The following is a 115343-nucleotide window of genomic DNA, read 5'->3' as shown; positions in this document are numbered from 1 at the left end:
AAGAACAGTTACCTGGGCCCTCTATTTATTATCGGCGTATTATTTTTCGTGATGGGGTTCATCACTTGGGTAAACGGAACGCTAATTACCTTTTTCAAAAAAGCTTTCTCCCTCGACAACACCAGTTCCTATCTGGTAACATTCGCCTTTTTCATTTCCTACACGATCATGGCGATCCCCTGTTCTTATGTTGTAAAAAAGACAGGTTTCAAAAACGGAATGTCGCTGGCTCTGCTCGTAATGGCTGCCGGAACTTTAATCTTCATTCCTGCCGCTGAAATGGCTTCTTATCCTGTGTTTTTGGTGGGATTATTTACAATAGGAATTGGCTTAACTGTATTACAAACGGCCTCAAATCCCTACGCTACATTACTCGGGCCACGGGAAAGCGCTGCTCAGCGGATCAGTGTCATGGGGATTGCTAATAAAGGTGCAGGAATTATCAGCCAGATCGTTATCGGAAAATTACTGCTGGCAGGTGCTACTGCTACGGACCCTAAGGAAGAGCTTGATAAAGTGGTTGTTCCTTATCTTATTCTAACTGGCATTCTGGTTGTGCTCGCTATCGTGATCCGGCTTTCAAAAGGATTAGTAGAAGTGAGCGAAGAGGAGGAAGAAACGTCGTCAATCAGCCCGGTTACGACGCAAAAAACTTCTGTTTTTCAATATCCTAATCTCGTTCTGGGCGTTGCAGCATTGTTTTGTTATGTGGGTGTGGAAGTCATTGCAGCGGACACGATCATCAGTTATGGCGTTTCACTGGGCATCCCGGAGGAAGAAGCAAGGGTTTTTGGCGCTTATACATTGGGCGGCATGATGTTCGGTTACGTGCTGGGGATTGTGTTGATTCCGAAATTTGTATCCCAACAGGCTTACATGATCTTCTCGGCGGTGCTCGGACTTGTCGTTACCGTTATAGCGATCTTTACCACAGGCTTCACATCCGTTATGTGCATTGCTGTCCTGGGTTTTGCAAATGCGGTTATCTGGCCGGCATTGTGGCCTTTGGCGCTGAGCGGTCTGGGTAAGTTTACCAAAATCGCGTCTGCACTATTGGTAATGGGTATTTCAGGAGGCGCTGTTTTGCCATTGGTTTATGGCGGCATCGCGGACTCCATTGGCAGCACACAGCAGGCTTACTGGATCATGGTCCCATTGTATTTATTTATACTATTTTTCGGTCTAGTTGGCCATAAAAAGAAAAGCTGGTAGTTCATGAGGATTTCGACCCCGGGCCGTATTTGTTTATTTGGTGAACATCAGGATTATCTTGGATTACCTGTTATTGCAGCAGCGATCTCCCGCAGGATCAGCATCGACGGACATTACCGCGATGACAATAAAATTATCCTGCACTTGCCTGATCTGGGACTAAAAGAGGCATTCTCCCTTAATGATACATTTCCATATGTGGTGCAGCGGGATTACTTCCGCAGCACCATTAATATTTTAAAGCGGAAAGGTTTAACTTTTTCAAAAGGCTTTGAGTGCGTTATCCAGGGCAATATTCCGATTAATTCGGGAACGTCAAGTTCTTCGGCGCTGATCGTGTCCTGGGCGCATTTCCTTGATAAAATGAGTGATAGCCCGGTTGGTTTTTCACAAAAAGAATTGGGTGAGATTGCCAACGCAGCCGAAGTGCTCGAATTTGGTGAACCAGGCGGCATGATGGACCATTATTCTACGGCCATCGGCAATGTTATTTATCTGGAATCAACACCCATTATTCACGTTGAGGCGCTGACGCCAACTCTGGGAACATTCGTCCTAGGCGATTCTTTGGAGCCAAAAGACACATTGGGAATCCTCGCGCGGTGTCGATATGGAATGGAAGATGTGATCAAAAAAGTAACAGGTTACGATCCTGAGTTTTCCATTTTTACAACGCCTTTTGAGAAAGCAAACGAATACAAAGCGCAGCTTACCGACGATGAACTGAGCCTGTTAAAAGCAAATCTGGAAGATCGCGACATTCTTATTGAAGGTAAAGTATTGTTAACGCAAAGTGTGAATAGTCCTGTTGATGAGGTGTTTGACAAACATTTTGGCGGACTTTTGTATAAACACTACAAAAACCTGCGCGACCACAAAAGAACTTCAACACCTAAAATTGATCGCATGATGAATGCTGCATTATCCGCTGGCGCATTAGGCGGCAAGATCAACGGCTCCGGCGGCGGCGGTTGCATGTTTGTGTACGCACCTACCAAGGCCGAAGAAGTGGCCGAAGCAATTGAGAAAGAAGGCGGAAAGAGCTACATTATCACCGTCGATTCAGGAACGCGCATCGAAAACTGAGGGATTAAAATGCACGATTGTAATTCCGATTGTGTTTTTGTTTTAAGACCTTTGCCAATAATAATAACAACTCCATGGCAGTAGTTACAGCTTCTGAAAAAACGACAAATCTTTACTGTCCCTCACTGACAGCATATAACAGGCGAAAAACAATCACTATCAATATCGGCGACCTGCCTATGGGTTCCGATTATCCTATTCGCGTGCAGTCGATGACCACGGTGGATACGATGGATACGCAGGGATCTATCGATGAAGTGATCCGCATGGTGGATTCCGGCTGCGAATATGTTCGCATTACCGCTCCCAGTGTGAAGGAAGCCCAAAATCTTGAAAACATCCGCAATGGTTTACGCAAAGTTGGAATTAATGTTCCGCTTATTGCTGATATCCATTTCACGCCCAACGCCGCCGAACTGGCCGCCAGGATCGTTGAAAAAGTGCGGATTAATCCCGGAAACTACGCTGACCGCAAGCGTTTCGAGATCATTGACTACACCGATGCTTCCTATGCTGCGGAACTGGAAAGAATTCGCGAAAAGTTCATCCCGCTAGTGCGCATATGCAAGGAATATGGCACAGCCATGCGGATTGGAACAAACCACGGCTCGCTCTCTGACCGGATTTTAAGCCGTTATGGTGACACGCCGCTGGGAATGGTGGAATCTGCGCTGGAATTTTTGCGGATCTGCGAAGAGTTCAATTATTTTAACATTGCGCTTTCGATGAAATCCAGCAACACGCAAGTGATGGTGGAAGCTTATCGTTTGCTTGTGCAGCGTTTGGATGAAGAAGGATTAAAGCCTTACCCGCTGCATTTGGGCGTTACCGAAGCCGGGGAAGCGGAAGATGGACGGATCAAATCGGCCGTCGGAATCGGCACGCTGCTCGAAGATGGTTTGGGCGATACAGTGCGCGTTTCCCTAACCGAAGCGCCTGAAAAAGAAGCGCCTGTGGCCCGTGCATTAATTCAGCGTTATGCCAACAGGACGCCGCATGATTTCATCGAGCCTGCTGAATTTTGCCCTATTAATCCATTTCGATACACACGGAGAGATACAAAGGAAGTTTATAACATTGGACACTTGAATGTGCCGCGTGTTATTGCAGATTATTCCAATATAGAAGTCACCCAGCTGGATGACCTGAAAAGCATCGGACATTTCTTTTTGCCTGTGCCTGATAAGTGGGCAATGAATGACCAGGGAGCTGATTTTATATATTCAGGCAAGAAGCCAGTGCCTTTCATGCTGCCCAATGGCTTGCGTGAAATCATGGATTTTGAACAATGGCTCACGCATTCTGATGCTGTTAACAAATTCCCGCTGTTTGAGGCGGAAGAATGGATTGCAATCGATAAAACGAGTGTTTCCAGGCAACTGAATTTTATCAAAGGAACAATTCATTCGCTTAACGATTCACTATTAGAAGACATCAGATCAGCGAACAATCTTGTTTTGCTGCTGCATACCGACAATGCACATGCGATGCCCGAGCTTCGGCGGTTCCTTTATAAACTGGTTGAGAAGGCTATCAAAACTCCCGTCGTTGTTCAGCGCGATTACTCGGCAGATCTTGGCGACGAGCTTACATTATATTCAGCTACGGACATCGGCGGCTTGCTCGTGGATGGCTTTGGAGACGGCGTATTGTTGCAGCCAATATTTTCTGCGCAAGCGATTCATGCCGATAAACTGAAATCTGCCGCCGCGTTCAACAGCATTGCATTCGGCATTTTACAGGCAGCCAGAACCAGAATGTCGAAGACGGAATACATTTCCTGCCCTTCCTGCGGGCGAACGCTCTTCGACTTACAGGAAACAACAGCCATGATCCGCAAACACACCGAACATTTGAAAGGAGTGAAAATTGGCATTATGGGCTGCATTGTTAACGGCCCGGGCGAAATGGCCGATGCTGATTACGGATATGTGGGAATGGGCAAGGATAAAATTGCGTTGTATCGCGGTCAGGAAGTTATCAAAAGATCGGTTACTGCGGCAAAAGCTGTGGAAGAATTGATTGGGCTTATTCGGGAAGACGGCCGTTGGATCGAGCCGGACGAAAGGGAAATATTGGTTTAGCAGGGTTGGTAAAGACAGAAATCCATATAATTTTATGAAAAGATACTTTCAGTTAGGCGACGTATTCGGTTATTTCTTCCGCGTCTTCAAAAAAAGGGACCCTAATGCCCCGGATTCCTTTAACCTGCGCATGATGCATGGGATCAACAAAATCTCCATCGTCATGTTCCTGATTTGCGTTATCATTATGATCGTTAGAGCATTGACAAGATGAATCTAGAATCGCTGAGAGATTATTGCCTGACTCTGCCGGGCGTAACCGAAGAACTGCCATTCGGGCCTGATACACTCGTATTTAAAGTGAAAGGCAAAGTATTCCTGCTCACGCCGATGGACTCAGCCGCGCATCAGTTCAATGCAAAATGCGACCCCGAAAAAGCAGAAGAGCTAAGAGAAAAATATCCGGACGTAAAGCCCGGATATCATATGAATAAGAAACACTGGAACACGGTTTACGTAACCGGCAACATTCCAAGTGAGACATTGTTCGGCTGGGTGAAAGACTCTTATGATCTTATTGTGAAGAGTCTGCCGAAGAAGGACCAGGGGTCCCTCGGCTAAGCTCGGGATGACGAGTCTTGAACCGGTTAGTTTGTCAATTTTAACGTCGTGCCAGCACTTCGACTCCGCTCAGTGTGACAGGTGCAAGTGCTCAACGTCTTGCTAGCCCTTCGACCGCCCGGCGGCCGAGTCCGCTCAGTGTGACAAACGCGCCTAGACTGCCATACCAGCCCTAACATAACGCCCTGTCAGTCTGAGCGGAGCCGAAGACACTACCCGAAAGCCCGAGCGGACCGCAACGCCTTATTTCGCAGCCTTCATCTCCTCATCCAGCTTCTTACTCAACGTCTCACAAACACCTTCAATGGCGTCTGCCATTACATTATCATTAGTTGCAGTCAGCAAGGTGTCTGCGATCCCGCTCATGAGTTCGATATAAAAGCGTTTCATTTCAAAAACTTCCATATCCTTTGTCCAGAGGTCGATTTTCAATGTGCCCCGGTGGTAATGGTCCCAAACGGCAATGGCGATGGCGCGGGTGTCATTAATGCCTTCGTTAGGGTTATCCGTAGCATTCCAAAAAATCTTTTCCGGTATGTTCTTGTCGTCGAGTTCAACGGTAAAATGTATTTCCGATTTTTTCATATGAGGTGTTAATATTTAGACAAAAGTAACCAATTGAGGAAATTTATAGTTCTAAAAATTACTTTGCTGCCTGTTTAAACACCTTTTTCAAAAGATCGGTTACGCGAGCTTTCGGATCTTCACGAATCTTTTTTTCTTCCTGCGCGATCAGCACGTACAAGCCGTCAATGGTCTTTTGCGTCGCATAACCTTTCAAATCGGGGTTCACTTTCTTTACCAAAGGGATCTTGTTATAAGTGTCGACGATCTCTTTATAATAGTCTGTTGCCTTGTTCAGATTAAGCGTTGAATCTACAACCGGGAAGAAAGTTTTGTACAAATCTTCATTCGTTGTTTTTTTCAAATACTGCGTTGCTGCATCATCCTGGCCCTTTAAAATGCCCAGCGCGTCGGGGACGGTCATGGATGTGATGGCTTTTACAAAGATCGGTTTTGACTTTTTTGCAGCATCTTCGGCGGCGCGGTTGAGCGACAATGTAAATTTATCAACCTGATCGCCAAGTCCCATCTTTCTTAAAGTCTCAGCCACTTTTTGCGCTTCGGGCGGAACTGCGATCTTGATCAGCTCATTTTTGAAGAACCCATCCACTTTGGAAGCTTCCGCTGAACCGTTGCTAATCCCAACATTCAAGGCCTCTTTCAATCCTGACACGATTTCATTTTCACCGAGGCCATCTGACTTTCCACTCACTTTATCCAGCACCTTTCCTAAGTTGAACTGCGCCTGGGAATTAGTGGCTGATATGAGTGAAAATAATAATATTGCTAAGATTTTGTGATTCATTACGATTGTGTTTGTTAAATTCTGACTACGCTTTAAACGTACTCAATAACGATTAATTTTACTTATTTTTGGGAAAATAACGGTCTCATTCAACCAATTTCAAACTATGGTTCCCATAATCCGGGCTGAAATATTAACGATCGGTGATGAAATTCTTTTTGGACAAATTACGGATACGAACACGCAATGGATTGGCTCTCAACTCACTGATATTGGGATCCGTCCGGTCAGAAAGACGTCGGTTGGGGACAACAAAGCTGACATCCTGGATGCCTTCGCGGCGGCCAGTGAGCGGGTGGACGTTATTATAGTTACGGGAGGCCTCGGCCCTACCCGTGATGACATTACCAAGCATACATTTTGCGAATATTTTGGAACGGAACTTGAAATAAATCAGGAAGCGCTGGAACTGATCACTGCATTTTTTGCGAAACGCGGACGCGCCATGACTGAGCTGAACATTCAGCAGGCTGCACTTCCAAAAAATTGTACCTACATTCCAAACCTGTGGGGAACAGCGCCCGGCATGTGGTTTGAGAAAGACAATGTGGTTTATGTTTCCCTGCCCGGCGTGCCTTACGAAATGAAGAGTTTGATGGAGTTTGAGATCCTTCCCAGGCTGAAAGCAAAGTTTGTTTCGAACATTATTCAACATAAATCGGTGCGGACGATCGGCATAGGAGAATCTTTCCTGGCTGAGACGATCGCACCTTGGGAAGACGCGCTTCCCGCGCATATAAAATTGGCCTATCTACCTCATTTTGGGCAAGTTAAACTTCGTTTGACCGGCACCGGCACAGATCAGAACCAACTTGATGCTGAGCTGGCCGAGCAAGTTGCGCTGCTGATGCCTTACATTGAGGAATGGGTTTTCGGGTTTGATAATGATGAACTTGAAACGGTCATCGGATCGTTACTTGTGCAGCACCAGGCCACGGTGGGCACAGCAGAAAGTTGCACCGGCGGATTTGTCGCAAATCAGATCACGAATGTGCCCGGCGCTTCGCAATACTTTGAAGGTTCTGTTGTGAGTTATAGTAATGAGGTGAAGATGAACGTTCTGGGCGTTTCACCTCAAACACTGGAAGCATATGGGGCTGTCAGCGAGCAAACTGCCCGCGAGATGGCCGAGGGCGCCCGCACAGTGCTGAACACTACTTTTGCGGTTTCAACAACGGGCATCGCTGGTCCTGATGGCGGCACGGCGGAAAAACCGGTTGGAACAGTCTGGATTGCCTGTGCTACACCGGACGAAACATTCACCCAGTTGCTCACTTTGCGCAACAACCGGAAGATCAACATTGAACTTACTTCTTCCTACGCATTGAATTTGTTGAGGAAAACCATTTTGAAAACAAATCTTGCCATTAAGGGCTGAGAAGATTACTAAAATACATTCGGTAGCAAAATTGGCCGCCGTGAATGAAAGATACCAGTTATGAAAATAGTTGAAATGGTAATGCCTCCAATGGGCGAAAGTATAATGGAATGCACTGTCCTTCACTTACTTGCAAAAGCTGGTGATAAGGTTGCAGTTGACGATTCCATTTTGGAGGTTGCCACGGATAAAGTGGATACGGAAGTGCCCTGTCCTTTTTCCGGAGTGCTTACTGAGTGGCTTGTCAAAGAGAATGATGTGGTGCCAATAGGAAGCCCGGTTGCGAAGATCGAGGTGGAGAATGATGTGGACGAAGGTGATCAGCAACCCGTTGACAAGCCTGCTAATGAGCCGGTTAGTGCAGAACCGGAAGTGGAAGCGACCGCAGCGGCCCTGGAAAAAGAATATGAGGAGGTGCTTATCAGGAAGGCCGAACCTGCTCTGGACCTGACCAACAACAACCCCGATCACAACGCTTTCTATTCACCACTCGTGCTCAGCATTGCGCGCGAAGAGCACATTACCGAAAGCGAGCTTGCCACCATTCATGGAACGGGCATTGAAAACAGAGTTACGAAAAATGACATTTTTTCGTTTCTCGACAGCCGTAAAAAGCATGTTCACATTCCAACTCCTGCTGCAATTTCGCTGAACGGCAGCAACGAGATCATTGAAATGGACCGGATGCGGAAGATGATTTCGCAGCGTATGATCGAGTCCAGGAAGATTTCAGCGCACGTTACTTCATTTATTGAAACCGATATGACGCCGGTTGTTCAATGGCGTGAACATACAAAAGCCGAATACAGGAAGAAAACGGGCGATAGCATTACATTCACGCCCATTTTGATTGAAGCTGTTGTGAAAGCGATCAAGGATTATCCAATGATCAATATCTCTGTCGATGGCGATCGGATTATCAAGAAAAAGGAAATAAACATTGGTATGGCTGTGGCTTTGCCGGATGGAAACCTGATCGTTCCCGTTATTCATCGTGCTGATCAGTATGACTTGCCAGGGCTAGCAAGAAAAGTGAATGATCTTGCCAAAAGAGCGCGTGAAAACAAATTAAAGGCTGATGACCTGGCTGGGGGAACTTACACCGTTTCCAATATTGGCGCATTTGCAAACCTGATGGGAACGCCTATCATTGTCCAGCCGCAGGTTGCGATCATGGCTTTTGGCGCAATAAAGAAGAAACCAGCTGTAATTGAAACGCCGCAGGGAGATTTGCTCGGCATTCGCAGTCTGATGTTTATCTCTCACTCTTATGACCATCGCGTTGTGGACGGCTCACTAGGCGGGCTTTTTCTGAAACGCGTGAATGATTACCTTGAAAATTTCGATACGCACAGATCAATAATGTAATGCTCAGACTCACTTTGGACATGGATGACGTGCTGGCGGATACGCAAAAGAAACTCGTCAGCATTGTTCATAATGATTTTTCGACCTTATATAATGAAGAACAACTGACCAAAAGCGCTTTCAGGGATATTTTACATCCCAAGCAACTCACGAAGCTGCATAAGATCATCGACACGCCGGGTTTTTTTGCCGACATTGAAGTGATGAGCGGGGCTGTTGAAACGGTTTACAAACTGTCCAAGTTCTACGAAATATTTGTTGCTACTGCTTGCATGGAATTTCCTACGTCGTTCAATGACAAGTTTGCGTGGCTTAAAAAACATTTCCCTTTCATACCCTGGACCAATGTTGTGTTTTGTGGTTACAAAAGTATTATCCAGTCCGACTATCTGATCGATGACCACGTTCGGAATTTGAATGCTTTTAAAGGAACTGGCATATTGTTTACTGCACCGCACAATGTTAAAGAAACCTCATATAAGCGTGTTTCCAATTGGAAGGATGTTTCTGAATTATTTTTACCAATCGCATGAAACTACTACTGATTGAAGACGAACCGAAAACTTTGCAGTCCATCAAACAAGGACTTGAAGAGAATGGATACGAGGTTGACATTGCATACGATGGCCTGATTGGCAGGCAATTGGCGAAAAATAATACATATCAACTGATCATCAGCGACATTATCATTCCGGGCATCAACGGCATCGAACTTTGCCGGGAAATACGGAACTGGGGTGACGAAACGCCTATTTTAATGTTAACGGCGCTGGGTACCACAGACGATAAAGTTACTGGACTGGATGCCGGTGCGGACGATTACCTCGTAAAGCCCTTTGAATTCAAAGAGCTTCTGGCCCGAGTGAGAGCGCTTACCAAGCGCGGAACGACGGTTTCCCACACCGCGCAGATTTTGAAATTTGCGGACCTTGAAATTTCGCTGGACGCTAAAACGGTGCATCGTTCGGGAAATAAAATCAACCTGACGGCCAGGGAATTCAATTTACTCGTTTACCTGATCCGAAATCAGGGACGCGTGATCTCAAAAGTGGAAATTGCAGAACAAGTTTGGGACATTGGGTTTGATACGGGCACCAATGTGATTGAAGTTTACGTAAATTATCTTCGTAAAAAAATTGATAAGGATTACCCTGTCAAATTGATCCATACCCAGTTCGGGATGGGTTATGTGCTAAAAGTAGAGTAAATCATGCAGATCCGCACCAGACTTACAGTTCAGTTTTCCCTGCTGGTGAGCGGAATCCTTCTGATCACATTTCTCGCGATCTATTTTTTCTCATATTACAATGTTAATGAGGACTTCTATGATCGGTTAAGGTCAAAAGCAAAATCTCAGGCAGAGCTTTTGCTGAAAGTCCCGCAGGTGAATACGGAGGTTCTAAAAGCCCTGGATGAAACCAACCGGGACTTGATTTACGACGAGAATACATTCATTTTCGACGAGAAAAACCGCCTTATTTATAGCAATCCTACCAGTCCTCAATCCAAATCCATTCACGTTTCCAATTACTGGCTGGACGAAATCCGCAAAGCCGGTCAGATCCGTTACACCGACGGCGACTACAAGGTTGTGGGCTTGTATTACAAATACCCATTTAACAGGGCCGTCGTTTTGCTTGGTGCGAAAGATTTATACGGTCAAGCCAATCTCTCCAATTTGAGCACATTACTGACGGTTTTGTTCTTCATTGTAACCATTATTGTGGCGTTGGTGGGCTGGATTTTCTCAAAACGGGCATTGAGGCCGATTTCGAAGGTTATGAACGCTGTGGAAAGGATTCTGCCTCAAAAACTGGATACCAGACTGGATGTTCCTAACCAAAAGGATGAAATAGGGCGCTTAACCACAACATTTAACAATCTTTTGGACCGGATTGAAACGGCATTTCAAATGCAGAAAATCTTTGTGGCTAATGTTTCCCATGAGCTTAAAAATCCGTTAACCAAAATCCGCTCACAGCTGGAAGTGAGCATGTTAAAAGAACGAAACACTGCCGACTACCAGTTGACGATCAGGTCTGTTTTGGAGGATATCCAGGAGCTGGCGCAGCTTTCCAATACATTATTGGAGCTTGCCAAAGTAAGTGAGGATCAAAAAGATCTGCTCACAGAAACCATTCGAGTGGATGATCTTTTGCTTGATTGTCGGCTTGGCCTGGCGCAGGCAAATCCGTTGTATAACATTCAGCTTAATTTTGAAGAGTTGCCGGAAGATGACACCTGGCTGGAACTAACAGGAAATTCAACATTGCTTAAAACCGCTTTCTTGAATCTGATGGACAATGCCTGCAAGTTTTCGGACAATCACACAGTTAATGTTGATTTGAAAACGTCAGCGAGAAGATTAACACTAAGTTTTTCGGATAACGGCAAAGGAATTCCAAAAGAAGATCAGAGTCTGGTTTTTCAACCATTTTACCGCAGTGACAACACCGCAAATATTAAGGGATATGGAATCGGGCTGTCTTTGGTAGAGCGGATCGTGAAGTTGCACTCGGGAAATGTCAACATTTATTCCAATGAGCCTAAGGGCACGACGTTCGTCGTCATTTTCTCAAAGCTCTAAGCAAATTCTAACTTTTTATTAACGCCTTTTTAAGTATTGTATGATTTATTTGTATTGTCTCAATAAGACATGCTGATAAAACGGCAGTTCAAAAGGATTTCATTTTTTGTGGTGTTAATAAGCAAACTTGGCAGGTGTATCTCACACCTGCCAAAGTTTTTTGTGACTAGCCCTTCTTCCTAATCTCAATAATCTTCAACTTATTCAGCATCTTGATCACCGGGTAAGTTGGGTCGACTTCGTACCAGCGTGAGCCGAAGTTGATCGAATTTGGTTTCTTGTGGTGATTATTTTGAAATAATTCACCCATCATTAAGAAGTCAAAAATCAAAGAATTCTTCGATTTGTCGTCGTTATCAAAGTTTTGGTAACCGTATTTGTGACCGCTCCAGTTTACGATTGCGCCGTGAATCGGGCCCATCAGGAAATGTACAGGCAAGAGGAAAAAGAACGCCCAGTGCATATCCAGATAAATGTAAGCCAGGATGTAAAAAGCAGTGTAAAGCAACGCCCAGCCTGAACGTGAAAGCCACGAATCGCCAAGCTTTTCTATAAAGCGCCACTCTGGATAATTCCTTTCAAATTGCGACTCTATCGCGCGCTTGCGGCTTAGCACGGCATTATAAATATTCTTCGTTTCCCACATCATCGTAAAAACATTTTTGGTGTGATGCGGCGAATGCGGATCCTTCTCTGTATCGCTGAAAGCGTGGTGCATGCGGTGCAGAATCGCGTAAGCTCTTGGACTTAAATAAGAAGAACCTTGTGAAAGATAAGTCAGTAAATAGAAGAACCGCTCCCACGGTTTGCTCATAATAAACATCTTATGAGCTGAATAGCGGTGCAGGAAGAAGGTTTGACAGAATAGGGATAAATACCAATGTACAACAAAAACGATAAGAACAATATACATGGAACGAGATGAAATTATAATATTTTAAACTTTGTACAAAAGTAAGTGTAAGCGTTAACAAAACCGAAAATCAGAAAAGCTAATTTGGAATTATTTTATATAGAGAGATACGATTTTTGTCACGATATCGATTGCATGGAAGGGATTTCATTACAAAATCATGAAGGCGTAACTCAACAGGTTTGCGCCCATTTGCAATGCTTTTCTACGCATTTCCTCCGGATCATTATAAACACTCTGATCCTCCCAGCCATTTCCTAAATCCGTTTCATAGCTATAATAGCAAACAAGCCTGCCCTGCCAGATAAGCCCATAACCTTGCGGTTGTTTTCCATCATGCTCATGAACTTTTGGAAGACCTTCGGGAAACACATATTTGATCCTGTAAACCTGGTGATCGAAAGGCAGTTCCACAAAAGAAAGCTCTGGAAAGACCTTTTTCATCTCCCGTCTGATAAACTGGTCCAAACCATAATTGTCGTCCACGTGCAAGAAGCCACCTGACAGCAGATAGTTACGGAGATTTTGCGCCTCCGCATCGCTGAATACCACATTGCCATGGCCCGTCATATGCACAAACGGATACGCGAAAATATCGGGGCTGCCCACTTCTACCACGTCTTCGGCAGGGTTAATGTTCATTTTCAGCTCCGTATTACAGAACTTGATCAGGTTAGGAAGCGAAGTTTTATTGGCATACCAGTCGCCGCCACCACCGTATTTCAACTTGGCAATTTTCAATGATGACTGCGCGAATGTTGCTGTGCCTATGAAAACAAATATGACCAGCCCTATTATTTTGCCAAAGCTTGCTACTGACCTCTTCATGTTGGTTGGTGCGTTTATAAAATGTTCTGTGCCAAATTAATGGCGTGGCAGCCTGCCACAGCCGCAGTTTCGGTCCTTAAACGGGTAGGTCCAAGGGAAACAGTTGAAAATCCATGATCGAGTGCTAACGAAACTTCTTTTTCACTGAAATCGCCTTCCGGTCCTATTAATAAAGTTGTGCCCGAGCCTTTTTTTACCTTACTAAAAACGTGCTCAACCTTGTTATGATCTGGAACGTAGGCGATTAATTTTTCCGAACCCGTCACGCCTTTCACGAATGCTTCGTATTTATTGCCAATGGTGATGACTGGAAGATAATGTTGCTGCGATTGTTTCATGGCCGCGGCAGCGATACGATTCAGCCTCGTAAGGTTCACAACGCGGTTGATCGTGTCCGCATTGGTGTGCTCTGTCAACATGAAGTCGATGCGCTCCACCCCTATTTCGGTCATTTTTTCCACCATCCATTCGTTGCGCTCGGCCTTGCGCGTGGGCGCAATGGCCAGGTGTACGGAAAACGGTCTTCGTTCGATGATCTGAGATTCAAGCACTTCGTAACCCGCCTTTTTTCCCTGGATATTCAACACGCATTTCTGCAACGTGCCTTTGCCATTGGTTACATATATAATGTCTCCGGAATTGAGCCTTAAAACTTTGGAACTATGCCTGGCCTCCTCTTCGTCTAATTCGTAAAGATTTGAGTCTGGCTGATAAAATAAATGCATGTGAAAAGTAAATATTCAATAAGATAAAAAAACCGGGATGATTTTCAAAATACGGTTAAAATTAGAGTCCCCTTTATAATTAAACGCCATGTTTTCCTTATATTATTTTGAATATCTCAAAAAACCTGATTTTTGCATTTTTGCAACATTTCAATAAGAGAGACTGCTAATTTAACCGCGTTATCAGGGTTTCTGCAAAAATATTTATCAGTTAGTCAAAATTCGAATTTAATCGATTTTATAAGAATAATACATTTTTTACTGACAATACTACCACAAACACAATATTATTCTGCGTAAGGCTAATATTTCTTAGTTTTTATTTTTTGGAAATACATTTTTGCATTAATATTGTGCCGTTATAATTATTCGTCACCACTTTATCTAGTACTATTATGTCAAAATCCAAGCTGGAATATATTTGGTTGGATGGCTACAAGCCGACCCAAAGTTTACGTAGCAAAACCAAAATTGAAAGCGATTTTAGTGGGAAATTGGAAGATTGCAGCAACTGGTCATTTGATGGTTCATCCACTGAACAAGCGCTTGGCGGTTCTTCTGACTGTTTATTGAAACCTGTTTACATTATCCCTGACCCATTGCGCAAAGATGCATATCTTGTAATGTGTGAAGTACTTAATGCAGACGGAACTGCTCACGTATCCAACGGTCGGGCAACGATTGAAGATGATGACAATGATTTCTGGTTCGGTTTTGAACAAGAATATTTCCTTTGGGATACTGAAACAAACAAACCACTTGGCTTCCCGGCAAATGGTTATCCTGCACCACAAGGACCATACTATTGCTCAGTAGGTGCTCAAAACGCATACGGTCGCGAAATTATCGAAGAGCATCTTGACGCTTGCCTTGACGCCGGACTTAATGTAGAGGGTATCAATGCAGAGGTTGCAGCAGGACAATGGGAATTCCAGATTTTCGCAAAAGGTGCGAAAGAAGCTGGTGACCAGATCTGGCTTGGCCGTTATTTGCTTGAAAGAATCGGTGAAAAATATGGTGTTGCTATCAACTGGCACTGCAAGCCTCTGGGCGAGCTTGACTGGAACGGAAGCGGCATGCACGCTAACTTCTCAAACTCTGCTTTGAGAACTGCTGGCAGCAAAGAAGTTTTCGATAAAGTTTGCGAATCTTTCCGTCCGGTTGTGAAAGAACACATTGAAGTTTACGGTGCTGATAACCACCTGCGTTTGACTGGAAAGCACGAAACTGCTTCTATCCACGATTTCAGCTACGGTGTTTCTGACCGCGGTGCTTCGATCCGTATCCCTGTTCTTGTCCCTCAAAAAGGATGGAGCGGATATCTGGAAGATCGTCGTCCAAACTCAGCTGCTGATCCTTACAAAGTAGCTGCGCGTATTATTAAGACTGTTAAATCTGCGCTTTAATATTTGCAGAATAGATATAATGTAAATCAAAAAACCGCCGCATTGGCGGTTTTTTGATTTACAGGCACTGTCAAATCGCGGAGTAAACGCAAAATCCCGGAGGGATGTAACATCATGCATGACATTACATCCCTCCGGGATTTTCCTTATCCATTAACCAATTATATTTTGACTACCGATGTTTTGTCCCTCTGGGACTTGATATCAGTCCTGCTCTTCGCTTCCGGAGAATGCGTAAAGAGTTGGGTCCAGTTGAATGCGACCGGCGTTAAAGCGTATGATGAAATCGTTGATCGTTTTATCATTGATCTCCGTTTTGTTCAATCCCACTTCCAGACCAATGCCGTAATCAAACTTGTCGTCCGTTTCAATGTGCTCGCGAACTGTTATTTCCTCGTTTTCTTCGATCTCTTCAATGAATTCGGTAAGCAACAATTCTGCTTCTTCGTCCTGCTCTTCGTCACAAACGTAATTTTCCGGACGTTCGTCGAGGGAAACGTAATTCGGCATCACCTTTTTCAGCCTTTCCAAAGCAGCGTCATAAACGAGGGTTGAGTGGTGCAATCTCAAAGTGTAGATCAGCGCGTCATAAATCACCTCTTTCTCTTTGTAAAAACCTACGAACTGAACGTGCGCATGCTCGTTGTTCTCCTCTTCATCCTCTTCCAGCTCGTCCTCAACATGTATAAAGCTTGATCGCTCTGCTTTACATTCCTGTTTAAGCACTGCAATTTCTTCTGGATCAAATCCCGGATTCATAGTCTTGAATATTTGTTATAAAAAGCTTTCGCTGCTAAAATTATTCCAAAAATAACATTTCACGGTATTTTGCCAAAGGCCAGTCTTCATCGTCGATCAATAATTCCAATTTATCCACGTGATATCTGATCTCCTCAAAAAACCCTTTCACCTCCGAACCGTACATTTTCGCCCTTTCAAACAGATCCTCAATGTTATTGGCCGTTTTGCGCTGCTCTGTCATTTCGTGAACAAGCTTTTTAATGATCACGATATGGGTGGAAATATCTTTGATAATTTCCTTGATCGGTGCCGCTTCTTCCAGCATATCCAGATCCGTGAGCGACCGGGCCGTCTGGGCAAGCTTGAACTGATATTTCACAACCGTAGAAACAATGTGGTTCAATGCCAGATCACCTATCACGCGCGATTCGATCTGTAACTTTTTAACATAATTTTCTAATTCAATCTCGTAGCGGGCATGCAGCTCGCGCGAGGTGAGGACGCCCATTCGCTCAAATGCAGTAATTGTACGTTCCGTCGTGTAAGCGTGCAGCGCATCGTATGTTTCCTTGATATTGCTCAGGCCGCGGCTTTTTGCTTCCTCCACCCATTCCTCTGAATATCCGTTTCCTTCAAATAGAATGTTCTTTGACTCTGTAAAATAGCGTTTCAGGATCTCAACAGTCGCCACCTTCTTTTCTTCTCCTGCGGCAAGTCTCTCATCCATTTCCTTTTTGAATTCCAAAAGCTGATTCGCCACAATCGTATTCAAAACGATCATCGGCGATGCACTGTTTTGAGAACTGCCCACTGCGCGATATTCAAACTTATTTCCGGTAAAACAGAAGGGCGAAGTGCGGTTACGGTCCGTGTTATCGCGTTGCAGGTTTGGAATGCGGGTTATACCCAATTTATAATAGAAATTCTCGCCTTTTTCGAGCGTTATCTCTCCCTTGTTGACCAATTCTTCCAGCATATTGGTCAGCTCGTTACCCAGGAAAACCGATACAATCGATGGCGGCGCCTCGTTTGCCCCTAATCTATGCTCATTACCGGCAGAAGAAATGGAAGCGCGCAACAAATCCGCGTGATCGTGAACTGCTTTCACAACATTCATTAAAAATGTTAGAAAGCGCAGGTTTTCCTTCGGCTTGGACGTGGGCGCGAGCAGGTTGATGCCCGTATCCGTGGAAAGTGACCAGTTGTTATGCTTTCCGCTTCCGTTGATACCAGCAAATGGTTTTTCGTGAAACAAAACCTGGAAATTATGTCGGTCACCCACTTTCTGCATCAAATCCATCAACAATGCATTATGGTCAATGGCCAGGTTTACCTCCTCAAACGTGGGCGCACATTCGTACTGGCCTGGCGCAACCTCGTTGTGGCGCGTACGCACAGGAATGCCCAACTTTAATGCTTCAAATTCAAAATCCACCATGAATGCATTCACCCGCGGCGATATCGAACCAAAATAATGATCGTCCAGCTGCTGGCCACGCGCAGGACTATGTCCAAAGACCGTTCTGCCAGCCATGAGCAAGTCGGGACGCGCATAATAAAGTGCTTTATCTACCAAAAAATATTCCTGCTCAATGCCTAATGTTGGCGTTACTTTATCAACGTCGCGGTTGAAAAATTGACAGACCGAAGTGGCTGCTTTGTCGAGCATAACCAGCGATTTGAGCAAAGGAGCTTTGTAATCGAGTGCTTCTCCGGTATAGGAAATAAACACGGACGGAATACATAATGTTTTCCCTCCCGCCCCATTATCCATCAAGAACGCAGGTGAACTCGGGTCCCAGCCTGTATAACCGCGTGCTTCAAAAGTGGCGCGCAAACCGCCGCTTGGAAATGAGGATGCATCGGGTTCCTGCTGGACCAGTGCACTTCCTTTGAATTTTTCAACGGCTTTGCCGTCGATTGTCAAGTCAAAAAATGAATCGTGTTTCTCAGCAGTCGTTCCGGTTAAGGGCTGGAACCAGTGCGTGTAGTGCGTCGCTCCCTTGGAAATCGCCCACGATTTCATCGCCGCCGAAACCTCGTCTGCAACTTCCCGGTCGATCGTCGAACCGGAACGTATCGCATTCGAAATCTTGGTGTAAGCCTCAGCGGAGAGCAGCGTTTTCATTACGTCATCGCTGAAAGTGTTACTGCCATATAAGTCGGCTACTTTTTCTGTCGGAGGGGTAAGTGAAGGGGCAACCCGGCCTTGAGCAATCTCAAAAGCTTTGGAACGAAAAGTCATTTTATAATCGGATTTATATTAATTCTCCCCAAAATTATTTATTTAAAGGTACGAACAACAATTCTACGCCACATTTTCATTTTTAATCTGTAACGATACTGCCGGTTGCTTCAATTTTCGGAACTTTGTAAATTCTTAAAGACACCGATGCGCAAAAGATTAGAATTTCTTGCCATATACGGGATTAGCTGGGTTGTTCTGTTTCAGTTTTTCCGAATATTATTTCTCGCTTACCATTATAAAAAGACGCTTGAACTGCCTTCATCGCTGTGGGCAAAAAGTGCAGCCCACGGCCTGCAAATGGACATTTCATTTGCAGGTTATATTTTAATGATCCCCGCATTGCTCATGATGTTCACTGCCAGGAAATGGAAGTGGTATGCAAATACATTGGCTATTTTCAGCGCAATAGTGGCGTTTTTAATCACTTTTCTTGTCATTGCAGACCTGGAATTGTTTAAAGCATGGGGATTCCGGATCGACGGCACATCGTTACATTATCTCAAAACGCCCAAAGAAGCTGTTGCTTCCATGGGTGCTGCTCCGATTTTCCCACTATTGCTGCTTTTCGCAGGCCTTTTTGTCCTCGTCTGGAAATTGTTACGGACCGTTATCAAGCGCAGCACGGGCGCATTTGAAAAGACCGGTTTTATTTATACGATCCCTGTTTTCCTGATTCTGAGCGCAAGTCTGATCATTCCAATTCGTGGCGGGCTTCAACTCGCGCCCATGAATGAAAGCGCTGTTTTTTTCAGTGATAAAAGTTTTGCCAATTATGCGGCCGTGAATGTCCCCTGGAATTTTATGAGCTCCCTGCTGAATGCCACTTATTCCAAAAAGAACCCGTTTGTTTATTTTGATGAAAGTCAGGCAGATCAACTCGTAAAGTCGCTATATAGGGCCGACAGCACTTCGGAGCAGGTGGTTAAGGCGGGGAAGATAAATGTCGTCGTCATTATCTGGGAAAGCTTTACTGCGAAAGTTGCCGGCAGTTTGAATGGCTTGCAGAATGTGACGCCGCAATTTGATCAACTCGCGAAAGTGGGAATGCTGTTCACGCAAATGTACGCAAGCGGAAACCGGAGCGATAAAGGAATGGTGGCGATTTTGAGCGGATACCCAGCCCAGCCGACAAATTCAATCATTAAGATTCCTAAAAAAACATTTTCTCTGCCATCATTACCGAAGGTCTTTCATAAAAATGGTTGGTATACATCCTTTTATTATGGCGGCGAAACCGAATTCGCCAACATGAAATCCTACTTTCTGCAACAGGATTTTGATCAGATCATTGATAAGAATGATTTTGATGAAAAGGATATGAATTCCAAATGGGGTGCGCATGACCACATTGTTCTGGACCGGTTAATGGACGATCTGGACAAGCAGAAACAGCCATTTTTTTCAACTTTATTTACATTAAGCAGCCACGAACCATTCGAAGTTCCGGTTAAAACCGTAATCAAAGGAAACGATTCCGAACAATTGTTTTTGAATGCACATCATTATACGGACGCCTCGATTGGTGACTTTATTAAGAACGCCAAAACAAAACCGTGGTGGGATAACACGCTGATAATCATTATCGCAGACCACGGCCATCCGCTGCCCGAGACGGACAGAACAAAACCCGCAGAATTTCACATTCCCATGCTTTGGCTCGGCGGCGCATTGGAAAAGCACAGCACGAAAGTGGATTCGATCTGCTCTCAAACGGACCTGGCGACAACATTATTGAACCAGTTGCATCTTCCTTCGGGTTCTTTTAATTGGAGCAATGATATTTTTGGCAAACAACGCGTTCCTTTTGCATATTTCGCATTTAATAATGGATTGGGCTGGATGAAGCCCGGCGGATATCTGGTCCGTGACAACATCGGCGGCAACATTACCGAAAAAGCCGGAGCTCTTACGCCAGAAGAAGAAAATTTTGGAAAAGCATATTTACAATCATCATTCAACGATTATTTAAAGCGTTGAGCCTAAAAGGTGTAATTTTGCAGAATATTTGAAAACAATGAAAAAAGTCGCTTTTTATACATTAGGCTGTAAACTGAATTATTCCGAAACATCGTCCATAGGCCGCATGTTTGAGCAAAAGGGATATCAGAAAGTGGAGTTTAATGAAACACCAGATATTTTTATCATTAACACGTGCTCTGTTACCGAGAATGCGGATAAAAAATGTCGGAAGATCGTACGCGAGGCACAGAAGATTAATGCGGATGGTTATGTGGCCATTATAGGCTGCTATGCGCAGTTGAAACCAAAAGAAATTTCGGAAATCCCTGGAGTCGACGCAGTTTTGGGCGCGGCGGAAAAGTTTCGTTTAGTCGAGTTGATCGATACATTTGAAAAAACACCGCTGGGACAGCCTGCGCAGGTGATCGCTTCCACAATTGATCACGCTGTTGAATACCATACTTCTTATTCCTTAAATGATCGTACAAGGACTTTTCTGAAAGTGCAGGACGGTTGCGATTATCCCTGCTCCTACTGCACGATCCCATTGGCGAGGGGAAAAAGCCGCTCCGATAGCATAGCGAACATTGTGAAGGCTGCCGAGGATATTGCAGCCAGGGATGTAAAGGAAATCGTTTTGACAGGTGTCAACATTGGCGATTTCGGTTTGCAAAACGGCGAGCGGAAAGAAACATTTCTGGACCTGGTCAAAGCGCTGGACGAAGTAGAAGGCATTTTACGTTTCCGTATCTCGTCCATCGAACCTAATTTGCTGACCGACGAGATCATTGAATTTGTGGCAAAATCCAAACGCTTTGCGCACCACTTTCACATTCCGCTGCAATCGGGTTCCAACACGGTTCTTGGATTAATGAAGCGTCGTTACAAACGTGAACTGTATGCGGAGCGTGTTGCGAAAATCAAATCGCTGATGCCTGAATGCTGCATTGGCGTAGACGTGATTGTAGGTCATCCTGGCGAAACACAGCAGCTTTTTGAAGAAAGTTACCTATTCCTGAATGAGTTGGAGGTTTCTTACCTGCACGTTTTCACATATTCAGAAAGGGAAAATACGGCTGCTTTGAACATCAGACCCATTGTCGCTAAAAATGTCAGAGCGGATAGATCTAAAATGCTCCATATCCTCTCGGAAAAAAAGAAGCGGTACTTTTACGAGAAACAAATTGATAAGCAAGGACTTGTTTTGTTTGAAGACGAGATACAGAACGGTCAGATGCTTGGCTTTACAGACAATTACGTTCGTGTGGCCGTTAAATATGATCCTTTGTTAATCAATGAAACCAAGGCGGTCCGTTACAGCCACATTAATGAGCTTGGTTTGATGGAGGTTACGGAAATAGAAGAACTTGCCCCGATTCTGGTTTAGATCAGATTTTATTTTTTGATCTATATGAAAAAGTCCGCCTTGGTTTTACCTGAGGCGGACTTTTATATTTAAACAACGTTGAGAAAAATTACGCTTCTATAAGAAACTCATCGTGCTGGCTGATATCCAATCCAGCTTTCTCATCCAATTCAGATACACGAAGTGGCAAGATAAGATCTGTAATTTTAAGCAGCAGCAATGAACCGCCGAATGCGAAAACAGACACACCTACCAAAGCAATTACGTGGTTGATAAACAATGTTGTTTCGCCAAAGGCAAGACCCTGATCCGTAACCAGTGAGTTAACACCGCTCGTTGCGAATACACCAGTCATCAACATCCCAACCATACCACCTACACCGTGGCAAGGAAATACGTCCAATGTATCATCCAATGTAGAACGAGTGCGCAGGTGAGCAACGTAGTTACTGATTACAGCTGCGATAGTTCCGATGAAAAGGGAAGCAGGAACGGTAACGAAACCAGCAGCAGGCGTGATAGCCACAAGACCTACAACCGCACCGATACAGAAACCAAGCGCCGACACTTTTTTACCTCTTGCAACATCAAACAAAACCCATGAAAGACCAGCGGCACCAGCAGCAGTATTTGTCGTAGCGAAAGCAGAAACTGCCAAAGGAGAGGCTGAGAGCGCAGAACCTGCGTTGAAACCAAACCAACCGAACCAAAGCAAACCTGTTCCCAAAAGAACAAAAGGAATGTTTGCAGGTGGCAAAACGTGATCTTCTGTTAACGACTTACGTCTTTTCAGGTAAAGTGCGCCGGCCAATGCAGCCCAGCCAGCAGACATGTGAACAACCGTTCCACCTGCGAAGTCAAGCACACCCATTTTGAACAGGATACCATCAGCATGCCATGTCATGTGAGCCAATGGTGAATAAATAAAGATACAGAACAAGATGATGAACAACACGTAAGAACGGAAGTTAACACGCTCAGCCATAGAACCCGTTACAAGCGCAGGTGTGATCACCGCGAACTTCATCTGGAACATTGCAAAAAGAGCGAAAGGAATTGTTCCCCAAACCGGTCCGTCCAAAACGCCTTTGAACATAAAGTGGGTCGTTGGGTTACCAACAAATCCGCCGATGTCATCACCAAATGCAAGACTGAAACCAATAACAACCCAAAGGACACTGATAACGCCCATTGCGATGAAGCTCTGAAGCATTGTCGAGATAACGTTTTTGTTATTCACCATTCCGCCGTAGAAGTAAGCCAGACCTGGGGTCATAAGCAAAACCAGCGCGGAAGACACAAGTAACCAGGCGGTGTCACCGGAATTAATGCCTTCCGTCACGATCTGAGTCGGAACATTGGGAATGAAGGCACCGAGGATACTGATTACGAGCAGGATAATCAGTGGAATGTAATTACGTTTTTCCATTGTAGTAAATAGTTATTATAGGTAGATTAAGAAGGTATGTGATTGAAAATTAGAATTTGTAAATAAATGCAAGTCCGAAAGTCGTCTGGCTGTTTTTAGTCCATTCGCCATCAGAATCTTCAAACTGCTGCGCTTCACCCGCACCGCTTACTTTTGGATATGCATCCAGACGGAATTCAGGTTTTACAAGGATATGTCCGTCAGCCAGGCTGATGTTTCCTGTTAAAGTGATGGAATTAACGCTTGTTCCCATTCCAGCTGGTGTAAGCAAACCACGTACGCCGCTGTCATTATTGAAATACTCGTAACGAGCACCGATTCCGAAGTTGTCAGTTAAAGCTGTGTTTGCATAAACAGCCACACCGCCCCATGTTTCCGTGTCAGTTGGTCCACCGTAACCTTGGTAGTCTCCTTTTTGGCTTCCGTATGCAGCATTCAATCCAAGCAGGAATTTCTCGGTGATCTGGAAACTTGTCGTAAGGTCAAAAACCTGGTAGAATGCAGACGGCTCTTTGAAAGTCACTGTGTCTGGGTTTGCCTCGTTGCTTCCGATATAGTTCACATATACGTTCCAGTTTGCGACCGGCTGGAAATAAAGCTGGCTGATAATACCCTTTTTGCGGTTGTTGTCGCCTAATCCGTCAACATTGTTCACAACACCCACCATTAAAGAAGCTTTGTCTGAAAAAGCATAAGTTGCCTTCAAACCAGCGTGGTAAAATGGGCCGTTATTGAATAGGTTTGATAGAGAGTAGTTGAAGTTGGCCGGTGCGTCGATCACTTCATATCCGATGTTTGTTCCGAATTGTCCGGCAGTCATCGAAAATTTGTCTGTGAATTTGTAAGTAAAGTAAGCCTGCTTGATAGCGAGTGCGGTGCTAAACAATGCATTCCCGTAGTTACCCATATTGGCGTTAGGACCGAATGTCAAATCAACTACAGCTTCTGATTTTGCATTGGTGTAAGCCACTTTTGTCTGAACCAAGCCCAAAGAAAATTGTCCGGAACGCTGATCAAATACGCGGGCATTGGATCCACCCATGTTAGAGCGCGACGCAGGTTTGTTGAAATTAGCCATGTAATAAGAGTCCAGATAGCCCGAAAATGCAAATGCACCTTTGGCCTCATCTTCGTCCTTCGCCTCAGTAACCACTGTTGTATCCGCTTTGGCAGCTTTTTTATCCTCATCTGACTTTGCAAAACCCAAAAAAGGAACCATCAAAGATAATACTGTGCAATAGACTTTTTTCATAATTATATTCTGTTTAAGTTAATACTACTCCCCGGCTGAATTACTGGATCAAATATTGTACTTAAATTGTATTAATCAAATATTCAAGACAAAATTTATCTAAAAAAACACAATTATCATTATTTTTTACTCTTTTTTATTGTTTTATAAACATAAAATCGTGCTTTTCGCAATTTTTGAAGAAAATTTTAAATTCTGTGTAAATGCACATACACAAAATTTTATATATGACATAGTATCGGAATTATTAAGAAATTTTATTATTATAATGACATTTCCGGCAATGGGGCACAAAAAAAGCCCCGCTGATGGCGGGGCTTGCACTGGGGCTTCCAGTAAAGCTTCAAAATCTTATTCGGTCACAGGTTTTATTCACCGTGCATCCATGCTTTTTTAGCAAGCAATGTATCTTCTTCCTCTTCATTATCAGGATCCGGTACGCAGCAATCGACAGGGCAAACCGCTGCACATTGAGGCTCTTCATGGAAACCTACACATTCAGTACACTTGTCTGAAACGATATAGTAGAATTCGTCGGAAACTGGCGACTGCTTTTCCTTACCACTTACGATGGTTCCATCACCAAAATCCACCTCGTCCAGACTTGTTCCATCACCCCAGGTCCACTCAACACCTCCTTCATAAATTGCTGTGTTAGGGCACTCTGGCTCGCACGCCCCACAATTTATGCATTCATCGGTTATCATTATAGCCATATCGCCGGATTGTTTATATTTGTTGCTATTTCTTCTGTTTAGAGTAACAAATATAACTATTTATAGTTTCCCAGCAATCAGAAAAATAAAAACGAATACCTAATTTAACTTTTCAGCGTTCAGTCAGAATGATATCGAGAGCCCAGCGGATAAATGCATTTATAAATCTTGGAAAATTCATCACAAACCCTCAAAATGAGCTGATAATAGAAGAATGGATCGCCCGCGCCAACAGTAAAAACAACTGGTTTACAACTGAAAATGTTGCCCGGTCGCTGAATGCACTGGCCAATCAATTTTTAAATGCAGACAAGCTCAATGCATGGGCAGCGCAATATCCTGAACCTGATTCTTCTCAAAAAATAGGCGTTGTAATGGCCGGGAACATTCCGGCAGTTGGATTTCATGACGCGTTATCGGTCCTTATCAGCGGACATATATTATTGGCAAAACCCAGTTCAGATGACCAGTTGCTGATCCATGCACTGCTCGATAAGCTCGTGGCTATCGAACCGGGGCTTGAAGAACACATTCGCTTTGTGGAGCGCTTGAATGATGCGGACGCTTATATTGCCACCGGAAGCGATAATACAGCGCGTTATTTCCATTATTATTTTGCTAAAAAACCCAACATTATCCGCAAGAACCGGACGTCTGTTGCCGTACTGACGGGCAGCGAAGACGGTGAAGAATTAGCTGCTCTTGGCAGGGATGCGTTACAGTATTTTGGTCTGGGATGCCGCAATGTTTCCAAGCTTTTTGTTCCGGCAGGATATGATTTTACCAAGTTTTATGAATCCATTCAGAATCTCGACAAGACGTATCTGCATCACCATAAATACTTTAACAACTACGAATACAACAAGTCTATTTTCCTGGTAAACCGGGTGCCGCATTATGATAACGGTTTCCTGTTGCTGACGGAAAGCAAAGCATTGGTTTCGGCAATCAGTGTGCTGCATTACGAAACATATGAATCGCTTTCGGACATTGAAGCACCATTGAAAGAACAGGCTGAGAAAATCCAGTGCGTTGTGACTAACGCAGATATTGACCTTCCGGGATTGATCTCATTCGGCAAAACGCAGGAACCGGGGTTGACAGATTATGCCGACGCGGTTGACACCATGGCATTTTTAGCAGAATTCTAATTTTCTATTTTTCAGAAAAAGCCCACTTGAAAAAATCAGGAAGCGCTTTGGACCAGGTGTTCAGGTTGTGCTCACCCAGTGCAATCTCTTTGTAAAACACGTCGCGGTTCCAGGCGTAACCCTTCCTTTCCAATGTGGCAATGCATTCCAGTGTATCCTGGATCGAATCAATCACGCCGTCTCCGTCGCGGTCGTCGTACTCGTCCAGCGATCCGCACTGAAACCAGAATTTGAGGTCGGGCTTCGTGTTGGCATTGCTGAGCTGCGTATGCATAATGCGGTCGGAATCGTAATAACCGTCGTGCAATGCCCTTCTCCGCCACCATAAGGAGCCTGAAAATACGCCAGCCTTTGAAAAAATGTCTGGATTGTTCCAGACAATATCCAAAGCCATTAATCCTCCCAACGAAAACCCGGCGTATACAACATCTTCCTTTGCAACATGATAATCAGTATTCAAAAACGGGAGTAATTCTTTCGTAACGAAGTTGGAGGTCGCTCCTGCCCTGTTTCCCCGACCCGCATAATCTGCCTCCGCCGCAATGCCGTACTCGTAAATCCTGTTTTCATTGGCGTGAATGCCCGCGATCAAAAATGGTGCCGTTTCACCGGTTGCCTGCAACTGCTGCGCGACCCGGGCGATCGCCAACGCTTCAAAATCCTGTCCATCATTGAACAGCATCAGCGGATAAGACCGGAATGGATCATAACCAAACGGAAGAATTATGGAAACCGTAACTTCCCTTTCCAGGAAGACAGAAAATACATTTTTGACCAGGGGAAGAATGGGCTTGTCGGCGAAACTCAAAATTACTTCTGCGTTGAAATGGATGCAATAAAAGCTCGCAAGTTAATAAATGCCCATAATTTGGTTCCTTTAATTTGTTTTGTATATTTCAATATCAATGGTATTAAACAAAAAAGCTCCGTTTGGAAGAGAAGCATATCAAATATTACTCGCATCATCTGGACAGAGATGTGGACATGCTGGTCTATGGCAATTGGGGCTATCCGCTGCTGCTTTTCCCGACGACTTTGGGAAAATACTATCAGGCAAAAGACATGGGCCTGATCGAATCCGCACGCGGGCTCGTAGAATCGGGAAAATATAAGATCTATTGCATTGATTCAATCGACGCGGATTCCTGGTATGCCAAGCATTTAAACCCGCAATACAGGGTACTCAACCACATTCAATACGACAAGTTCCTGAACAACGAGCTCGTTCCATTCATCAGAAGTGAATGTCATGTAGACCGGATCGGCGTGGCCGGATGCAGCTTCGGCGGCTTTCATGCAGCTAATTTTGCATTCAAACATCCGGAGCAGGTGGCCTACATGATCAGCATGAGTGGCGCATTTGATATCCGCAGCTTCACGGACGGATTTTACGACGATACAGTTTATTTTAATAATCCAATTGATTTCATGCCCAACGAACAAGGCTGGCGCTACGGCCATATGAAGATCGTTTTGGGGACTTCCGACTGGGATATTTGTCTCGACAGCAATTTAAAGATGTCAAAAATCCTGAATGACCAGGGAATCGAACACTGGCTCGATATTAGAGGCTGGGAAAAACACGACTGGCCGTTGTGGAACAGAATGTTCCCCGATTACCTGTCGCGCATCATGTAAATACAAAACAAAAAACCGCATATGAAAAAAATTGGAATTTTGTTTGGAATGGAAAACACTTTTCCAAACGCATTTATTGAAAGGGTTAATAGCAAAGACAGCGGTTTCATTGCGGAAGCCGTGACGATTGACAAAGTAGTGCAGGCGGATCCAACCGAATACGCTGTTATCATTGACCGTATTTCTCAGGATGTGCCTTTTTACCGTGCATATCTGAAGAACGCTGCATTATCCGGCACGGCGGTGATCAATAACCCATTCTGGTGGAGTGCGGATGAAAAGTTTTTCAACAATGCACTGGCTGAAAAAATAGGCGTTCCCGTTCCCAAAACGGTTCTGCTTCCCTCGAAAGAGCGTCCTGAAAATACTTCCGAAACTTCGTTCCGTAACCTTGCTTTTCCGATGGCCTGGGAGGAGATATTCCAATACATTGGATTTCCGGCATATATGAAGCCTCATGACGGCGGTGGCTGGAAAAGTGTTTACAAAGTCGTAAACCCGCAAGATATGTGGCATAAGCATGAGGAAACGGGTCAGTTGGTGATGATGTTACAGGAAGAAATTGACTTTACAGATTATTTCCGCTGTTACTGCATTGGCCAGAAAGAAGTGCTGATTATGCCATATGAGCCAAGAAATCCGCATCATTTGCGCTATGCCGCCGAAATGAAAGCCACGGGCGAAGAAGGTGAAAGGCTTTTAGAAACAATAAAGGATTACACGCTGAAATTGAACATTGCATTGGGCTACGATTTCAACACTGTCGAGTTTGCGGTGCGCGACGGAATTCCTATCGCTATTGATTTTTGCAATCCGGCTCCTGATGCGGACATTTATTCAGTAGGCCGTGATAATTTCGAATGGGTTGTGGAAGCGGCAGCGAATATGGCCATTGAAAGAGCAAAAGCACAAGTGCCTGGACAAACAAATCTGACGTGGGGAACATTTGTAAAAGATGCTCTTGGAATTCCTGCGCAGTCATCAGTAGCGGCACCGGTTCCTGCCGAAGCAGCTCCTGAAAAAGCACCTAAACCTGCTCCTGCCTCGGCGAAAGAAGTTAAGGTGAAGACCGTTGCGCCTAAGAAAGCACCCAAGCTGGTTGAAGATAAAGGCATATTGCCTGTTCCAAGTGAGCCAACACCGAAAATCCCAACTAAAAAAGCAGCGGCAACAAAAGCACCCGCGGCAAATTCTAAACTGAAAAAATCTTAATTCAACCGCATACGCACGCTTTATGGCCACGTTCACCCTGGGAATTGAGGAAGAATTTCAGACCATTGATCCTGTAACAAGGAATCTGAGGTCACATATGTCGAAGCTTGTAGAGGATGGGAAAATCACGCTTAAGGAACGTGTGAAGGCAGAAATGCACCAGGCCGTTGTGGAGGTGGGCACCAACATTTGCCATAACATTCAGGAAGCGCGGGAAGAAGTCACTTACTTGCGCAAAATGATCCTGGATCTGGCTGAAAAGCAAAATTTGCAGGTTGCGGCAGCCGGAACGCACCCATTTGCAGACTGGGTTGAACAGCTCATCACGCCCGACCCCCGCTATGACGAGATTATTGATGAAATGCGTGACGTTGCACGGGGTAACCTGATTTTCGGCCTGCACGTTCACGTAGGAATTGAAAACCGGGATGAGGCCATTCAGATAATGAACGCTGTAAGGTATTTTTTACCGCATATCTATGCATTGTCTACCAATTCGCCTTTCTGGTGTGGCCGTAATACGGGTTTCAAATCTTACCGGTCAAAGGTTTTTGATAAATTTCCGAGGACCGGCATTCCCGATTCCTTTTCGAGCGCAGCCGAGTACGACGAATATGTGAATCTCCTGATCAAAACAAAATGCATTGATAACGGAAAGAAAATCTGGTGGGACATTCGTGTTCACCCGTTTTTTGACACCATTGAGTTTCGTATGTGTGACGTGCCCATGCGAACCGATGAGACGATTTGTCTGGCTGCGATCATGCAGGCGCTCGTTGCCAAAATTCACAAGCTCCATCGCATGAACCTGACATTCAGGCCATATCACCGCATGCTGATCAACGAAAACAAATGGCGCGCCGCCCGTTACGGCATTCATGGCAAGCTGATCGACTTTGGTAAGCAAGAGGAAGTGGAGTACAATGTGCTGGTTGTAGAGCTGCTGGAATTTATTGATGATGTTGTGGATGAACTGGGAAGTCGAAAAGAGATCGATTACATTCACCAGATTATGGCAATGGGCACGGGCGCAGACCGTCAGTTGGCTGTTTTTGAACAAACCGGCAGCATGAATGCCGTGGTGGATTACATTGTTGCAGAAACCAAAATCGGTCTGGACTGACAGTGATTTTTCAGCAACTTGCGAACTAATAGCGTTTCAGGTTGTTAAGAATATTTACCAGATTCTAACAAAATTATAACGTCTGCCTGCATAAAACTGGCAGCTCCTCTAAAATGAATGATGACAAAAAACATTTCCGGATTGCCATTCTGGACATGTACAACGGGTTTGAAAATGAAGGAATGCGGTGCATCAAAAAGATCGTTACCGCATTTGGTGAAAGCGAGTCGGTGGCCGTTGAATACACAATTTTCGATGTAAGACAAAAGCTGGAAATTCCGGGAATGAATTTCGACGCCTACATTTCAACAGGTGGCCCGGGAAATCCTTCTCCGGTTGGAGAACCTTGGGAGAAGAGGTTTTTTGGTTTTTTAGACCAGATATTCCAGTTCAATGCCAACCGTCATAATAAAACCAAAAAACACCTTTTCCTGATCTGCCACTCCTTTCAAATGGCCTGTATTCACTGGCAGCTTGCTGGGGTTAGTAAAAGGAGAAAAACCTCCTTTGGGACATTTCCGGTTCATAAAACGGCATTGGGCCGCAAGGATCCGCTGTTAAATACATTAAGCGATCCTTTCTGGATTGTAGATTCGCGCGACTTTCAGGTTACGCAACCCAACCAGTTTATGCTGGAAAATATGGGCGCAAAATTGCTTTGTCTCGAAAAGATAAGGCCGCACGTTCCGCTGGAACGCGCTGTGATGGCGATCCGCTTTTCCAAGGAAATCGTTGGAACGCAGTTTCATCCGGAAGCTGATGCAGAAGGCATGCTTCGCTACTTTCTACGGGAAGACAAGAAAGTGAGCATTATCGCGGCACACGGCGAAGCGAAATACAATGACATGATCTCGCATTTGAATGACCCGGACAAAATTATGATGACCGAAGCCGTTGTTATTCCGGCGTTTTTGAAAAATGCCCTGAACAAAGCTTTCCTGCCTGCCTATGCATAAGCAAGCCCGCGAAACGTTCAACCGCTCCTTTACCGAAAGTAAATATGAGGCTTTTGTAAAATCTTTCGACGCGGACTTTCCAGGACAGCTGGATTTCCGGGTGGCCGAAACACCAATTTTTGTTCCGAAAGAATTATTCGAAAAAATCGGCATTGCCTCGGAGCAGATCATTGCGACATTGCGTTCTTCTGAATTCATAAGTAATACGGAGCGGGCTGTGCCAGTCGATCAAAATGTGCCTAACGAAAACAATCACACATCATTTCTGGCTATTGATTTCGCCATTTGCAAAGACGAGAAAGGCGACCTTACTCCGCAACTTATTGAATTGCAAGGATTTCCATCGGTGTTTGGATATCAGGCCCATTTGTCCGAATCTTTTAAACAACATTTCGAAATCCCTGAAAATTTCCGTTACAGCTTCGGCGGAGATTCCTACGAAGAATATGTTGAAAAGCTGAAAGAATTAATTCTGGCAGGTGAAGATCCTGAGCACGTAATTTTGCTGGAAATTTTCCCTGAAAAGCAGAAAACGAGGATAGATTTCGCGGTTACGGAAGCAATGCTTGGTATTAAGGCAGTTTGTTATACCAAATTAATCAAAGAAGGAAGTAACCTCTATTACCAAAACGACGGTCGCAAAATTCAGATAAAACGGATCTATAACCGCCTTATATTTGACGATTTACTAAATTACCCGGACTTAAAAACAAGCTATCATTTCACTGATGATGTGAATGTGAGCTGGGTTGGCCATCCCAACTGGTTTTTCAGGATCAGCAAATTTTCCATTCCATTTCTAAAAAGTGAATATGTGCCGGAAACCAAATTTGTAAGCGATTACAATGGTAACTTTCCAGCTGATCTGGGAAATTATGTTTTAAAGCCGCTCTTTTCATTTGCCGGTTCTGGTGTTCAGCTGCACATTTTGGAATCGGATTTGACCGCATTGCCAGATCCAGAAAATTACATTCTACAAAAAAAGGTTGTGTATGAACCCGTAATTCAGGCACCGGATGGTTTGGTAAAATGCGAAGTGCGTATGATGTACGGTTGGAATGACAATGCGGACAAACCAGAACTGCTCATTTCGCTGAGCCGACTTAGTCGCGGTGAAATGATCGGGGTTCGTTTTAATAAAGATTTTACCTGGGTTGGTGGCAGTGCCGCCTTCTTTGAAAAGTAAATTAAGTTTTGTAAATTTTATAAATAAAATACTTTTTAAAAGTATTTAACTTTTAGAATGCATATATCCCATCGACAGCATTTTTTTGACCACTTAGCTCAGACCTCCGACTATCCGCTTGCATTAGAGATTGAAAAAGCAGAGGGCGTTTATATGTACGGCCCGGACGGGAAGCGATATATGGATTTGATTTCCGGGATTGCAGTTAGCAATGTGGGCCACCGGCACCCGAAAATTCTGTCTGCTGTTTATGAGCAATTGGAAAAGCACATGCATTTGCTCGTTTATGGAGAGTATGTGCAAAGTACACAAGTGCAGCTCGCAAAGGCGTTGACAGACACATTAAAAATCACCTCACCTGAGCCTTCTCCCTATGGGTTGATTGATAATGTATATTTTACAAATTCTGGAACGGAAGCAGTCGAAGGCGCGATGAAACTGGCAAAACGTTTCACCGGTTGGGGCGAATTTGTTTCCTGCTTTAATGCTTACCATGGTGCTACCCAGGGCGCATTGAGCCTTGCAGGAGCAGAATTTTTTAAGCGAAATTTCCGTCCGCTGCTTCCTGGTGTAACGCATATTCAGCATGGATTTTTGCCTGATATTGAAAAAATAACGGATAAAACAGCTGCTGTTATCATTGAAATTATTGGTGGCGAATCGGGTGTGCGTGTGCCTGATGATGCATATTTTCCGGCTTTGCGTAAGAAGTGTACTGAAACGGGCGCCTTACTGATATTTGATGAAATTCAGACGGGATATGGCCGTACGGGTTCGTTTTGGGCTTTTGAGCAATTTGGCGTTTATCCGGATATTTTGCTCAGCGCCAAAGGAATGGGTGGCGGAATGCCGATCGGCGCTTTTATGGCTTCGCAGGACATTATGAGCGTTTTTAAAAATAACCCGATACTCGGGCACATTACCACTTTTGGCGGACATCCCGTGAGCTGCGCCTCTTCGCTTGCAGCGTTGCAGGTTACATTGGATGAAAATCTGGCAAGCTCAGCGATCGCAAAAGGAAATCTTTTCAAGTCGTTATTAATCCATCCGGCCATTAAAGAAGTAAGGGGAAGAGGCTTAATGCTGGCTGCGGAAATGGAAACTTTCGCGAAGTTGAAAGACACCATCGACCGCTGCATTCAACGCGGCGTGGTTACCGACTGGTTTTTGTTTTGTGACAATGCCATGCGCATTGCACCGCCGCTTACCATCACCGAAGCGCAAATCCGGGAAGCTTGTGACGTTATTTTGTCAGTTTTGAACGAACAGAAAATATGAATTACGCGATTGAAAATCAGTTTTTGAAAATTGCTGTCCAGGAAAAAGGCGCTGAGCTTTGCCAAATCCAATCAACAGTGACAGGTAAGGACTTTTTATGGAACGCTAACCCCGACATTTGGGCAAGTTATGCTCCGGTGCTTTTTCCCGTAATTGGCGCGATTAAGAATGGATTTGTGAATTACAAAGGCAAACAATACGCCGTTCCTCGCCATGGTTTCATCAGGAACAATGCGGATGTAAAGTTAACGTACCAAACTGCCGACAGTCTGACCTTTGGTTTAAAATTCAGCGAAAAAACGTTGGAGATATATCCATTTGAATTTGAGTTTCTGATCACTTACAGCCTCAGAGAAAATAGGGTCATTGTAAATCATGAAGTCATCAATCATGAGACAGGGGAAATGCTATTTTCCCTCGGCGGACATCCCGCATTCAAATGCCCTCTGCATGACGATGAGTCTTACGAAGATTATTATCTGGAATTTTACGCAGTCGAAAATGATTCAACATGGCTTTTGGAAAAAGATGGCTTAGTCGGAAATGCAACCAGACCAGTTCTCCAAAATACTAACATGTTACACTTGAACAGACACTTGTTCGACACCGACGCACTGATTTTCAAGCATTTGGTTTCAAAACAAGTCAGCCTTCGCAGCACGAAATCTGCACAAGTCATCACCATGCATTACGACGACTTCAAATATCTCGGCATCTGGGCCAAACCAGGCGGCAACTTCGTCTGCATCGAACCCTGGCTAGGCATAGCGGACACCGCCGACTCCGATCAAAACTTTGAAACGAAAGAAGGGATTCTGAAGCTTGCCGCTGGGGGAACGTTTGAGGCTAAGTTTGAGATTGAAATCAGCGAATAATTATAGTTTAAGTGCCACAAGCTCGCTGCCAAGCTGGTGCAGTGCAGCTTCAATTTTCTTCGCCTGGGCCGGTCTTGGTTTTTTCAGGCCTGATGCATAGTGATTTAATAGTTTTTCATTGATTCCTGTAAGACGTGCGATGCCCGTTTGACTAAAAATGCCTTTATAGTATTGTAGGAAGCTGCCCACGTCCAGCCTCCATTCAATTTCATATTCCCCTTTTAAAGCAGCCGGAATGTTCTTGTCGTCGAAAGTCTTGATGATCTCAATACACTCCATTACTGACTTTTTTACAGCCTCAATCGTCTCCCCACCACCATTTATTCCTCTAACATTTTCGGAATGCGCTCCGTAGAAATCTTTGCTTCGGCCTATAAGCACTTTAATTTTTTTCATCTCTTTTCTATGTCTAAGCCCATGATCTTTATTGCTGCCAAACGCGTAGGCTCCGCCATCTCTTTGGAACCATGGTTGGCAACAGCATAAGTAATGCTGCCCTTTCGATAAATGCAATGACTGCCACGCGTTCGTACAAGCAACCAGCCATTACGCCGTATGATACGGTGAAACTCCGAGTATTTCATTGATAGTGTGAGCAAAGTGTTAGGCACAAAGGTATACAATAATATACCATTTGCAAATCACCACTCACAAAAAAAGCTCCCGAAAAGGAGCTTTTAGTCTTTCTACAAATCGCTTACTACTAAACCGTAGCTTCGATTTGTGCGTTTAATTTATCTTCCAAAGTTGTTTTTGGCACAACGCCTACAACTTTATCTACTAATTGTCCGCCTTTAAAGATCATCAATGTCGGGATACTGCGAATACCGAATTTAGCTGGCACCGACGAGTTCATATCCACATCCATTTTACCAATAACTGCTTTGCCCTCATATTCGCCGGCCAATTGTTCTACAACCGGTCCGATCATCTTACAAGGACCGCACCATTCAGCCCAAAAGTCAACAAGTACTGGTTTATCTCCCTGGATGAGATCTTCAAAGGTGCTATCGGTAATTTCAAGTGCTTTTCCCATGTCGAAAAAATGTCTAATGTTTTTTTATTAATCTGATGTAATAAGGATTATAAGTAACTAAAAGTTCCTGATTCAATCGTCATCAGGTCAGTTTAAAAAGAATTTCACACCATGAAATCCGTTAAGCACTTTGAACAGTTCGTTAGACGGCGCAACTCTGTAACCGCGCGACACCATTTCCACTTCCAGGTGCGTTTCCGGATCCACAACCGTCATATTAACCGCGCATGCACCCGGGTGATTACCAAAGGTTTCGTTTAATAAATGAATGAACTGCGCGTCAATCTGATCCAGTGTGAGGTTAATCCTGATCTTACGGCACATCTTCTCGCGGATCTCCGTCAGAAGCTGGATTTGCAAAATCTTAAATTCAAACTGATCCTCCTGTTTCCAGCGATTCTGCACTTTGCCTTTAATGTAAAGGAACTGTCCTATCTGTAAGTAGTTTTTGAACCGGATATAATCTTCTCCGCCCAAAAGCATTTCCATGGAACCGCGGTAATCCTCAATCTTAAAGATCATGAACAAACTGCCATTGCGTGACATACGTTCCTGCGCGCTTGTTACAATGCCGCCGACATTAATTTCCTTACCAAAATATTTGGGTGCTCTCTCATTTTCTCCAATCTCCATCACCTTATCCACTGTGCAATTACAGAAATTATCCAGCTCCACACGGAATGTATCTAACGGGTGTCCGGAGATGTAAAAACCGACGACATCCTGCTCATAACGAAGCTTCGCAAGATCGTCCCAGGGAATCACATCCGCAGCTTTCGGCTTAGTCATCAATATTTCATTGCCACCAAATGCACCGAAAAGCGACGATTGCGCAGAAGCCTTTTCAGCGTGATAATTGTTGGCATAGCGAATCAGTTTCTCGATAAATGTTCCCGTTTCTCCCGGCTCGGTCGCAAAATATTGTGCGCGGTGATACTCAGGAAAACAGTCAAACCCGCCTGCATAAGCCAGACTTTCAATCGTCTTTTTATTTACAGTCCTCAGGTTGACCCGGATAATGAAATCATAAATGTCTTTAAATGGCCCGTTTTGGTTCCTCTCTTCAATAATGGATTCAACCGCCGCGTCGCCACTGCCCTTCACACCCGCCAGTCCGAAACGTATTTCATGTTTCTTATTTGCATTAAATTGCCTGTCTGACTCATTAATATCCGGACCTAAAACTTTCAGTCCCTGCGCTTTACACTCTTCCATGAAGAATGTAATCTTTTCGATGTTGCCCAGTGAGCTCGTTAATACGGCCGACATATATTCTGCCGTGTAATGTGCTTTAAGATAGGCGGTTTGATAAGCAACAAATGCATAACACGTTGAATGTGACTTGTTGAATGCATATGATGCAAAAGCCTCCCAGTCTGTCCAGATCTTTTCAAGCTTTTTAGTATCCAATCCTTTCTCCGCGCCGCCCTTCATGAAGTCGCCCTTCATCTTGTTAAGGGTTTCTATCTGCTTCTTACCCATTGCTTTACGCAATGTATCAGCTTGACCTTTTGTAAATCCGCCCAGTTTTTGGGACAAAAGCATTACCTGCTCTTGGTAAACCGTAATCCCATAAGTATCAGCCAGATATTCTTCCAGTTCAGGCAAATCATATGTTACTTCCTCCAATCCATTTTTACGGCGGATGAAGTTCGGAATGTAGGCGATCGGACCGGGGCGGTATAATGCGTTCATCGCTATCAAGTGCTCGAAACGATCGGGAATCAAGTCGCGCATATACTTTTTCATCCCGTCGGATTCGAACTGGAAAATGGCGTTGGTTTCACCTCTCTGGAACAACTCAAAAACTTTCGGGTCGTCCAGCGGAATGTCGTCGATGACGATGTCGACATTATGATTTTGCTTAATAAGCCGCAATGCTTCCTTGATGATGGTCAGGTTTCGCAGACCTAAAAAGTCCATTTTGATAACCCCCGCATCCTCGATGATCTTTCCCTGATATTGTGTGATCAGGAAATCGGAGTCCTTAGATGTGCTTACCGGAATAATCTCCGTTAAATCGCTTGGCGCAATGATGATTCCGGCTGCGTGGATCCCTGTGTTCCTAACCGTTCCTTCCAGCCTTCTCGCCTCTTGTAGAACACTAGCCTGCAAGTCATTACCTAATGCAATGGCACGCATTTTCTTCACATTATCCAACTCTTCCGGCGCAATGCCTTCTTTTTTCATCAAACTTCCCTCTCCTTCCAGCGGTGCCGTAAAGATCCGGTTCAGCGTCATATTATAGGTTGGCTTGTCCGGAACCAGTTTCGCGAGCATATTGGCGTCCGCAAGTGGCAGGTCCATCACACGCGCAACATCCTTAATGGCCGATTTGGCAGCCATTGTACCATAAGTCACAATCTGCGCAACCTGGTTGTAGCCATATTTTTTAACCACATAATCAATCACTTTCTGCCGGCCTTCATCATCGAAGTCCGTATCAATATCAGGAAGTGAAATACGGTCGGGATTCAGGAAACGCTCGAAAAGCAGATCATATTTAATCGGGTCAATGTTGGTAATTCCCGTGCAATAAGCGACCACCGAACCTGCCGCGGAACCACGTCCCGGACCAATGAAAACGCCCATTTTACGGCCTGCATCAATGAAATCAGCCACAATCAGGAAGTATCCGGGGAAACCCATATTCCGGATTGTTTGCAGCTCAAAGTTCAGCCGCTCTTCGATTTCAGGGGTTATGGTGCCGTATTTGAAACGCGCTCCTTCAAATGTAAGGTGCTTAAGATATTCCCATTGGTTTAATACATCTGCCGTAAGTTCCTTTTTACCAAACATTTCCGACAATGTATGCGTCTTAAATTCTTCGGGGATCGGGAAATTCGGTAACAGGATATCTTTCCGCAGATCCAGTGCTTTTATTTTATCAACAATCTCATTCGTATTGTCCAGCGACTCTGGCAAGTCGTTGAACAGTTTCATCATTTCGCTGGTGTTTTTGAAATAAAACTGATCATTGAAAAACGCGAAACGCGAGCCTTTTGGAATGCCTTTATCATCATCAAAATCCTTTGCCGATGGCGTGCTTTGCTTATCCCCGGTGTTGATACAAAGCAAAATGTCATGCGCGTTCCAATCTTCCTGATCCACGTAATGCGAGTCATTGGAAGCGATGATCTTAACATTATATTTTTTTGCAAACCTTACAAGAACCTCATTAACAATGTATTGATCACGGATTTCGTGGCGTTGCAGCTCTACGTAGAAATCTTCACCAAACAGATCCAGCCACCATTTAAATTCCTTCTCCGCTTCCTCTTCACCCTTACGGATAATCGTTTTTGGGATGATCGCTCCAATACAGCAAGTTGTAGCAATCAGGCCCTTATGATATTTGACAATCAGCTCTTTATCAATCCGCGGATATTTTCCATACATTCCCTCGATAAAACCGAGCGAACACATTTTAACCAGATTTTTATATCCCAATTCATCCTTAGCAAGAAGCAACTGGTGATGCCGCACGTCCTTTTTATCCTTCGTAAACTGCCGGATATGGCGGTCTTCCACAACGTAAAATTCACATCCTACTATCGGCTTGATGCCTTGCTTATTGCCTTCCGCCACGAATTCGAACACACCAAACATGTTACCATGGTCTGTGATGGCAACGGCAGGCATGTTGTCTTCCTTGGCCTTTTTGAAAAGCTTTTTTATATCCGCCGCACCGTCCAGAAGGGAAAATTGCGTGTGGCAGTGCAAGTGTGAAAATTGCATGTTATAAGAATTGTTGTTTGGAATTATAGACTATCAGAAGGCAGGCAATCGAAATCAGGGCTCGGCAGGCTGTTCATATATTACATAATTCATATAGTCTGTAAAAGGTTTAAGCAAAGAAATCCCCTGAACGACCATTTTCCCAAAGTCCTTGGAAGTCACTTCTTTATCAGTGTAATTATGGGAGAAAAAAAGTTGCTTTTGTTTTAAGAGCTCAATCTCCGGATGATCTTTGGCATATCCTTTCGGCGTCGTTTTCAAAGCCTCGCCCTCAATGTTCGGATAGTAGGCACGAAAGTCCTTGTCATGGATAATTTGCTTTAATTCATCCGCATTGTAATCGATCTCCTGTCGGAACCGCGCCAGTTGTTCCGGCGTTGTTTCCCACATGCCACCGCCCAAAAAAGTTTTGTTACCGGGCTGAATTTGCAGGTAATAATCAATTCTCCCCGACCCCTTTCCACCTGGGCCGATGCCTGCGCTGAGGTTATTTTTATAAGGTGCTTTATTTTTAGAAAACCTGATATCGCGGTTGATCCTGAAAATACATTCTTTGACTTGGAGATTGCCCAGATCCTGAAATTTGCCTACTTCTTCTATTAAATAGGCGACAAGCTTTTCAAGATCCGCTTTTGCTGCGTCGTAATCCTTTCTATTCTGCTGGAACCATTCCCTGTTATTATTTTCGGCTAACTGACTTAAAAAGTGAAGTGTTTTGGATTCCATCGTGTATTGGTGAAGCTATAAAATTCAAATTTACTACGTTTTGTGATTCAATTTAACGAATTTTGGCAAATTAGAAATCGGAAAACTTCTTAAAAACTGATAATCAGGAGAAAGCTATGAACCGTCCATTTTTGTCCAAAGAAGGTAAAAAGAAAACTGCTGTTTCCAGGCCAAATAAAGACCAACGAGAGCTGAAAGCAAAGTCATATAAAGAAAAGTCAGACAAACAGTGGCTATTTGATTCGCTTACCAGGGCTTTGAAAGAAGTAAAGCTGATGGAAGAGGGCAAACTTCCCGAACCTGACATTAATGATTTGTTCAAAGATTAATATCACATTCTAATGATCAAAATCACTTACACACATGAATTTTCAAAAGAGTACAAAAGACTTTCAGAAAAATACCGTCACTGGAAACAGACATTAAAGCACTTATTGAAAACTTATCCGTAAATCCCGGCTTGGGCAAGCCACTTGGATCTCACCTTTTCAAAATTCGATGGCAAATAAAATGCAAGGGAAAGGGTAAGAGCGGAGGAATAAGGGTAATTACCTATTTTAAGCTGCATAATGACAAGCTTCGCCTGGTGACGATATACGATAAATCGGAAAAGGAAACAATCCTGATTAAAGAACTTCGCGCATTGGTTAAATCAATCGAATAATACAGTAACAATTTATAAATGGCCAGAATCCTTACAGGCATCCAGAGTAGCGGAAGGCCCCATTTGGGGAACATTTTGGGAGCGATCCTTCCCGCTATTGAACTTTCAAGAAAACCCGAAAACGAATCCTTCTTTTTTATTGCTGACCTGCATTCTCTTGTTTCAATCAAAGATGGAAAATTGAGACGCGAGTATGCCCGCGCTATTGCAGCTACTTGGCTTGCGTTTGGTTTTGACTTTGAGAAAAATGTATTTTGGCGACAATCCAGGGTTCAGGAGCATACAGAACTGGCCTGGTATCTCAATTGCTTCACCCCGTTTCCGATGCTGGCGAACGCCACCTCTTTTAAGGAGAAATCGGAGAAACTGGCTGACGTGAATGCGGGTTTGTTCACATATCCGGTTTTGCAGGCCGCAGACATTTTGCTTTACAATGCCAACATTATTCCCGTTGGAAAAGACCAAAAGCAGCATCTTGAAATGACCAAAGATATTGCGACGCGTTTCAACCTGATCGCCGGAGAGGAAATGCTGGTGTTGCCGGAACCGCAAATTGATGAACGCATTATGACCATTCCGGGCGTCGATGGGCAGAAAATGAGCAAATCTTACCACAATTACATTGATATTTTCGTTCCCGAGAATGAGTTGAAAAAATCAATCAAAAAGATCGTTTCTGACTCAACGCCTTTGGAAGATCCCAAAGATCCCAAAACAGACATTACATTCAAACTTTATAGCCTTGTTGCGTCCGACAGCGAAATTGCAACCATGCGTCAGAATTATCTGAACGGTGGTTACGGGTACGGGCACGCAAAGCAGGCACTTTTGGAATGCATGCTCGAAAAATTCGCGGAGCCGCGCCGAATCTTCAATCATTATATGGAAAACGAGCCGGAACTGGAAGCCATCCTTGTAGCGGGTGAAGCAAAAGCGCGCGCCATAGCTCAGGAAACGATTGGAAAAGTTCGTAAAGTACTCGGTTACAGCTCATGACAGAAAGCGTTGACATGCTGATCAATTCCGACCAGGATTTATTTCTCTGGCTAAATGGTCACCATACACCCTTGCTGGACTCGTTGATGTACTGGATCACATTCAAATACACCTGGATTCCGATGTACATCGGACTTATCGCTGTTCATCTGCGAAAAGATTGGAAAAAAGGTTTGGCCGAGCTGGCGGTCGTGCTCATTGCCGTTATTATTGCCGACAAGATCACTTCCGGATTAATGAAGCCATACTTTTTAAGGTTCCGACCTTGTCATGAGCCCGAGCTGCAGGGATTGGTGCATCAGGTTACTGGCTGCGGCGGGCTATATGGATTTGCATCGTCCCATGCTTCCACAAGTTTCGCGGTCGCGACATCCTGGTTTGCATTTTTGAGGACAAAACTTTCACACGTGTGGCTTTTGTTCGTCTGGGCAGCGATTTACTCATATAGCCGCGTATATGTTGGCGTGCATTATCCGGCCGATATCGTGATTGGCGGCCTGATCGGACTGGTCGTCGGTTGGCTTTGTTTGAAACTTTACCACACTTTTTTGACAAGATATTACCGTATCTGATTGATTTTATTTAATTTTGCGCAAATTTCAGTTTGGCCAATGGGTTCATTTAATACAGTAAAAATATTTTCGGGAAGTCAATCCGAATATTTGGCCAAAGACATTGCCAGGTATTATGGCAAAGAGCTGGGAGGTTATACATTAAGGAAATTCAGTGACGGCGAACTCTCACCCAGCTTCGAAGAATCGATCAGAGGTTGTGATGTTTTCCTGATCCAGTCTACATTTCCTCCTGCCGACAATCTATTGGAGCTGCTTTTAATGGTAGATGCCGCACGTCGCGCTTCTGCACATTATGTAACGGTGGTGATCCCCTATTTTGGTTACGCCAGGCAAGACAGAAAAGACAAACCGCGCGTTGCTATTGCTGCGAAAGTGGTGGCCAACCTGCTTACTTCCGTGGGCGTGGATCGTTTGATGACCGTTGATTTACACGCCGGACAGATCCAGGGCTTTTTTGACCTGCCTGTTGACCATTTGGAAGGAACGTCTATTTTTGTTCCCTACATCAAATCCCTGAACCTTAAAAACCTGCTGATTGCGTCACCGGACATGGGTGGGGCCGCCAGGGCGCGTAATTTTGCGAAGTTTCTGAATGTGGATATGATCCTTTGTGACAAACACCGGAAACGTGCGAATGAAATCGCGAGTATGCAAGTAATCGGAGATGTGGAAGGCATGGATGTTGTACTGGTTGATGATTTGATCGACACCGGTGGCACACTTTGCAAAGCTGCCGAATTGATTATGGAAAAAGGGGCCAATTCTGTGCGGGCCATCAGTACACATGCAATCATGTCTGGAAAAGCGCACGAAAACATTGCTAATTCTGTTTTGGAAGAGCTGATTATCACTGATACGATTCCTTTGAAGCAACAGAATGAAAAAATACGCGTATTGTCAGTTGCGGAATTGTTCGCAAAAGCAATTGGTCGTATCCGTGATCATGAATCTATTAGTTCTTTGTTTATAAATTATCAGTAAATTTTTTATTTTTTAACTTCTTAATTAAATATTCTTATGAAAACGCATGAGATTGTAGGGTTTAAAAGAGCGAATCTCGGCAAGACGGAAGCAACCGAACTACGTTCACAAGGTTATGTTCCGTCTGTGCTGTATGGTGGAGCTGAGCAGGTTCATTTTTATGCACCGGCTATGTTGTTCCGCGAGTTGCTTTTCACGCCGGATATTTTTAATGTTACGCTTAATATCGAGGGTACTTTATATAATGCCATCTTACAAGAAAAACAGTTTCACCCGGTTAACGACTCATTGATCCACGCGGATTTCTTGCAGATCGTCGATGGCAAGGAAATTAAGGTTGACGTTCCTGTAAAATTGACAGGTACATCATCTGGTGTAATGAAAGGTGGTAAAATGAACCAAAAATTGCGTAAATTGCGCTTACAAGGTTTGGCAGAGAACATTCCAGACTATGTAAATGTTGATGTAACTGAGCTGGATTTAGGAAAATCTGTAAAGGTTGGTGCAGTAAAGGCTGAAAATTTCGTTATATTAACAGCCGCAAGCAACCCGATTGCTTCAGTTGAGATCCCACGTGCACTGAGAGGTACACTTGGTAAGTAAGTATTTTATTTTTCATGGCTAATAGATGCAAACGTGCCGACCTTTGGTCGGCATATTTGTTTATAGCCAGTTCGAAATTTTGTTTATAGCCACCTCTTAATCTGCTCCACAAGCACTTCATTGATCCGCACATAACTCTCATGCGTCCAGCCTCCGATATGCGGCGTTAGTACAACATTATCAGCTTTCCGCAAATAGTCGAACACTTCCTGCTGCGCAGGGGTGAGTTTGTTAATTTTCTCATTTTCCAGAACATCCAGACAAGCGCCCAGGATCTTTCCTGATTTCAGCCCTTTTACAACTGCATCCAGACTCACCGTTTCTCCGCGCGAAAGATTGACCAGATAGAAAGGTTTGGAAAAATTGTCAACAAAATCATCATTGATCAAGTAGCGTGTGACCTCCGTTAGTGGAATGTGAAGGCTCAGCACATCGGCTTCCTGCATAATCTCTTCCATACTTGATTCCGTGGCGTACATATCGCCATAATGGTCACGATACTTGTCATACGCAAGCACCCGGCAGCCAAATCCACTTAGCCGTTGCGCCGTTGCCGAACCATTGTTGCCATAACCGATAATACCGACGGTTTTTTTCATCAGCTCCACGCCACGGTTGCCTTCCCGGTCCCACGTTCCGTTGCGCACTTCCCGATCGGCCCTTAATATGTTGTTGAAAAGCGCGAGAAGCATTCCCAGCGCATGCTCAGCTACCGCGTCGCGATTTCCCTTCCCTGCGTGGAAAACCTCTATTTGCCGCTTTGCCGCAGCTTCAAGATCAATGAGGTCCAGCCCCGCCCCTGCCCTGGCGATGAAACGTAGTTGTGTCGCCGCGGCGAGCATTTCTTCATCCACAATGGTTTTACTACGGATAATGAGCCCTTCGTAACCGGAAATATTAGTTAAAATGTCTTCCCGACGGAATTCAGGATGATAGGAATAATCCCAGCCTTGATCCCGCAACATTTCAAAAAGAGAGGGATGCATGGAGTCTGCGATCAGGATTTTCATAGGAGCACGGGATTTTTTGTAACTTGCCGGTCAAACATTGCGCAAAAGTAATACAGAATTACTGAGAAGAACAGTTACAATAGCATTTAACCTACATGAGCGATCAAATCAGCGATAAACCCGTCATAGGAATTACAATAGGCGATTACAACGGGATTGGCCCCGAAGTTATACTTAAAGCATTAGAAGGGAATCAGTTAGCAAAATTGTGCACACCCATTATTTACGGTTCACTGCGTGTTCTGAATCAATACCGCAATCTTTTGGAAATGAAGGATTGGACTTTGCATGGTATTCAAAAAGCAGAGCAGGCAAACCTGAAGCTGACCAATGTCATTACTTGCTGGCATGACCATCAAACCGAAGTTCAGCCTGGTAAGATAACAGCAGAAGCAGGCCAGGGATCTTATGCATCATTAAAAAGAGCTGTGGAAGACCTGAAAGAAGGGAAAATTCAAGCCTTGGTAACAGGTCCGATCAATAAGGACAACATTCAAAATGAGGATTTCAAATTTCCGGGACATACCGAATTTCTTGCTCAATCTTTTGGAAAAGAAGATGCGCTGATGTTCATGGTTTCGGGTGAATTACGCGTGGGCGTTTTATCAGGACATATTCCTCTGGAAAAGGTTAGTTCAAATGTTACCGCCGAAAAGCTCACGGCCAAAATCGAGCAGATGCTCCAATCATTGAAAGGCGATTTTGGTATAAAAAAACCCAAATTGGCCGTGCTTGGACTAAATCCACATGCAGGCGAAAATGGTTTGTTAGGAAGCGAAGAAATCGATGTAATTGAACCCGTAATCAAAAATTTCAAAGAAAAAGGAAATCTTGTTTTCGGTCCGTTCCCGGCAGATGGATTCTTTGCAGCCGCTACTTACAAGCAGTATGACGCAGTTTTAGCCATGTATCACGACCAGGGATTAATCCCATTTAAAACATTGGCTTTCAATGAAGGCGTTAATTTCACTGCCGGACTTTCAGCCGTAAGAACTTCGCCGGATCACGGAACTGCCTATAACATCGCCGGAAAAAATATTGCCGAGCCTGGCTCATTATTGCAGGCAATTTATCTTGCATGCGACGTTTCCCGGTTTAGGGTTGTGAATGAAGATATTGATAAGAATGCATTAATCTCGAAACCGCAACAATCTGAAAGCCAGCATCCCGCGAAATCCGGGGGAAAGCAGCGCTTTAACAACTAACATTTGGCTGTCTGTCGCCCGTTGGCAAGGCAACCCTTTACTCATTTATACCTAGATCAAATACTAATGTTAAAATCAATGACCGGATACGGTGTATCCAACATCGAATCCGAATCAATAAATGTCACGGTTGAGATAAAAACGCTTAATTCGAAGTTTCTGGACATCTATTGCCGCATTCCAAGGAATTTTTCGGACCGCGAAATTGAGATCCGCAACTTGCTGACCCAATCGCTTGAACGCGGAAAAGTTGAGTTCACTCTTTCCGTACAGCCGGTTGGAAAAACCGTAGCTTCAACTTCTGTTAACAAAGCATTGGTAAATGCTTACTACACAGACCTTTCAACAACTGCCACCGACCTGGGATTCATTCCCGATGCAACCGAATTATTGCGCATTGCTTTGCAGATGCCTAATGCTTATAATAACGAAACGGTCGATGATTCCAGCAAAGAAAACGACTGGACGCAGATCAAGGTGGCCGTTTTAGAAGCCATTCGTAAATGCTCGGTTTTCAGGGAGCAGGAAGGAAAAATGACCTCCGACAAGTTCACGGAATACATTAACACCATTCAAACATTACTCGACAGTGTTGCCGAGCAAGACAAACTACGCATTCCGGCGGTTCGCGAGCGGCTCGAAAAACAGGTTAGGGAGCTTCTGGCTGACGATAATTTCGACACCAACCGCTTTGAACAGGAACTGATCTATTATGTTGAAAAATTTGATATATCAGAGGAGAAGATCCGGCTTGCTAATCACCTTACCTATTTTACCGAAACATTGCAATCGCCTGAAAGCAATGGTAAAAAGTTGAACTTCATCGCGCAGGAAATCGGCCGGGAAATCAACACCATCGGTTCCAAGGCGAACGATGCGACCATTCAGCATTTGGTTGTTCAGATGAAAGATGAGCTTGAAAAGATCAAGGAACAAACCATGAACATCATTTAATTGACGCCGGAAAGTATACTGCCATTATCTTTTTATAGCGCCTACGATACGCGCACGCTCGCAGAAAAATTGATAGGCTGCGAGCTTGTACATGAGAGTCCGGACGGAGTTTCCAGCGGAATAATTGTAGAGACGGAGGCTTACCTTTGCGACGATCCGGCTTGCCACGCATACAACAGGCGCACTACGCGCACGGAACCCATGTACGGCATCGCAGGAACAAGTTACGTTTACCTGATCTATGGTATGTATGAATGCTTCAATGTAGTCAGCAATAAGGAAGGAATTGGTGAGGCTGTGCTCATCCGTGCGTTACAGCCGGTTAATGGGATTGAATTAATGGAACTGCGCCGGCAGCTTATTCCAGGCAGAAACGCCCCCAAGTTGCGCAAAAAACCCTTGAAATTGAGTGATTTGTGTAAAGGCCCGGGGAATCTTGCCAGGGCAATGGGTATCGAAAGATCCGCACATAACAACATATTATTGGACAAAAGGCCACTGTATATCAATGATCGTGTGATCCACAATCCGGACGTTGGCACCTCTAAACGCATTGGAATCAATGTTGGCGTGGATTCGCTATACCGATTTTATTTAAAAGGCAATATTTTTGTGAGCAAATTGTAATTTTTACAGGAATTTTAGTACTCCTCTCGCTGAAAAAGCAAAATTATCCTGCGCTTTTTGCAAGAACTTTTTATCTTTGGTAGTTAACCCACGCTCGACGACTCTATGAAAATTCTGCAATTGCCGCGTCTTGCGGCTCATTTTACCCGTAGCGGCAGTCTCATTTATGGGTAACTTGTACAGATTATTAACGATTTTGTCATTGGCAACGCTGGCGAGCGGAAGTCGTTGTACTTCTGGTTCCGGCGATACACCTGTTTCTCAAAAAAAAGAAATCGTTGAATCTATCCCTGTGGCGGGTTTTGCAGAAGACACCGTCCTCATTTTGAAATATCACCAGTTTGCGAAAGAATATCTCTTTCAGGATGCCGAGAAAGCAATGTTCTATGCTAAACATGTGCTGAGGCTCTCTCAAAAACATCAATGGAGCAAAGGCAAAATACTGGCTTACAACTTGTTAAGCACCTACTATTTATTGGATGGCAGCTACGACGTGCTTCGGGAGCTTTCCAATGAAACCATGACTTTGTCCAAAAACATGCCGCTCTATACAGCGCACGCAAAGCGATTTTTAGCCGAAAGTTATTCTGAATACCGGCAATGGGATTCTGCCCGGATCAATTACAGGCAGGCCATAGCCATATTTGAAGAACTTGGTGAGGATAGCGCCGCCGCGACCTGCCTGGATAATCTGGGGAATTCGTACCGGGAAAAGGGAATGTATGCAGAGGCTATTCCCTATTACGACGAGGCGTACGCACGATTTGACAAGATGAATTCTGACTGGGGACGCGCAACGGTGCTTCAAAACCGAGGTTACCTGCATGTTGTAAAAAAGGAGGGAAAAGAAGCTGAGGAATTATTAAAACGTTCGCTCGTCCTTTTTCAAAAAATAAACAATCGCTACGGCGAGTTGAACGTGCTGAATGATCTGGCGAATATTTACTGCCTGAGCCAGCAGAATGATCTCGCTATTGAAACCGCGGCGAGGGCGCTGGATTACTCAACCATATTTCATTCGTCACAGCAAACCAATTGGGCGTTGCTCTCGCTTGCACGCGCGTACAAGAACAAGAAAATGTTCCAGCAGGCCCTCGATTACATGGAAAAGGTCATTTTCAACCGCCGTATGCTGCATACGGAATATGTGCAGCGACAGTACACCATGTATCAGCTGAGCTACGATAACCAGATCATGGATTCTGAAATACAGGAAAAGATCATCGCCGAACAACGCACTGTCCAGCGATTCTTAATCGGCTTCTCGTGTCTGATCATTGGTTTTGCTGCCTTTTTATGGTTTAATAACAAAAAGCTGCGGAGGAAAAATGCCGAGATCAGAGAAGCTATGGCGCGGGGACAAGCCATTGAACGCAAGCGCGTTGCAGCCGAATTACACGACAATCTGGGCGGCACGCTGGCTTCTTTAAACTGGTATTTGTTTGGGATAGACAAAAAAGTGCTGTCGCCGGAAGAACAGAAAATTTACGAAAGTGTACACCAAATGGTGGGCGCAGCGTATCGCGAAGTGCGTAGCCTGTCACACAACCTGATGCCCGCCGAACTGGAAGAACACGGATTGGTAATGGCACTTCATAGGCTGATCGACAAGATGAATGAGAATAAGAATATTGAATTCAGTTTCAATATTTCGGGCATGTCGCACCGGCTGAACAACAAGACAGAATTTGAGCTGTACAGCATTGTCCTGGAACTCACCAACAACATTATCAAGCATTCAGGCGCCAATAAAGCCAGCATTAACCTGACCGAAAACCATAAGAACATCCACCTGACGATCATTGATAATGGTAATGGTATGGTAGAACCTTCGCGGCAGGGTGTTGGCCTGAAAAATGTAAAAAACAGGGTTGAAAGTCTGCGCGGTAAAGTGCAGATCATTGGCCAGCAGCCCAATGGTTTGAAAGTGGATATAGAAATTCCTAAAACCATCGTTTAATGTTAAGCGCCTGAATCAAGAGTCACCCTACCTATGAATATTTTGCCAAAAGTTGAAGAATTTATTGCCGCATTTGAACAGAGCATTTCAAACAACTCCTTTATCAAGCTTTCGCTGGGAAACTATCACGGATCAGAAGAAAATCTCAAGAATATTTATGTTAAAAGGATCCTGATTAAAAAAGAAGAAAAATTCAGCTTCACCTACCGTTACAAAACCAGGGATATTGTTAAAAATTACAATTTAGAGGAAGTTAAAGCGCTTTTTGGAAATCTGGTCGGAACAGATTTTCATGTGGCGACGCTATTTACCAATTCAGAAGAACTGCAATTTGAAATACTGAAAAATAATAAGGTTATCTTGAAAAGGAAGGCGACTGAAACCAAAGAAGTTCCCCTGCCCGAACACGATCACAGCAAAAACCGCCTGATCAGCAGCGGAAACAAGCCTTACCTCCATGAGCTGAACATTACCGACAAAGATGGAACGGTTTTCAAAAAAGCGCAGGATAAATTTCGGCAGATCAATCATTACATTGAAATTCTGAGTGCCCTGATCAAGGAAATCCCAACTGACAAGCAACTGAATGTGGCTGATATGGGCTCCGGCAAGGGTTACCTCACTTTTGCGCTTTACGATTATTTACAAAATGTCCTGCATGTGGACGCGCATGTGACGGGCGTCGAGTTTCGTCCGGACCTCGTATCCCTTTGTAACAGCATTGCGGAGCATTCCAATTTCAAGAATCTGCATTTCGAGGAAGGCAGTATAGACAATTTCAACAGCGAAGGCGTTAATATGCTCATTGCCCTTCATGCTTGCGACACAGCAACGGACGATGCGATTTTCAAAGGAATTTCGGCAGGCTCGGATTTGATCGTGGTGGCGCCTTGCTGTCACAAACAGATCCGCCGGGAAATCGAAAAAAACAAAACTGCGAATGATGTCCAGTTTCTTACTCGTTACGGGATTTTCCTCGAACGTCAGGCGGAAATGGTGACCGACGGCATCCGTGCACTGATCCTGGAATATTTTGGATACAAAACCAAAGTCTTCGAATTCATATCGGACGCGCATACCCCTAAAAATGTCCTGATCGTTGGCACGAAGGATAGGCGTAATGCACCCGACCAGCCTGCTATACTTAAAAAGATCCGGGACGCCCGGCAGTATTTCGGTATCGATTACCATCATTTAGAAAAAATCGCCGGTTTGCAAAGCCACTAAAAATCAATTGGATCGCCTTTTGTAAACATTTCCCATAGCCGGATATATCTCTTGAAAAGTCTCATTTTCTCTTCCCTGTCCGTATATTTGCAACTTTTTGTGGAACTGACTAACTTAATATGTGGAATAAAATAGCAACTTGCATTATCCGCTACCGGCTTTTGTGGGTTGCATTGGTGTTCGTTTCAACGATTTTCATGGCTTATGAAGCGAGCAAGATCGAACTATCTTACAACTTCGCCCGGATATTGCCGTCTAATGATCCGGTAGAAAAAGAATATCAGGATTTCAGAAAACTATTCGGTGAAGACGGCAGCGTCATGGTCATCGGCTGGCAGGACCCACAGCTGTTCGAAATCAACAAATTCCGCGATTGGTGCAAGCTTACCCAGCGTATCAAAGACACCGAAGGCATTAAAAATGTGCTTTCGCTCGCTAATGTCTATCAAATCAACCGCAACGACAGTCTGAGAAAATTTGACGTCGCCCCGGTCATTAAGCAGATCCCGTCTACGCAGGCAGAAGCGGACAGCATAAAAAAACGAATTGCTAACCTGCCTATTTATGAGGGATTGATCCTTAATAGCAAAACAAATGCAACCCTCATTGTCGTAACATTCAACGACAAGGAACTGAATTCCAAACGCAGGCTTACCATTGTGAGCGACATCGAAGCGATGGCTGAGGAATTTGCCACCAAATACCAGACCGATCTGCATTATTCCGGTATGCCTTACATTCGTACGGTAAACATGAAAAAGATCTCCGGAGAAATGGAGTTGTTTATGGGATTGGCCGTTTTCGTCACGTTACTGATCCTTTGGGCGTTTTTCAGGTCCCTCAGACTTACACTGTTATCGATTGTTGTAGTGCTGATCGGTGTGATTTTCTCGGTCGGGATTCTGCATCTCTTTAATTATAAAATTACAGCGCTTACCGGTCTTCTTCCACCATTATTGATCGTCATAGGCGTGCCCAACTGCGTTTTTCTGATCAACAAATATCAGGTTGAACTCCGATCGCACAACAATAAGGATGAAGCATTGCTGGAAATGATCCGGCAGATTGGTTTGTCCACTTTTTTGGCAAACATGACCACAGCGATCGGATTTGGGGTTTTTTACTTCACCAACAGCATTCTGCTTGTGGAATTCGGCGTTGTCGCTGCGATTAGCGTGATGGCAACTTACGTGCTTTGCCTGCTCCTTTTGCCAATAACGCTGCATTATATGAGCGTTCCGAAAGCGCGCCATTTAAAGCATCTTGACGGAAGATGGGCTTCCGGTTTCCTCAAAAAAGTTGATTTCCTGGTTCACAACCGCCGCAAGGAAATATATATCGCGATGGTTGTGCTGATTATTGTGTCTGCCTTTGGAATGACCAAAATCAAAACGATTGGTTATGTAGTCGATGACCTTCCCAAGAAAGATGTTGTTTATACGGATTTACGATTTTTTGAAAAAAACTTCAATGGCGTCCTGCCGTTTGAAGTTATGATCGACACAAAACAACCCAATGGAATTTTCGCGGATCAGGCAGAGGTTCTCTACAAAATCAAATCATTTCAAAACGAAATGGCCAAGTTTCCGGAGTTTTCCAAACCGCTTTCCGTTGTCGAAGCTTCACGTTTTTTATATCAATCGTATCGCGGCGGCGACGCTAAATATTATGCGTTACCGGGTGTTTTGGAATTAAACAAACTCACAGGTTATGTGCAGGACCAGCAAGGTGCGGCCAAGCAGTTGAATGCGTTTTTAAATAAAGACAAAAGCGTAACACGCGTGAGCTTTCAAATGGCCGACGTTGGTTCTGAGCGGATTAAGGAGTTGATGCAAAAGATCCGTCCGAAAGTTGACTCTATTTTCAGTCCCGCGAAATACAAAGTGAGCCTAACTGGTCATAGCCTGGTTTTTCTAAAAAGTAATGATTATTTATTAAGCAATCTTTATGAAAGCTTGCTGATCGCGATTGTGTTAATTGCTATCGTAGGAATGGTGCTTTTCAGGTCTATACCCATCATCCTGCTTTCCAAGTTGCCCTGCCTTATTCCTCTGGCGCTTACTGCCGGCATAATGGGTTATTTCGGCATTTATTTCAAGCCTACCACCATTCTCATTTTTAGTATTACATTCGGTATCGCCTCAGATGGAACCGTTTATTTCCTGACCAGATATCGCGAGGAGCTTTACAAAAATGGTCTTACACCGTCACAGGCTGTCACACAGTCCATTTTCGGAACCGGATTAAGCATGATTTATACAGCGGTTATCTTGTTTTGCGGATTCTCCATCTTCTCGGCATCAAGCTTCGGAGGAACGGCCGCAATGGGCGTCATGGTTTCCATCACTCTGCTTGTAGCCATGTGTACGAACCTTATTTTGTTACCGGCATTGCTGCTTTCCATTGCGAAGCGGCAAGGGAAGAATGTTAAACCAAACTGACAATGCTCTCTCTTTAAGATTTTTCCATAACAAAGATGGCTGCCTCTTTCGAAGCAGCCATTTTTGTTATTCTATTTTCTCAAAGCTCTGATCCATCCATTCTTCCGGAATGTCGTCGAGCGCTTGTTTGAGCTTATCGGCCCAGATATCTGAAATCTGCTCCAAATCCTTTTTCTCGTAACGATGCTCCACAATTTTGAAACTGTCCTTCTTGTAAAGCACCACATCAATGGGGAAGTCCACATCATTGTTACTAACGCGTGTCGAGTCAAAAGACAGGAAACCTGCTTTCAAGGCCTGCTTCATCGTCGATTCTCCATTGAGAACCCGGTTGAGGATCGCTTTTCCCTGTCCCGAATTTCCAATGATCACGTAAGGAGAACCTTCGTCCAGTTCCACCCAGTTTCCTTCGGAATAGAGTAAAAACAGTTTGTGGTCCGTATCATCTTTCAATTGTCCGCCGACGATTGTATTAAGGTTGAATTTCAAACCGGCACGTTCCAATGATGCCCTGTCTTCCTCCGCAACGCGTTTGATCTGCTCTCCAAATGCATTTACCGCCTTGTAAAGCTTATTATAAACAACGCCTTCACTAATGAGTTCTTCGAAATAATGAACTGCTTTGTCCCGCACGGAACGCAGCCCGCTGGTCATGATAAAAAGTGAATAGTTGTCCTTTTGGGTCACATACATTTTCTTTTTTACAGTCGTATTGGTGCCTGCTGTAATGCGGGTGTCGGCGAGTGCGACAAGCCCTTCTTTTACTTTTATTCCTAAACAATAAGTCATTTTCTACTATCAATTAAATCGCCCGATTGGTCTGTTCTTATAATCTGTTGGGTCGATAACTATATAAAATACGCTCAAAAGTACCAAAATGACCGATGGCGCAGACAAAAAATATACATTTAATAGTGATTTTTTTGAAATTGCATCCCCGGCAAAAGCGCTGCCAGACTCAAAACCGGCCAAAATTTTATGATAGAAACTGTCCACTTATTTCCCGTTCTTGACCAGAAATTGATTGAATTACTAAAATCACTATCGTACGAAGATTGGCACAAAACCACCGTTGCGAGGATGTGGAACGTAAAAGATGTGGCTTCTCATCTGCTGGACGGAAACCTGCGTGTGATTTCCGGCTCAAGAGATAATTACAATGTTCCGCCGGATAGGGAGATCAATTCTTACGAGGATCTGGTGGCTTTTCTCAATAAGCTAAACCATGATTGGGTGCAAGCGACAAAACGGCTCAGCCCTGCTATTCTAATCGATCTGTTGGAAAGTACAGGCAAAGAATATTCGCTTATCATGTCTGAACAGGATATGCATCGCGAGGCAAAATTTTCGGTGGCCTGGGCGGGCGAACAAACCTCTAAAAACTGGTTTCACATTGCGCGCGAATACACCGAGAAGTGGCATCACCAGCAACAGATCAGGGAAGCCACGGGAAAACAGGGCATCATTACCGAAGCGCTTTATCTCCCATTCGTTGATACATTGTTACGCGGGCTGCCCCATACTTATCGAAATGTTGACGCGCAAGCCGGAACGGCCATTGTAATTGATGTTGGTCTGGAACAACCATTTGAGAGGTTTTTGATTAAAGAGCAAAACGGCTGGAAAATTGAAAATCACTATTCAGGGGAAACAAATGCCAGTATTCGCATCCCGCCCGAAACCGCGTGGAAGCTTTTCACGAAAGCCATTAAACCGGAAGAAGCCGAAGAAAACATTACCATTGGTGGCGATTCAGATTTGGCCAAAGTCGCTTTAAACCTGATTGCGGTCATGGCTTAATGTGCCCGGCATTCGATCTAAACAATTTAAATTTCTGTATATAGACAGAAAAAGCGGCTGCTAATAACACTATGGCCGATTGGAGAGATCAATATGAAGCTGATTCAAATATTATTCATTTACATTTCCCTGCTGTCCGCTTGCAGCAAAAAGGGCGATCCCGGAAACGCCTACAACCCTGGCAGCAATGAACCGGGTGCAAAATTCATCGCGCTGGGCGACTCCTACACGATCGGGCAAAGTGTTACGGAAGCTGAACGATGGCCTGTTTTGTTTGTCAAAAGCCTGAAAGAAGCAGGGATACAATATCGCTCTCCCGACATTATTGCCACCACCGGCTGGACGACGCGGGACCTTATTTTTTCAGTCGATAACGCAAAACCTGCAAACGATTATGACCTGGTTTCGCTAATGATCGGCGTTAATAACCAATTCCAGGGACGTAGCATTAACGAATATCGCACCGAATTCCGCAGCCTGCTTACCAAGAGCATCGCGCTAGCCAGTGGCAAAGTGGACCACGTCTTCGTTTTGTCGATTCCCGACTGGGGCGCAACACCGTATGGCGAAAGTGACCGTGCCAACATTGCAACAGAAATAGATGCATTTAACGCGGTGGCCAAAGATGAATGTGACAAACAAAAAGTCATTTTCATTGACATAACCCCTATTTCCAGGCAAGCGCTGAATGATCCGACATTGCTGGCGCGGGATAATTTGCATTACTCGGGAAAGATGTACCAGCTTTGGGTAGATGCCATCCTTCCTCAGATAAAGTCCAGAATCTGAATGTTTTGAAATACTAAAAACCTCCGCTTTACAAAGGCGAAGGTTTATGTACTAATATTCCAAAATTCTATAACCTTAACTATGCTTCCTGTAAAGCTTTTAAGCGGATCACTAACCCGTCCATTTGATCGTTGCAGCGGAGCTGGCAGGCAAGCCGACTGTTCATTTCAGCATCCGGCAATGTGTCGAGTGTTGCCAGTTCGTTATCATTCAGCTCAGGCAGGCCATCGCCGCCTTCCAGCACCGCAATGTGGCAAGTAGCGCAGAGCCCCATCCCACCGCATGTCGCCTGAATGTCGTATTCATATGCTTTGAGCATTTCCATCAAGCTAAGTCCCATATCCACAGGCACTTCCAAATCCTGACGCGCTCCGTTGTTATCTTCTACTTGAATATTTATCATGGCTAAAATGCATTGACACCGTTAACAGTTGTGTATTTGAAACTCAATTTCTGATCCGGATAGACATATTTAAATGCGCTCTGCATCATAATCGCCGCTTCATGAAACCCGCACAGAATCAGCTTTAACTTGCCCGGATAAGTGTTGATATCTCCGATGGCATAAATTCGCTCCACATTGGTGGAATAGTCCACCGTATCTACTACAACGGCAGATTTCTCAACGCCAAGCTGCCAGTCGGCAATCGGTCCCAGCTTCGGACTCAATCCGAAAAGTGGTATAAAATGGTCGGTAGGAATAGTGGTAATGCTTTTGTCATTACCAACAATAGAAATTTCTTTTAACACACCATTGCCGCCCAGGCTGCTGACTTGTGATTGCAGGATGAGATCAATTTTTCCTTTTCCTGCCAGTTCAAAAACCTTTTCGGCAGAATCGGGCGCGCCACGGAATGTGTCGCCACGGTGTACCAGCGTTACTTTTGATGCAATATCCGCAAGGAAAATGGTCCAGTCCAATGCAGAATCACCGCCTCCGGCCAGCACGACGTTCTGGTTCCGGAACTGCTCGGGTTTCTTCACCATATAGTGCACGCCTTTTCCTTCAAAGTATTCCAATTTTTCAACCGCAGGTTTTCTGGGTTCAAAGCTGCCCAGACCGGCTGCAATCACTACAACTTTGCAATGAACCGCCGTCCCTTCGTTTGTGCGGACAATGTAAGATTCGTCTTCCTGCTTTTCAAGCGCTTCCACGCGCTCACCCAATGTGAAGCCTGGCTTGAATTCCTCGATCTGGACCATTAAATTTTTGACCAGATCTTCGGCAATGATGCCGGGTGCGCCGGGAATGTCATAAATCGGTTTTTGAGGATAAATTTCAGCAAGCTGGCCACCTACAACCGGCAGGGCATCGATCAGATGACAACGCATTTTCAGCAACCCGGCTTCAAAAACTGCGAATAACCCTACCGGGCCGGCACCTATTATACAAATATCTGTGGTAATCATGATTAGTACGAAATTGAATTTTGGAATGATTTGATGCTTCAAAAGTACCGCTCATTCATGCAGCATACCAATCACAATTCCTTATCATCCATAACCAAAAGTTATTGCAACTCAGGTTCTGTTATCAGAAAGTGCATCATTTTTGGCTGTATTTCAATGCTAATTTCAGTTGGACCTTCCAGCTTAATGCGCTCATCATCAATATGCAAATCCTTACCTTCCCATAGCAGTTCAATGTTTTTAGCCCGGATGGTTGTGAATTTAAACTTCTCATCTCCACCATTGATCTGACTCAGTATAAAGGCCTCGAATTTTGCCCGTTGTGTTTCGGGGATCAGCACAACCTCCAGCTCGCCATCGCCTGGATCTGCGGAAGGTGCCAGCACGAGGTTAGGGCCTATGGACCGGATGTTCATCACTTCCACCATGAGATATTTGCCCGAATGCTCCACGCCATCGGCTTTGATCTTACATTCCTTTGCTTCATAATTCAGGACAATGTCATAGAGAACAGCTAATGCCGCTTTCAGCTTTTCCTCCACACTATCGCCAATCTCCTCCTCCATTTTGCCCATCACCTTCATGAGGCGCGGAAAGATGCCGTAACCAAATCCTTCCAGAAAAAAACGGTCGTCGCCCAATCCATATATTTTACCAATGTCAAAAGGCTGCAAATGTTCGTTATGCCAGGTTTTTGCAATCTCCTTCGCCTCGCCGGTAATTTGCAGAGCCGTTGCAATGTTATTGGCCGTCCCGTGTGGCAACAGCGCGACCGGATATTGTTTGTCAAGCCGTTTTCTTTTCATCAGCGCCTTGGCGACGCGCCTCACGGTTCCATCGCCTCCGGCAATGATGAGAAAATCAGTTTCTGTCTTGAATTCGTCCCAGCCCTCTTCCTTTACCGAAGAGTATTCACATTTAAAACCTTCCGCCTCAATCAGTTTAACTAGTTCTTTTTCGGAAAAATCATTATCCCCGGCCGTGGGGTTGTGCAAAAGGTTGGTGTTTTTCATAGAAAGTATTTAGGATAACCGTGCAAGCATAAAAAACATACCAGGCATAATTTTATTAACGTATAGCATAAAAAAGATATCATTATGAAAATTCTAGTGACCAATGACGACGGAATATATAGTCCCGGACTTGCTGCCCTGGCCAAAATCGCGGCGCGGTTTGGAGAGGTTAAAGTAGTTGCCCCTGATGTGGAACAATCATCTATGGGCCACGCAATTACGGCTTCCCGACCTTTGTCATATAAAAAATCACCTATTGAGTTCGACGGCATCGATGCGTGGCGAGTGAATGGTACACCTGCCGACTGCGTGGCGCTGGGTCAGCATTTATGGGATAAACCTGATGTGGTACTTTCGGGTATCAATATGGGGCCCAATCTGGGAAACGCCATGTGGCATTCGGGAACACTCGCTGCCGCAAAACAGGCCGTATTATTCGGAATGAAAGGAATCGCTCTTAGCACACCAACGGACAAGGAGCCCGATTTCGAAGCATTGGACCCTTTTGTAGAGAAAGCACTGGCCGTTTTGTTTGAAAATGATCATTTAAATTTGGTCAATGTTAATTTTCCGCCTGACCCGAAAGGCGTTCGTTGGACAAGGCAGTCTGTACGGCTTTATGATAACCAGATCGTGCCTGCACTTGATCCGATGGGCAGGAAACATTACTGGTTTACAGTCATTCCAATGGAGCCGGCCGAAGAAGGCACAGATCGCTGGGCCATTGAAAACGGTTTTGTTTCCATAACCCCATTACGGCTTGACCTTACCAATGAGGCAGACCTGGAAAAGGCAAAAAAGGCTTACCCGATCACCTGATATTGGTTACAACAACGTTTGAAAAATACATTTCTCCCGCCGCTACAAGTCAGCTTGTTGGCGGCGGGATTCTTTTTATTTGGAGGTTACACAATCCTTTTAAGGGGTAGAATCGCTAAAAAATAGTCTTCTTTTCTGACAGACAATTTTCAGGTCCTGAATCCGAAGAAATCCTTTTACCTCTTACTATGGAAAAATCCAAAATTGGCAATTACCGTTGGGTCATTTGTGCATTACTATTTTTTGCCACCACAATCAATTACATCGACAGACAAATCCTTGGCTTACTGAAACCTACGCTCGAACTGGAATTCAACTGGACCGAGTCTGACTACGCGAACATTGTTATGGTTTTTGCCGGATGCTATGCCTTAGGTTATATCATATTTGGAAATTTCATTGACAGAATCGGCTCAAAGCTCGGTTATTCCATCTCCATCATCATCTGGTCCATTGCAGCGATTGCACATGCATTTGTCAAAAGCACATTTGGCTTTGGCGCGGTAAGGGCGCTTTTAGGACTGGGTGAAGCGGGAAACTTCCCCGCAGCTGTAAAAGCCACCGCTGAATGGTTCCCTAAACGTGAACGCGCATTAGCAACCGGCATTTTTAACTCGGGAACGAGCATTGGAGCCGTTGCTGCACCAATCATGGTCCCCTGGTTACTGGGCGCGTACGGATGGCAGGAAGCATTCCTGATAACGGGCGCACTGGGTTTTATCTGGCTGATATTCTGGTGGTTATTTTACGAAATCCCTTCGAGACACAAAAAGATCCAGCCCGAAGAATTCGCCTACATTCATAGTGATAGCGAGGACGTTGCAACTACGGACGAGAAGCCAATCAAATGGGCCAGGCTTATCCAGCTTCCACAAACCTGGGTGTTCATCAGCGGAAAATTGCTTACCGACCCGATCTGGTGGTTTTTCCTTTTCTGGCTCCCCTCCTACTTTGCCACCACTTTCTCACTTGACCTCAAAAAACCAAGTCTGCATTTGGCTATCGTTTACACGGCGACCACATTTGGGAGCATAGGCGGCGGTTATTTGTCTTCCTACCTGATCAAAAAATTGGGCTGGGCACCATTGCGTGCGCGGAAAGCTACTTTATTGGTCGTGGCTTTCGCAGTTCTGCCTATCATCCTTGCCAAGTTTGCGACCGACATCTGGATTGCAGTAGCGATTATCAGCATCGCCGCAGCGGCGCATCAGGCGTGGAGCGCGAACATTTTCACCATTGTTTCTGATATTTTTCCAAAACGTGCGGTGAGTTCGGTTGTGGGGATTGGCGGCATGGCAGGGTCGATCGGATCAACCCTCTTTCCATTGCTGGTTGGTTCTTTGCTGGATTATTATAAAGCAGCAGGGAATATTGGTGCCGGTTATAATATCTTGTTCGTTATATGCGGTCTGGCCTATTTTGTTGCGTGGCTGATCATTCATTTCCTGACAAAGAATATGAAACCGGTGGAAGAAGCGTTAAGAGACTGATTGTTTGGTGCTTCCAACCTGTTATATTTAATATTCATCACTAATTGCAAAGAGGTAATTCATTGAAATGAGAAAGTCCCGCTACTATATTCTTTTCCTGACGATTTCAATCACACTGTTTTATTGTAAGTCAAATAAACAACCCGTTTCAAAACAGGTTGTCTCGGAAAAAACGGAAAAAGAAACAACCGCGCCAGTTACAGCCAAGGCCCAGTCGCCTTTCATTACGCCTGAAAAGACGATTGAAAAAATGCAGGTGGAAGGTGGTTTCGAAGTAAAACTCATCGCCGCCGAGCCGTTGGTAAGCGCACCGGTCGCGATGCAGTTTGACGACAAGGCAAGAATGTGGGTGGTGGAAATGACCGGTTATATGCCAGACACCATCGGGACCGGCGAAGACATTCCGAATGGTAACATTGTAATCCTGGAAGATAAAAACAATGATGGTGTTTACGATGACCGGAAAGTTGTCATCGATTCACTGATCCTTCCAAGAGCCATTTGCCTGATCGAGAACGGCATACTGGTTGCTGAGCCAACCAACCTTTGGTTTTATGAATTCAAGAATGACAAGGTTGGCAAAAAAACATTAGTCGATCCCAAGTACACCGAAGGAGGAAATGTTGAACATCAGCCAAACGGACTTTTTCGCGCGCTCGACAACTGGATCTATAATGCCAAATCAGACAAGCGCTATCGCAAACGGGGCAATAAATGGGAAATTGAGCACACGCATTTTCGTGGACAATGGGGCATTAGCCAGGATAACTACGGCCGCCTTTATTATAACAACAATTCACAAAACCTGATCGGTGACTACTTCCCTGCCGGCTTGGGCGCTTCCAACAAAAACCAGAAAAACGTGGCTGGCTATAACGAAAAATGGGTTGCAAATAACAATGTGTTCCCGCTTCATCCCACGCCGGGAGTAAACCGCGGTTATATGAAAAATGTCCTCGACGACAGTCTGCGCCTGACGAATTTTACGGCAGCGGCAGCGCCGGTCGTTTATCGCGGCGACCTTTTCGGAGACAGTTATGCATTCAACGCATTCGTTCCTGAACCCTCCGCAAATCTCATTAAGCGGAACATTCTGGCTGAAAACGGCTACATTGTTAAAGGTGAACAGGCTTATAAAAACAAAGAATTCCTTGCCAGCACAGATGAACGTTTCCGTCCCGTAAGCCTTTATAACGGGCCTGACGGCGCCATGTACATTTTAGATATGTATCGCGGGATCATTCAACATAAAACTTATCTGACACCTTACCTGAAAGACCAGATCGGGAAACGAGATCTTACACAGCCACTTTCTGCCGGACGCATTTACAAAGTGGTCCCAAAAAATGCCAGGGCCAGGCCTGTTATGATCCCGTCTGACGCGAACGAACTGGTGAAGCTCCTGGGCCATGCAAATGGCTGGGTCAGGGACAGGGCGCAGCAAAAACTCATAGACGGAAAATACAACCAGACCGTTCCTGCATTGCGTGCGGCTATTAAGCAAGCAGCAAATCCTTTGCTCGCCATTCATGCATTGTGGACTCTGGAAGGCCTCAATTCCCTGAAAACCGAGGAAGCGGTCGCCTGGTTGGGACAATCGGACTGGAAGTTTCGGATGCAGGGACTCGCTGTTTCGCCAGCACTGATGACGCCGGGTTCTTACAAGCAATTCGTTTCGGTCTACAATACGATGGTTGATGCAAATGACACATTAGCAGCTCCTTATATTGCATTGGCTGCCAAAACGATTCAGCCGTTTGACACCACGGCATCCCGCAGCCTGCTAACCAAGCTTGCCATAAAATATCCTAATAACCGATATGTCACGGACGCGATCATCAGCAACTTGCAGGATCAGGAAGAAGGTTTCAAATCAGAAATCTCCGCTTCTTTGTCGAACCCTGATTTTCTGATTAACAAACAGCTGCAACGCGTTATCACCACGGTGCAAGGCGCGCGCGGCAACAGAAACCCGGAAATGCTGAAAAAGGAATTCCCAAAAGGTGAAGCATTATTTACATCCATTTGCCAGACTTGTCATGGTGCCGACGGTGCCGGGATCAAATCGCTTGCGCCTCCTTTGAACCAATCGGAATGGGTTACCGGGAATAAAGACAAGCTGATCTCGATTATTCTCTTTGGCTTGACAGGCCCTGTTAAGGTGAATGGCAAAGTTTATCAGACCCCCGAAGTGAGTGGCGATATGCCGGGCATTGGCTACGATAAGGACATGCCAAGTGAAGACATTGCGCAGTTGCTGAGCTTTATCAGAAAATCGTGGCGTAACGATGCGGACAAGGTCACAACCGAGGAAGTGGAGAAAACGAGGCAAAAACTGACCGGTCGTGAAAAAGCATTTACCGAGAACGAGCTGAACGGAATATAGGCGGTTAAGCCAGAAAGCACTAAGTTTGTTCTTTTAAAAACAAACAATATCAAGCTGATCGCCGAAAAGCTTACCGCCAAGCATGTCATATTTTACAACACCGTCCCGCGTCATTATCACTTGTCACAAACGCCTAGCGCCCTATCTGGAACAGGAGGTAAAAGATCTTGGATTCGACATCGAGGAGGCCTTTGTCACCGGATTAAGGATCAAAGCCACTATTAACGAATGCATTAAGTTAAACCTGAACCTGTATTGCGCAAGTCAGGTTTTATATAGCCTGGGTTCTTTTACCGCCAATCACCCTGATGATGTTTACCGGTTCCTGATCCAAATGCCGTGGGAGGATATCATTGCAGGCGAAGGCTACTTTTCTGTAACCAGCAATGTCCAGAATCCCACGATCAACAACAGCATGTTTGCCAACCTTCGTGTAAAGGATGCGATTGTTGACCGGTTCAGGGATAAAAAAGGCACCCGACCTACAACGGGTTCGGACTTAATTGGCGCGGTGATCCACTTATTCTGGAAAAATGATTCCGCGGAAATTTTTATAGACACTTCGGGCGATTCGCTGGCAAGGCACGGTTACCGCAAAATTCCTGGCCGGGCGCCTATGCTGGAAGCATTGGCTTCGGCAACTATTCTAGCCAGTCGCTGGGACAGAAATTCAACATTCATTAATCCCATGTGCGGTTCGGGGACATTGGCTATTGAAGCAGCATTAATTGCAACAAACAGTCGCCCGGGTCTTTTTCGGGACAACTTCGCATTCATGCATGTGCTCGGCTACGACCAGGAAATATATTATGCAGAACAGGATAAACTTGAAGAACAGATCCGCGAGGTGCCTGGTTTAAGGATCATTGCAACCGATTATAGCAATGTGGCAATTGCCAACGCAAAGAAAAATGCGATCGCAGCTGGCGTGTCGGAGCTGATCGATTTTGAATGCTGTGATTTTGCCGAAACCGAAGTCCCAAAGGAAAATAAGGGCGTATTTTTCATCAACCCAGAATATGGTGATCGGCTTGGTGAAATTGCTGAACTCGAAGAAACCTATGCCCGGATTGGCGATTTTATGAAACAAAAGTGTGGAGGATATTTCGGCTATGTCTTCACAGGAAACCTGGATCTTGCCAAGAAAATCGGTCTGAAAGCCAAGAGGAGAATTGAGTTCTACACCAGCACAATTGACTGTCGCTTACTGGAATACGAACTTTATGAAGGGACACGCAGAGAATTCAATCCACCTGCTGCACCATTGGCATAATTTTTAAAATATAATCATCAGAACCAAATTATGATTGTCATGAAACAGTCACAAAATTCGGGATCAATGCAACAGTCACAATCCCGTAACAGGCCTGAGAACAAAGACGATATCGACAGCAGGCATAAGGAAGAGGAAATGGTGAAGGGAAACCACATTACAAATAACCAGAAAGAGCACCGTAGTGCTGGAAAACAGCAGAAACAACAGCAATAGCAGTCGTTTAACGGCAGTTTTTCAGAATGCAGGCCAGGAACAGTTTCCTGGCCTTTTTTGCACATCAATATATAGGATAAATATGATCGTTAATTATCAGGAAGACGGCTGGCAAATCATCTCGCAACGCGCACACGGACTACTTTCCGGTCAGATATGCTTTCACTGGAAACATGACTTCCGGCCCGAACGCTGGCTGGAAACGATCATTGCAACTACTGAACACGACGACGCATTCAACGAATTTTTCAATGATGACATTTTGCTGAACGAGAACGGCGGACCGGTCAACTTCAAGATGCGGAAGTTTGATGAAGATAAATGTGAAGAACTCCTCCAACTCGCGCTTTCCAAAAGCCGTTACATTGCCCTGCTAACCTCACAGCACATTCAATTTTTGTATCAAAAGGAGACTGACAAGAAAATTGTTGCGTATTGTAAAAAGCTGGAAAAATGGGACGAAAAATGGCGTAAAGAAGCTGGTTTCGATGAAAAAGAAATCAGAACAGCTTACCAGATCCTTGAATGGTGTGATGCTTTTTCATTGCTGATATGCCAGGATCTGGTTCCTCCCGAAGGCCGGAAAATTGAAATAAGCCGAGGACCAGACGACCGTAATTATGAGCTTTGGTCATCAGCGGAAGGTGTGTTAAGCGTTACACCGTGGCCGTTTGATGTGGGCAGTTTTAAGATTTATTTTGAATCTAAAACCATGAAACAGCTAAGGTTTGACAATGTTACCGAGTTCAGGGAAAAACTGAAAGATGCCCCGGTAACGCTGCATTCCTATTTAATTTCCAAATAATGATTGCACATTGCGTACATTATTCAATTTTAAAGGCAGAGTTTCGTTCATAAGCTGGTCAGCGTCTGAATTTCGCAGCAACGAAGCATATCTATATGAAAAAAGCGCTCTTTTGTGCACTTCTGATTATTACAACCGTTTCCTGTGATTGGATCGGAAACACACCCAGTTTTGGTGATGATTTTATTACTTACACCATCAAAGCCGGACAACACGAAGTAGAGAAAAATGTAAATACACCATTCACAGCCAGTTCATTGCGGTTTCAGGTGGTTTTTGACAGTTCATGCATTTACAAAACGGCCATTCCCGAGAACCAGTTTGACATTAATAAGCTCTACGGATTCTCTGATTGCAGTTCCCAACACCAAAACAACAGCGCCAGGTTCGGATGGAACTGGTACGAAGGAGCTATCCATATTTTCGCATATACCTATGCGAATGGCGTGCGCGAGGCAAAGGAGCTGGGCACCGCGGAACTAAACGAAACCAGCAGTTTCAAAATTAGCTTGGATGATAAGTCCTACGTATTTTCTTACCATGGCGTTGACACGAAAATGCCCCGCCACTGTTCAGGCGGCGTGGGCATCGCTTATAAATTGCTTCCGTATTTCGGGGGCGACGAAGTGGCCCCGCATGAAATGAAGATTAAAATACGGAATTTGTAAAGACCGCGAAGCTCTCCGGCGGTAACATTACCAGCCTGTCGGCAGGAGGATCGGTAACATTTCCCAGTCCGTTCCACTGATCGTCCGATGACGCAATGAGTTTTTTCCAATCGCCTGTCTGCTCCGGTAACCAGGCTTCACGAACGGACTTTGAAAAATTCAGGACTGCTATAATTTCCTGCTCAGAAGTCCAGCGGCGGATGGAAATGGTTTCGTTTACAACATTTGGCTCAACTTCTATTGCATTTCTATCCATACTACTTAATGCAGGCTGATTTTTCCTGAGTTGAATCAGCTTTTTATAGAACTGAAACATGGTTTGGTGCGGCTCTTGTGCGAGCAAAGACCATTGCAACTTGGAACTGTTGAAAGTCTCAGCCGACATCGGGTCCGGAGCCTCCCCTTCCAGATGAAACGCTGCAAACTCTCGCTTCCTGCCTTTTCTTACCGCTTCTGCCAGTTCGGGATCCGTATGGCTGACGAAATACATAAACGGATTACTTTCGCTGTATTCCTCCCCCATAAATAGCATTGGCAAATAAGGGCTCAGAAAAACCGCCCCTGCTAGTAGTTTTTGCATTTCAAACGAAACAAGCTGGCTCGTCCGTTCGCCCAGCATCCGGTTGCCGATATGATCATGATTTTGGGAAAAAACAACAAATTGCTCTCCGGGATGGCCGTCCGCCTTTACACCAAATTTCCGTTTGCGATGCTCAGAAAACGCTCCATCATATACGTAAGCGTCTTTATATGACTTTGCCAACGATGCTATCGGCTCAAAATCAGAGTAGTAACCGCTTCGCTGCTGGCCGGAGGAGACGCGCAAGGCATGGTGAAATTCATCCACCCACTGACCGTCCATCCCATAACCACCCTTTGAAACAGGATTAATAAATCGCGTATCATTCAGGTCCATTTCAACAATCAGGTAATGTGATTTGCCGGTCTGCTCGGCCAATTCATCCACACGCGTTTTCATTTCCTGCAATATATGGATTGGGCTCATGTCCTTAATCGCATGCACAGCGTCCATCCTCAGCGCGTCTATATGAAAATCGCGGAACCACATCAGCACATTCTCAATAAAATATTCGCGTACGCCATCACACCAGGCAGCATCAAAATTGATTGCGTCACCCCAGGGTGTGTTATATTTGTCTGTAAAATAAGGACCGTATTGAGGTAAAACATTTCCCTCGGGGCCAATGTGATTATAAACAACATCCAAAATTACGGCCAGTCCTTTTTCATGGCAGGCATTCACAAGATGCTGTAAAGCTTCCGGGCCGCCGTAAGAATCTTGCACACAATATGGAAGCACACCGTCGTAACCCCAGTTACGAGGGCCAGCAAACTGAGAAACCGGCATGATTTCAATGGCATTGATCCCAAGTTCAACCAGATAATCGAGCTTGCTTTCCATGGCGGCAAATGTGCCCTCTTCTGTGAAAGTGCCCGTATGCAATTCGTAGATAATATAATCTTTCAATGCGACCTGGGGCAAATCCTTATCCGTCCACACAAAACTTTTAAGATCGTAAGCGGCAGACGGGCCATGAACGCCCTGTGGTTGCCATAGGGATGCCGGGTCGGGCAAAGGTTTGTCATGAACAACAAACTGGTAAATGTCGCCCGGTTGAAGCGCCTCTGTTCGCAACGACCAGTAGCCGAATTCCTGTTTTTTCAATGGTAGTTTTACCTGTGATTCAATTATCAGCAACGCGACCTCATCTAGCTCGGGCGCCCACACGACCACATTTGCTTCCCCGAATTCGTTGAATCTTACTCCCGGGAGCAGCTTTTCGTTATCAATCATATTTTTTGTTGTTCCAATGCATGTTTAAATACGACTATTGACCGGCTGTCGACTGTGACCAGTTCATCAGGCCCGAGGATCTGGCCGTCGTCGGTTATACAATTTGCGCTCGTATCAATCACTTTACGCCATTCCGTGCCGTACTTTTTGGGAGGAAGCGTGTATTCAACGGGCTCATAATGAGCATTAAAAATCATGTAAAAGCTATCATCGTAAATCGGCTCCCCTTTTTTGTTCACGTGCCTTATCCCTTTACCATTGAGAAATACCGCCAATGATTTGGCATAATCGTGATTCCAGTTTTCTTCCGGCATTTCGCTTCCATCCGGCAGGAACCAGGCAATGTCTTCAAGTCCTTTGCCCTTAATCGGTAACCCGCGGAACCAGTCCCTTCTTCGGAATGATCGGTGCGCCTTGCTGAAAGCGATCAGCTTCTGGCTGAATGTCAATAATTCCGTGTCTACTTTACTCCAATCGAGCCATGATATCTCGTTATCCTGGCAGTATGCGTTATTATTTCCCCCTTGCGTTCTCCCCCATTCATCGCCCGCAACGAGCATAGGCACACCTTGCGACAGGAACAGCGTTGTAAGGAAATTTCGTTTCTGCTTGTTCCTGATCTCTATCACTTCCGGATTATCCGACGGCCCCTCCGCACCGCAATTCCAGGAACGATTGTGGTCCTCACCATCATTGTTATCCTCCCCATTTGCGTAATTACGTTTATTATTATACGACACCAGGTCATTCAATGTAAAACCGTCGTGGGCGGTGATGAAATTAATGCTTGCCGTTGGTCTGCGATACTCTCCTTTGTAAAGGTCGGAACTGCCGGTGAAGCGCTCCGCAAATTCTGCGAGCATACTGTCCGCACCCCGCCAGTAATCACGCATACAATCGCGGTAACGGCCATTCCATTCCGCCCAGCCAATCGGAAATTTCCCAACCTGATAACCATCATAACCAATGTCCCAGGGCTCCGCGATCAGCTTTACCTGAGAAATAATCGGGTCCTGGTGAATAATATCAAAGAATGCGCTTAACCTGTCTACTTCATGCAATTCCCGGGCTAATGTGGAGGCGAGGTCAAACCGGAAGCCGTCCACATGCATCTCCGTAATCCAATAGCGCAAACTGTCCATGATCAGTCGCAGCACGCTCGGCAGCCTGGCGTTTAATGTATTGCCTGTTCCCGTGTAATCCATGTAATATCGCCCGTCCATTAACCGGTAATATGACATGTTATCAATTCCCCTGAAAGACAATGTTGGCCCCATTTGGTTTCCCTCACCTGTATGATTGTAAACCACGTCCAGGATCACCTCGATGCCAGCCCTGTGCAGCTCCTTGACCATGTTTTTGAATTCAACCACCTGCTGGCCCTCCGTTCCTGAACTGCTGTAACGCACATCCGGAGCGAAAAAGCCGATCGAATTATATCCCCAATAATTAGTCAGTTCTCGCTCTTTTAAATGCCGGTCAGAAATGAAATGGTGAACGGGCATAAGCTCAACTGCATTTACTCCAAGATCTTTAAGATACCTGATCGTTGCGGGATGGCCCATAGCCGCGTAAGTTCCACGAATCTCCTCAGGAATCTCCTCATTCAAATAGGTGAATCCTTTGACATGCGTTTCGTAAATAATGGTGTCATGATAAGGAATTTCCGGAGGCTGCACGCCTTCCCAATCGAAATGAGAGTCAGTAACAACTGATTTGGGAATGTATGGAGCGCTGTCAAGCTCGCTGAAACTCAGGTCTTCGTTTTCGTCACCGATAACGTAGCCAAAAAGTGCATCGTGCCATTGGATCGTACCTGAAATGGATTTGGCATAAGGGTCAATCAAAACCTTATTGGGATTAAAACGGAACCCATAAGCCGGCTCATAAGGGCCGTGTACGCGATATCCATACAGTTGTCCGGGCTTCAATCCGGGCACATACACGTGCCACACATGATGTGAAGCTTCCTTAATCTCGATCTTGATATGCTCACGCTGGCTTTCCTGACTTTCGAAAAGGCACAATTCCACGCCCGTAGCATTCTCCGAATATAAAGCAAAATTGACACCCTCCCCATCCCACGTCGCGCCTAGTGGATAGGGTTCGCCAGGATAAACTATGATTTTACTATGCTCTGATTCCTTAACAACTTTATTGTTGGATACTTTTTTCATCTTTGAACGATTTTTCGTTATTAATTCCCGCGTTGGTCAACATAGGTTTTCCTGTTTGAACCAAACTTTACACATCATCATCGCTGGAATCCTTATTTGAGAACACACTTTGCTATAAAATTATGCCAGGACGGCAGTCGCCGTTCGGGAAAAAATTCCACAGGAAGCTTCAAATGGAGCATAACAATGATATTATGGATAATAACAAGCTGCCGGAAATGCTGGCATTTCTGCAAAAAGTAAGTGAGATGAATGAAGACACGGTCTACGATTCTTCGGACGAATACCTGGTAAATGCAATTATTGATCTCGTAAAAGAACAGGGGCACACCTCTATCGCAGAGGAGTTTGATACGCCATTTCTTCATTCAATGATCACAATCCAAAAGTGGGCGGAAGAACTCAAAGTCATAGTTATTGAAAATTTTAGTGACAAAAAATAGAAGCATCAATAAAAAGTGCAAAATTTCGCCTTTTTGGGTACGATTTTTGTAATCAAATGGAAGAATTAATGTTTATTTAACCTGGACATTGAACTTGTTTTTGTCATGACAGCTTAACTAATTGGCTTACAGCGTATACACATACAGGTTTAATTCTAATTGGATGAGAATCACTTCACAGCTGACATTAAACAAGGATTTGCGTGGATAATTTTTTACCCATATTATGATTCTGATTGTCGACGACAGGCCTGAGAATATACTTCCTTTAAAAAAAATCCTGGAACTGCACGATTTCAAAACGGATAGTGCCGAGTCAGGAGAAGAGGCATTGAAAAAAATCCTGAGAAACAGCTATTCTGTTATCATTATGGATGTGCAAATGCCTGGTATGGACGGATTTGAAGTTGCCGAGGCCATTTCTGGCTTTGGTAAAGCAAAGGACACGCCCATTATTTTCCTCTCTGCTGTTAATAAAGAAAAACGGTTTATTACGAAAGGTTACTCCTCAGGAGGCATTGATTACCTCACCAAGCCGGTTGACCCGGATATTTTACTACTCAAAGTCAAGACATTCAACAAGCTGTTTGAGCAGCAGCAGGAGTTAAAAGCGATTCAGCATTCTCTTCAATATGAAATAGATATCAGAAAAAAGGCACAGGAGGAACTGGCTGGCCGCATGCAGGAATTGCGGTTTATCCTCGAATCCCTTCCTCAGATCGCCTTCACAATCGGCACCGATGGAAAAATTGAATTTGTGAATGAACATTGGTTTCAGCTTTCCGAAGACGCCAACGTTTTCCCTGAATCTCATCCTGAGGACGACCTGTATAACAATTGGGAAAAACATTTTAAAGACGGACTGGAATTCACAAGTGAGGCCCGGTTAAAGCATCTTGATACGCAGGAATACAAATATTTCCTGGTGAAAATCATCCCGATCCTGCAAAATGGCTCGACTATCCGCTGGGTAGGAACATTTACCGACATTCACCAGCAAAAAATGGCCAACGAGCTGCTGGAACATAAGGTGGAGCTCCGAACGAGAGAACTCCTGGATAAGAATTCGGAGCTGGAAACAACCAATCACGAATTGCAGCAGTTTGCCTGGGTTGTTTCTCATGATTTAAAAGAGCCGCTGCGCAAAATACAGACGTTCAGTCATTTGATTAAAGACAAATATCTGAATGAAAACCCCGAGGCAATTTCTTATCTCAACAGGTCGATCAGCTCCTCAGCGAGAATGTCCCGCCTGATCAGCGACCTGCTCGATTATTCCAGACTTTCGGTGAAGGCACATTTCCAGCCCACCGACCTGAATTTACTGCTGGATGATCTTTTAGCCGATTTTGACGAGATTATACTGAGCAAAAAAGCAGTTGTCAAGCTCGATAAACTGCCCATTATAGCCACCATTCCAAGCCAGATCCGGCAGGTCTTCCAGAACCTGATCAGTAATGCACTCAAATTTTCCAAAGAAGGAATGCCACCTGTCATTACCATTTCTTCAACCATCATTGCAGAAAAATTTGTGGACGCGGAGGTTAATGAAGACGGGCATTTTTGCAGGATTGTAATTGAGGACAACGGCATTGGCTTCGACGAGAAATTCCTGGACCGGATATTCGTCATCTTCCAGCGACTCAATAACCTGAACTCCTATGAGGGCACGGGGATCGGGCTGGCGATCGCAAAAAAAATTATGGACAAACATAACGGGATCATTTCAGCCAGAAGTGCCGAAAATCGCGGAGCGCAATTTATTCTTATCCTGCCCCTCGTCCAGGAGCAGGTTCTAACCGAAATCAAAACTGAAAATTAGTAGCAAGGCACGATGAGAAAAACCTCTAACTCTATCATTCAGCAATTACAGATTGTATTTTCCTTTTCCATACTGCTGCTGATATTCAGCCTTTTGGCCTCTTATTACAGCACACAGAAATTAATCAATAACTCCGAGCTCGTTAACCATACCAACCAGGTCCTCATTGAAGCTGAAAGCATTATCTCCTATGTGAAGGATGCAGAAACAGGCCAACGCGGCTATCTGATCACGGGCGAGCAAACTTTTCTGGATCCCTACGCCGATGCATACGCAAAGACCACGGACAGTTATAGCAACCTCAGCGCACTGACTGCCGACAATCCGGTCCAGCAAAAAAACTTACGTGAGGTGAAGGCATTGTACGAGGCGAAATTCGGGCAAATGCAAAGTATTATAGATCAGACACGCAGAAACCAGGCTTTTGCGGATGACCAGAATGGCAGGCTTCGTGAGATGATCCGGGGAAAAAAGATCATGGACGATCTCAGGCTGATTGTGGAGCGGATCAAATCAGAAGAAAACAAAATCCTGGAAGACCGTATTGAACAGCAGCAGATATACATTCGCTACACGCCTATCCTGCTTGTCATTGCCGCATTAATCTCCATACTGATCACCGTGTTTGCCTATATGCGCATCAAAAACGACATGGACAAAAGGCTTGCCGCACAGCTGCTTGAAGAACAGAAATACAAGGAAACGGAACGCAGGATCAACCGCATCGAGCAGATTACCAGACAAGTTTCGGATGGTAATTATACGGTAAGGTCGCAAGACGAAAGCGATGACGATCTGGGCCGGATTTCTTTGGCCCTCAACACCATGACGGCTTCGCTGGAACAGACATTCAATGACCTTACCACCAAAAACTGGCTCCAAACCGGTGCTGTTGAAATCAGCGATGCCATTCGTGGAGAGCGGATTCTGAAAAAACTGGCGACAAATCTCATCAATACGATTACGCGTTATTCCAAAGCGCAGCTCGGGACTATTTACATCCAGGATAACGACTGGAATTTTAAGCTTGCAAGCAGTTACGCCGCGGAGCACGCTCCCGACAGTATCACACCAGGCACTGGCCTGGCGGGACAGGTAATTGAAAGCAAAAAGTCATCGATCGTGTACGATGTGCCCGAGAACTATATCAAAGTAACATCGTCGCTCGGGGAGACAAAGCCTGTTACGCTTGCCATTTTACCGCTTATATATGCTTACGAATGCATTGGTGTCATTGAACTCGGCTTCCTGAACAAACCTGATAAAAATGATATATTGTTTTTAGAAAGCAACCTGGAAGCGATCGCGACGGGTATCAATTCGGCATTGGACTATTTGAAACTGCAAAACTTCCTGGAAGAAACCCAGGCACAGTCCGAGGAGTTGCAAACACAGCATAACGAGCTCGAAAACCTAAATGCCGAGTTGGAAGCGCAATCTCAAAAATTGCAGGCTTCCGAAGAAGAGCTTCGCGTACAGCAGGAAGAGTTGCAGCAAACCAATGAAGAACTGGAAGAAAGGAGCGGTTTGCTGGAAGAAAAGAACATTGAAATCCAGAAAAAGGCAGAAGAACTTGAACTGACAACACGCTATAAGTCTGAATTCCTCGCTAATATGTCGCACGAGTTGCGGACGCCGCTGAACTCGATCTTGTTGCTGAGCCGGTTATTAGCTGAAAATGATGAGAAAAATCTGAGTGGCGAGCAAGTCGAGTATGCCACGGTGATCCAATCGTCGGGCAACGGGCTGCTTGGGCTGATCGATGAGATCCTGGATCTGTCTAAGATTGAAGCCGGAAAAATGGAGCTCGACTATGTAAGCGTTTCCGTGAAAGAAATAGTTGAAGACCTGAAAGGCCTGTTTAGTCCGGTAGCAAGGGAAAAAGGGCTTGATTTCAAGGTTAATATTGAAAACAGCGCTCCGCTCGTGATCGAAACGGATAAAATGCGTTTGGAACAAATATTAAAAAACCTCATCTCCAATGCGTTGAAATTCACGTCACAAGGCTCGGTCCAGATTGACATTAAACGCAAGCCGGGCATGGAGAACATGATCAGCTTTGCCGTCAGCGATACGGGCATAGGCGTGGCACCTGAAAAGCAGCAGCATATTTTTGAAGCGTTCCAGCAGGCCGACGGATCAACCAAGCGAAAATATGGCGGGACTGGATTGGGATTGTCCATCAGCCGCGAACTTGTCAAATTACTCGGGGGCGAAATTTCATTAACCAGCAAACTGAATGAGGGCAGCGTGTTCACCCTTTGCATTCCGATTGCGAAAGCATATAGCGCGCAGAGCGACGAGCAGCAGAACTATTTCGTGAGCCACAATGAAGAATCGCTGAAAACGAAACCCGACGGAACCGACAAGCGCTTCATCAGCACGGTGATCCCTCCAAGTGTCGATGACGACCGCGACAACATTACAAGCTCGGACAAGACAATCCTGATCATTGAAGACGATACGACGTTCGCAAAATCATTGCTCGATTACACCCGTAAACAAGGTTACAAAGGCATTGTAGCGGTAAGGGGCGACGAGGGGCTTGAACTTGCGCAAACATTTATGCCCATGGGTATATTGCTGGACATTCAGCTTCCCATTATCAGCGGCTGGGATGTGATGGACGAGTTGAAATCGCGGGCTGAGACAAGGCACATTCCAGTACACATCATGTCGTCACACCGCATGAAAAATGAAAGTTTGCTCAAAGGTGCGGTCGACTTTATTGATAAGCCTGTTGCATTTGAGAAAATGGAAGAGATTTTCAAAAAGATCGAATTCGTGGTAAACAGGCAGAGCAAAAAAGTGCTCATTGTAGAAGATAATTCAATGCACGCAAAAGCACTCGCCTACTTTTTGTCCTCTTTCAACATCAATTCCCAACTCAAAAGCGACATTAGCGAAGGCCTGGAAACTTTGCAGAACAATGAAGTCGACTGCGTGATCCTGGACATGGGCATTCCAGACAAAAAAGCTTATGAAATGCTGGAAATGGCTAAAATGAACCCTGGATTTGAGCATATCCCCATTATTGTGTTCACCGGAAAAAGCCTTTCCATGACCGAAGAATTGCGGATCAAACAATACGCAGATTCGATCATCGTCAAAACGGCCCACTCCTACCAGCGCATGCTGGACGAGGTTTCGCTGTTCCTGCATGTGGTTGAGGAAAATAAAAAGACGCCGCAAAAAAGCTCGGACAGACAAAAACTGGGTGGCCTGAGTGAAATTCTGAAGGGCAAAACGGTGCTGATCGCGGACGATGATGTGCGGAATATTTTTTCGCTTTCCAAATCCCTTGAGAACTTTAAAATGACCGTAGTAACTGCCCTCGACGGCAAAGAAGCGTTGCAGCGATTGGAAGAAAATCCGAATGTGGACGTGGTGTTGCTGGATATGATGATGCCACAGATGGACGGCTATGAAACCGCAAGGCGAATCAGGGAAAATCACAAATGGCGGAACCTGCCGGTTATCGCAGTGACCGCAAAAGCAATGACAGGCGACCGCGAAAAATGTATCAATGCAGGCGCCTCCGACTATATTACAAAACCTGTGGACATTGACCAGCTAATGTCACTGCTGCGTGTGTGGCTTTACGAGAAATCCTGAGTTTTACCAGCTTAATAATCCGCTCGCCGGAAATGACCTCTCTATGAATAAGAAAAAAGTGCTGATTATTGACGATGATGCACGTAACATTTTTGCCCTGAAAGCGACTTTAAAAGCAAAGTCATACGACTGTATTTCGTGCAGCGGCGCGCCTGAGGCATTGGATTTGCTAAGAACGGATGAAGCCGTTGACGCGATTCTGATCGATATGATGATGCCCGAAATGGATGGCTATGATGCCATTCCCCTGATCAAAAAAATAGATAGCAGGAAAAATACGCCGGTGTATGCAGTTACCGCGCAAGCCATGGTGGGCGACCGTGAAAAATGCCTGCGGGCGGGAGCGGACGACTACATTTCGAAGCCCATCGATGTCGAAAAATTGTTGCAGCTTTTAAAAGACATATAGAAAAGATGATTGAGGACGAGGATGTTGAATTGCTGCTAACTGACTTGCTGGACATTTATGGGTACGACTTTACCAGCTATTCCAAAGCGTCCCTTAAAAGGCGCATTGTCCGTCTTGTTTCCATCGATAAATTCCCAAGTTTTGCGGAATTCCGGTATAAGGTCAGGACAGATGAAAGTTATCTGAAAAGGTTTGTTGAGGAAATCACTGTAAATGTTACAGAGATGTTTCGCGACCCTTCCTTTTATAAGTCTTTGCGGGACGATATACTGCCTGTGTTGGGCACAAAGCCGTTTATAAGGATCTGGCATGCAGGCTGCTCCACGGGTGAGGAAGTGTTTTCCATGGCTATTTTATTGAAAGAAGCCGGCTTACTTCGAAAATCACTGCTATATGCCACAGATCTCAATCCAAGTGTCCTCGAAAAAGTAAGGAAAGGCATTTTTCCGTTGCAGCAAATGAAGCAATATTCCGAAAGCTACATTGAATCAGGCGGGCTGAAAGACTTTTCTGAATATTATACAGCCAATTACGGGCAGGCGAAGTTCAACAAAGAGCTTTCGGAAAAGATCATTATTTCAACCCATAACCTGGTTTCTGACAGTTCATTCAATGAATTTGACCTCATTTTGTGCAGAAATGTGCTTATTTATTTTGATAAAGACTTGCAGGACAGGGTTTTGAAACTTTTTGACGCCAGCTTGGGAACGCTTGGATACCTGGCATTGGGCACAAAGGAAACGCTTAAATTTTCGGTGATACAGAACAAGTTCAAGCAGCTTAACCGGGAGAAAATATGGAAGAAAATCATGTAGCAAAGGCCGTAAAAGCGCTGATAATCGGCGGATCTGCGGGCAGCCTGCAGGTGCTTTTCAACCTGTTGCCTTTGTTGAAAAGCAACTTGCCATTTGCCATTATCATCGTGCTGCACCGCCGCCATTCCGCAGATTCCTCTCTTTCTGATTTACTGTCCACAAAAACAATGTCGCCTACCCGCGAGGTGGAGGATAAGGATGTGATCCGGGCGGGACACATTTATCTGGCACCGGCAGATTATCATTTGCTGATAGAAAAGCAAGAAAGTTTCTCTCTAGACTATTCCGAAAAGATCAATTTCAGCCGCCCCAGCATTGATGTCACATTTGAGTCCGCAGCGGAAGTGTACGGACCTTCACTGGTGGCGCTACTGCTATCTGGAGCAAACGAAGACGGGACAAAAGGCCTGTCCCAGGTAAAGAAAGCTGGCGGCACGACCATTGTACAGAATCCGGATACTGCCCAGATGCCCTACATGCCGCATTATGCCATGATGCACACCGTAATTGACCACATTTTGGACGTTCCGCAGATGTCGCATTACATTAATAACCTGCGCTGACCGGCCGCTGAATTTTTACAGCAAAATCAAGCACGGTTTTTTAGTCAATCGTTGATCAGTGCCATAAAACATACCATCAGTCTTTCTTTCTGAGCTGATTTCTGGCGAAATTTGTGTCAATTCAAAACTTCGATGCCATGGCAAAGCCAAGTAAATTATATAGCGTTCTTTTTAATAAATGCCCCAGATGTGGTGTGGGTGATTTTTTCATTACAAAAAGCGCCTACAATCTGAAAAATTTCGATAAAATGAATAAGCGCTGTCCGCATTGCGGCGAGAATCTGGTCCCTGAACCGGGCTTCTACCAGGGCGCGTTGTACATGAGCTATTCATTTTATGTCGCCTTTATGGTGATCTATTTTTTGATCTTCGTAAACTTTTTCGAACCGTATCTGGATTATTTCTTAATGTCCATCATTCCGGTCCTTATCATTCTGACACCTTATTTTTATCGTTTGGCCCGTCGATCATGGCTTGCATTGTTCATCAAGCCACAGGACCAGGAGGCGGTAAAGCACTAAAGTTTAGCCGAATGGTTGGCAGATTTCGCCCGGAAAACTTCGGGCGTCATGCCTGTCTCCTTTTTAAAAAATCGGGTAAAATAAGAATTATCGTTAAAATTCAGCTTGTAAGCAATCTCGGACACTGTGAAATCCAGATTGATGAGCAATCTTTTCGCTTCCAGCACAATCCTGTTCCTGATCACTGCTCCCGCCTGCAAGCTCAAATGTTCCTTGCAAAGCGCATTAAGGTGATTGGGTGTAACGTGCAGTAAATCAGCATATTCCCCTGGCTGTTTAATCTTTGTAAAATTTTTTTCGATTAGCTTTTGAAAGTTCCTGATCAACGGGTTTTGCTGATGACGGGCATTTTGTTTTTTGTCCTGCGCATTGCTCTGTTCCAGAAGCAAGAAAATGTGCAAGAGTAAAACACGGATAATGTCTTCCCGAAATTTCGCGTTTCCAGCTTGCAATAGTAATTCTTCAAAAAGCCCGACAATGTTTGGCTGTATGTCTTTCCTTACGGCAACTACGTTATTGGAACTGTCTCCATCAAAAAAAGAAAAGGAGTCGAGATAGTCGGGTCTGAGCAGGAACGACTGGAAAAATGATTCTGAAAAATTGACAACATATCCCTTCATCTCACCCTCAAAATCCCAGGAATGCACTTGGCCCGGGATCATAAAATAGATCTGTGGCGGGTATACATTGAAATGGTTGAAGTCAATGGTATGGAACCCGCCACCTTCCGTAAAGAACACCAGATGGTAAAAGTTGTGCCGGTGCGGGAACACCAGGTTCTGATGTTCTTTCAAATAATCTTCAAACCGGCTGATCATGACATCGTCCTCCTTATATTCGGAAAGCGGGCCAATGTCAAGCCTGGGAAACGTCGTCTGCATGCGAAAATAGATCTGACATAATCTTGCCTGGCAATTTAGTAATATAGTCCAGCATTGACGTCCGATCTTTCCTTTTATATGCATACTGATTCTGTGCCGTAGCAAGAACCTGCTGCAAATTCGCCTGTCCGTACAACAATGCGTTTGCGGCCGGCTCATTCAACACGCGCCCACGCACAGGCGACAATGGATCCGCATCCCATATCCCCGAGTGGTGCCAGTTAGTGAGATCATCCCAGTCTGGCCTGTCGATCACGGGATAATAGCAAACGCCCCACAGCGGAATGCCTTCGCGCACCAGTTTGCAACTTTCCTCAGCCACCATCTTGATCCATATCGGCCTGTCTTCCAGCGGATGGCTCGTTTCGCTCAAAACCACCGGCACATCATAACGCATATGTGCTTCCAGTAATAGATCCGACAGGCTGCGCAACCTTGGATCGGGAACAGGATCATTCCAGCCCATGTAAAAATGTGATTCTGCAACCCACTGATTGTTATAATAGTAGTTAAATCCAAGCATATCCAGATACTCAGGCTTTCCACCCAGTTCCGGGCAGATCCTGCCGCATAACATATCCATCGCCTGATATTGCAGGTCATGTGCGGCTTTTGCATTCAATATCTCTTCCGTAGTAGCGCCAGTTTCGGGGACAATATTAATTAATGGTTCCGTTGTCAGGATCCTGATCCGCGGATCGTAGGCTTTGAGCGCCTGCACGCCCGCAATGTAGGCGCGCATGAGTGCATACTTCATTTCCCACCCGTTATTTTTACAATATGGAGCCGTTCCCGCTGCATCACCTGCCAACCACGAAATGAAACCAACCTCATTAATAGGCGTCACAATGAGCGGCATTTCCGGTGATAAATGATTGTAGAAAAAAGCAAAAGCCTTGCAAAGCGCCACAAAACGCTTCGTGAAATGGGGATGCAAAGGGTTGAGATCGGATGGATACCCAAAGTGACAAATATCCCAGATCTGCTGGATTTCAAATTTCCGGCCAGCCAACATCATGCGCTTCACAGCGCTGAAATCATAACGGTAAGGTTCATACTCAACCTGGCTCCACCGGATCCCCTCGCGTACCGTGGCAATGTTGAACTGCTTCAACATCCGGTAATCCTCTTCAATCAATTCCAGGTGACCGGTCGCATTCAGCAGATCGACGCGGTCACCGTGGAGATTAAGCTGGTCCGCGCACTCGAACCCGCCCATCCAAAAAGTCTTAAATGGATTGCTGACCATCTGGCTGTCGTGACGGCTCATTGTTCGCTCTGCAATTTGGAGACTGCGTGCGTTGGCATCGCCACAACTTTCCGGTTCCGGTATGCGGACGTCATATAGTCAGTCATATCAGCACACGTAAGGTCCCATGAATTGGTTAATAAAAATTTATCAACATTACCCAGCCATTCTTTTTTATCACTCATTTTAAGCCAATACGCGATCGCTTCGACAAAATCATTGCCATTTTTTCCAATCGAAACCAATTTGTTCTTTCCATAAGGATTGACCACGTCGCGGATGGGTGTGGAAACAACAGGTTTGCCCGCGCACAAATACTCAGGCGTCTTGGTAGGGCTGATAAAACGCGTGGATTCATTCAGCAGAAACGGAACCATAGCAACGTCCCATCCCGAAAGATAAGCCGGCAACTGCGCATAGGATTTCGATCCCAGATAATGAATGTTACTGCTTTGAGGCAATGTTTTCGGGTCAATCTTCACAACGGGCCCTATTAATACAATGTTCCAGTCCGGTCGCTTTACGGCAATTTCCCTGATCAGCTCAATGTCAAAGCGCTCATCGATTACGCCATAAAATCCAATTTTCGGCCCTTTGATGCCGGCCTGGTCTGCGGGCTCGGAATTTTGTTTTCTGGCCTGGCCAAAATGCTTTTTGTCAATACTGCTCGGAAACGGGTGAATGTTTGCGTGCAGATTTTTTTTAGACTCAAAAAGTGAATGCCCGCCTGTGAAAACAATGTCCGCTTTGTTCAGCAAATTCTTTTCCAGAGACTTCAACTTTTCCGGTGCAAATTTGAATGCCGACAATTCGTCCATACAATCGTACACAGTCAGTCCCGGCGAGAGATGCGATGAAAATTCAAGCGCCATAGGCGTGTAATACCAGAAAATAAACTCATCCAGTTTTTTATTTATAAAAAATACACGGATCAGCTCGCGCAGCTGGGCGTTGACCTCATTTTTTGTGAGGCCATCCGCCAAATGCGGCACACAAACCCAAAGATCAGGCAACCGCTGAGAAAATGTGAGATATGGAACGTCCGTTTTCCCGAAGATCGGCTCTTCTAGAAAATAAACCGCCGCAATATCCGAAAAGCGCGTTAACAAATGCTGCGGCCGTTGGTAAACAAAATCCCACCTTAGGTGAGAGAAACAAAGCAGGTTTTTCGGGAGCGAATCCGGCTCACCGCTTCCTGAAATGTTCAAACGCTGCAAATGATTTGTAGAAAAATCGTTGGAAATTGGTGTATCGATCATTACGTTAATATGAATGTTGATGAATGTGCGACCCGCTTTTTCCTTCCGCAATGTTTCAGCGCTCGAAACGGATCATTTTCAGGCCGTTTCATAAATTACTATGCCAGACAATTCACAGTGAAACCGCACGATCTCAAATCGGCACGTGATCCACTATACGCAAGCGAACGCCGCAACGCGGGAAAATTTGATTTTTCTCTGTAATATTAGGGTAGCAAACGAACCCTTTGCCAATGAGGAAAAATTTTACCCTGCTGTTTTTTGCCTCCTTTCTTGTCCTTGCCTTTTCCACAAAACATCCTCCCCGAACGGTTGGTGTGGAGCAGAGCGTGGCGCGGTTCAAAGTGGACTCGAAGTCCTATGCGCTCAGTTTAGCCGATCTCTCAACTGCAATCCAAAACATAGATCCTGATCGACAGGAAACAATTGATATTACAAAAACGAAGCTGATTTATAGCCGGTTAGCCTACAAGCGGATCGAGTACTTTCTTGAACATTTCTTTTTCACTTCTTCCAGGATTTACAACCGCCCCCCGAAAAACGAGATCGAAGAACCACATCTGGAATACATGGAGCCAGCTGGCATGCAGTATATGGAAGCCATCTTGTTTGACAGCGTTACTACCATCGATTCAAAGAAGGAATTGCTCGTTCAGGCTGAATTATTAAGCAATGCTGCCAACGATCTGCATGCGCTTTTGTACAAATTCGAAACCAATGATAAACAGATCCTGGCAGCAGTAAGGCTGGAACTCATTCGCATTATTGCACTGGGAATCTCCGGATTTGACGCTCCCATGTTGAAAAGTGGTATTTGGGAATCCACAGTAGCCATGGAGACAATTGCCCTCACATTAAAGCCCTATCTCGCCAAAAATAAAAAGGACAGCGTCTTCCACTATTTGGGGAATTCACTAAGGTTCCTTCGAAATAACCCTGAATTTGACTCGTTTGACCGGCTCAAATTTCTTACCGGCTATGCGTTGCCGCTTCAAAAGCATTTGAATGTGTTGATTAGGGAAATGAAGCTGGATTCTGCGCCACCCGGCATGCTGCGTTACGATGCGGGGCATATGTTCAACCCCTCTGCTTTACAACCGGCGGGCGAAGTGAATGATAATGATCTCACAAAGAAGCAGGCTGAACTTGGCAAAAAACTGTTTTTCGAAACGCGACTCTCGGGCAACGGCTCCAAAAGCTGTGCTTCCTGCCACAACCCCGCCAATTATTTTACCGACGGTCTGCCGAAGAGCGTTGGCCTTAATCCGCATTCAACGGTCAGACGCAATGCTCCTACTCTCTTTTATGCGGCAGCGCAACAAAATCAGTTTTGGGACGGGCGGGCTAAAACATTGGAAGAACAAATTGAAACCGTGATGCGCGATTCTGCTGAAATGAATGCGATACCGGCACGGAGCATGCAACTTTTTCTCAAAGACAAGTCTTACAAAGGCCAATTTAAAAGAGCTTTTCCTAAAAAACGAACACAAAAACCGGACGAGCAGCAAATCTATTCCGCTCTGGCTGCTTTTATCAAAACTTTGAACCCTTACAACTCGGATTTTGATCGCTACATGGCCGGAGATCAGCGTGCTTTAACAGATTCCCAGGTTAATGGCTTCAACTTGTTTATGGGCAAAGCGCAATGTGGGACTTGCCATTTCGCTCCGCTATTTAATGGGCTCATCCCACCGTTTTACGCACTGACAGAATTTGAGGTCATCGGCACAACTGCGACAGACGATCTTTCAAATCCCCAGAAAGACCCGGACAACGGACGCATGGATGTGCGCGCCACACCTTACTATGAGGCAGCATTCAAAACACCGACTGTGAGAAACGCCGCGGTAACCGGTCCGTATATGCACAACGGAGCATTTACTTCTCTGGAAAAAGTGATTGATTTTTATGATAAGGGCGGCGGCGCAGGGTTGGGACTTGACCTGCCCCGGCAAACGCTCTCGCCCCTACAACTCCATCTGACCGACCAGGAAAAGAAAGACATTATCGCATTTTTGAATGCCCTAACGGATAAAATATGAAAAAAAATTTACTACTGCCCCTCCTGCTTTGCGTATTCAATGCTGCCTTTTCGCAAACCACGCTGCTGCGCGGGCCTTACCTGCAATCCGCAACGTCCACGAGCATGGTAGTACGCTGGCGAACGGACGTGGCCACCACGAGCATGGTCCGATACGGCCTTACACCGTCCGCGTTGACAACGAACGTGGAGCTTTCCGCGAAGGCTACGGAGCATGCGGTCCAACTCTCGGGGCTTGATCCGGCTACCCGTTATTATTATTCCATTGGTTATGCTAATGAGGTGCTGGAAGGCGACCAGGAAAATTATTTTGAAACGGCACCAATACCGGGCACAAAAGGGAAATACAGGTTTGGGGTTTTGGGAGACTGCGGAACTAACTCGGCAACCCAGGGAATGGTGCGTGAAAGTATAGCAAAATATTTGGGGCAAAATTACATGAACGCTTTGTTGCTGCTGGGCGACAATGCGTACGCTTTCGGAAAGGACGCAGAATATCAGTCCAATTTTTTCAATCACTATAAATATGCTTTCCTGAAAAAAAATCCTGTGTTTCCGGCCCCCGGAAACCACGATTACAATAACGACAACCCGGACCGGCAAAACGACCATAATATTCCCTATTACCAGATTTTCACCATGCCGACGCAAGGTGAAGCAGGCGGCGTAGCATCCGAATCGCAGGCTTTTTACTCCTACGATTATGGTAATGTGCATTTTCTGTCGCTGGATTCTTATGGCAAGGAAGACCAGGCAACCCGTCTGTATGACACGCTTGGCAGGCAGGTTCAGTGGATCAAAAAGGATCTGGCGGCAAATAAAAACAAGGACTGGATCGTGGCTTACTGGCACCATCCGCCTTATTCACAAGGTTCGCGCAATTCGGAAACGGAAAGTGACCTGATCAAAATACGGGAAAACTTCATCCGCATCCTTGAAAGAAACGGTGTAGACCTGATCCTTTGCGGGCACAGCCACGTGTACGAGCGGTCCCGCCTGATCCAGGGACATTATGACAAGGCGGATACATTCGATCCGGCGACGCATAATCTCAGCAATTCTTCGGGAAGATATGATGCCTCGCCGCAGTCCTGTCCGTATTTCAAAAAGACGGATTCCAATAAAGGAACGGTGTATGTGGTTTCGGGCTCTGCGGGCCAGTTAGGTTCCAAAGCGGCAGGTTTTCCGCATAAGGCCATGTATTATTCGGACGCGGAACGTTCGGGCGGCATGGTGTTGGAAGTGGAAGCCAACCGGCTGGACGCCAAATGGATCGGGCTTGATGGCGTCATTTATGATCAGTTCACGATTGAAAAAGATGTAAATAAAGAAACAACTGTTGAGATCAACGCCGGGGAAAGCATTGAATTGAAATCTTCGTTCATCGGTGCACATGTGTGGAATACCGGTGCCAAGACCTCCTCCATAACCGTTGCGCCTCATAAAACTGCCGACTTTCATGTGAAAGACGAGCAAAACTGCATTAATGATGTTTTTCACGTAAAAGTAACTTTGCCCGAACCGGTTAAGCTCATCGCATTTTCACGTGCTGCCGATCCCGCAAATGTGGTTACACTAAGCTGGACAACGGAATTTGAAAACGAATTCTCCCATTTTTTCATTGAACGCGCACAAGGTGATTTGAAATGGTCTGAAATTGGACGCGTTGCAGGCGGGCCAAACTCGACAGTGAATAAAAATTACAGCTTCAAAGATGAACAAAGCCCGGACCTGGATTTCGACCAAACCATCTATTACCGCCTTAAAATGGTCGCGCTGGACGGACGGCTTCGCTATTCGGCTATTACTTCGATTCGATTGCAGGAAATTATTCTGGCTGTTGACCCAAGCAAGCAAGCATTTGACATTGAGGTAATCCCTAACCCATCTGCGGCGCAGCAAATGCAGATCAGGCTTGCGGAAAAGGCAACTGTGAAAGCTGAACTTACATTAATGGACGTTTCAGGGCGCGTTTTAGAGGAAAAGAAAATGACACTGACGGAAGCGGCAGTGCCATTTTTACCCGATAATATGACTGCGGGTATTTATCTGCTGAAAGTTACTGTGAACGGGCGAAGTCTCGTCCGGAAGCTGGCGGTTTATTAACCATCCGAAAGCTGTGGAACAGGCAGCGTGAACGTGACATTCGCGCTGATGCTACTTTTTAATGATCTTTTTGATTTCTTTTTTTCCGTTACTGTCGGTTAATGTCACATGATAAAGGCCTGTGGGCAAATGCCCGACCTGCAACTCGGATCCTGCTTTTTTGTTTTGTCCAAAATCAGCCAGATATGAAATTTTTCCTTGCGCATTGATGATTTCAACTTTCGCAATCGCAGCTCCCTCAGCCACCTGAACGGATAACTTTTCAAATACCGGGTTTGGAAAAATAGAAGCGATCTCCGGCAAATTGAAAAAATTGAGATAATGAATCTGGCTATAAGCGTAGGAACCATCTTTATCGGCCATTTTTAACCGGTAAAAATTATTACCATTGACCGGGGCGCTATGGCTGAATGTGTAAGGCTGCACCGCAACACTTTCACCTTTTGCCTTCATTATGCCAATTGTCTGCCAGTTCCTGCCTTCCGGGCTGTGTTGCACAGCGAAAAAATCGCTGTTTGTCTCCGCACTGGTGGACCACGAGAGCAACGCAGTATAATGTTCCTTTTTGACTTCGAAACTAATCAGTGTCACGGGAAGCGCAGCACAAGCGTCTAAAACTTCTGTCTCCGAGTTGCATCCGGGTTTGTTGGCCGATATATCGAGCAATTCAGGCGTTTCGTTGGAAAGATATTGGCAAACCGGCGGAATTGCGCACATTTCAAGCTCCGGATTTTCCGAAATCCAAAGGTAGGCACCACCAATTGATTGAAGTTTGCCCAGGCCGGAAAGTGAAGCTAAAAGTGAATTTTGGAATATTGTCACACTGCCGCCAATGGTTTTCAGATTTTCCAGGCCATCCAGATTTTCGAGCAATGCATTAGCCGAGACAGATAAAGAATCAGTGATCGTCACCAGATTATTCAATCCGGCAAGGCTTGTCAAAACTTCATTGTCGTCGACATTCAAATTGCCAACGGTCGTAAGTCCGGAAAGCGCAGTCATGTTTTCGAGCTGCGGATTAGATGCGATGACCAACGAACTACCATCACCAATGGCTTCCAGATTTTCCAAACCGGCGAGATTAACAAGGCTTGCATTTCCGACAATGATCAGGTCACCGTCGATCGATTCCAATGCGGAGAGTCCCGCAATATCTGATAATGAAAAGTTTAAAAACGAAGCAAATCCTAACGGGCCGATGGATGTCACTCCTGAAAGTCCATCTAGATTTTCCAGAAACGGATTGAAGGAAAGCAAAACTTCCTCTCCAAATGACGTCACACCTTCAAGTCCGTCCAATGATTCAAGGCCAAAATTGTTTTGGAGTATCAGCGCGCCGCCAATTGTAGTAAGCCCGCTGAAACCCGAAAGATCGATCAGGGCATCGTGGTAATTGATCTCAACATCATCCTTGATAGTTTTCAGTCCTTCCAGACCTGTGAGGCTGACCAGGCTGCCATTTTCCTCCATATAAAAGTCAGACTCGATCGTTATCAGATTTTCCAGTCCTTCAAGATTGACCAGATTATCATTGAAATCTATATAAAGATCTTCTCCGATCGATGTAAGGCCATTCAATCCCGACATATTCACCAGCGTAGTGTTTCCCGTGATTTCTACGTAACCAGGCACGGTGGTGATATTTTCGAGCCCTGCAAAATTTACCAGCGACTCGTTGAACCCAAGCCGCAAATCCCGCCCTAAACTGCTGATAACGAGTGGTGACAGTGTGGTCAACAGGTCATTGGCTCCAATTACAAGATCAAGCCCGATGGTGTGAATGCTGGTAAGCCCGGCCAGATCAGTCAGTAAATCGTTATCGCCAATGATGAGGCTGCCGTTTATTTGCGCAACATTAGCCAATGCTTCCAAATTAAGAAGGCCGGCATTTTCTGAGACTTCCAGATCGCCTCCCACTGCAACTATATTTTCCAGTCCGGTAAGATTTTGCAACAGCGGATTGCCGTTTATCAGCAGGTTTCCACCAACATCTGTCAGCGTAATCAGGTTGCTCAGATCATCAATATCGGTTCCGTTAATCGTAAGATTTCCAGTAATATTTGTACAGCCCGTATAAGTGGCCTGAAAAGCCGAAACCTCGGCTTGCGTGGTCAGTTCAAGATCGACAGGACATTGCGCAACAGCACATAAGGGCAGTAATGCCCCAAAGAGGAAGTAAAGTTTTTTCACACGGAGAAGGGTTTATGGTCATTTCAGGCGTTATTTGAGTCCAAATTTTTCCCGATAAAAGACAAACCCTAATCCTTGTCGTAATAGTTCCCACTGCATATCAATGTTTTAGCACAATATGATAGGCAGCCTCCATTTCATTTATTGCAGTGACGATATCGGCAGCGGTTGTGCGATAATTCACGAATGCAGCCCGCACGCAACTTATCCCGTCCAATGTGGTCGGAGTCATAAAAACCTTTCCGTTTTTATTCATCTGATCCAAAAAACCCATCGTCTCCTCAGTGCCACGGAGCCTGAAAGTGACCACATTAAGCCGAACCGGCGCGGCAAGTTCGAAAAACACACTCCCGGTAATATAATTCCCCAGTTCATTTGCGCGGGCAATGCTGTTTTCAACAATCCATTGATAACCCGATTTTCCATAAGCAACCAATCCAAACCACGCAGGCAGCGCACGAAACCTGCGTGAGTTTTCTGGCAGGAAATTCAAATAAGAAAAATTTTCAGATGGATCTCCGAGATAAGGAGCATTGGTGTTTTGAAAAGTTTCCACCTGCAAACGATCATGCTGCTTTCTAACCAGAATTACGGCGCTGTCGTACGGCACATTCACCCATTTGTGGCAGTCAATGGTAATGCTGTCCGCCTGCTCCCACCCCGCCAGCAGGTGGCTGTGCGCCGGCGAGCACGCCGCAAAGCCACCGAAAGCAGCGTCGATATGCAGCCAAAAACTGTATTTTTCTTTCAACGCGACGATTGCAGCAATGTCATCAAAATCAACAGTATTAACTGTTCCGGCGCTGCAATTGACAATGATGGGTTGGCCGTTATGTTCAATTAATTTCGCTTCCAGGTCCGCAAGGTCCATGGCTTCACGTCCTGCCAGGACATTGATTTTGAATAAATTGTTACTTCCAAAACCCAGCATGGAGAGCGATTTGATTACAGAAGAATGCGGCGTCGCTGCCATCACGACAATTTCCGAAGACATTCCCTCTCTGGAAACGTCAACACCGATTTTCTTACCAGCCCATTGTCTTCCTACGGCCAGCCCTGTAAAATTAGACATAGTTGCACCCGTCACAAATCCGCCGTTAAAATCCTCGGGCAGACCCAGCAATTGGCACAACAGACGGATTGTTTCCTTCTCAACAATTGCCGAAACGTCACCCGATCCCTTTGTGCCTTGCGTATTCTGATCAAACACTGCTGTGAGCCAGTCGCCCGCGATAGCAGCCGGCGTTGCTCCTCCCGTGACAAAGCCCCAATATCTCGGTCCCGGGCTGGCTACCATCAGTTTCTGGTATTTTTCCCGAAACATTTCCAGACTTTTCAGAGTCCCTGATCCGTTCATTTCCAACACCTCAGCCTCAGCTCGCTGGTCGGGTGCGTAAGTAGGCAAATCATTCAGGTGATTCAAAAAATCCAGACTTCTGTTTTTTACATCTTCCAGAATCATGTCCCAATGCGCCAGATCTTCCTCTAACTTAATGTTCATTTTAATAGTTGTAATGTGCTTTAACTAGATTACTCAGGATTTGCGGCCGAGACCCAGCGTCTGTGATAATTGATCTGGCCTAAGTGGTAAGATAGATGTGTTAATAAATGGGTCAGGACCAACGTTGTGGTTTGATTAGGGAACATATCCAGAACGTTGCGCGGATACTCACTTTCCAGCTGGGTAACGGATAGCTCTTTTACGGATTCCACGACAACAGGCAGTAAGTTATCCAGTTCCAGGAGCAGCTCCGATTTGGTAAAAAGCCGCTCCGCAAATTCGGCATCACGGTTTCTTACATAATGAACATTCCCCAGCGTAAGTCCGACATATGTCCTCAGATTACCAATTAAATGCTGGCAAAGATTCCCGCCCGTGTTTATCGTGCCCGGCAACCGCACCCAAAGCGATTCCTCAGAGGGATAAGTCTCAATTTCGGCCCGTAGTTTTTTTAGATCTCTATCAAAAAGCTGAATAATAATTTCTTTTTCCATGACTAAAAATTTTTAGGTGCAGTCTAATTTAACGATTCAAATCAAAAATCCCTGCGGCTGGGCGTTCGTGCTGAATGTTCCATTAAACTGCGATGCAAAATTGTTGACTCCAAGAAGCAAAAAACAGATTCAGTTTTGCTAGTTTTGAGCATAACAGAAGCAAATTATTTCCCTAAAATGAAAATCACTACGGACGAAAAAGACGATTTCCTCTATCACCAGGTTGCCGAACGCCTTGGACAGCAGATCGAAAACAACACATTAAAAGCCGGTGATAAGCTGATTTCACTCCGCGCATTGAGCAGGGAACAAGGCATTAGCCTGAGCACAGCATATAAGGCATTTATCGAATTGGAAAATAAAGGTTATGTGGAAGCAAGGCCAAAATCCGGTTATTTTGTACGTTATAAACCAGCAAGGCGCCTCAAAAAACAAACATTTCCCCATTTTCCGTCAGAGCGCGCAGAAATTGATGTAGACGAAATGATCCGACAGGTTTACCGGACATTATCTGGCGATGGCATGGTCAGGTTATCTTTGGCCGTGCCGCCTGTGGAATTGATCCCGGTCGCGAAACTTAACAAGGCACTGATGGAAGCGGTCCGCAACAGCCCTGAAAGCTGCACCAATTATGACGAAATTCCGGGGAATCTGAATTTGAGGAAACAAATTGCCCGCTATGCCTTCAACTGGGGCGGCAATGTTACTGCCGACGAAATTATTACAACGCACGGCTGCATGGAGGCCGTAGCGTTCTGCCTCAAAGCCGTGACTGAACCCGGTGACACCATCGCCATTGAAAGCCCGGTGTACTTTGGCATTTTTAATGTTATCAAAATTTTGGGTTTAAAAGTTTTCGAAGTGCCTAGTGACCCACAGGAAGGTCCGGACATCGATTTTCTGGAAAAAGCACTTGACTCCGTTCCCATTAAAGCCTGCCTTTTCGTTACTAATTTTTCCAATCCTACCGGCGCATTAATGCCGGATAACCGGAAGAAACAATTGGTTGAAATGCTTGCCGCCCGGGAAATTCCGATGATCGAGGACGACATTTACGGAGAAATGTATTTTGGGAAAAGTCGGCCCAAAACCTGTAAAAGCTTTGATAAGAAAGGACTTGTTATGCTGTGTTCCTCCGTTTCTAAAACCTTGGCGCCAGGCTATCGCGTGGGCTGGTGCATTCCGGGAAAATTTTGGGATAAAGTAATCAGCAACAAGATCACGCAAACCGTTTCATCCGCGACGCCCACGCACGCAGCGATCGGGATTTTTTTTGAAACAGGCCGCTACGACCTGCATATGCGGAATTTACGGAAAGCGCTTCACACGCAAAGCCTGCGCTACATTCAGGCTGTCACCGAACATTTCCCGCCAGACACCCAAATCAGCCGCCCACAGGGAGGTTACGTTTTATGGATTGAATTAAACACAAAAATCAATGCGTTCGAACTGTTCGAAGCCGCAATCCTGCAAAACGTCAGCATAGCCCCGGGCCAGATTTTCAGCACCGACGCCCGCTTCACCAACTACATCAGGATCAGCTTCGGAGCCCCGTTCACAACAGAAATTGACGCAGGTTTGAAGCGGCTGGGCGCGTTGATAAAGTCTCTAGAAGATTTAAGCGAATAATGCTCTAAGAATGTCCAGCACGCCATCAGCAGTATCAGCATCCAGCATCGCGATTTTTTTGCTAAGCCTGGCTTTGTCAATTGTCCTGAGCTGATCCAGCGCAATCTGTCCCGATTTACCCGCCACTGTGCATCCGATTCGGGTAGGATATTTCTTAATAGCCGATGTTAGTGGGGCAATGATCACGGTATTGAGAGACCTGTTCATTTCATCCGGCGAAATAACGACGCAGGGACGCGATTTTTTTATTTCGCTGCCAATGGTAGGATCAAGAGAAACAAAGTAGATTTCAAATCTTTTGATCACCATGTCCACTCGGAAACATCAAAGTCATTCGAAAATTCCTCCATCAGATTGTCTTCACTTCCACTTTTTGCTAGCTCAAATTGCTGTTCCCAACCCGCGCGCGGGCTTTGTGTGGCAGGTTCGATGACGATAGCATTACCTTTGACCTCAACATTGACCAGGTCTTTGATATCGCATTGTTCCATCATGTTTTTTGAAAGAATAACTCCCTGGGAGTTCCCTATCCTCCGGACTCTGACCAACATATATCAAAGTTATAATAATGTTATAACAATTCAAATTTGTAACTGAAATTCAGCACAATGCAGCTAAATTCTCTTGTTCTCAAACATCAAATATAAGTCCTGACAACCCTGCAACATTATTGCAATTACCTGATTTTCAGCACTTGTAACCCTGTTGCACAGTGTTGCGCACTATCTTTGTCGTGTCCGCGGGAATCTTACACAACAGAGATGCCGGCGAATTGATAACCTTTTTGATTAGCATATGATGAAGTCAGGCGCGAGTGAAGGCCACATAAATAATGATGCGAAGGATTGCTGCTCGGGCGAGACGCAGATCCTGGTGAAACAAGAGCACAAACACAACCACACAGATCACGACGGGCACGATCATGACCACGACCACGACGGACACGATCATGGGAACAATGCTGCTGAAAGTTTGCTGACGAGTCGCTGGATGCTCTGGGTTAGTCTGGCGCTGTTGCTGGGCGTCCTTTTTGTCACATTTGTCTTGAAGATCGAGGTCAATCGCAATGTGGAGATCGTCCTGATGCTTGCTGCATATGTTTTGGCTGGAAATAAAACCATTGCAACCGCTTTCAGGCGCGTTATGCGTGGCGATTTCTTCAATGAATTTACCTTAATGACCATTGCAACGATCGGTGCATTCTACATTGGAGAGTTCAGCGAAGGTGTTGCGGTGATGATTTTTTACGAGATCGGCGAGCTTTTTCAGGATCTGGCAGTTAGCAGATCCAAACGTTCTATTAAGGCACTGCTGGACATTCGTCCCGAGCAAGTTACCGTCATACGCGATGGCAAAGATGTCCAGGTTGCGCCTGGTTCGGTTTCTATCGGCGAGACAATTGTGGTTAAAGCAGGTGAAAAAGTTGCCTTGGACGGCATTTTGAAATCGCTTCACGGCACATTCAATACAGCGGCACTGACGGGCGAATCTGTTCCCGATCAAAAAAGCCAGAATGAAACTGTGCTGGCGGGAATGATCAACACCGAAAAATCGGTTGAAGTTGAGGTTAAGGCGCTTTTTAAAGACTCCAAACTTTCGCGGATACTGGAAATGGTGCAGGAAGCTACCGGCCGAAAAGCGCCTACACAGTTGCTTATAAGCCGGTTAGCTAAGATTTATACGCCGATTGTCTTCCTGCTGGCAGTGCTGATCATTCTCCTGCCTTACTTTTTTGTAAATAATTATGTGTTTGATCAATGGCTGTATCGCGGCATGGTTTTCCTCGTGATCGCGTGCCCGTGTGCGCTTACGATTTCCATCCCGCTGGGCTATTTTGGTGGCATCGGGTTGGCTTCGCGCAACGGGATCCTTGTTAAAGGCGCGAATTTCCTGGACGTGATTACCAAGATCGACACATTGGTTTCGGACAAAACAGGCACATTGACCAAAGGGGTTTTCAAGGTTCAGAAAGTAGAAACTGCATTGGATATGAATGATTTCATTTCACGAACGGCTTCGCTTGAAAGTTATTCAACACACCCGGTTGCCAGGGCAGTTGTTGCGCATGCATCTGATTTGGCATTAACAAAACCAACCGAAGTTGAAGAGATTTCCGGACATGGGTTGAAAGGAAAAGTCGGTGAAGATTCGTTGCTGGCCGGAAACCTCAAATTGCTGGAAAAATTTCAAATCCAATATCCAAAAGACCTTAGCAACATTGCCGAAACCATCGTGGCCGTGGCAGTAAACGGTTCCTATGCCGGCTACATTACCATTGCGGACGAAATCAAAGAAGATGCACGGGAAGCCGTTTCTGAATTACAAAAACTTGGCATTGAGACAATTATGCTTTCCGGTGATAAGGAAGCTGTGGTTTCAAACATTGCTAATCAGCTGCAAATTGGCAGAAGCTACGGAAATTTGCTACCGGAGGACAAAGTCCGGATCGTAGAACAACTTAAAGCCGAAGGAAAGCACATTGCCTTCGCAGGCGATGGCGTAAACGATGCACCTGTGATCGCCCTCGCGGATGTGGGTATTGCTATGGGCGCATTGGGTTCGGACGTCGCGATTGAAACGGCCGACATTGTCATTCAAAATGACCAGCCATTGAAAATTGCATCCGCTATCAAAGTCGGGAAAATTACGAAAAGCATTGTATATCAAAACATTTCGGCCGCAATGGGCGTCAAAGTGCTTGTGATGATCCTCGGTGCAGGCGGAATTGCTACATTATGGGAAGCGGTTTTTGCGGATGTTGGTGTAGCTTTGCTGGCGATTTTAAATGCTTTCCGAATCCAGGGCAAGAAAATTTAGCTTAACAAAACATTCATTTGAAGTTTCTGGCGATCATATTGTCTGCTTATATGCTCCTCCTCGCGCTGCTTCCCTGCGGCGACGAAGTGGAATGTATGGATGACGAACGATACGAAACGGCTTTTGACAACAATACGCAACAGGATCACGAAAACCACTCGGAAATCTGCTCCCCTTTTTGCATTTGTGCATGTTGCGGCCAGGTTTTGAATGTCCTGGCAACGCCTCATTTTGCCGTGAAACCCCATTTTACAGTGTCTGTGCGCACAGCCTTTTACAAAGATCCCTATTTCGAAATAATTCCTATCTCCATCTGGCAGCCGCCCAAGCTGGTCTAAATCTGTAAATACATTTCAATTATTTATCCCGATTTAAATCCCACAATGCAAAAAATAGCTTTGCTTGTGCTGGTCATGCTATATGCTGGCCGCACTCAGGCACAAAATACAACCGATACAACGTCTGTTTACCAGACCGACAAGACCCAGGAGATGGAGGAAGTTGTCATATCTTCCACCCGCAGCTCGCGGACGATTAAAGACATCCCTACCCGCGTAGAATTCATTGCTGGTGAGGAACTTGACGAAAAAGCGAACATGAAACCTGGCGACATTCGCATGGTTTTGAGCGAAAGCACCGGCATTCAGGTGCAAACTACATCCGCGACAAGCGCCAATGCCAGCATCCGCATACAAGGCCTTGACGGGCGTTATACACAAATTCTGAAAGACGGTTTTCCGCTTTATTCCGGAGCGTCCAGCGGATTGGGATTGCTGCAAATTCCACCGCTCGATCTCAAACAAGTGGAGGTAATCAAAGGCGCTGCTTCGACATTGTACGGCGGCGGCGCCATCGCCGGACTCGTCAATTTGATCTCCAAAACGCCAAAAGATGAGCAGGAATTGAAATTCCACCTGAATGGAACAAGCGCAGGAGGCTTCGATGCCAACGGTTTTTATTCCAAAAAGTTTGGTAAAACAGGCGCGACGATCTTCGCCGCCCATAACCGCAATGCAGCTTATGATCCCGCGGGAATTGACTTTTCGGCCATTCCCAAATTTGAGCGCTTTACATTCAATCCGCGCTTTTTTGTTTATCCCAGCGAGAACACGACCATTAGTCTTGGTGTAAACACCGCTTTTGAAAATCGCATCGGCGGAGATATGCATTTTATCAAAAACAAAAACGAGACCGGCCACACGTATTTTGAAAAAAACAAAACTGAGCGTGTCAGCACACAATTTTTGTTTGATCATATTTTCGGTAAGCATGAGCATTTCATTGTTAAAAACAGCGTAAGCTATTTCAACAGGAAGCTGACGACGCCTGGCTACATATTCAATGGAACGCAATATTCCACATTTACCGAAGCATCTTATGCCAATCACGGCGACAAATTGGAATGGATAGCGGGGGCAAACCTATGGACGGATCAGTTTAAAGAAAAAGCACTGATCACTGGCCCAAAACGTGACTATAACCTCAACACATTAGGTGCATTTGCGCAAAATACCTGGAAAGCCGCGGACTGGATGCACGTTGAAACCGGTTTGCGGGCAGATTATGTGATAGATTATGGATTGGCCTTCCTGCCCAGGATTTCTGCGTTGCTGAAACTCTCACCAGCGCTCACGTCACGCATAGGCGGCGGCATGGGTTACAAGGCTCCTACGATCTTCACGGAGGAAAGCGAACGTATTCAATATCAGGGCGTTTTGGGAATTGATAAAGATAAAAATCGCCTCGAACACAGCTATGGCGGTAACTGGGATGTCAATTATCAAACAATGCTCTTTAACGATAGGTTAAGTCTGAGTATCAATCAGTTGTTTTTCTACACGTACATTACGAAACCACTGATCCTCAAACCAACCGGCAATGCCGCTTATCGATTTGAGAATATTAACGGCCACATCGACACTCGCGGAACGGAAACTAATTTGAAACTCGGTTACAGTGATTTTAAATTATTTCTGGGTTACACTTATACGGATGCGCGGATAAGCGAAAATGGTCGCCATCAGCAAAATTTCCTGACACCCAAACACAGGATCAACTCAGTGCTGTTTTATGAAGTGGAGGAAAAATGGAAAGCCGGACTGGAAGCATATTATTTTAGCAAACAGCAACTTAGCGACGGTAAAACTGGCCGGGAATATGTGATTCTGGGCTTTATGGTGGAGCGGCTTTGGGAGAGATTTTCGATTTATATCAACTTTGAAAATTTCCTGGACGCACGGCAGACGCGGTTTGACAACATTTACACAGGAAGCATCGCAACGCCCACATTCCGGGACATTTATGCACCGCTGGACGGCTTTGTGTTTAATGGCGGGATAAAAATCAATTTGTAAAAAGCCGCTATTGGTTAAAAGAGTAATTTTTTAAGCCAAAGCCCTTTTTACAATTCCAAAAGAACATTGGAATAGCAACAACAATCAACCAAACTGCGAAGAAAAATGTCCAGAACCGATGCATTATCTCCTGAACAACTTCGGGAGGAACTTGAAGAGAATACACAGAATCAGTCAGTTGGCGACACTTTGCTTTTTGAGAATGACAAGGTAAAAGTGTGGCACATTTGCCTGCAACCCGGCGAACGCATCCATTATCATCGTCACAACTACGATTATTTCTGGACTGTTTTACAGGATGGGCAAGGTGTTTCCAACCAGGAAGACGGTAGCCAGGTAAGTTTCACATTCAAAAAAGGGCAGACCTCTTTTCAAAATATTATTGAGCAGGGCAGTTCCATTCATGATTTAAAAAATACCGGCACCGGCATTCTGGAATTCATTACTACGGAGTTGAAGTAACGGCTGTTACTACACTACGGCGACCGGCTTGATACCGGCAATTTTTTCGAGCGCAACAGTAACGCGTTCAATGCGGTCAACATTGCCACGACTGCTGTCCGACACCGCCTGGGCGACTGAGGTTAGATAATCTCCGCCCAGTTTGGTGTTGAAGAAAGGATCTCTGGAGGCAAGCACGCCCCGCCAGTTTTTACCAACAACATTTCTGGACTTGATAAATCGGAGGAGCAGGCGCTCTTTGATTGTCATGCAACCATACTCCTTCACCCGGGTTTGTTGTTTTTCCATTTGTTACTAAGATAATGTGTGAGAAGAATTAAAGGCTTTTTTGTAATTTGTGCATTACGAAAACCGATATACAAAAGTACAATAAAATTATATCAAGATCAAATTAATTAGCACTAAAATATAAATTAATGGTTAGTATTGGCAAAAGAATTAAGCAGGGTCGCGAAAAATTAGGTTTGAGTCAAGAGCAGCTCGCAGTAATCATGGCCAAAAAAGGAAAGGGCACTATTTCAAATTGGGAAACGAATAAAAACGAACCTTCCATTGCAGAGTTTAAAAAACTGGCCGAACTATTCAGCACCACCGCAGCTTACCTGATCGGCGAAGCGCCGCAGTTTGAAGAGCCGCAGGAAAATTACGTGATGGTAAAAAAGGATGACCTGATCGAACTTCAGAAAAAAGCATTGGAAAGAGAAGCCGAGAAAAATAAAGAGTTGCTCGATTTATTGGAGCAATCGAAAAAAGCGGGTGAAGAAAATGAGGCTTAACCCAGCCCCATCTTCCCCTGGAAAAGCGTTTTGAAGCCGAACGCGCACGAAAAGCTTAGCACGACCAGCGTTACCCACAAGACGTTATATCCCCAATGTGCCGCAATGTAACCGCCGGCAGCCGGGCCGATAATTTGTGCAACGGATTGTGAAACGGAGTAAGCTGCCGAATATTTACCTCTATTGAATACCGAAGCCCGGCTCATTACAAATGTGCTGATATAAGGCAATGCAAGCATTTCGCCAATCGTAAAAAGAATGACAGCAGCTGCTGCAAGAATGACAGGCGCTATCGCAGGCACTACCAACATACTGAAAGCGAATGCGCTAAAAATCGTCCCGGCAACCATATAGTACGAATCCGGCCGACGGTTTGCCAGGTTCTGAATCAGGATCATCTCGAACAGCGCAATGATGATGCCATTCATGCCCAGCAATATACCAATGGTGGATTCTCCAATGTGCATTTCCTCTTTCCAATATACCGGGACCAGTCTGAAAAGCAGGATAAAACAGATCATATACAGCATAATAATTGCCAGAAAACGGACAAAAAGAGCGTCTTTCCATGGCGATTGCCCTGCCGCCGGCGCCGCTACCGTTTCCGGCGTATGCACATTGCCGGACTGCGGAACCGTCTTTGCGCCGGGAAGCAAGAACATAATTAACGCACCTGCAAAAGCATATACAATGCCGTCAACCCAGAACAGCAAACTGTAATTTATCGCGGCCAGGATCCCTCCTACCGAGGTGCCAAAACCAAAGCCTATGTTCATAGCCAGGCGGTTTAATGTATACGAGCGCGTCAGGTTCTCGGGTGCAGAATAAGCCGCAACGGCCGTGCTATTGGCGGGTTTGAATGCTTCTACAAAAAAGCTGAGTAACACGATCAGAAAACAAAGTCCCGTAAAATTGGTAACCAGTCCGAACAGAACGAAAAAAAGTCCGCTGACCAGCAGAGAAAAAATCTGTACAGGCCTGAAACCCCAGAAGTCGGTTAGATAACCGCCCGCCATTCCGCCCAGGACCGACCCGACCCCAAACAATGTGATGATCAAACCCGCATCGGCAATGCTCCTGTGCAGGCTTTGCGTAATGTACATACTCATGAACGGCACCGCCATATAGCCGCACCGGTTTATCAGAATGACCAGACTAAGCAACCAGGTTTCCCTGCTCAGGCCACTGAATGAAACGCGGTAGCTCTCAATGATCTTATTCAACATTTATTTTTCAGGCTAAAATTGCTCACAAATTTCCCAATAAATTCCTGATTATCTCAACACTTTCCTCCAATTCCTCCGCATTTGATGAGGCAAAACCAAGTCTTATGGAGCTGTTAGGCGGCTCGGCGAAGCTGTTACCAGCAGGAATCCCGGACGTTCCGTTGGACATATAGAGGTCTTTTTGTAAGGCTTTTTCAGCCAGACTGATTAAGTTAATGTTAGGGTCAAACTCCGTCCAAACCGCCATGCCGCCATCCGGAACCTGAAATTTAACATAATCGCCAAGCTGGCTTCGCAGCAAATCGCAGAACAGGTCCCGGCGCTGCTTGTAAATCCGGACCGACTTGCGCAAATGCCGCTGAATGACGCCCGTATGTAGTAATTCAGCAATGGCGTTTTCCAGCATTTGATCGCCCTGCCTGTCAATTATCCGTCTCAACTTGGCCAGATACGTGATCACATCAACTGGCCCCACAAGATAGCCGACACGGAAAGCGGGCGAAATTGTTTTGGTAAAAGATCCGCAATACATGACCATTCCGGCGGGATCGGCACCCGCGAGCGGCATAAATGGTTTACTCAGATAGTGAAAATCACAGTCATAATCGTCTTCAAAAATGATAAAGCCATACTGTTCAGCCAGTTTCAACAGGTTAAGCCGCCGGTCTGCCCGAAGCGCAACCGTTGTGGGATAGTGGTGATGTGAAGTCACATAAACCATTCTGATCGTCTGTTTCCGACATATCTGTTCCAAAGCCGCCACATCGATCCCATGCTCATCCACAGGCACACGCACAAGATTTGCCCCGGCCTGAATGAAATTCATGTTGGCACCAAACCAGCCAGGCGCATCAACCACCACATGATCACCGGGTTGCAACAATGCCGTGCTGACCAGATACAAACCCATGATGACGCCCCGAACGATCAGGATATTTTCAGGCGAGGTTTTCATCCCGCGGGTCTCATTTAAATAGGCCGATAGCTCTTGTCGCAGCCACAGCGACCCTTTTGTATCGCCATACCCCAGACGTGAATATGGATTCCCGCTCAGTAACTGGCTGCGGTATGCCCGGGACAAGTCTTCCAGTGGCGCAAGTCTCGGATCCGGGAACCCGTCATCCAAATGCAAGCGGGTACTGCTGCGTAGAAAAGCCCGGTCGAGGTGCGGTTGTTGCGTAAAACGAAAACCCGCCTTTTCAGCAGGCGCAATGACCTTTTCATTTCCAATTTCCTTTTTGGATAACTGAATTTCGGGTAAATTTTTGGCTACAAATGTGCCATTACCGGTGTGACTTTGGAGCCAACCCTGTGCCAGCAGCTCGTCATAGGCCTGCACAATTGTGCGTCTGTGCACTTTCAATAAAGTCGCTAATTGCCTGGTACTAAGCAACCTGTAACCTGTTTGCAATGTTCCGCTTCGGATCAGAGCCATGAGTTGATTGGCGATTTGAAGATATACGGGTTGCTTGCTTTTCTTTTCTACTTGCAGCAAAGTAGAGAGGACCTGAACCATAATTGGACCACTTTATTTCTGAATATTGGACTCTTCTGTGCAGCCAATTTCCGTATATTTTTGTAAAAAACAAAACACATGAGCACTCCCCCATCACACCTTACACCCAGCCGACTGGCAAAACGATCAACCCAGGACCATGAGGTAATTTGTTCCATTCTGGACGAAGCATTGTTTTGCACAGTCAGCTATTCAGTCGACAATCGCCCATTTTCCATCCCCACTGCATTTGTGAGATATGAAGATAAAATCTACATTCACGGCTCCGTAGGCAGTCATTTTATCAGGGAAATCGAAAAAGGCATTCCCGTTTGCATCAGCGTTATGCTCACTGACGCGCTGGTTGTTGCCAAATCTGCATTCAGTCACTCCGTCAATTACCGGTCGGTTATTATATTTTCAAATGCCGAAAAAGTAGAGGATTTAAATACGAAAAGAGCTGCATTTGAATGGCTTACAAATAAAATCGTCCCCGGCAGCTGGGATTATTTGCGTCCGATGAAAGACAGCGAGGTAAAGAAAACCACCGCATTAGCATTTTCTTTTGATGAAGCGTGCGCCAAAACGAGGTCTGGAATGCCAAAGGATGAAGAGGAAGATCTGGGACTACCAATCTGGTCGGGCCTTATACCTATCCAGACGAACTATCTCGCTCCCGTAGCGGATGAATTGAGTCAACAAATTCCGCTGCCAAAACATTTGGTTTAAACCATGCAACCTTGGGTATACTTTGTGCATCTTTTGGCCAGAATGATACCAGATGAATCCAAAACGTTGCGCACCCATGACAGGAAAGGAAATTTTTGACCGTTGCCAATTGGCTGCTTTAAAAAACGGCCTGGGTTCCCAGGAATTCCATTACGGGAATATTTTATATCAGGCACTTCAGCTCGAAGGCGAAGAAAAAGTTTTTCAACTATTGGAGCAAGCCGAAAACACCGGAAAGCGCATTGGACTAGGCTATTCCTCAACCGGCTTCCAAAGCCTGACTGACCCGGACATGGCGATTTTGGTATAAACGGAAGCCGCACTTTCGGTATACCAAATAGAAAATCCTCCTGTAAACAGAAGGATTTTTCTATTGCATTTATCAGTACTGACTGTTTCCAGCTTTACTTTTCAATCACAACTTTGCGGCTGCTGTTAGAGCCGTCACCATGCGTTATCAAAAGAATATATTTTCCCGCCGAAAAATTCCGAACATCAATCTCCGAAACCGGACCGGAGGAACGGTACACCGAACGGCCGTCAACAGTCAACAACTGCACACTTTTAATTCGATCTGCTCCTTCCGTTTTTAATATTAACTTGTCGAATGCCGGATTAGGATATACGTAAATCGTTTCCCCTTCCTTAACAGCCATCGACTCCTCCGCCTTCCGCTTCACCGTCTCCGACATATCGTCCACGACATCTTCCGGTGTCGGCGCGATGCTGTTGCCCAGAAGATAAGCAGGCAAGTAACGCCACGGACTGTATATCTGGCCAGTGAGCGCAAGCGCGGGATCATACTTCACCCTAACCCGAACTTTGGTCGAAGGCCCCTGCTTGGCGATAATACATTTCAACTCAGTCCCAGTCAATCCCAGACTAGCATAAACATTCTGCGAACCAGTTAACATTGTACTATTCGTAATCACATTATTAGCGCCTTTCGAAAATGCCTGCCCCATAGCCTTCGTCTCCCAAACCAGCTTGCCTTTATTTTTTCCAAGAAAAGACTTGGCATATAGACCCGCTCCAAAATCGTTTTTGGCTTTCTGGGACAGGTTGATTGGGGTTGTGAGGTTGGAGTTGTAGAGGCGGAGGTTGTTTTGGAGGCCCTTGCCATTGTTTCCTTTGTATACCGATACCAAATCCTGAAAATAAGGAGATCCAACTAAGACATCAGAATAACCATCTCCGTTAACATCTCCTGCACCTGCGACAGACGATCCGGTCTGTGAATAGTCTAAATTTCCATCAAATTTTATTGGATTTAGCAGCGATATTCCTGTGGATGAACCGAGAAACACGAAAGCTGCTCCTCGATCTAGTGGCGGATAATAAATCGCTCCTACAATAATGTCAGCATAACCGTCTCCGTTAAAATCGCCCGCTTCGGATACAGAGCTTCCAAAATGGGCTGTTTGTCCAATCTCTAATATTGTTTTAGAAGAATTATTATTTATACCGTTTTGTGAACCATAGTAAACAAATGTAGCCCCCTGGTTTAGCGCGCTTATCATAAACAACGGACTTCCCACAGCAATGTCTACAAAGCCGTCACCATTTACATCGCCTGCGCCAGAGACGCTTTGGCCAAAAAATGCCCCAGCAGAATTGCTTTCAAGTATGGTCGGAACTTTGTTTACACCCAAAGCTGAACCATAAAATAGAAATGCAGCACCTTCCATATCTTGACCATTGCTATAATCTGGCGCCCCAACAATAATCTCATCAAATCCGTCGCTATTAATATCTCCAGCGCTTGCTACTGAAATTCCTAGTTGCTCCCACGATTGGTTGCCTTCAAATACCATTGCGGCATTAGCATTAACTCCTTGAGCGGACCCGTAGTACACAAATACGGCGCCCTCGTCGAATTGTTTGTCATAGTAAGGGTCGCCCACGACAACGTCATCGTAGCCATCTCCGTTCAGATCGCCTGCACTGGCTACACTTGAACCATACCTGCCATTCGTTTCATTGTCAGTAAATTTAAGAATCGAGGAATTATTTATGCTAATTCCCTGGCTTGACCCGTAGTAGATAAGTGCAGCCCCCCCGAATGTTACAACTCCTTTTTTTGGATCAAAATTTTGTTCATAGTTTATATCTCCGATTATAATATCGTCGTAGCCGTCACCATTTACATCACCAGCGCTTGCAACCGAGCCTCCTAAATCACCGCTTCCAGGAACATTTTCGATTTTAGTGGGCGTGTTTAGATTAATCCCTTGTATGGACCCGTAATATATATAAGCGGCACCAACTTGCCTACCTTGCACATCAAATGATGGCGCCCCTACTATAATATCACTAAAACTATCTGCATTAACGTCTCCTGCAGTAGCAACGGACATCCCGAATAAACAGTCATCTTGATATCCTTGAAATTGCAGGGAGTTTGCATTTTCACCCTTTGCCATCCCCAGCCAAACAAACGCTGCACCTTCATCCGCTTGCCCCTTATCATAAGTATTCGCTCCTGCAATAACATCGCTATACCCATCCCCGTTCACATCCCCTGCGCTCTTTACGGACCAACCGAAACCTGCATCGGCCTGGTTGCTTTCAAGGGTTGATGCAGGAGAGGATATCAGGCCGTTGGGTGAGCCATGATGAATTACGACTGTGCCTTCGTTGCCTTCACCCTTGTCATACTGCCAAACGCCGATCATGACGTCGCTATAACCGTCCCCATTGACGTCGCCAGCGCAGGCCACGGATATACCTTGCTTTGCTTCGGCCTGATTACTTTCCAGTCTGAGGGCTGCGCTGGCTTTAATGCCCTGTGCTGAACCGTGGTAGACAAATACAGCACCTTCATTGGTTTGCCCGAAGTCATATAAATAACTTCCAACAAGAATGTCGGAATAGCCATCCCCATTCACATCGCCCGCTGTTGTAGCAGACCAGCCATATTGGGCATTGATCTGGTTTCCTTCTAAAACCACGGACGCATTGTTGCCAACACCAATCGCAGAACCCAGATGGACAAATACAGCGCCTTCGTTATCGTGGCCTTTGTCGTAGGCATAAGCACCTACGAGTACATCATTGTAACCATCGCCATTCACATCGCCGGCCGCTGTGGAAACATAGCCATACTGGGATTTTTCCTGGTTTCCTTCGAGAATGTTATTGGCCAGCAGGTTGATACCAGCCGCTGAGCCATGGTAGATAAAAGCAGCGCCCTCATCCGTCTGTCCCTTGTCATACAAGGGCGCACCAACAATGACATCGCTGAAACCATCACCATTCACATCGCCCAGGCCCTCGACGGCCCTTCCGAATTTAGCATTTGGCTGATTGCCTTCCAATATGGTTTTGTTATTGCTGATTCCGGACGCTGAGCCATAATAGATCATGGCCACACCCTCTTTGCTTTCCCCTTTGTTATAAAACGGTGCGCCAATGATGATGTCGCTGAAACCGTCTTTATTAATGTCGCCAGCAGATGCTGCACTGGTGCCGAACTGGGCTTCGATTTGGTTGCCTTCCAATATGATCGCAGGATTGGGGGCTATCCCTGACGCCGATCCGTGATAGACAAACGCTATCCCTTCATTGCTTTCCCCTTTGTCAAAAAATGGCGCGCCAACGATCACATCACTGTAACCATCCCCATTGACATCGCCCGCCGAGGAAACGGCGTACCCAGCCTGTGCACCAGCCTGGTTACCCACCACTATTGCGTTGGCATTGGCTGGGTTTCCGTTCACAACAATCGGGTCAATGGTGATTGGGTAGGTTGCGTTTTGCACATTAACGCTTAGCGCTATGAGCCCATTCTCGTAGCGCATCGTGGCTAGCAAGGTGTCCCCATCTGCATCCCAGCATTTAATGTCCTTATAAATAAGGCTGTTAGTAAGCTTGCCTTGTTTGTTGTTCGCGTAGAAATGCAGCTCGTTATTTCCGAAATCGGTGACGTTTAAGCCTTGGGCTGATAGCCTCACCTGCAGTTCTTTGGTGTCAGCAGGGGCCGAGTCAATAATGAAGTTCTGGCGGACGCCTTCTTCGTTGTTGATGAATTCTTCCGTGAAACCCTTGTGTTTGATTTGAAGCTTGTTGTCCCCATTTTCAAGTGTTGCGTCAGATTGGGCCGAGAGAATCTTTAAACCGTCTGCAAAGATGCCTTCGTTGACCAGTTTCAGAGAAAAGTTGTGGCCGGCCGAGTCGACACGGTTCTTTATTGTTAACAGGCCTGGTCCATAGAAAGCGCGCAGGCCCTGCCTGCGGTTGGGACTTTGCAGTGTGTTTTTCTCCGAATCAAATGAAATGTTGTATTCCCGCACGGCCAGGCTTTGCTGGATGCTGGCCATTGTGGTGTCGTGGACGGGAGCTGACTGGTCGTTGGAAATTTCGGATTTTACTGATGCTGGGTTATCCGGAATGGATTTGATGGATGGGAACTTATGCATTTTTGCCACATAAGTTGCCGCCAATAGTATGAATAAAATGATATAACTGCCTTTCCTGTAATGCTGTTTCATCGTCTGAATTTTAGGGTTAATAAAGAATGTGAAGATGACATTAAGCCACCTTCGCAATTTTATTAATCCAAAATTCCCGAATGCAAACCGATGAATAAACGGTAATTCTATTGAACGAAAGGTAAGTGGCCTGGTTTTTTCAGCTGCATTTTAAACCAAAAAAAATGGGCATGGACATTTCAGAAAATAAAAAAGACCTTGAAGAAAAGATCCTTTCCAAACGTCAGCAAATTGAATTTGAGAAAACCAACCTGGATTTGACGACGGAATTTTCGCAAGAAAATCGTGAAAACCCGGAAGTTATGGAGGAAGCAAAAAACTTTGACGATCCTGCCGAAAGCGTAGTGGAAACGGAAGAACTGAAATCTCTGAGATCAGCGGAAAAGGATTTAAATGATTTGATAAAACAGCTGGAAGAGCTTAAAAATCGTTAAAATGCTTCGAGTTTCTCTTCCAGAAAGGTTTTATTGCGTACTAGCTCGGAAACCACCTCACTCCATTTGCCGGGATCATTTTGGAATGGATCGTAATTCACGTGCAACCGGCCTACGACGCCAAACAGGTTAGCAGATTTAACACGCAATTTGGAGACCAGGCCCAGCAAATTGAATACGTCCAGAATTTCGTGCGCTTTGCTGTACGAATAACTGTGTGTGGTGCAAAAAATCAGTGCCCCGTCCTTATAATGGCACTCTATATGATTCTTCATGGCTGTTAATAAATTGTTACCTTTCACTTACAAAATATCGTACCAATTATTTGTAAAATATATTCGTACAATTATTTCTAGCGATACATTTGCCCATTAATGAGAAATCACGGGAACTGAAACCTCAACCAAAGTTGAATCTGAGTCCTTTCCATTTGTTTTTCCAATCCCGAAATCTCCCCGGTTGACTTTAAATTTCCCATAAAAAAGTGACCCGGCTCCCTTTTGCTGAAATGTGAAAGGAATTGCCACTTCTTTTCTTATACCACGCAGTTCCAGCATTCCTCTGACCACAAATGCCGAGTCGATTCTCGTAACTTCCGATGAGGTGAAATGTATTTCGGGAAACTGCTCAGCGTCAAACCACTTATCGCTTTTCGCATGCTTGTTTTTCAGGTCATTTCCCGTTTCAATGGAGGCCACTTTAACTGAAACATCAAATTTTGCTGCTTGCAGATTTTCAGGGTCGAAGGTGATCAGGCCGCTAAGGTCGGAGAACGATCCTTTTGCATACTTCCCATCGAAACGAACGATGTAACCTTTGCCGATCTCCCATTCTGCGATATACAGGATAGTAAATGAGCTTAATATGATGACTGCGGCTAATGCGATGGATCTATATTTAGTGAACATCACTTCAAAAAAGTATCAGAGTGCGGAAAATATATTGCTTTTATATTTCGATGGGCTTGCATTATTATGCTTCTTAAAAGCCGCTGAAAAATGATGGGCATGCTCATATCCCAGAATGTGGGCTACTTCTTCCACAGATAGCGAACAGTTTAACAAAAGGTTTTCTGCATATTCCATTCGTTTTTTGCGTAGATAATTGAAAACGGTTGTTCCAAAAAGCAGTTTAAAACCTTTTTTGACCTTAAAATCATTCAAACCGCAGACGCGGCTCAGCTGGCTCAGGCTTAATTCATCCAGAAAATGTGCGTCGAGATAACTCCTAAGCTCGTGCAATTTATCAGCTTCGTCCGCCTTGATTTCGTTATACACAGGTTTGGGCGACCTGAACTGATTGATCTGGTGGCCAAGCAATTCAAGTGTTGCGGACTGGATCATCAGATTACGAAATGGGCCGGTGGCGCTGCAATCCCTTATTCGCTTAATTAGCAACAACATTTGCGGTGTGATTTCCAGTGTTCCCGCGACGCCGGAAAATGGTCTGTTGAAAAACAGATTACTCAGCACTTTTTCACTCCACGCATCATCGCAACCAATAATATCCGCAAAAAATGTTTTAGTAAAACTAATGTGAAACATTTCCAGCTCCGCATTGGCCTGAACGTGGTTGATGTCGCCATCCGTTGGCGAAAAAACGAGATTGTGCGTCTTTGGCCTCATTTTTAACTCTTCATTAAGGCCCTTGAACCGTGTGTTTAGTTTTCCTGCCATGTGAAAGTTGATGTTGACATTGTCTCCAGCATCCTTTCCCATCAGCAAAAGTTCCTGGTTCGTGCTCCACCGGAGATCCATCACGTGCATGTGCGGAAAGAGCGCATTTTTAAACCGCAAAGTCCCCACTTTCGTCTCATGAAAACATGTAAAATCACTGCCCCGGGTAGCAAAATGATCCGCCCCCACATACTGCGGATTCGGATAATTATGGAATTCGAGAATATCGGATGAGTTTAAGACATAAGCGCCCATTGTCGTGCTTTTCAAGGATTTATTTCCATTTTTTGCCAAAACAAAAATAGCCTGTTTCGCAACATGCGGGTCATTTTGAGTTATTGAACGGCGACAAAAAAAAAGCACAAAATCCTTTTGACGTGGACTTAAAACCGTTTTACGTGGGCTTTTTTGATCGCGCAGGCCGACTCTGCGGAAGATGCTGCAGTCTATTAAGTAGATTACAAGCTAGTTGCCAGTCGCCACGGGCCGGTCATTTCGGGACCATTCGCTCCATGAGCCCACGTAAAGAGCTGCGCCTTCCAAACCGGCATCTGCCAGCGCCAACAACGTATGACAGGCTGTAACGCCGGAACCGCAATGCACAATGACGTGCTTCGGGTTCCGCTGGCCTAATGCGCTTTTGTATTTTTCGGCCAGCTCTGCACTGGACAAAAAGTTGCCGTCTTTATCGAGATTGCCTGCAAATGGTATGTTCACAGCTCCGGGAATATGCCCCGCAACGAGATCAATAGGCTCGCTTTCTCCCACGAAACGGTAATTTTCGCGCACGTCGATGACGAGAAAATCCGGATTTTCGGCCGCTTCTGCGACTTCATCGGCGTCAACGTAGGGCAGCTGATAATCGATGAATTTGTAGTGTTGAGCAGAGGCGGGCTTTGCTGCTGTGCCTTTTGCAATCTGGAACCCGGATTTTTGCAGGGCTTCGATTCCGCCGCTCACTACATAAACCTTTTTGTGACCAGCCGCTTTAAGCATCCACCAAAAACGCGCAGCCGCATTCGCTCCTTTTTTGTCATCGTAAACTACCACCACAGAATCGGGTGTAATGCCTAGGTTACCCAACAATTCCCCAAAGGTTTCAGGGGCGGGCAAGGGGTGCCTGCCGCCAAGCGCAGCATTGTCTGACTTAACAGAAAGATCGGTTTCCAGATTTACAAAAAGGGCATTTTCTATATGCGCCGAGCGGAAACGTTCAAATGCATCCGGGCCGCCACGGGCATCCACAATGATTGCTTTTTGATCTTCGAGAAGCGGTCTGACATCTGCGGCTTTGATGATTTCCATAGAATAGGATTTTGGAATTGATTGATAAAAATATAAATATTTATCGCCTGCGGTAACTTCAAAGCATAATTTTAAGAATTTAGCAGCAAGAAAGCATCATTAGCCTTACATGAAAAGTTCAGAGTTTATTACAGCCGATTTAGAACAATTGCCTGCGGTGCAACCTGTTGACTGGGGCAATTTAATTCCCCGTTTTGAATATTTTCTTTCATCGCCCCTTTGTCATCCCATTAAAATATCCGAAAATGGTCAACTCGTTGCCATTGGAACGTCCATTATGCATGCAGATACGGTGTGGCTTGCATGCATTGTCGTCCACGCCGATCATCGGAATAAAGGGCTTGGAAAGGCAATCACTGAGGATCTGATCGGAAGCATTGACCGGACAAAATATAAAACGATTTATCTCGATGCCACCGAATACGGCTACCCGGTTTATACCAAACTAGGGTTTGAGGTTGAAACCACTTACTCGCATATGCGAAGCGCGGGAGGCGCGCCTGTAACTTCCTTTTCTAAGCACATTATGCCCTTTGAAGAACATTATTTGGATCAGATTTTTGACGTCGATGCGCAAGTTTCTGGTGAGGACCGAAGCGGTGTGATTTCTGATTTTATAAAATCCTCTTTACTATATGTTGTCGATTCGCAGGTCCAGGGATTTTACATTCCGGGATGGGGCGATGCGCCGATTATTGCCATTTCGGAGGCTGCAGGAGCGGCTTTGATAAAGCGACGGGCAATGGACGAAACAGCCGCGGTACTCCCGACCGGAAATATTTTTGCGATTAACTGCCTTAAAGAGCACCATTTCCATTATTACCGGATTTCGCGGCGTATGGTTTTAGGTGAAAAAAGAATTTGGCATCCAACTGGCATTTATAACCGGATCAGCGGGCAACTGGGATAAAGCTTGCGCATCCATCCGTGCAGGCGGACCCTATCTCAAAACCAACTCACTGATTGCGGAAAATTCAGTGTGCGGCGCCATTGCCTTAATGTTGCCTTTTTTGTCCAGCAAAATAAAATAAGGCGTTTCGCTGATTTTGTAGCGCTGGTTAAAACCATACGATTCAGGAACGGGAACAAAGCCACAATTCCGTTTCGGGATCGCGTCCAGACATTCGTCTTCGGTATTTAATGTAGTGCCCAGGGACACGATTTCTATTCCTTTTTTCCGGTTCTGATCTATAAAATCGGTGATTACTTTTGTGCTGGCGAGTGTGTAAAGGGGTTTTTCAAACTTCACCCAAAACCCAAGCAACACATATTTCCCCTTCAACTTTTCCGAATTGTACTCTTTCCCATCCAAACCCTGCATTACAAATGGAGGCAGCGGCTCCCCTACTTCGGGCATCAGATCAGAATTTTGCATAACCGAGCCATTATCCTGGATCAGCAGCTGGCTTTTTTTCACGATTTCAAACGATGAGGCCTTTCCGTATTTGTCAAAAATGGGCTGAGTTCGGTAAAGGCCGGGATTTTTTCGAAGCATATCATCATAAACCGCATAACTGATCCGCTTGCCAGTGGCATGATCATAAATGGGCGAATCCTTCGTCATAACGATCTTCTGGCTCACTTTTCCGTTGTAGCGGGTCACTTTTGGCTCTTCCGGCTGGGCATAGGCAAATGAGCAAATTGAAGCAAAAAAAAGGTGTAAAAAAATCTCAGTACGACCGAAATTCATCTGGAACGGTTTTATTATTTAAGATCTTATCAGTATCAAAAATTTGATACTATATTGCACTACCATAACGCAAATATCGTTGTTATAACTGGTTAGTGCTTCACAATATTTTAGTGCCGGGCAACTTATTGAAAAAATTTATATGTTCGAGAGGATACGTGAGAAGTTGGAAATTTTGGCGGATGCAGCAAAGTATGACGTATCTTGTTCATCCAGTGGCAGTAATAGAAAGAATGAGAATAAAGGTCTTGGAGATGCGGAGGGCACAGGAATTTGCCACACTTACACAGAGGACGGCCGTTGTGTTTCCCTGCTTAAAATCCTGTTAACCAACCATTGCATTTATGACTGTGCATTCTGCGTTTCGCGGCGTAGTAATGACATAAAACGGGCAGCTTTTACGGTTGACGAAGTGGTTGAGCTGACCATGAATTTCTATCGCCGAAATTATATCGAAGGTCTCTTTTTAAGTTCGGGTATTTTCAAAAATGCCGACTATACGATGGAACGCCTTGTTCGGATCGTAAAAAAACTACGGACTGAACAGCGGTTTAACGGGTACATTCACCTGAAAACCATTCCCGGTGCCAGTGAGGAACTGTTGAAGGAAGCGGGTTTGTATGCAGACAGGATGAGTATTAATCTGGAAATGCCAACAGAAACGGGTCTAAAATTACTGGCACCGGAAAAGTCACATGACGATGTAAAAAAACCACTGGACTACATTCAGCAAACCATAACCCAATTTTCAAGCGAAAAAGCGCTTATTAAAGCAGTTCCCAAATTTGTTCCCGCGGGTCAGAGCACGCAGATGGTCATCGGCGCAACGCCAGAATCCGACAAGGAAATCATGCATATGGCGAATACTTTTTATAAGGACTTCTCTTTAAAAAGAGTTTACTATTCCGGCTATATTCCCATCAGCAATGACTCCCGATTGCCCGTTATAGGCTCGCAACCGCCTTTGATCAGAGAGAATCGATTATATCAAACGGACTGGCTCATGCGCTTTTACGGGTTTGATGTTAAAGAGATTTTGAATGACGCGCATCCCAATCTGGACGTGGACATTGATCCTAAATTAAGCTGGGCTCTCAGGCATCTGGAACAATTTCCGATTGACGTGAATACTGCTGATTATAAAATGATTATGCGTGTTCCGGGCATTGGCGTGGCCTCTGCATTGAAAATTGTCCAGGCAAGAAAATTCGGAAGGTTGCATCAGGACCAGTTAAAAAAGATTGGAATTTCATTCAATAAAGCCAAACATTTTATAAGATACGCCGATAGTCCCTTACAGCTCCGTGATTACGAGTCGGGCCACATTAAGGCGTTGATATTATCCGAAAGCAGCAGCAAATACACCAGAATTCCGAAAAACCAGCTTTCTATTTTCTGATGGAAATATTCGTTTTTGACGGGACTTTGGAGGGTTTGCTGACGGCGGTTTTTGAATGTTATCAGAAAAAAGCAAAGGATGTAAAAATCGTAAGCGAGGTGCATCATGTGCCGGATGTTTTTAAAGAAGCATTTCATGTCATCAGCGATGATGTCAAGGCGAACCGCGTTTGGAAAGGTCTGGCGAAGAAGTTGGATAGCAACTGGATGAAATCGATTTACAAAGCTTTCCTTTCCGAGCAGCCCGCCACTTTTCAGGATTTATTTGAATTCATCCGCTATATCATTGATAATCAACCCGGAGCGGAAGCGAATTTTGGAAACCGCTATGTGTTGGAAATTTCTCAGATGAGCCACAAAGTCCATCGCGAAAAACACCGGATGGAGGCTTTTATCCGTTTTCAGAAAACAGCAGATGAGATATTCTACGCGCACATTGAACCCGATTTTAATGTCCTCCCACTGCTGATTGACCATTTCAAAAATCGCTATGCCGATCAAAAATGGATTATCTACGACTTAAAGAGAAAATACGGCCTGTTTTACGATCTTGAAAAAGTTGAAGAAATCGCATTTGACTTCACTGCTGAAATGTCGCCGGCGCTCAATGCACTTCCTGGAAATGTCCTGGATCCGAAAGAGGAACTTTACGCTTTGCTATGGAAAGATTACTTCCGAAGCGTCAACATTCCAGCCAGGAAAAATATGAAACTTCACATCCGTCACGTGCCAAAACGCTATTGGAAATATCTTTCTGAGAAGCAGGGATGAAAATCAAAGAAGGCCACGCACGAGGACGAATAATTGCTACCGGCAACCAAACAATTTCTCTTATTAGCAGTTTGTGCTGATAATTATTTCTTCTAACGGTCTGTTTTTTTAAATCAACGGCCGGTTTCAATTATTATACGGTAAGCATAAATTTTATGATTATATTAAGTTTGATAGGTAAACTTTTTCTACTTCATAAATATTCATCACGAATTTAAATATTATGAGAAACCTATCCATTCTAATCCTCTTTTGCGTGCTTTCGTTCGCAGTCCGGGCTCAGATCGTGCCGGACAATTACCGCTACTATGTAGATGAAGGTCGAAAGCTGATAGTTTGTAATCAGCTGCCCACGCCAGCACAGATCACTGCTTCACCCATCCAGATTCAATTTTCTAACAAAACATTTACGTTTGGCGGAGGCGTCAATGCGTTAAATCATGGCATCAAATATGCAGTTACCAATAGCGGCAATACGTATTCTTTGTACTTCACCCAATTGCCGTTGGTAAACCTGGAAGTGCCTGATCCGTCTCAGATAAATCTGGAAGAAGAAATTCCGGGAGGCATATCCATTGCGGAGGCAACATCTACCCCACTGATTTCAAACATGGCGATACGCATCCGTGGTAACAGCTCATCATTTTTCCCGAAAAAAAATTACCGGGTACAGTTTAAAGATGCCCAGGGTAAGAATAAGGATGAATCTATTCTGGGATTGAGAAGCGATAAACGCTGGTTGTTTTTTGGAATGTGGAATGAGGAGTTAAGGTCTACAAATAATGTTTCCCATAATCTCTGGATCGATATGCATAAGCTTTATTATGCTGCATCCGAACCGTCAGCCGTATCCTCGATCCGAACCAAATATGTGGAAGTTTTTATGAACAAATCATATAAAGGCGTGTATATGATCGGTGAGGATATGGATCGCAAGCAGTTGCAGCTGAAAAAGAATGATGGCGATGTGACGAGAGGCGAGTTATTCAAAGCGGATGACTGGTCACTATCGGCCGCCTGGGAAGGAATTGGTGTAGCGAAACCTGCGCCTGGTGCAGAAGATTGGCAGAGCTGGGAGCTGGAATATCCTGATTACAGCGACTGGAATAACCATCACAATCTTCTTAAAGCGGTTATAGAATCGTCAGATGATGATTTTAAGGCAAATATCTGGAACTTGTTTAAGCAGGAGAATGTCATCGATTACTTCATTTTCCTGAACCTGCTGTCGGTGGAGGACAACATGGAGAAAAACTATTTCATTGGCCGTTACGATCAAGGGCAGCCCTGGTTTTTCGTCCCCTGGGATTTGGATGGTGCCTGGGGATACTTTCCTGATGGTGTTCGAAGCAACAAGATCCAGGGAGATCGCCAAAACGGCCTTTTCAAAAAGCTTTTCCGCACGAACCCGGACGGCTTCAAGAATAAGCTCGCAACACGTTACTTTCAGCTCAGACAAAATTTATTGACAGAAGCAAACCTGAAAAACCGTTTCCAATCGAACTATGATTTACTGAATTCCAATCTGGTATACGAACGGGACGCCGCGGTTTCACAAGACAATTACGGCGGTCCTAACCGATCAGGCGGTCTGGCATATGTGAACAATTACATTACACAAAGATTGGCCTGGCTTGACACTTATTTTTGCCCTATGAAGGATGGCGGCTGCAATGGCCAATCGTCCTGTGCTTTCGATATTACAGCCAATGCTTCCAACACAAGTCCGGCCTGCTCTGCTAGCGTCACCTTATCATCAGGCTGCACAGGAGCAGATTGCGCAGGCGTTACTTACACATGGACCGGAAACGGCATTAACCAGACTGGAAGCTCAATTAATATCACGGCTCCGGGAGCAAACGGCACTTACACCTACACCGTAAAAGCTTCCAAAAGCGGGTGTGCGGACAAAACGGCAACCGTTACTTTGAACATTACCAATTGCACACCGCCTGTTGGCAATGATCCTTTCAGTGCATGCCTGGAAGCTGAAAACCAAAGCGGAAACGGCTCCATAACCGGCGACCCGAATGCTTCCAACGGCAGCACAAGAGGTGATAAAGACAATTACAACCATTATGTGGATTACGCGATTAATGGCGTAAAAGCGACAGGGACGCATCAGGTGAA

At 45.1% G+C, this 115343-nt stretch carries 104 protein-coding genes (1 of these 104 cut by a window edge); 64 read left to right on the top strand and 40 right to left on the bottom strand.

The annotated features are described in order from the left end of the window. The 5 genes from B5X68_RS19875 to B5X68_RS19855 all read left to right on the top strand — a co-directional run. Window positions 1–1212 carry the 3' portion of a sugar MFS transporter gene (locus B5X68_RS19875; RefSeq protein WP_082216507.1) on the top strand. It extends 9 nt beyond the left edge of the window, so only the last 1212 of its 1221 coding nucleotides appear in the window; the start codon falls outside the window, past its left edge; its stop codon occupies window positions 1210–1212. Window positions 1213–1215: 3 nt separating this feature from the next. Beyond that, on the top strand, window positions 1216–2298 hold the full coding sequence (locus B5X68_RS19870; RefSeq protein ID WP_082216506.1) for a GHMP family kinase ATP-binding protein: 1083 nt from the start codon (window positions 1216–1218) through the stop codon (window positions 2296–2298). A 74-nt stretch (window positions 2299–2372) separates the two neighbouring features. After that, window positions 2373–4382: a (E)-4-hydroxy-3-methylbut-2-enyl-diphosphate synthase gene (gene ispG, locus B5X68_RS19865; RefSeq protein ID WP_082216505.1), complete on the top strand. Its 2010-nt coding sequence runs from the start codon at window positions 2373–2375 to the stop codon at window positions 4380–4382. Window positions 4383–4416: 34 nt separating this feature from the next. Next, window positions 4417–4596 (top strand): DUF6728 family protein, encoded by a 180-nt coding sequence (locus tag B5X68_RS19860; RefSeq protein WP_082216504.1) that lies wholly within the window; start codon window positions 4417–4419, stop codon window positions 4594–4596. Continuing rightward, window positions 4593–4943, top strand: a complete 351-nt coding sequence (locus B5X68_RS19855) for an MmcQ/YjbR family DNA-binding protein (protein ID WP_082216503.1) — start codon at window positions 4593–4595, stop codon at window positions 4941–4943. The genes B5X68_RS19860 and B5X68_RS19855 overlap by 4 nt, the downstream gene beginning before the upstream one ends. 243 nt (window positions 4944–5186) lie before the next feature. Here the strand turns inward: B5X68_RS19855 and gldC are convergent, their stop codons facing one another. Together gldC and B5X68_RS19845 are read right to left on the bottom strand one after the other, a co-directional pair. Further along, complete coding sequence (gldC, locus tag B5X68_RS19850) at window positions 5187–5528, bottom strand: gliding motility protein GldC (protein ID WP_082216502.1); 342 nt, start codon at window positions 5526–5528, stop codon at window positions 5187–5189. 58 nt (window positions 5529–5586) lie between these two features. After that, window positions 5587–6312, bottom strand: a complete 726-nt coding sequence (locus B5X68_RS19845) for a DUF4197 domain-containing protein (RefSeq protein ID WP_082216501.1) — start codon at window positions 6310–6312, stop codon at window positions 5587–5589. 106 nt (window positions 6313–6418) lie between these two features. Between B5X68_RS19845 and B5X68_RS19840 the strand changes: the two genes are divergently transcribed. The 5 genes from B5X68_RS19840 to B5X68_RS19820 are packed head-to-tail and all read left to right on the top strand — an operon-like array spanning window position 6419 to window position 11645. Continuing rightward, window positions 6419–7690 carry a competence/damage-inducible protein A gene (locus B5X68_RS19840; protein WP_082216500.1) on the top strand — a complete coding sequence of 424 codons (1272 nt, stop codon included), beginning with the start codon at window positions 6419–6421 and terminating at the stop codon, window positions 7688–7690. A gap of 60 nt (window positions 7691–7750) precedes the next feature. Continuing rightward, a complete protein-coding gene (locus tag B5X68_RS19835; protein WP_082216499.1) occupies window positions 7751–9058 on the top strand; it encodes a dihydrolipoamide acetyltransferase family protein in 1308 nt (435 codons plus the stop codon). Then, a complete protein-coding gene (locus B5X68_RS19830; protein ID WP_082216498.1) occupies window positions 9058–9591 on the top strand; it encodes a 5' nucleotidase, NT5C type in 534 nt (177 codons plus the stop codon). Before B5X68_RS19835 ends, B5X68_RS19830 begins: the two co-directional genes overlap by 1 nt. Next, entirely contained in the window at window positions 9588–10265 is a 678-nt protein-coding gene (locus tag B5X68_RS19825) for a response regulator (RefSeq protein WP_082216497.1), read from the top strand. The genes B5X68_RS19830 and B5X68_RS19825 overlap by 4 nt, the downstream gene beginning before the upstream one ends. A gap of 3 nt (window positions 10266–10268) precedes the next feature. Further along, window positions 10269–11645: a sensor histidine kinase gene (locus B5X68_RS19820; protein ID WP_082216496.1), complete on the top strand. Its 1377-nt coding sequence runs from the start codon at window positions 10269–10271 to the stop codon at window positions 11643–11645. A 166-nt stretch (window positions 11646–11811) separates the two neighbouring features. Here the strand turns inward: B5X68_RS19820 and B5X68_RS19815 are convergent, their stop codons facing one another. The 3 genes from B5X68_RS19815 to B5X68_RS19805 form a co-directional block, all read right to left on the bottom strand. Next, the gene (locus B5X68_RS19815; RefSeq protein WP_082216495.1) at window positions 11812–12558 is read right to left on the bottom strand and encodes an acyl-CoA desaturase; all 747 of its coding nucleotides are present in this window, start codon (window positions 12556–12558) and stop codon (window positions 11812–11814) included. Between the two features lie 150 nt (window positions 12559–12708). Then, window positions 12709–13386, bottom strand: coding sequence for a DUF4159 domain-containing protein (locus B5X68_RS19810; RefSeq protein WP_082216494.1), 678 nt, complete (start codon window positions 13384–13386; stop codon window positions 12709–12711). 14 nt (window positions 13387–13400) lie between these two features. Beyond that, the gene (locus B5X68_RS19805; protein WP_082216493.1) at window positions 13401–14111 is read right to left on the bottom strand and encodes an RsmE family RNA methyltransferase; all 711 of its coding nucleotides are present in this window, start codon (window positions 14109–14111) and stop codon (window positions 13401–13403) included. 395 nt (window positions 14112–14506) lie between these two features. On the opposite strand from B5X68_RS19805, the gene B5X68_RS19800 reads away from it, so the two are divergent. Next, window positions 14507–15517, top strand: a complete 1011-nt coding sequence (locus tag B5X68_RS19800) for a glutamine synthetase beta-grasp domain-containing protein (RefSeq protein ID WP_082216492.1) — start codon at window positions 14507–14509, stop codon at window positions 15515–15517. Window positions 15518–15721: 204 nt separating this feature from the next. Here the strand turns inward: B5X68_RS19800 and B5X68_RS19795 are convergent, their stop codons facing one another. Together B5X68_RS19795 and B5X68_RS19790 are read right to left on the bottom strand one after the other, a co-directional pair. Further along, on the bottom strand, window positions 15722–16276 hold the full coding sequence (locus B5X68_RS19795) for a hypothetical protein (RefSeq protein WP_082216491.1): 555 nt from the start codon (window positions 16274–16276) through the stop codon (window positions 15722–15724). A 40-nt stretch (window positions 16277–16316) separates the two neighbouring features. Then, entirely contained in the window at window positions 16317–18503 is a 2187-nt protein-coding gene (locus B5X68_RS19790) for a glutamine synthetase III family protein (RefSeq protein WP_082216490.1), read from the bottom strand. A gap of 147 nt (window positions 18504–18650) precedes the next feature. On the opposite strand from B5X68_RS19790, the gene B5X68_RS19785 reads away from it, so the two are divergent. Both B5X68_RS19785 and mtaB read left to right on the top strand, forming a co-directional pair. Next, window positions 18651–20483, top strand: coding sequence for an LTA synthase family protein (locus B5X68_RS19785; RefSeq protein WP_082216489.1), 1833 nt, complete (start codon window positions 18651–18653; stop codon window positions 20481–20483). Window positions 20484–20520: 37 nt separating this feature from the next. After that, entirely contained in the window at window positions 20521–21852 is a 1332-nt protein-coding gene (gene mtaB / locus B5X68_RS19780) for a tRNA (N(6)-L-threonylcarbamoyladenosine(37)-C(2))-methylthiotransferase MtaB (RefSeq protein WP_082216488.1), read from the top strand. Window positions 21853–21940: 88 nt separating this feature from the next. Here mtaB and B5X68_RS19775 read toward each other — a convergent pair whose 3' ends face one another. The 3 genes from B5X68_RS19775 to B5X68_RS19760 form a co-directional block, all read right to left on the bottom strand. Beyond that, window positions 21941–23260, bottom strand: coding sequence for an ammonium transporter (locus B5X68_RS19775; protein ID WP_082216487.1), 1320 nt, complete (start codon window positions 23258–23260; stop codon window positions 21941–21943). A 49-nt stretch (window positions 23261–23309) separates the two neighbouring features. Beyond that, window positions 23310–24512: a porin gene (locus B5X68_RS19770; RefSeq protein WP_229208496.1), complete on the bottom strand. Its 1203-nt coding sequence runs from the start codon at window positions 24510–24512 to the stop codon at window positions 23310–23312. Window positions 24513–24880: 368 nt separating this feature from the next. Then, window positions 24881–25228 (bottom strand): 4Fe-4S binding protein, encoded by a 348-nt coding sequence (locus tag B5X68_RS19760; protein WP_082216484.1) that lies wholly within the window; start codon window positions 25226–25228, stop codon window positions 24881–24883. 128 nt (window positions 25229–25356) lie between these two features. Between B5X68_RS19760 and B5X68_RS19755 the strand changes: the two genes are divergently transcribed. Further along, a complete protein-coding gene (locus B5X68_RS19755) occupies window positions 25357–26379 on the top strand; it encodes an aldehyde dehydrogenase family protein (protein ID WP_082216483.1) in 1023 nt (340 codons plus the stop codon). Between the two features lie 4 nt (window positions 26380–26383). On the opposite strand, the gene B5X68_RS19750 is transcribed toward B5X68_RS19755, so the two are convergent. After that, on the bottom strand, window positions 26384–27187 hold the full coding sequence (locus tag B5X68_RS19750; RefSeq protein WP_229208495.1) for an alpha/beta hydrolase: 804 nt from the start codon (window positions 27185–27187) through the stop codon (window positions 26384–26386). 122 nt (window positions 27188–27309) lie between these two features. Here B5X68_RS19750 and B5X68_RS19745 point away from each other — a divergent pair, with 122 nt between their 5' ends. The 7 genes from B5X68_RS19745 to B5X68_RS19715 all read left to right on the top strand — a co-directional run bounded on the left by B5X68_RS19745 (window position 27310) and on the right by B5X68_RS19715 (window position 34647). Then, the gene (locus tag B5X68_RS19745) at window positions 27310–28017 is read left to right on the top strand and encodes an esterase family protein (protein ID WP_082216482.1); all 708 of its coding nucleotides are present in this window, start codon (window positions 27310–27312) and stop codon (window positions 28015–28017) included. A 21-nt stretch (window positions 28018–28038) separates the two neighbouring features. After that, on the top strand, window positions 28039–29229 hold the full coding sequence (locus B5X68_RS19740; RefSeq protein WP_082216481.1) for an ATP-grasp domain-containing protein: 1191 nt from the start codon (window positions 28039–28041) through the stop codon (window positions 29227–29229). 22 nt (window positions 29230–29251) lie between these two features. Further along, window positions 29252–30352, top strand: a complete 1101-nt coding sequence (locus B5X68_RS19735) for a carboxylate-amine ligase (protein WP_082216480.1) — start codon at window positions 29252–29254, stop codon at window positions 30350–30352. A gap of 113 nt (window positions 30353–30465) precedes the next feature. After that, the gene (locus B5X68_RS19730) at window positions 30466–31308 is read left to right on the top strand and encodes a type 1 glutamine amidotransferase (protein WP_082216479.1); all 843 of its coding nucleotides are present in this window, start codon (window positions 30466–30468) and stop codon (window positions 31306–31308) included. After that, window positions 31301–32494 (top strand): hypothetical protein, encoded by a 1194-nt coding sequence (locus B5X68_RS19725; protein WP_082216478.1) that lies wholly within the window; start codon window positions 31301–31303, stop codon window positions 32492–32494. Before B5X68_RS19730 ends, B5X68_RS19725 begins: the two co-directional genes overlap by 8 nt. A gap of 57 nt (window positions 32495–32551) precedes the next feature. Next, entirely contained in the window at window positions 32552–33772 is a 1221-nt protein-coding gene (locus tag B5X68_RS19720; protein WP_082216477.1) for an aspartate aminotransferase family protein, read from the top strand. Further along, window positions 33769–34647 carry an aldose 1-epimerase family protein gene (locus tag B5X68_RS19715; RefSeq protein ID WP_082216476.1) on the top strand — a complete coding sequence of 293 codons (879 nt, stop codon included), beginning with the start codon at window positions 33769–33771 and terminating at the stop codon, window positions 34645–34647. The genes B5X68_RS19720 and B5X68_RS19715 overlap by 4 nt, the downstream gene beginning before the upstream one ends. Here B5X68_RS19715 and B5X68_RS19710 read toward each other — a convergent pair whose 3' ends face one another. From B5X68_RS19710 to B5X68_RS19690, 5 genes are all read right to left on the bottom strand, one after another. After that, window positions 34648–35043, bottom strand: coding sequence for a HicB family protein (locus tag B5X68_RS19710; protein ID WP_082216475.1), 396 nt, complete (start codon window positions 35041–35043; stop codon window positions 34648–34650). It lies immediately after the preceding gene. Continuing rightward, the gene (locus B5X68_RS29500; protein ID WP_082216474.1) at window positions 35040–35231 is read right to left on the bottom strand and encodes a type II toxin-antitoxin system HicA family toxin; all 192 of its coding nucleotides are present in this window, start codon (window positions 35229–35231) and stop codon (window positions 35040–35042) included. Before B5X68_RS29500 ends, B5X68_RS19710 begins: the two co-directional genes overlap by 4 nt. A 119-nt stretch (window positions 35232–35350) precedes the next feature. After that, entirely contained in the window at window positions 35351–35683 is a 333-nt protein-coding gene (gene trxA / locus B5X68_RS19700; protein ID WP_082216473.1) for a thioredoxin, read from the bottom strand. A gap of 87 nt (window positions 35684–35770) precedes the next feature. Continuing rightward, window positions 35771–39421: a DNA polymerase III subunit alpha gene (gene dnaE / locus B5X68_RS19695; protein WP_082216472.1), complete on the bottom strand. Its 3651-nt coding sequence runs from the start codon at window positions 39419–39421 to the stop codon at window positions 35771–35773. 54 nt (window positions 39422–39475) lie between these two features. After that, window positions 39476–40147, bottom strand: a complete 672-nt coding sequence (locus tag B5X68_RS19690) for a DUF2461 domain-containing protein (protein WP_082216471.1) — start codon at window positions 40145–40147, stop codon at window positions 39476–39478. Window positions 40148–40263: 116 nt separating this feature from the next. Here B5X68_RS19690 and B5X68_RS19685 point away from each other — a divergent pair, with 116 nt between their 5' ends. The 6 genes from B5X68_RS19685 (at window position 40264) to B5X68_RS19660 (ending at window position 43966) form a co-directional block, all read left to right on the top strand. After that, complete coding sequence (locus B5X68_RS19685) at window positions 40264–40476, top strand: hypothetical protein (RefSeq protein ID WP_082216470.1); 213 nt, start codon at window positions 40264–40266, stop codon at window positions 40474–40476. A 131-nt stretch (window positions 40477–40607) separates the two neighbouring features. Further along, window positions 40608–40811, top strand: coding sequence for a type II toxin-antitoxin system RelE/ParE family toxin (locus B5X68_RS29495; protein WP_212568023.1), 204 nt, complete (start codon window positions 40608–40610; stop codon window positions 40809–40811). 18 nt (window positions 40812–40829) lie between these two features. Beyond that, the gene (gene trpS / locus B5X68_RS19675) at window positions 40830–41807 is read left to right on the top strand and encodes a tryptophan--tRNA ligase (protein ID WP_082216469.1); all 978 of its coding nucleotides are present in this window, start codon (window positions 40830–40832) and stop codon (window positions 41805–41807) included. Beyond that, window positions 41804–42379, top strand: coding sequence for a phosphatase PAP2 family protein (locus tag B5X68_RS19670; RefSeq protein WP_082216468.1), 576 nt, complete (start codon window positions 41804–41806; stop codon window positions 42377–42379). Before trpS ends, B5X68_RS19670 begins: the two co-directional genes overlap by 4 nt. 39 nt (window positions 42380–42418) lie before the next feature. After that, window positions 42419–43363 (top strand): ribose-phosphate pyrophosphokinase, encoded by a 945-nt coding sequence (locus tag B5X68_RS19665; protein WP_082216559.1) that lies wholly within the window; start codon window positions 42419–42421, stop codon window positions 43361–43363. A 36-nt stretch (window positions 43364–43399) separates the two neighbouring features. Then, on the top strand, window positions 43400–43966 hold the full coding sequence (locus tag B5X68_RS19660) for a 50S ribosomal protein L25/general stress protein Ctc (RefSeq protein WP_082216467.1): 567 nt from the start codon (window positions 43400–43402) through the stop codon (window positions 43964–43966). An 83-nt stretch (window positions 43967–44049) separates the two neighbouring features. On the opposite strand, the gene B5X68_RS19655 is transcribed toward B5X68_RS19660, so the two are convergent. Continuing rightward, window positions 44050–44976, bottom strand: coding sequence for a 2-hydroxyacid dehydrogenase (locus B5X68_RS19655; RefSeq protein ID WP_082216466.1), 927 nt, complete (start codon window positions 44974–44976; stop codon window positions 44050–44052). 95 nt (window positions 44977–45071) lie between these two features. Here B5X68_RS19655 and pdxA point away from each other — a divergent pair, with 95 nt between their 5' ends. The 6 genes from pdxA to B5X68_RS19625 all read left to right on the top strand — a co-directional run bounded on the left by pdxA (window position 45072) and on the right by B5X68_RS19625 (window position 53390). Then, a complete protein-coding gene (gene pdxA / locus B5X68_RS19650; RefSeq protein WP_082216465.1) occupies window positions 45072–46181 on the top strand; it encodes a 4-hydroxythreonine-4-phosphate dehydrogenase PdxA in 1110 nt (369 codons plus the stop codon). 66 nt (window positions 46182–46247) lie between these two features. Beyond that, on the top strand, window positions 46248–47135 hold the full coding sequence (locus tag B5X68_RS19645; RefSeq protein ID WP_082216464.1) for a YicC/YloC family endoribonuclease: 888 nt from the start codon (window positions 46248–46250) through the stop codon (window positions 47133–47135). Beyond that, window positions 47136–47762: a DNA-3-methyladenine glycosylase gene (locus B5X68_RS19640; protein ID WP_082216463.1), complete on the top strand. Its 627-nt coding sequence runs from the start codon at window positions 47136–47138 to the stop codon at window positions 47760–47762. It begins immediately after the preceding gene. 166 nt (window positions 47763–47928) lie between these two features. Next, a complete protein-coding gene (locus B5X68_RS19635; protein WP_082216462.1) occupies window positions 47929–49722 on the top strand; it encodes a tetratricopeptide repeat-containing sensor histidine kinase in 1794 nt (597 codons plus the stop codon). 33 nt (window positions 49723–49755) lie between these two features. Next, entirely contained in the window at window positions 49756–50949 is a 1194-nt protein-coding gene (locus B5X68_RS19630; RefSeq protein WP_082216461.1) for a class I SAM-dependent methyltransferase, read from the top strand. A gap of 119 nt (window positions 50950–51068) precedes the next feature. Next, entirely contained in the window at window positions 51069–53390 is a 2322-nt protein-coding gene (locus B5X68_RS19625; protein WP_082216460.1) for an efflux RND transporter permease subunit, read from the top strand. A gap of 66 nt (window positions 53391–53456) precedes the next feature. Here B5X68_RS19625 and B5X68_RS19620 read toward each other — a convergent pair whose 3' ends face one another. Beyond that, entirely contained in the window at window positions 53457–54179 is a 723-nt protein-coding gene (locus B5X68_RS19620) for a proteasome-type protease (RefSeq protein WP_082216459.1), read from the bottom strand. A gap of 189 nt (window positions 54180–54368) precedes the next feature. Between B5X68_RS19620 and B5X68_RS19615 the strand changes: the two genes are divergently transcribed. Then, window positions 54369–55190 carry a maleylpyruvate isomerase N-terminal domain-containing protein gene (locus B5X68_RS19615; RefSeq protein WP_082216458.1) on the top strand — a complete coding sequence of 274 codons (822 nt, stop codon included), beginning with the start codon at window positions 54369–54371 and terminating at the stop codon, window positions 55188–55190. Window positions 55191–55283: 93 nt separating this feature from the next. Continuing rightward, entirely contained in the window at window positions 55284–55979 is a 696-nt protein-coding gene (locus B5X68_RS19610; RefSeq protein WP_082216457.1) for an SGNH/GDSL hydrolase family protein, read from the top strand. 79 nt (window positions 55980–56058) lie between these two features. Here B5X68_RS19610 and B5X68_RS19605 read toward each other — a convergent pair whose 3' ends face one another. From B5X68_RS19605 to B5X68_RS19595, 3 genes are all read right to left on the bottom strand, one after another. Beyond that, window positions 56059–56382 carry a 2Fe-2S iron-sulfur cluster-binding protein gene (locus B5X68_RS19605; protein ID WP_082216456.1) on the bottom strand — a complete coding sequence of 108 codons (324 nt, stop codon included), beginning with the start codon at window positions 56380–56382 and terminating at the stop codon, window positions 56059–56061. Between the two features lie 2 nt (window positions 56383–56384). After that, entirely contained in the window at window positions 56385–57389 is a 1005-nt protein-coding gene (locus tag B5X68_RS19600; protein WP_082216455.1) for an NAD(P)/FAD-dependent oxidoreductase, read from the bottom strand. Between the two features lie 101 nt (window positions 57390–57490). Then, on the bottom strand, window positions 57491–58402 hold the full coding sequence (locus tag B5X68_RS19595; protein WP_082216454.1) for a diacylglycerol/lipid kinase family protein: 912 nt from the start codon (window positions 58400–58402) through the stop codon (window positions 57491–57493). Window positions 58403–58486: 84 nt separating this feature from the next. Here B5X68_RS19595 and surE point away from each other — a divergent pair, with 84 nt between their 5' ends. The 7 genes from surE (at window position 58487) to B5X68_RS19560 (ending at window position 66059) form a co-directional block, all read left to right on the top strand. Continuing rightward, window positions 58487–59221 carry a 5'/3'-nucleotidase SurE gene (surE, locus tag B5X68_RS19590; protein ID WP_082216453.1) on the top strand — a complete coding sequence of 245 codons (735 nt, stop codon included), beginning with the start codon at window positions 58487–58489 and terminating at the stop codon, window positions 59219–59221. 188 nt (window positions 59222–59409) lie between these two features. Further along, the gene (locus B5X68_RS19585; protein WP_082216452.1) at window positions 59410–60711 is read left to right on the top strand and encodes an MFS transporter; all 1302 of its coding nucleotides are present in this window, start codon (window positions 59410–59412) and stop codon (window positions 60709–60711) included. Window positions 60712–60778: 67 nt separating this feature from the next. Further along, window positions 60779–63097, top strand: a complete 2319-nt coding sequence (locus tag B5X68_RS19580) for a DUF7133 domain-containing protein (protein ID WP_082216451.1) — start codon at window positions 60779–60781, stop codon at window positions 63095–63097. A gap of 82 nt (window positions 63098–63179) precedes the next feature. Beyond that, window positions 63180–64370, top strand: a complete 1191-nt coding sequence (locus tag B5X68_RS19575) for a THUMP domain-containing class I SAM-dependent RNA methyltransferase (protein ID WP_082216450.1) — start codon at window positions 63180–63182, stop codon at window positions 64368–64370. A gap of 66 nt (window positions 64371–64436) precedes the next feature. Further along, a complete protein-coding gene (locus B5X68_RS28970) occupies window positions 64437–64586 on the top strand; it encodes a hypothetical protein (RefSeq protein ID WP_212568022.1) in 150 nt (49 codons plus the stop codon). An 82-nt stretch (window positions 64587–64668) separates the two neighbouring features. Beyond that, window positions 64669–65391, top strand: a complete 723-nt coding sequence (locus tag B5X68_RS19565) for a DUF3891 family protein (protein ID WP_082216448.1) — start codon at window positions 64669–64671, stop codon at window positions 65389–65391. Window positions 65392–65486: 95 nt separating this feature from the next. Then, window positions 65487–66059, top strand: a complete 573-nt coding sequence (locus B5X68_RS19560) for a hypothetical protein (protein WP_082216447.1) — start codon at window positions 65487–65489, stop codon at window positions 66057–66059. Here B5X68_RS19560 and treZ read toward each other — a convergent pair. Beyond that, window positions 66040–67875, bottom strand: a complete 1836-nt coding sequence (gene treZ / locus B5X68_RS19555) for a malto-oligosyltrehalose trehalohydrolase (RefSeq protein ID WP_082216446.1) — start codon at window positions 67873–67875, stop codon at window positions 66040–66042. The genes B5X68_RS19560 and treZ overlap by 20 nt on opposite strands. Next, a complete protein-coding gene (glgX, locus tag B5X68_RS19550) occupies window positions 67872–70052 on the bottom strand; it encodes a glycogen debranching protein GlgX (RefSeq protein ID WP_082216445.1) in 2181 nt (726 codons plus the stop codon). Before glgX ends, treZ begins: the two co-directional genes overlap by 4 nt. Before the next feature lie 194 nt (window positions 70053–70246). On the opposite strand from glgX, the gene B5X68_RS19545 reads away from it, so the two are divergent. The 7 genes from B5X68_RS19545 to B5X68_RS19515 all read left to right on the top strand — a co-directional run bounded on the left by B5X68_RS19545 (window position 70247) and on the right by B5X68_RS19515 (window position 78240). Further along, on the top strand, window positions 70247–70495 hold the full coding sequence (locus tag B5X68_RS19545) for a hypothetical protein (protein WP_141110353.1): 249 nt from the start codon (window positions 70247–70249) through the stop codon (window positions 70493–70495). A gap of 226 nt (window positions 70496–70721) precedes the next feature. Then, the gene (locus tag B5X68_RS19540) at window positions 70722–72317 is read left to right on the top strand and encodes a hybrid sensor histidine kinase/response regulator (RefSeq protein WP_082216443.1); all 1596 of its coding nucleotides are present in this window, start codon (window positions 70722–70724) and stop codon (window positions 72315–72317) included. Window positions 72318–72329: 12 nt separating this feature from the next. After that, window positions 72330–75932 carry a response regulator gene (locus B5X68_RS19535; protein WP_082216442.1) on the top strand — a complete coding sequence of 1201 codons (3603 nt, stop codon included), beginning with the start codon at window positions 72330–72332 and terminating at the stop codon, window positions 75930–75932. Window positions 75933–75975: 43 nt separating this feature from the next. Then, a complete protein-coding gene (locus tag B5X68_RS19530; RefSeq protein WP_082216558.1) occupies window positions 75976–76341 on the top strand; it encodes a response regulator in 366 nt (121 codons plus the stop codon). A 5-nt stretch (window positions 76342–76346) separates the two neighbouring features. Further along, complete coding sequence (locus B5X68_RS19525; RefSeq protein WP_082216441.1) at window positions 76347–77156, top strand: CheR family methyltransferase; 810 nt, start codon at window positions 76347–76349, stop codon at window positions 77154–77156. Beyond that, window positions 77138–77719, top strand: coding sequence for a chemotaxis protein CheB (locus tag B5X68_RS19520; protein ID WP_082216440.1), 582 nt, complete (start codon window positions 77138–77140; stop codon window positions 77717–77719). Before B5X68_RS19525 ends, B5X68_RS19520 begins: the two co-directional genes overlap by 19 nt. A 137-nt stretch (window positions 77720–77856) precedes the next feature. Beyond that, window positions 77857–78240 carry a DUF983 domain-containing protein gene (locus B5X68_RS19515; RefSeq protein WP_082216439.1) on the top strand — a complete coding sequence of 128 codons (384 nt, stop codon included), beginning with the start codon at window positions 77857–77859 and terminating at the stop codon, window positions 78238–78240. Here B5X68_RS19515 and B5X68_RS19510 read toward each other — a convergent pair. From B5X68_RS19510 to B5X68_RS19500, 3 genes are read right to left on the bottom strand one after another with little or no spacing between them, the layout of a single operon-like run. After that, window positions 78237–79121, bottom strand: a complete 885-nt coding sequence (locus B5X68_RS19510; RefSeq protein ID WP_082216438.1) for a helix-turn-helix domain-containing protein — start codon at window positions 79119–79121, stop codon at window positions 78237–78239. The genes B5X68_RS19515 and B5X68_RS19510 overlap by 4 nt on opposite strands. Then, window positions 79096–80391 (bottom strand): amine oxidase, encoded by a 1296-nt coding sequence (locus tag B5X68_RS19505; protein WP_229208493.1) that lies wholly within the window; start codon window positions 80389–80391, stop codon window positions 79096–79098. Before B5X68_RS19505 ends, B5X68_RS19510 begins: the two co-directional genes overlap by 26 nt. Further along, window positions 80388–81680, bottom strand: a complete 1293-nt coding sequence (locus tag B5X68_RS19500) for a glycosyltransferase family 1 protein (RefSeq protein ID WP_229208492.1) — start codon at window positions 81678–81680, stop codon at window positions 80388–80390. Before B5X68_RS19500 ends, B5X68_RS19505 begins: the two co-directional genes overlap by 4 nt. Window positions 81681–81862: 182 nt before the next feature. Between B5X68_RS19500 and B5X68_RS19490 the strand changes: the two genes are divergently transcribed. Together B5X68_RS19490 and B5X68_RS19485 are read left to right on the top strand one after the other, a co-directional pair. Further along, on the top strand, window positions 81863–83671 hold the full coding sequence (locus tag B5X68_RS19490) for a cytochrome-c peroxidase (RefSeq protein WP_082216435.1): 1809 nt from the start codon (window positions 81863–81865) through the stop codon (window positions 83669–83671). After that, window positions 83668–85776 (top strand): metallophosphoesterase, encoded by a 2109-nt coding sequence (locus tag B5X68_RS19485; RefSeq protein WP_082216434.1) that lies wholly within the window; start codon window positions 83668–83670, stop codon window positions 85774–85776. The genes B5X68_RS19490 and B5X68_RS19485 overlap by 4 nt, the downstream gene beginning before the upstream one ends. Window positions 85777–85827: 51 nt before the next feature. Here B5X68_RS19485 and B5X68_RS19480 read toward each other — a convergent pair whose 3' ends face one another. The 3 genes from B5X68_RS19480 to B5X68_RS19470 form a co-directional block, all read right to left on the bottom strand. Then, window positions 85828–87966, bottom strand: coding sequence for a T9SS type A sorting domain-containing protein (locus tag B5X68_RS19480; RefSeq protein ID WP_082216433.1), 2139 nt, complete (start codon window positions 87964–87966; stop codon window positions 85828–85830). Window positions 87967–88066: 100 nt separating this feature from the next. Beyond that, complete coding sequence (locus B5X68_RS19475; RefSeq protein WP_082216432.1) at window positions 88067–89467, bottom strand: pyridoxal phosphate-dependent decarboxylase family protein; 1401 nt, start codon at window positions 89465–89467, stop codon at window positions 88067–88069. Window positions 89468–89496: 29 nt separating this feature from the next. Then, window positions 89497–89961 (bottom strand): DUF1572 family protein, encoded by a 465-nt coding sequence (locus tag B5X68_RS19470; RefSeq protein WP_082216431.1) that lies wholly within the window; start codon window positions 89959–89961, stop codon window positions 89497–89499. Between the two features lie 177 nt (window positions 89962–90138). On the opposite strand from B5X68_RS19470, the gene B5X68_RS19465 reads away from it, so the two are divergent. Continuing rightward, on the top strand, window positions 90139–91590 hold the full coding sequence (locus B5X68_RS19465) for an aminotransferase-like domain-containing protein (RefSeq protein WP_082216430.1): 1452 nt from the start codon (window positions 90139–90141) through the stop codon (window positions 91588–91590). Here the strand turns inward: B5X68_RS19465 and B5X68_RS19460 are convergent. Together B5X68_RS19460 and B5X68_RS19455 are read right to left on the bottom strand one after the other, a co-directional pair. Next, the gene (locus B5X68_RS19460; RefSeq protein ID WP_170916691.1) at window positions 91579–91899 is read right to left on the bottom strand and encodes a type II toxin-antitoxin system PemK/MazF family toxin; all 321 of its coding nucleotides are present in this window, start codon (window positions 91897–91899) and stop codon (window positions 91579–91581) included. The two genes, B5X68_RS19465 and B5X68_RS19460, sit on opposite strands and share 12 nt — an antisense overlap. Then, window positions 91893–92084, bottom strand: coding sequence for an AbrB/MazE/SpoVT family DNA-binding domain-containing protein (locus tag B5X68_RS19455; protein WP_141110352.1), 192 nt, complete (start codon window positions 92082–92084; stop codon window positions 91893–91895). The genes B5X68_RS19460 and B5X68_RS19455 overlap by 7 nt, the downstream gene beginning before the upstream one ends. A gap of 301 nt (window positions 92085–92385) precedes the next feature. Here B5X68_RS19455 and B5X68_RS19450 point away from each other — a divergent pair, with 301 nt between their 5' ends. From B5X68_RS19450 to B5X68_RS19435, 4 genes are all read left to right on the top strand, one after another. Next, window positions 92386–94407 (top strand): heavy metal translocating P-type ATPase, encoded by a 2022-nt coding sequence (locus tag B5X68_RS19450; RefSeq protein WP_082216427.1) that lies wholly within the window; start codon window positions 92386–92388, stop codon window positions 94405–94407. 17 nt (window positions 94408–94424) lie between these two features. Next, on the top strand, window positions 94425–94745 hold the full coding sequence (locus tag B5X68_RS19445) for a DUF6660 family protein (protein WP_141110351.1): 321 nt from the start codon (window positions 94425–94427) through the stop codon (window positions 94743–94745). Between the two features lie 45 nt (window positions 94746–94790). Then, the gene (locus tag B5X68_RS19440; RefSeq protein WP_082216425.1) at window positions 94791–96761 is read left to right on the top strand and encodes a TonB-dependent receptor plug domain-containing protein; all 1971 of its coding nucleotides are present in this window, start codon (window positions 94791–94793) and stop codon (window positions 96759–96761) included. 105 nt (window positions 96762–96866) lie between these two features. Next, window positions 96867–97223 (top strand): cupin domain-containing protein, encoded by a 357-nt coding sequence (locus B5X68_RS19435; RefSeq protein ID WP_082216424.1) that lies wholly within the window; start codon window positions 96867–96869, stop codon window positions 97221–97223. A 9-nt stretch (window positions 97224–97232) separates the two neighbouring features. On the opposite strand, the gene B5X68_RS19430 is transcribed toward B5X68_RS19435, so the two are convergent. After that, window positions 97233–97511: a hypothetical protein gene (locus B5X68_RS19430; RefSeq protein WP_082216423.1), complete on the bottom strand. Its 279-nt coding sequence runs from the start codon at window positions 97509–97511 to the stop codon at window positions 97233–97235. A 128-nt stretch (window positions 97512–97639) separates the two neighbouring features. Between B5X68_RS19430 and B5X68_RS19425 the strand changes: the two genes are divergently transcribed. After that, window positions 97640–97999 carry a helix-turn-helix domain-containing protein gene (locus B5X68_RS19425; RefSeq protein WP_082216422.1) on the top strand — a complete coding sequence of 120 codons (360 nt, stop codon included), beginning with the start codon at window positions 97640–97642 and terminating at the stop codon, window positions 97997–97999. On the opposite strand, the gene B5X68_RS19420 is transcribed toward B5X68_RS19425, so the two are convergent. Both B5X68_RS19420 and pdxR read right to left on the bottom strand, forming a co-directional pair. Further along, a complete protein-coding gene (locus B5X68_RS19420) occupies window positions 97996–99225 on the bottom strand; it encodes an MFS transporter (protein ID WP_082216421.1) in 1230 nt (409 codons plus the stop codon). The two genes, B5X68_RS19425 and B5X68_RS19420, sit on opposite strands and share 4 nt — an antisense overlap. Before the next feature lie 22 nt (window positions 99226–99247). Further along, window positions 99248–100741: a MocR-like pyridoxine biosynthesis transcription factor PdxR gene (pdxR, locus tag B5X68_RS19415; protein WP_082216420.1), complete on the bottom strand. Its 1494-nt coding sequence runs from the start codon at window positions 100739–100741 to the stop codon at window positions 99248–99250. Between the two features lie 78 nt (window positions 100742–100819). Here pdxR and B5X68_RS19410 point away from each other — a divergent pair, with 78 nt between their 5' ends. Beyond that, a complete protein-coding gene (locus B5X68_RS19410; RefSeq protein ID WP_082216419.1) occupies window positions 100820–101449 on the top strand; it encodes a pyridoxamine 5'-phosphate oxidase family protein in 630 nt (209 codons plus the stop codon). Window positions 101450–101525: 76 nt separating this feature from the next. Continuing rightward, the gene (locus B5X68_RS19405) at window positions 101526–101759 is read left to right on the top strand and encodes a hypothetical protein (protein WP_229208491.1); all 234 of its coding nucleotides are present in this window, start codon (window positions 101526–101528) and stop codon (window positions 101757–101759) included. A 94-nt stretch (window positions 101760–101853) separates the two neighbouring features. Here the strand turns inward: B5X68_RS19405 and B5X68_RS19400 are convergent, their stop codons facing one another. After that, complete coding sequence (locus tag B5X68_RS19400; protein ID WP_082216417.1) at window positions 101854–105939, bottom strand: FG-GAP-like repeat-containing protein; 4086 nt, start codon at window positions 105937–105939, stop codon at window positions 101854–101856. Between the two features lie 170 nt (window positions 105940–106109). Here B5X68_RS19400 and B5X68_RS19395 point away from each other — a divergent pair, with 170 nt between their 5' ends. Continuing rightward, window positions 106110–106373, top strand: coding sequence for a hypothetical protein (locus B5X68_RS19395; RefSeq protein ID WP_082216557.1), 264 nt, complete (start codon window positions 106110–106112; stop codon window positions 106371–106373). Here B5X68_RS19395 and B5X68_RS19390 read toward each other — a convergent pair. The 4 genes from B5X68_RS19390 to B5X68_RS19375 all read right to left on the bottom strand — a co-directional run bounded on the left by B5X68_RS19390 (window position 106370) and on the right by B5X68_RS19375 (window position 109354). Further along, window positions 106370–106648: a hypothetical protein gene (locus B5X68_RS19390; RefSeq protein ID WP_141110350.1), complete on the bottom strand. Its 279-nt coding sequence runs from the start codon at window positions 106646–106648 to the stop codon at window positions 106370–106372. The genes B5X68_RS19395 and B5X68_RS19390 overlap by 4 nt on opposite strands. A 96-nt stretch (window positions 106649–106744) precedes the next feature. Continuing rightward, window positions 106745–107281 (bottom strand): YceI family protein, encoded by a 537-nt coding sequence (locus B5X68_RS19385; protein WP_082216415.1) that lies wholly within the window; start codon window positions 107279–107281, stop codon window positions 106745–106747. 15 nt (window positions 107282–107296) lie between these two features. Further along, entirely contained in the window at window positions 107297–108319 is a 1023-nt protein-coding gene (locus B5X68_RS19380) for a helix-turn-helix domain-containing protein (protein ID WP_229208490.1), read from the bottom strand. Between the two features lie 195 nt (window positions 108320–108514). Further along, window positions 108515–109354: a sulfurtransferase gene (locus B5X68_RS19375; protein ID WP_082216414.1), complete on the bottom strand. Its 840-nt coding sequence runs from the start codon at window positions 109352–109354 to the stop codon at window positions 108515–108517. A gap of 109 nt (window positions 109355–109463) precedes the next feature. On the opposite strand from B5X68_RS19375, the gene B5X68_RS19370 reads away from it, so the two are divergent. Continuing rightward, a complete protein-coding gene (locus B5X68_RS19370; protein ID WP_082216413.1) occupies window positions 109464–110264 on the top strand; it encodes a GNAT family N-acetyltransferase in 801 nt (266 codons plus the stop codon). 30 nt (window positions 110265–110294) lie between these two features. Here the strand turns inward: B5X68_RS19370 and B5X68_RS19365 are convergent, their stop codons facing one another. Further along, window positions 110295–111044, bottom strand: coding sequence for a TlpA family protein disulfide reductase (locus tag B5X68_RS19365; protein ID WP_082216412.1), 750 nt, complete (start codon window positions 111042–111044; stop codon window positions 110295–110297). A 142-nt stretch (window positions 111045–111186) separates the two neighbouring features. On the opposite strand from B5X68_RS19365, the gene B5X68_RS19360 reads away from it, so the two are divergent. From B5X68_RS19360 to B5X68_RS19350, 3 genes are all read left to right on the top strand, one after another. Further along, entirely contained in the window at window positions 111187–112443 is a 1257-nt protein-coding gene (locus B5X68_RS19360; protein ID WP_082216411.1) for a putative DNA modification/repair radical SAM protein, read from the top strand. After that, window positions 112443–113213, top strand: coding sequence for a TIGR03915 family putative DNA repair protein (locus B5X68_RS19355; RefSeq protein WP_082216410.1), 771 nt, complete (start codon window positions 112443–112445; stop codon window positions 113211–113213). The genes B5X68_RS19360 and B5X68_RS19355 overlap by 1 nt, the downstream gene beginning before the upstream one ends. 223 nt (window positions 113214–113436) lie before the next feature. Beyond that, window positions 113437–115343 (top strand): CotH kinase family protein (locus B5X68_RS19350; RefSeq protein ID WP_082216409.1); only part of this gene is annotated, 1907 nt, incomplete at its 3' end.

This window comes from Dyadobacter psychrophilus (genome assembly GCF_900167945.1).
Taxonomy (GTDB): Bacteria; Bacteroidota; Bacteroidia; order Cytophagales; family Spirosomataceae; genus Dyadobacter; species Dyadobacter psychrophilus.
This window is presented reverse-complemented; position numbering and strand designations above follow the sequence as displayed.

Excerpts from the sequence above, each read along its gene's own strand:
- B5X68_RS19735 (WP_082216480.1), top strand. The coding sequence starts at position 29,252 with ATGGCCACGTTCACCCTGGGAATTGAGGAAGAATTTCAGACCATTGAT.
- B5X68_RS19475 (WP_082216432.1), bottom strand. The coding sequence starts at position 89,467 with ATGAACATTAAGTTAGAGGAAGATCTGGCGCATTGGGACATGATTCTG.
- B5X68_RS19575 (WP_082216450.1), top strand. The coding sequence starts at position 63,180 with ATGTCATATTTTACAACACCGTCCCGCGTCATTATCACTTGTCACAAA.
- B5X68_RS19715 (WP_082216476.1), top strand. The coding sequence starts at position 33,769 with ATGAATTACGCGATTGAAAATCAGTTTTTGAAAATTGCTGTCCAGGAA.
- B5X68_RS19730 (WP_082216479.1), top strand. The coding sequence starts at position 30,466 with ATGAATGATGACAAAAAACATTTCCGGATTGCCATTCTGGACATGTAC.
- B5X68_RS19860 (WP_082216504.1), top strand. The coding sequence starts at position 4,417 with ATGAAAAGATACTTTCAGTTAGGCGACGTATTCGGTTATTTCTTCCGC.
- B5X68_RS19540 (WP_082216443.1), top strand. The coding sequence starts at position 70,722 with ATGATTCTGATTGTCGACGACAGGCCTGAGAATATACTTCCTTTAAAA.
- B5X68_RS19830 (WP_082216498.1), top strand. The coding sequence starts at position 9,058 with ATGCTCAGACTCACTTTGGACATGGATGACGTGCTGGCGGATACGCAA.
- trxA (WP_082216473.1), bottom strand. The coding sequence starts at position 35,683 with ATGGGAAAAGCACTTGAAATTACCGATAGCACCTTTGAAGATCTCATC.
- B5X68_RS19505 (WP_229208493.1), bottom strand. The coding sequence starts at position 80,391 with ATGAGCCGTCACGACAGCCAGATGGTCAGCAATCCATTTAAGACTTTT.
- B5X68_RS19585 (WP_082216452.1), top strand. The coding sequence starts at position 59,410 with ATGGAAAAATCCAAAATTGGCAATTACCGTTGGGTCATTTGTGCATTA.
- B5X68_RS19625 (WP_082216460.1), top strand. The coding sequence starts at position 51,069 with ATGTGGAATAAAATAGCAACTTGCATTATCCGCTACCGGCTTTTGTGG.
- B5X68_RS19655 (WP_082216466.1), bottom strand. The coding sequence starts at position 44,976 with ATGAAAATCCTGATCGCAGACTCCATGCATCCCTCTCTTTTTGAAATG.
- B5X68_RS19360 (WP_082216411.1), top strand. The coding sequence starts at position 111,187 with ATGTTCGAGAGGATACGTGAGAAGTTGGAAATTTTGGCGGATGCAGCA.
- B5X68_RS19520 (WP_082216440.1), top strand. The coding sequence starts at position 77,138 with ATGGAAGAAAATCATGTAGCAAAGGCCGTAAAAGCGCTGATAATCGGC.
- B5X68_RS19545 (WP_141110353.1), top strand. The coding sequence starts at position 70,247 with ATGGATAATAACAAGCTGCCGGAAATGCTGGCATTTCTGCAAAAAGTA.
- B5X68_RS28970 (WP_212568022.1), top strand. The coding sequence starts at position 64,437 with ATGCAACAGTCACAATCCCGTAACAGGCCTGAGAACAAAGACGATATC.
- B5X68_RS19430 (WP_082216423.1), bottom strand. The coding sequence starts at position 97,511 with ATGGAAAAACAACAAACCCGGGTGAAGGAGTATGGTTGCATGACAATC.
- B5X68_RS19450 (WP_082216427.1), top strand. The coding sequence starts at position 92,386 with ATGATGAAGTCAGGCGCGAGTGAAGGCCACATAAATAATGATGCGAAG.
- B5X68_RS19410 (WP_082216419.1), top strand. The coding sequence starts at position 100,820 with ATGAGCACTCCCCCATCACACCTTACACCCAGCCGACTGGCAAAACGA.
- B5X68_RS19770 (WP_229208496.1), bottom strand. The coding sequence starts at position 24,512 with ATGAAAAAAGTCTATTGCACAGTATTATCTTTGATGGTTCCTTTTTTG.
- B5X68_RS19515 (WP_082216439.1), top strand. The coding sequence starts at position 77,857 with ATGGCAAAGCCAAGTAAATTATATAGCGTTCTTTTTAATAAATGCCCC.
- B5X68_RS19470 (WP_082216431.1), bottom strand. The coding sequence starts at position 89,961 with ATGGAAAAAGAAATTATTATTCAGCTTTTTGATAGAGATCTAAAAAAA.
- B5X68_RS19455 (WP_141110352.1), bottom strand. The coding sequence starts at position 92,084 with ATGATGGAACAATGCGATATCAAAGACCTGGTCAATGTTGAGGTCAAA.
- B5X68_RS19395 (WP_082216557.1), top strand. The coding sequence starts at position 106,110 with ATGGACATTTCAGAAAATAAAAAAGACCTTGAAGAAAAGATCCTTTCC.
- B5X68_RS19435 (WP_082216424.1), top strand. The coding sequence starts at position 96,867 with ATGTCCAGAACCGATGCATTATCTCCTGAACAACTTCGGGAGGAACTT.
- surE (WP_082216453.1), top strand. The coding sequence starts at position 58,487 with ATGAAAATTCTAGTGACCAATGACGACGGAATATATAGTCCCGGACTT.
- B5X68_RS19810 (WP_082216494.1), bottom strand. The coding sequence starts at position 13,386 with ATGAAGAGGTCAGTAGCAAGCTTTGGCAAAATAATAGGGCTGGTCATA.
- B5X68_RS19580 (WP_082216451.1), top strand. The coding sequence starts at position 60,779 with ATGAGAAAGTCCCGCTACTATATTCTTTTCCTGACGATTTCAATCACA.
- B5X68_RS19840 (WP_082216500.1), top strand. The coding sequence starts at position 6,419 with ATGGTTCCCATAATCCGGGCTGAAATATTAACGATCGGTGATGAAATT.
- B5X68_RS19595 (WP_082216454.1), bottom strand. The coding sequence starts at position 58,402 with ATGAAAAACACCAACCTTTTGCACAACCCCACGGCCGGGGATAATGAT.
- B5X68_RS19785 (WP_082216489.1), top strand. The coding sequence starts at position 18,651 with ATGCGCAAAAGATTAGAATTTCTTGCCATATACGGGATTAGCTGGGTT.
- B5X68_RS19790 (WP_082216490.1), bottom strand. The coding sequence starts at position 18,503 with ATGACTTTTCGTTCCAAAGCTTTTGAGATTGCTCAAGGCCGGGTTGCC.
- B5X68_RS19535 (WP_082216442.1), top strand. The coding sequence starts at position 72,330 with ATGAGAAAAACCTCTAACTCTATCATTCAGCAATTACAGATTGTATTT.
- B5X68_RS19660 (WP_082216467.1), top strand. The coding sequence starts at position 43,400 with ATGAAAACGCATGAGATTGTAGGGTTTAAAAGAGCGAATCTCGGCAAG.
- B5X68_RS29500 (WP_082216474.1), bottom strand. The coding sequence starts at position 35,231 with ATGAAATACTCGGAGTTTCACCGTATCATACGGCGTAATGGCTGGTTG.
- B5X68_RS19635 (WP_082216462.1), top strand. The coding sequence starts at position 47,929 with ATGGGTAACTTGTACAGATTATTAACGATTTTGTCATTGGCAACGCTG.
- B5X68_RS19485 (WP_082216434.1), top strand. The coding sequence starts at position 83,668 with ATGAAAAAAAATTTACTACTGCCCCTCCTGCTTTGCGTATTCAATGCT.
- B5X68_RS19560 (WP_082216447.1), top strand. The coding sequence starts at position 65,487 with ATGAAAAAAGCGCTCTTTTGTGCACTTCTGATTATTACAACCGTTTCC.
- B5X68_RS19725 (WP_082216478.1), top strand. The coding sequence starts at position 31,301 with ATGCATAAGCAAGCCCGCGAAACGTTCAACCGCTCCTTTACCGAAAGT.
- mtaB (WP_082216488.1), top strand. The coding sequence starts at position 20,521 with ATGAAAAAAGTCGCTTTTTATACATTAGGCTGTAAACTGAATTATTCC.
- B5X68_RS19805 (WP_082216493.1), bottom strand. The coding sequence starts at position 14,111 with ATGCATTTATTTTATCAGCCAGACTCAAATCTTTACGAATTAGACGAA.
- B5X68_RS19530 (WP_082216558.1), top strand. The coding sequence starts at position 75,976 with ATGAATAAGAAAAAAGTGCTGATTATTGACGATGATGCACGTAACATT.
- B5X68_RS19815 (WP_082216495.1), bottom strand. The coding sequence starts at position 12,558 with ATGTATATTGTTCTTATCGTTTTTGTTGTACATTGGTATTTATCCCTA.
- B5X68_RS19835 (WP_082216499.1), top strand. The coding sequence starts at position 7,751 with ATGAAAATAGTTGAAATGGTAATGCCTCCAATGGGCGAAAGTATAATG.
- B5X68_RS19665 (WP_082216559.1), top strand. The coding sequence starts at position 42,419 with ATGGGTTCATTTAATACAGTAAAAATATTTTCGGGAAGTCAATCCGAA.
- B5X68_RS19620 (WP_082216459.1), bottom strand. The coding sequence starts at position 54,179 with ATGACTTATTGTTTAGGAATAAAAGTAAAAGAAGGGCTTGTCGCACTC.
- B5X68_RS19845 (WP_082216501.1), bottom strand. The coding sequence starts at position 6,312 with ATGAATCACAAAATCTTAGCAATATTATTATTTTCACTCATATCAGCC.
- B5X68_RS19825 (WP_082216497.1), top strand. The coding sequence starts at position 9,588 with ATGAAACTACTACTGATTGAAGACGAACCGAAAACTTTGCAGTCCATC.
- B5X68_RS19565 (WP_082216448.1), top strand. The coding sequence starts at position 64,669 with ATGATCGTTAATTATCAGGAAGACGGCTGGCAAATCATCTCGCAACGC.
- B5X68_RS19355 (WP_082216410.1), top strand. The coding sequence starts at position 112,443 with ATGGAAATATTCGTTTTTGACGGGACTTTGGAGGGTTTGCTGACGGCG.
- B5X68_RS19400 (WP_082216417.1), bottom strand. The coding sequence starts at position 105,939 with ATGAAACAGCATTACAGGAAAGGCAGTTATATCATTTTATTCATACTA.
- glgX (WP_082216445.1), bottom strand. The coding sequence starts at position 70,052 with ATGAAAAAAGTATCCAACAATAAAGTTGTTAAGGAATCAGAGCATAGT.
- B5X68_RS19855 (WP_082216503.1), top strand. The coding sequence starts at position 4,593 with ATGAATCTAGAATCGCTGAGAGATTATTGCCTGACTCTGCCGGGCGTA.
- B5X68_RS19755 (WP_082216483.1), top strand. The coding sequence starts at position 25,357 with ATGATATCGAGAGCCCAGCGGATAAATGCATTTATAAATCTTGGAAAA.
- B5X68_RS19385 (WP_082216415.1), bottom strand. The coding sequence starts at position 107,281 with ATGTTCACTAAATATAGATCCATCGCATTAGCCGCAGTCATCATATTA.
- B5X68_RS19690 (WP_082216471.1), bottom strand. The coding sequence starts at position 40,147 with ATGGAATCCAAAACACTTCACTTTTTAAGTCAGTTAGCCGAAAATAAT.
- B5X68_RS19365 (WP_082216412.1), bottom strand. The coding sequence starts at position 111,044 with ATGAATTTCGGTCGTACTGAGATTTTTTTACACCTTTTTTTTGCTTCA.
- B5X68_RS19465 (WP_082216430.1), top strand. The coding sequence starts at position 90,139 with ATGAAAATCACTACGGACGAAAAAGACGATTTCCTCTATCACCAGGTT.
- trpS (WP_082216469.1), top strand. The coding sequence starts at position 40,830 with ATGGCCAGAATCCTTACAGGCATCCAGAGTAGCGGAAGGCCCCATTTG.
- dnaE (WP_082216472.1), bottom strand. The coding sequence starts at position 39,421 with ATGCAATTTTCACACTTGCACTGCCACACGCAATTTTCCCTTCTGGAC.
- B5X68_RS19425 (WP_082216422.1), top strand. The coding sequence starts at position 97,640 with ATGGTTAGTATTGGCAAAAGAATTAAGCAGGGTCGCGAAAAATTAGGT.
- B5X68_RS19685 (WP_082216470.1), top strand. The coding sequence starts at position 40,264 with ATGAACCGTCCATTTTTGTCCAAAGAAGGTAAAAAGAAAACTGCTGTT.
- B5X68_RS19670 (WP_082216468.1), top strand. The coding sequence starts at position 41,804 with ATGACAGAAAGCGTTGACATGCTGATCAATTCCGACCAGGATTTATTT.
- B5X68_RS19600 (WP_082216455.1), bottom strand. The coding sequence starts at position 57,389 with ATGATTACCACAGATATTTGTATAATAGGTGCCGGCCCGGTAGGGTTA.
- B5X68_RS19420 (WP_082216421.1), bottom strand. The coding sequence starts at position 99,225 with ATGTTGAATAAGATCATTGAGAGCTACCGCGTTTCATTCAGTGGCCTG.
- B5X68_RS19775 (WP_082216487.1), bottom strand. The coding sequence starts at position 23,260 with ATGGAAAAACGTAATTACATTCCACTGATTATCCTGCTCGTAATCAGT.
- B5X68_RS19440 (WP_082216425.1), top strand. The coding sequence starts at position 94,791 with ATGCAAAAAATAGCTTTGCTTGTGCTGGTCATGCTATATGCTGGCCGC.
- B5X68_RS19370 (WP_082216413.1), top strand. The coding sequence starts at position 109,464 with ATGAAAAGTTCAGAGTTTATTACAGCCGATTTAGAACAATTGCCTGCG.
- B5X68_RS19760 (WP_082216484.1), bottom strand. The coding sequence starts at position 25,228 with ATGGCTATAATGATAACCGATGAATGCATAAATTGTGGGGCGTGCGAG.
- B5X68_RS19710 (WP_082216475.1), bottom strand. The coding sequence starts at position 35,043 with ATGAAAAAAATTAAAGTGCTTATAGGCCGAAGCAAAGATTTCTACGGA.
- B5X68_RS19375 (WP_082216414.1), bottom strand. The coding sequence starts at position 109,354 with ATGGAAATCATCAAAGCCGCAGATGTCAGACCGCTTCTCGAAGATCAA.
- gldC (WP_082216502.1), bottom strand. The coding sequence starts at position 5,528 with ATGAAAAAATCGGAAATACATTTTACCGTTGAACTCGACGACAAGAAC.
- B5X68_RS19795 (WP_082216491.1), bottom strand. The coding sequence starts at position 16,276 with ATGAATCCGGGATTTGATCCAGAAGAAATTGCAGTGCTTAAACAGGAA.
- B5X68_RS19460 (WP_170916691.1), bottom strand. The coding sequence starts at position 91,899 with ATGGTGATCAAAAGATTTGAAATCTACTTTGTTTCTCTTGATCCTACC.
- pdxR (WP_082216420.1), bottom strand. The coding sequence starts at position 100,741 with ATGGTTCAGGTCCTCTCTACTTTGCTGCAAGTAGAAAAGAAAAGCAAG.
- B5X68_RS19510 (WP_082216438.1), bottom strand. The coding sequence starts at position 79,121 with ATGCAGACGACGTTTCCCAGGCTTGACATTGGCCCGCTTTCCGAATAT.
- B5X68_RS19870 (WP_082216506.1), top strand. The coding sequence starts at position 1,216 with ATGAGGATTTCGACCCCGGGCCGTATTTGTTTATTTGGTGAACATCAG.
- B5X68_RS19645 (WP_082216464.1), top strand. The coding sequence starts at position 46,248 with ATGTTAAAATCAATGACCGGATACGGTGTATCCAACATCGAATCCGAA.
- B5X68_RS19800 (WP_082216492.1), top strand. The coding sequence starts at position 14,507 with ATGTCAAAATCCAAGCTGGAATATATTTGGTTGGATGGCTACAAGCCG.
- B5X68_RS19390 (WP_141110350.1), bottom strand. The coding sequence starts at position 106,648 with ATGAAGAATCATATAGAGTGCCATTATAAGGACGGGGCACTGATTTTT.
- B5X68_RS19525 (WP_082216441.1), top strand. The coding sequence starts at position 76,347 with ATGATTGAGGACGAGGATGTTGAATTGCTGCTAACTGACTTGCTGGAC.
- pdxA (WP_082216465.1), top strand. The coding sequence starts at position 45,072 with ATGAGCGATCAAATCAGCGATAAACCCGTCATAGGAATTACAATAGGC.
- B5X68_RS19720 (WP_082216477.1), top strand. The coding sequence starts at position 32,552 with ATGCATATATCCCATCGACAGCATTTTTTTGACCACTTAGCTCAGACC.
- B5X68_RS19615 (WP_082216458.1), top strand. The coding sequence starts at position 54,369 with ATGATAGAAACTGTCCACTTATTTCCCGTTCTTGACCAGAAATTGATT.
- B5X68_RS19605 (WP_082216456.1), bottom strand. The coding sequence starts at position 56,382 with ATGATAAATATTCAAGTAGAAGATAACAACGGAGCGCGTCAGGATTTG.
- B5X68_RS19405 (WP_229208491.1), top strand. The coding sequence starts at position 101,526 with ATGACAGGAAAGGAAATTTTTGACCGTTGCCAATTGGCTGCTTTAAAA.
- ispG (WP_082216505.1), top strand. The coding sequence starts at position 2,373 with ATGGCAGTAGTTACAGCTTCTGAAAAAACGACAAATCTTTACTGTCCC.
- treZ (WP_082216446.1), bottom strand. The coding sequence starts at position 67,875 with ATGATTGATAACGAAAAGCTGCTCCCGGGAGTAAGATTCAACGAATTC.
- B5X68_RS19490 (WP_082216435.1), top strand. The coding sequence starts at position 81,863 with ATGAGGAAAAATTTTACCCTGCTGTTTTTTGCCTCCTTTCTTGTCCTT.
- B5X68_RS19740 (WP_082216481.1), top strand. The coding sequence starts at position 28,039 with ATGAAAAAAATTGGAATTTTGTTTGGAATGGAAAACACTTTTCCAAAC.
- B5X68_RS19820 (WP_082216496.1), top strand. The coding sequence starts at position 10,269 with ATGCAGATCCGCACCAGACTTACAGTTCAGTTTTCCCTGCTGGTGAGC.
- B5X68_RS19630 (WP_082216461.1), top strand. The coding sequence starts at position 49,756 with ATGAATATTTTGCCAAAAGTTGAAGAATTTATTGCCGCATTTGAACAG.
- B5X68_RS19610 (WP_082216457.1), top strand. The coding sequence starts at position 55,284 with ATGAAGCTGATTCAAATATTATTCATTTACATTTCCCTGCTGTCCGCT.